This is a genomic window from Methylobacterium sp. J-026 (genome assembly GCF_022829585.1).
Lineage (GTDB): Bacteria > Pseudomonadota > Alphaproteobacteria > Rhizobiales > Beijerinckiaceae > Methylobacterium.
Genome location: NZ_JAKSYC010000230.1, coordinates 1 through 99,359, shown reverse-complemented (window position 1 = coordinate 99,359; position 99,359 = coordinate 1). Strand labels below are relative to the sequence as shown.

Genomic DNA, 99,359 nt, shown 5'->3' with positions numbered 1-99,359 from the left:
TTGGCGCCAAGCTTGCGGCCGGCGTTCCAGGCCGGTCGCCCTTTCGTGGCTGGATCGTGTGCAGAGTGTCCCATCGTCTGTCTCCTTGCCGGCCCACGCCGACAAGGCGAGGAGACACCCGAACCGAGGCTCTGGAGACGGCAGGCAGATGCGGACGTTCCGCTGGCGACCCAACCCAGCCGCTCGGGTCACCATGGTCGCGTCCCATAAGCGGCCATTCGCCGGCTATCCAGCAACTTCGGCTCGGGGTGGGAGGTCGTCGTTCGTAGCCTCGTCGCCCCGTGTCTGCTCGCGCATGTGGAGCGGACGCCATATCACTCCCTAGTGTGCAGCTTTGCTGGTAGAGCTTTTCCGTCCTTGGTGCCGCTAGTAGGCGCTCGGATCGAAGCTGTCGTTTGGATGAGCGTAGGCATTCTGGAGCACCTCGCTCATCGGCAGGTTTAGGTTGATGCCGCGCGGCGGGATCGGCTGCGTGAACCACCGATCGTACAAGGCCCGCCCGCCGGGACCAGCATAGAGCTTAGTCGTCGCGGCGTTCGCGACCGCCTTGAACGCAGGGTCGTCCTTGCGCAGCATGATCCCGTAGGGTTCAGGGTGCGACAGCGCCTCGGTCGAAATCTCGAAGCTCGACGGGTCGCGTGAACCGGCCACCAGCGCGGCCAGGAGCACGTCGTCCATCACGAACGCGGCGGCCCGGCCGGTCTGCACCATCAGGAAAGCCTCGGCGTGATCGACCGCCGGCAGGATGGTCAGCCCGAGCTTGCGCGCCGTGTTCGCCTCGTTGATCTGCTTCAAGTTGATCGTGCCAGAGGTCGAGACGACGGTCTTGCCCTTCAGGTCCTCGATCGTGCGTAGCCCGGCCGACCGTTTCGACACGTAGCGCGTCGCAGTTAGGAAGTCGGTGTTGGTGAAGGCGACCTGATTGTGACGCTCTGCGGTGTTAGTCGTCGAACCGCACTCCAGATCGATCGTTCCATTCGCGATCAGCGGGATGCGCGTGGCGGAAGTCACCCCGGTCAGCCGGACCTCCAGTCCCGGCATGCCGAGCTTCTCCTTCACCGCGTCGACGATGACGTGGCAGATGTCCATCGCGTACCCAATGGGCTTCTGGTCCGCGTCGAGGAACGAGAACGGCACCGAGGCGTCGCGGAAGCCGAGCGAGATGCGGCCGGTCTCCTTGACCTTCTTCAGCGTCCCGGTCAGCTCGTCCGCCGAGACCGGCATCGAGGTCGCGACCCCGACGAGCGTGATCGCGGCAACGAGGGCCGCGCGTCCACCCCTGAACATGTATGCCTTCTCCTTTGCTAAGCGGTTCGGTCCCACCGCACGTATGCGGCGGTCGGGCGAGCTTGGGTGCTTGCGTGGATCGCGAGGCCGGACGGATCAGCCCACTGTGAAGACGGCCTCGACTTCGACCGGCACGCCGCGCGGTAGCGCGTTCGTGCCGACTGCGGTCCGCGCGTGGCGACTGTTTTCGCCAAGGGCGAGCAGGATGAGGTCCGACGCGCCGTTCAGGACGAGCGGCTGCTGCGTGAAGTCTGCTCGGCAGCGGACGAAACCGCCAAGGCGCAGGCAGCGCGCGCGGTCGAGGTCGCCGTCGAGGGCCGCGTGGACCTGGGCTAGGACGTTGAGCGCGCACAGGCGGGCGGCGGCCTGCGCCTGCTCGATCGAGACGTCGTCGCCGACGACACCGAGATATTGCGGTTCGCCGCGCAGCACGGGGGTCTGGCCGGCGATGAAGAGAAGCGGGTCGGCGCGCGTGAACGGCACATAGTTGGCCGCGGGCCGGGACGGCTCGGGCAGCGTCAGGCCGGCTGCTCTTAGGCGAGCGAGCGCAGCGTCGCTCATCGGCGTCCGTCCTCCGTGATTGCCGGAACTGGGCTCGCAGCCGGTGCGACCGCCCCGCCCAGCAGGCAGCCGATCGCCCGGTCGCCCGCGAAGCCGAGGCGCACCGTGATCTCGGACAGACTGCCCATCGCTCGCCCCTGGTAGACGCGGATCGGGCGGTCGTCGGCAGCGACGGTGCGATCGTGCAGCAAACCAAAGGCGAGCGCGGCGGCGGCGATACCGGTGGCAGCATCCTCCGGGTAGCCCGACGAGCGCGGGAACTGCCGCGCCTCGAAAACGCGCGCCTCACCGTCCACGACGGCGTAGGGGTACAGACCGGTCGAGCCGATCTGGCGGCAGACGGCCTCGACGGCCGCTGGGTTGGCGACGAGCGCGTGCAGCCTCTGGGGGTCACGCATCGGCACGAGGGTCTTCACGCGCGAGGTGACGGCGTTGTGCAGGGGCAGGTCCGCGAGGTTCTCGCGGCCCACGCCGAGTGCCGCGAGCACGTCGCCGGCCTGTTCCGGAGACAGCGGCACCGCCCGACCCGCCGGCTGCGTGATCTCGACGGAGACCGTTCCGCTCTCCGCGGTGGACACGAAGCCGGCGACCGAGCCGCTGGCGGTGGCGATGCGGACGGGCGATCCCGGCAGCCGTCCGTGCTTGGCCAGCACCCAGAGCGCGCCGACCGTGGCGTGGGCGCACATCTCCATCTCGTGGTTGGGCACGAAGAAGCGGAAGCGGAAGTCGTGCGCATCGTCCTCGGCGGGGAGGACGAAGCCGCTCTCGTGCCCGTGCCGGCGGGTGACATCCTGCATCGCCGCGGGGTCGAGCCCGGCCGCGTCCACGACGACAGGGCATGGATTTCCGCCCACATCCCCGCAGGTGAAGACGTTGACGACTTCGACGCGTGCCATGATCGTGAACCCAGTGCCGAACTTCCCTGACCGGCCTCAGTGCCGGTTGGTGAAATTCGGTGGGTTATGGCGGAGTTGGCCTCCGTCCGCGCGACCGTCCGGGCCCTATCTCGCGACCGTCCGGGCCATCGCAGCGGATCGCGCGCGGACCTCACGCGGTGCCAGCCCGTCTCGGCGTCGGAGCGCCCGCGCCAGGGCCGATCCACTCTCGAACCCAACCCGGAACGCGACCTCATCGATCGGCAGATCGGTGGTCTTCAACAGCCGCCGCGCTTCCGCGAGGCGCACGCCCTGCTGGAACGCGCCGATCGACAGGCCGGTCCGCTCTCGGAACAGGCGCGTGATGTGCCGGCGGGAGACGTTGAAACGCTCCGACAGGAGGTCGATCGAGAGGGTCTGGTCCGCACGTTGCGCGACGAACGCCTTAACCTCGTCGATCAAGATCGTCGCATGACTGTCGCGTGAGCCGGTGCCCAGCGGTTGCCCCCTCTCGATCGCGGTCAGGCAGCGGATGAGCAGAGCGGCCGAGAGATGGGCGCGGACGGCCCCCTGACCGATCGCGTCGCCGGTCTCGTCGCGGCATAGCGCCTTGAGCGCACGGATGTCCGGGTTAACCGAAAACATCGCGCTGGTCCGGATCAGGGCTCGGACGCGGCTCAGCGAGCCGAGCTGCCTCTCGATGCGCTGGAACGCCTCGTCCCGAAGGTACACGGCGACGTGGGTCTGGTCGGATTGGAGCGCTGAGGTGTCATGCGGGTGCGAGGCGGGGACGACGGCGAAGCGATCCGGGGACACCCACACGCCGTCCCGCCGCGCCTCGTGCTTGAGGTTGAGCACGCCGAGACAGGGCAGCAGCAGCATGAGGCCGTCGTGCCAGTGCCAGGGCTTGGCGTAATCGACGCCCCCGCCGACGAGGGTGATGTGTTCGTCGCAGCCGGCAATGAGTGTCGAAGGAAGTGCCGTTCGCCGGAGAAAGTTGAGCGACCTAAGCATGCGAGGACGCTACCGCAATTGAAGCGATCCGGCCAGCAGCGGCAAAGCGTTGCCCCGGCTGCGAACGACGGTGCGACTGGATCGGGAGGCTACAGCTTCATCGCTGAGGAAGGGCCGTTTTTCTGCTTTCAGGCGATCACGGACGCGATCAATCGAGACGTTCGACGTCCTAGAAGGGTCTTGAGCGGTACCAGCGGCTATGTCCGCTTCGATGCATCCGCCGTCTGGAAGCGGACGAGCCGGAAACCACCCGTTGCGGCCCCTAGCGAATGGGTACCAACCGTGAGATTTTGACCACTAGGTCGCTAGTTAGGGCCGCGGCAAGACGCTGCACAGCGCTGGTTATAAATTGCCCACAAAACGGCCGCCAGCCGCAGCCACAGCCCATCCGCAGTCACGGGCCGGATTTCGAGCGACGCCGCTCCTGAGCCATCCTGCGCGATCCTAGAGGCTATCTACGCCTGCCTCATACGGATGGTATGCCGTCGCCATTCGGATATCTGAACCGGACCCCCGCGCCCTCGCGGTCGGCATCTATCAGGATCAGCCCAGCTTTCTCGAATGACAGCCGCAGCAGGTTGCGGTTGCTCTCCCGCATTTCGCCACCCTTCTCGAAGGCCCGGATCGTAACCGAGCTGAGGCCCGTCGCCTTGGACAGGTCGTCCTGCGTCCAGTTGAGAAGAGCGCGGGCCGCGCGGCATTGGGCTGACGAAATCATGCCCGAGGCATAGCGGCAGGTTACGAATTTCGCAAGTTACCCCTTGCAACCACATGCGAGCTAGGTTATGTTTTCCGAAGGTTAGAGACGGAAAGCAAAACCAATGGCCCACCGCACCGTATCTTGGACCGCACTCTCCCGTAGCCTCCACGACGCGCGCCCGGTCATCGCCGCCGGCGCGCTGTCCGCAAAGGCCCGTGTCGAGGGCTTCGCCCGCATCAACCGCCGCCGTCTCGTCACCTCCGCCGGCGCGTTCGACCGCTCGGCGATCATGGGGGCTGCTGCCTTCGCCGCGAAGGCTCATCAGGAGAGGTTCGGCGGCACCTGGGCCGAGGCGATGTCCGTCTGCCTCAAGGCCGCGTGGAACTCCGCGAAGGTAGCCCGCCACCTCGCCGCGCACTGAGGAGCCGCACTCATGCTCGCCGCGCTCCTCGCCTTCACCGTCGCCGGCCTCGCCACCGGCTCCGCGTTCCTCGCCTCCTACGTCGAGGAGAACGGGTTCCCAGAGCTGCCGACGCTGCGCCGCGCGGCTCTCGCCCCGGCCCCCAGCGCCACCGCCCTGATCCCCGCCGTTGCCGCCCCGATCTGGTGCGAGCGCACCCGCCGTTGGCGCCACCCCGTCACCCGGGCCTTCGTGAAAGCGCCGACCGCACGTTGAGGCCCATTAGGGAATCACCCTTTCGGCCAGCAACGTCAACGACTTAAGCCGGGATTCGATCGGCTAGCGACTCACCCCCTTCCCACTGCTGCCCTGCCGCCAGGAGCCCGAACGACCATGCTTGCCCGCTCGCCCCATGCCTTGCCGCTGATCCTGCGCACACCGACGCAGTGCCTCGTTCACGCCCGGGAGGATCACGCCAAATGCCTCACCCTCGCCGCGTCCTACCGGGTGCGGATGACTCGCGGCGAACGTGGCCTGCGTGAACAGCACGCTTGGGCGCTCAACCACTGCCGCGTGCTCCGTCACCGCTTCCCCGGCCTGCTCAGCACCGCCGCTGAGCACCGCCCGCCGCTGCCCTCCCCGCCTTCCCCATCGCCACCTAGGAGCCCGCACCATGGGAACGACGACGCACGCCCCAATGCCCTCCAATCCGGTCCATGCCGTCATCGCAGCTCACCGCGCGGCGTGGGATGCCTTCCAGATCGCTCCCGTAGGTGAGCACTCTAAGCGAGCCGAAGCCTTCATGGAGGCGGCGCTAGAGGCCATCCTATCCACCGGGTGCGAGACGCAGCACGGCGCCATCTGCCTGCTGACGCACCTGCGGTGGTGGCTGACGGAGGAGCGAGACTTCGCCGACAGCTACCAGCCGTCCTATGACATCGCCCTAGCGCGGGGCTCGGACTTGGCGATGCTTCTCGGCGGCAGCTTGTGGCCGACCGCCGTTGCCGCTGACAGTGAGCTCGAGACTACCCCGGCTCGCCTCGGCAGCATCGCCGCTGGCATCGTGCGCCGTCTCGGGTGCAGAATTCCGCTGAACGGCACGGTGATGGGCGAGCTGCTGGCCGCTACCGCCATCATCACCGGGGGCATGGCGGTCATCGGTCTCGTGACGCTGCTGTAGGAACGGCTAGGCCGATACGCCGGTGTGGCCCTCGCGGCCGCGCCCGTCGCCGGTCACCCCGCAAGTCTCGAAAGACACAGCGAGATGCCTAGCCAGTTCACGGGCGGCCGCCTCACCGAACGTGCGCCTTGCCTCGCTCACCAGCTCTTGCCGGCTCGGCTCACTCATGTCGACAGGGCAACAAGCGCTGAAGGCCAGGGACTGCGGAGGCATGGCGACACCGAGCGGTTGAGAATACTCGACAACGCTCATGCAGCACCATGGTTACCACCGTCTGAAGGTTGGGGCGACAGATACAGCGCGGCCAGCGCGACCGCATCGGCGATGTCCGGCCCGTCTGGCTTCAGGCTGACGACATCGCCCATGGCAGCCTCAATGATCGTCTATGCGGGCACCAGTGCCCTGCCCGAGGTCAGGAGCAAACCGAGCAAGAATGCCGACGTGCGGCTCCGTGAGCCCGTCCGCGTTGGTGAAAGCAGTCAGGACGCACATCGCCACCAGCTCGCCCGCCGCGCCGGGATCCTCGCTGTGATGCGCGGCCACGAGAGCGAGCGCCGCGCGGGCACCGTCCGCCGCCCGCTTGAACGCGGGATCGTCCAGGAAGTCGCTGTGACGTGACATACAGATTTCTCCGGTTGCGAGATCAGATGCGGCAGGCAAGCATGTTGCTCTGGCGCGTTTTTATCGAATACTTTGAAAAACAGCAAATAACCTTCTGATGACTGTTGACATGGCAAGTATATCGAAGTACAACTAAGTCATCAGCAAGCAAGGAGCGAGACAATGTTCAAGATCATCGACATCAAAACCGGCAACATCGTCCTGGGCCGGGTCAGCAAGATCGAGGCTCACAAGCGGGTCGATCTCTTGAATAGCTGCGGGATCGTCCGGTACCGGGCAGTAGCCCAGTAAAACGGGGCCCCTTCGGGGGCCCTTTTCTTTTGCTCACCGATTGGAACGTTCGCATTCTGCCGAAACGCATAGACGGTAGTCGGGACGAGCGATCAGAACGCTATCGTGTCGCGCTAGGCATCGAGACGGGCAAGAACCCGTTGCACCTGAACCGCCGACCACGTACCGCCGCGAGACGTAGGGATATGCCGGGCGTTCAGCGCCGTCGCGATCTCGCGCAGTGATACGGCACCACCGGCCTGGATCTCGGCGACGATTGGCAGGATGTCGCCAGCACGCCGTTCGGCAGCTTGCGCCCGAGACGCCACACTGCGGGCCCTGGCGTCGGCCGTGATGATCGCGCCTCGGTTGCCACCTAGCACAGTCCCGCGGGCCTTGGCGGCGGCCAGGGCGGATTTGGTTCGGTCACTGATGGCTTTAGCTTCGTGCTCGGCTACGGCGGCTAGGATGTGGACCGTCAGCCGGTTGGCCTGCGGGAAGTCTACCGCCACGAACTCAACGCCAGCTTCCATGAGGGTCGAGACGAACGCAACGTTACGGGCGAGCCGATCCAGCTTGGCGATGATGAGGGTTGCTTTGTGCAGGCGGCACAGGCGCAGCGCCTCAGCGAGCTTGGGCCGGTCATTGCGCTTACCGCTCTCAACCTCAATCACCTCGGCGACAAGCTCCCAGTTGCCGCCGTTCAGGTGAGTGCGGACCGCTTGCTGCTGTGCCTCAAGGCCGAGGCCGCTACGCCCCTGGCGAGGGGTGCTGACGCGGTAGTAGGCGACGAAGCTGCCCTGAGCCATGCTGTTACGCCAACGTCTGCCGTCGTTGACACTGTTGTAACACGTCTCAGTCTGAGGTCAAGCATGCCTCACGATGGCAATCAGCATTGGAATTAGCGCGGTGCTGTACCGCGCCAGAGGGTCGGCACAAAGTGCCTATTCTGCGCTCGCCTCGGCGGCCTCGCCGGCACAGGGGTATCTCTAGATTTGGGGGGCACCCGAGACCGGCTGAGATTTCAGCCCATCTCACCCGTTGAGCGGATCCCACTCGTCAGAGCATCGCACCATCGGCCCGCCGCCGGCAGCAGTGGCTTTCGAGGAAGTGAAGGGTACGCGCAGCGTGCCCCTCCTATCTCCGTGGAGCTCGCCTTAGCCGATCAAAGGTCCGTTTCGCCAGGCGGCGGCTCGAAGTGCACGCCTCGGTTCCACACGCAGAAGAAACCGGAGCGGCACACCTCAGCACAGATCTCAGCGCCGGTCCCCGCTCCTGCCACACCGTGCCATGCTGCCATGTCGGCCGGGCACAGCGTCCTCTCATGGATCCAAGCGCTCGGCCCACCAGGTAGGTTCGCGCCAATCCCGTCGATCGAAGCTCCGATCCCGCTACCGTCTCTGGCTCTGAAGGTGTAAACTTCAAACACGCCGGTTTCCTCCGAAGAAGCCTGACGGTCTGCTGCCGCCACTATCGCTCCGGCAGCTTGCCACCTTCCCGATGCGGTGTCGCGGTTAGCGCATCAGCCCCCGAGATGCAGACTCTCACGCCCGTGCCATTCTGTGCACGCCCTGGCATGACCTCCGCCGGGAAAGAGCGGAAATCGCCCGTCAGCGCCCCTGAAACCTCGGCAATTTGCACGGGTCCGCCGGGGCATCGCTTGAGAAGAAGCGGTTTGCGGTCTTTTTCGCCCCAATCGCAGCCTCTCGAGCCCTTAGCAGTCCACTCTGTTGGAAGCTGCGCACTCGCCGCGTCGGCTCGCATTAGGTTCCGTCTCTGGCCTCTGCCACCCAATCGCGGAACAGCTCTCCACCTCCACCTCGTAGCGCGCCACCTCCACCACCCCCACCCACCCTATAAGGGGTGGTGGTGGAGAAGGTTTTGCCTCCACTTTCTCCACCTGTCTCCACTCCACCCTGCAGGGTGGAGAATGGCTCATTCGCCCGCATCTGAGGCATGCGTGCCGACCTCTACGAAATCCCGCGGCTTGCCCTTGCCGTCCTTGCCCTCGACCACCGCGAACATGCCGGTCTCGATCCAGACCCGGAGCATGCGGCTGATCTTGCTGCGGTGCGCCTTGTCGTCGTGGTTGAGCCTCAGGGCCCGGGCGATCGGGATGCCAACCCAGTCCGGGGACTGGACGTTGAGTCGCCAGCGGGCGCCAGCCGCGATCGTGCCGGCCACCTCGGACTGAGCCGCGCGAAGGTCATCAGCGCCTACGCCCTCGAAGGGGTCTGGCCATTCCCAAGCATCAACGACCGCCACCTGATCTCCGTAGTCGAGGATGCCGGGCGGCCCATTGCCCAGCGAAACGGACACGAGCTGGAACCAGTCACTCTTATCCGGGGGCGGGGCGAGGTTGGCCTTGCCGTTGTCGACACGGAAGAAGCCCCGGTTGGTCGGGATCCCAGCCTTCTCGGCCTGGTCCTTCGTCATGAGGTTGAGCACCCGGGCCGAGCGTGCGGCAGCGAGCAACGCCCCGGCTCCACGGCCGTCCTCCACCGTGTACTCACCCTGCCCGACGTGGCCCTTCCGGACGTGGTGCACGAGTTCAATCGAGGCGTTGCCGATCTCCGCGACGCGGTTCCAGGCTTTGGCGACGATGTCGATCTCGTCGTTGGCGTTCTCGGTGACCCTGTGCGAGCTGACGAACGGATCCACGACCATGTGGTCGATCGCGTTCTCGACCATGCTGGCGATCAGATCCTCGACGACTGGCTCGGCGATCTTCACGCCATCACGCTGACGGGTGGCGATGATGATCTCGGCCGTGCGTCCGCTGTCGAGGAACAGTCGGCCCTCCAGCTCGTGCGCATCGATCCCGTAGTGAAGGCAGATCGCGGCGACCCGGCGCTCGGTCTCCTCCAATGGGTCTTCGAGGTTGACGTACCAGACCTTCATTGCCTGGGGCGGCTTTACCCCGAGCAGCGACCTGCCTGTTGCCATGGCTATGGCCTCCACCAGCACGAGGCTCGATTTGCCGGACGCGCCGGGCGCGACCGTGGTGCTCAGGAACCGACGGATCAGGTGTCGGCCGTAGATCCACTCTCGCGGCGGGATCAGGGACGGATCACGATAGACGAACGGTGTCGCCCGGATCCGCTTGCGCTCCGGCGGCGGCTCACCCTGGGCGGCAGCCCCATCACGCGGGGGCTCGCCGTCCTGACGCTGCCCGCCCTTCCAGCCGATATCCTCCGGCCGGACGCTAAGGCGTTCGCACAGCCACATGGCCGCCGCCGCGGGGTCGGTGGCCGGCAGATAGTCTCGCACGACGTCGAGGGGTGTTCGGGCCCCGTCGCGGGAATCGCCCATGTCGCCGGAGCCGAAATCCCGGATCCCATCCGGGTGGATCGACAGGTCCTCCTCATACCCCTCGCCCAGGTCGCGCTGGTCGACTCGGTAAGCTCCGGTCCCGGACTGGTAGCGGGCGCCGGGGAACACGCTCGTCACCCACGCTCCCAGGTTCGCCAGCGCGCGGTCATTCACGGTCCGCCAGAAGTCCGAGCCCTCGCGCGGGCCGCGCTCACGGGCGCTGGCCGAAGCCCGCTCGCTCGTGGTCTGCCTGCGCGGCTCCTGCGTCCCGGACTCGGCTCGCTTCTCGGCCTTCTTCCGCTCCTGTTCTCGAGCCAAGTCGGCAGCGATCTTCTGAGCGGCCCGGATCTGGTCGGCCCGCTCCTGAAGGTAGGCGACTAGACGGGGTGCCTCCCGGATCTCCGTCGGCGTACCGGGCACATGCCGACCCGTGACGGTCAGGTATCGACCGCCCGTGTAGATCTCGACCTGCGCGGCATCGACCTTTCGGCCATCGACCATGCCGCGCACGAAGAACCGCAGGCCGCAGCCGGACGGCGACACCTCGGCGTAGGTCTCACCGAAATCGACAGCAACCTGGGCCCAGGCCTGCAACTTGCCGGTTTCCGGGTCGCGACAATCATCGAGGTCGATGCCGCTCTCTTGATCGTCGGGCGACAGCACGTAGCCGACACCAGCCTGCACGCGTCGCGTCGCGAAGGCGGCCGCGGCGGCATAGGGGGCCCAGGTCGCGGCATTGGTGGTGCTGCCCGCACCACCGCTCTTGGCATTGAGCGGCGGCTTGTCCCAGACGCCGCGCACATCGTTCCAAGTATACTCCCAGGCCACCCACTTCGGGCGGCCCTGGAGTTCGCGCAGCGCCGGCAGGTCGGGCAGACCGGCGAAGGGTGGGAGTTGCGGCTTGGGCGGCCGCTCGGAAGTTGCGGTTCCAGCCGTCATACCGCAACGCCTCCCTCGTCCAGGAGATCGCTGAGCCGAGGATCAGGATCGTCATCCAGGCCGCCGTCGCTCAGAGAGCCGTAGGCGACATCCGTCCAGTCCGGCCGGGCGTCGGGCAGACGTCGCAAGCCGTTGGCCACCAGCCGCTCGACCTCGGCGCGGGCGTCGAGGAGCCTGTCGAAGTGGAACCGCCGGAGGAACCGCTCGCCCCGGTACTGCTCGGAGCACCACCGGTTAAAGTCGTAGCTGAGCCGGACACTGTCGGCCTCGACACGGCGCACGCGGTTGCGGGGGAAGGTGAGGAGGTCGGCGCTCATCGCGCACCCCCCACGCTGGCGAGCCGCGGCCCGGATTGCGATCGCGTTGAGCCTGGCTGAGGCGTAGCGATCGGTATCTTCCCAGTCGTCCGGGAAGAGTTCGCATTGCGCCTTCATCACTGCCGACTTCCGGCCGTCGAGCGGCACGACCGTGATAAAGTCGGGGTAGGTCTCCCCGAACCGGAAGGTCAGATCCCCGAGCCGGGTCGGGCGCACGCGGTAGTGGCGGCGGCTGTTGTCCAGCCACCAGAGGAAGTCGTCGCGCTGGAGGAGGGGACGCGCGATCATTGCGCCGCTTCCTGTGCTGCCGGACGCAGGGTCTCGGCCGCCTGTGTAGCGGCCAAGATCACCCGGGCGGCGCAAGCCAGGCTATGCGTCATGCCGGGTACATCACCGGCCGCCGCGAGCGCGGCAGCGGCTTCGGCATAGCGGGCGGCCAAACTAGCCCGCTCGGCCACTTCATCGAGGGCGAGAGTGAGAAATCCCGACATCACACGCCCTCCCGAACAAGGGCGCGAGCCTCGGCGCGGCCGGTCACGAAGCCGAGGAAGCAACCGCGGCTATCAAAAACGAAGGGCCGCACGTTGGCGGTGTGCCGGTGGGGTGCTATATCGGATGGGTCGGTCTGCCGAGCGACACTATCCGAGGGACGTGAGCGCCTGCACGCGCTCCGTCCCTCAACTGTTTTCAGGGCCATCGTGCTACGCGGCCTCCTTCGAAGCCTGCCTGGCCTCAAAGGCCTGCAGGTCGGCCAGCCGCCAGTAGCGGCGTCCGTTGATACGGATCGGCTGTGGAAAGCTCAGACGTTCATCCTTGAGCCAACGAAACAAGGTCATGTCGCTGACCTTGTAACGGGCCAACAGATGTGGTGCCGGCAGCAACTCGTCGCCGGATCTTGGAACAGCCAGGGGCATTGCGTAGCTCCTCTGTGGAACACGCTCGATAGTGGGCCCAATTGTTAAGTGACGTCCGCCGAAAACCTCCGCGACCGCCAACTATGAGGTTTTCGGCGGCCAGAGTGCGTCGTGAAATCGCGCAACTTGTTCGCGGATTTGGCTGTCGGCAGGTTCGCGGTCATAAGTCTTCGCGAACCACTCCGTCACAGCGCGGGTCAGCGCAGCCGGTGAGTGGTCCTGCCCAGAAATTGCGACGCGCGCCATCTCGATGAACGCGCCATCCCAGTCATGCTCCCGCGGTCGACCACCTTTAGACTTCCAGGTGTTGCCTGAAGAGATTTCGCGAGAAGCTGCGCCAAAATTTAACTGCATCCCGGCAGGGATTTTGATTACGAACGGAAGGCCGGTTTTTCCCTCAAGATCGTAACACTTGAGTCCTTCATGGAGCGCAGGCTTGCCGAACACAGTGCGCCAATACTTCCTGTCGATACCATGCATGTCTCCGGACGTTGGATCGACCGTGTATGCAACGAATTTTCCAGTCTCAAGATACTCAAGAACTCGAATAATCACGTGACTGTAACTCTTGGTGCGGATGGGCTTGTCCAACTCATCGCCCAGCACCTCTTTCTCAACGAAATCCAATAGCTCGCCGAGGGACGCATAGCCTGACGGGACGGCGATCACGAACCGCCTCCACAAATTGTCGTTACATACGTCGCCCACGTCTCCAGCGCGGCCCGCTTCTCGTCGAGGTACTGGTATCGGTTGTAGACCGCAGCCACGCCCTTGATGACGCCGGATCGATGGTTCAGCACTGCTTCGATGACGTGCGGGTCGGTTTTGAGCCGGGCCATGCCGGAGGATCCGGTTCGACGCAGATCGTGAAAAGTCCAGCCCTCCAGGCTCCTGCCACCGTTGGCAGCCCTGATCTCGGCATCCAAGCGCGTCTTGGCGCGCGAGAAGCCGCGAATAGGCCCCTCCCCGGTCGTGGTCAGGAGGAAGTCCCCCTGGATCTTCGGTAGCGCCTTCAGGATCGCCTTAGCCGGCTCACTGAGCGGAACGATGCTCGATGACCCGTTCTTGGATCGGGCGGCCGGCAGATGCCATTCAGTGCCCCGCTCGTGCAGCTCGCCCTTTGTGATGCCGGCCACCTCGTCGCGCCGCTGCGCCGTGAGAATCAGCAGCTTCACGAAGGGCCCGAACGGCCACCCTACCCTATCGGCACCCAGCCATACCGCGCGCAGCTCGGCGTCGGTCAGCACGCGGTCGCGCGTGGTCTCCTGAGATGGCGCCTTCACGCCCGTGCAGGGCGAGGCTGTGATAATCGCGCGCTCGACACACCAGTTGAAGAACTTCCGGACGGTCGCCAGCGCCCGGTTCGCCATTACAGGCGCCCCACGATTCACGATGCCGTCGAGCAGGTCCAGCACGTCCCGTCGGCTGATGCTCTCCACTTTTCGGCGACCCCAGACCGGCACGACATCTTTGTGTAAGATCTGTGCGGCCGTCTCCGCGGTGCTCGGCTTGTTGTGCTTGCGGACGTGCCGCTCGAGGAAATCCTCGACCACGCTGGAGACGAGGTCATGATCCACCGGCCGAGCCCGGTTGATCCTAGCCGTCTCGATCTTCTCGGCACCGGGGTCCCGTCCGAGGGACAGGGTGCGCACTGCCTCCCGGGCTCGGTCGCGTGCAGCCGGCAGGTCGAGGGCTGGGTACGGGCCAAGCATCATCTTCCGCGGACGGCCGCCGAAGCGGTAGCGCACGCACCAGCCCTTCCGGCCGGTCGGATGCACGATCAGGTAGAGCGAAGGCATTCCCGCATCGGGGATCTCGCGGCGGACAAGTGGGTCCGGTTTCAGGCGTTCAACGGCTTGCACGGTCAGCACCTTCGCGGTCATCTGTCGTGAGCCCTGGGTATCAATTGGGTAACGCGATCGGCCCGTTATGGCCTGTTACCCAATGATATTAACAAGGGCTCGCAATGTCGCCAAGTGCCAGTGCTAATTGCGGTTTTTCCCGGCTTCAATTACCTGATCTGTTAGGGGCTGTTTGGCCCCGGCAGATGTTTGGTAATGAAGAGGTCGACAGTTCAATCCTGTCTCGCAGCACCAGTAATCTTCCAACGATTTCCATAGGTTGGGTTTAAGCGACCTGCCGGCGATGACCGCGCTCTTACAGGGCGGTCTCACAGGTTGTCGCTTCGTATTGCCGTACCATCGGAGAACCCGAAGCCGGGGGTCTGGGACCGACGTCAATGCACCCCGATCGACCCTGTTGAATGGTCGAAGGGCGAACCGTCGCTCGTCCCATCGCCGAGGCCTCTTGAGGACTCAGGAGCCACGGGGAGCACGGGTCCGACATGCCGCGCGGATGGTGTCCTGAAACGGATCTGGAACGCCGAACGCAGGCGTGACCCATCCACCACACGGATGAGAGTGGGGGTGGCCGTCATCTCCCCCATTGAACCTGAACCCGCTCCCATCGACGGTCCCTCGCCGCCCACGATCACCGCCCCCGCCCCGACCGTGGGGGATCGGTTCGAACGTTGAGCCTCAAACTGGACGGACACGCGGGCACCGAACACGATCGGTGAAGCTGCTGCGAGTCAGATTCAGACGCCTGGGAGCACGGCAACAGCGACGACGGGCTGACTGGCCAGTTTCGCCCGTTGCAGACGAGCGCCGTGTCCCACCTGCGGTGTTCTACCTACCCGAACCACCTGTCGATCGTGCGCCGTTGCGCGACGTCCGTTCCCTGCCCGGTGCCGAGGATGGGCCACCGCCCCGAACTCGGCGGTTTATCTTCGGACGACCTGAGAGCAACGTGAATTGTCCCTGGACCTGTATCACGAACCGCGGAGCCAACTACAGTTATTTCCAATAAAAACCCCGATCAGGGCAGCTACAAAAATCTTTTCGTATCTTGACGAACTAATTTGTGATAAAAAAATGGACTTACGTGCCTTAACATTTTTTCGAACTAGGTCATGTTGATATTTATCCGCGTGATAGAGTCGAACGATGAGATCTAAGAATCGGATTCAACGTCGAGAATCTATGATGTGATTGAAAAAAGGTGCCTTCATCCAAAGACGGCGCCGGACTTCATAGCAACGTCGTTGAGAGGGCCGTGCCGATTCGAACGCCGTTGCGGTTAGACTATCGAACCACCGCTTTTCTAACGGTCGGCCACCGGGCCCACGAAGAATTTACGCAGGCACCCAGCTGATTCAAAAGGGTTCCCCCCTTCGACAATCGACCCGGAAACGGCCTTGACCTATACAGCGCCACGAATACGCTACGGTCACGCTTTGGCCTTTCAATTATTAGGAGCCGGTGATGAAAGCCCTGGCAAAAAATATTTTGAAGAAAACACCAGGGTTATTGCGATTATTGCATACGGTGCAAAACGACAAGCCCTTCATCACACGACGGATCGAGGGGATTTTCTCGAAGAAGGATAAGGTTTTCTTTGTTCAAGTTGGTTCAAACGATGGATTGCATGGGGATCCACTCAATAAATTGGCCAGATATAACTCGAAGTACACAGGTATATTAATAGAACCAGTCAAGTATGCGTTTGAGCAATTAAAATCGAATTACGGCAATGAGGACAGATTTATATTTTGCAATAGAGCGGTTTCGGACGGTCCGAGTAGAAAATTTTATTACGTTTCCAGCGATGCCAAAAAAGAGATACCCAATCTCCCTGAATGGTGGAACCAGCTGGGGTCCTTCGACAGGAATCATATCGTTAAGCATCTGGATGGGAAGCTTGAGCCGTATATCATCGAAGATCAGGTGAGATGCTCAACGCTGAGCGAAATCTTAGTCGAGCATAAGGTGGATAAAATCGACTTCCTTCATGTTGATACCGAAGGGGCCGATCTTGCTGTCTTAAAAACGATGGATTTTTCAACCTCCTTACCGACAGGTGTTTTGTACGAGAAAAAACATTTATCGACTGAAGATGCCGCAGAGGCAAAACATATGCTGATTGAGCAAGATTATAAAATCTTTGATTATAAAGACGACGTATTGGGTATACAAAGGTCTGCCATCTGAGCGGCCGGATTCGGGCCGGGCTGATTGCGAGATCGGCCCGGACGGGAAAAGCTGGGATACAGCGCTGACGGAGCCCGAGCGCGACGCGGGCTGTGCGGATGCCGCACCGGATCGAGATACAGACTGCGCATGGCAAGAGCATCGCCGTCGCCTGCACGGAGGCGGATGTCTTCGAGCACAGCTCCGACCGCTGGCGCCGAGGAATGCGGCGATCAGGCCGGGAGGATGACGGATCTGGCGCGCAGGAACACGCGGCTTCGTCGTCTGGTGGCCGATCGTCCCGGTAAGCAGGGGCTGGCGGCGGTCGCCTCGGGATCCGGAGGGCAGCGCCGGCAAAACCTGCGGCCCCCGAGCGACGCCGGCCGGTGGCGGAGGATGGGGTGGGATGGCCGGGATACGGACGCGTCCGCCCCCGCCATGAGCGCCTGTTTGCGCAGGCCCGCGCGTCTCACAACACCGGCGCATGCGATCCCCGGGCCGCGGGGCGGCGGTAGGTGCATCGTCCTCGCTCCCGGCAGGTGACGGGCCGCCATCCCGAACGCCACGCCCGCCCCGCACGCATCTCCCCCCTCCTCTGTCTGAGGGGCGGGCGGGTATCGCGGCCACGCTCCAGCCGCGATGAAGAGGGAGCGGGCGGGGCGCCGGCCGGACGCTTGAACTCTTCCGCGCGGCCTGTTCTTATTGCTAACGGAACAATATGCGGAGGGCTCGCCCCGTAATAACCAATCGGCGTGGCCACTTGCCAGGACGGATGGCCTTGGGACAGGCTCGGGTCCGATCGGCCGCCGGGCAGAGACGGCCGCCTCCGGCGCGCACCGGTCCGGGATGGCGCCGAGGCATCGGCGGCTCCGGAGCGGGGCTCGATCCGCACCGGGCACCCAAGGCGAAGGGCTGAGGCGCATGACAGAGTCCGGCGATAAGCCAGACAAGATGGCTGAAGTCGCCGGGCTGGCGGCCGCGATCGCCGATCGCATCCTCGACCAGCACGCGGCCGGGACGTCGATCCCGCCCGAGCAGTTCCGCATGCTCGTCCGCGCGGCCCGCATGCTTCTGGACAATGAGGTGCCGTGGCCACCATCCGTCGAGCACGTCGTGATGGAGGTCGCCCAGCGCTTGCAGGCTGCTGAGGCGCCGTCGGCCGAGGCGCTTCCGGGACCGAAGGGGGACGATGTCGTCGTGCATCTGACACGGTCTCTGAGCGCCTTGAAGCGGTCGTGACCATCCGTGGAGAGGGGGCGGCCCGCGATCACGCCCGGCCGCGGCGGGGCTCCCTTCGTGGCGGCCTCACCGTCACGGCCGACCCCTGCGACGTGGGAACGCCGTGCGCCGGCCGGGATGCCGCGCGGAACGGCCGTGCGGCGATGGAGCAAAGCCGGCCGGTTCTTCGTTGCGGTGGGCGAGGCAGGCGGCATCGTGGCCCGCGCCGGTGCCGGTCCGGGCCGGTGCATCGATGCCGTCCGCCATTCGCAGGCGGCATGTCGGCGGGCGCCTCCGGGTTGAGCGCGTCCGTCAGGAGGGAGGCCGGTTGGCTCATTTGATCTCGATCGCCGCCGCGGCAGGCACGGCGGCCCTGCTCAGCTGCGGAGCGGCGCGGGCGGCCTCCGACATCACGATCGCGGCGATCGCCACGGGCCGGCTCTACGTGGTCGGCACCACCGATCAGCCGCACATGCCCGTGGTTCTGGATGGCCAGTTCCGCACCGAGTCGGACGACGGCGGCAAGTTCCAGTACGAGCTGGTCTACCATCCGGCACGCTGCATCGTCTCCGCGACGATCGCCGGCAAGGCCTACCCGGCGGTGGTCAGCAATTGCGGCGAGCAATGCACGCTGCCCGCGCCCGGCGGCGCCGGAAGCCCGCAGCAGGTCTCCGGCAAGCCCCCGCCGCCGGGCCCGATGCTGTCCGCCGCCGCGAGGCCCGGATCCGAGGGGCCAGCCACGGGCGATCCCGGACCAGTCCCGCCTCGGTCCCCCATCGCGCGTCCCCCGCTCCCGCCGCAGAGGCCGAGCTTCGGCCCCGGCAACTGAACCGGCCCGGTCACCCGCTGCACGGGGGAACGCGTCCGGGCTCGGGCGTCGATGCGAAGCCGCTAGAGACGTCCGCCAAAACGGCTCAGGCTGGCGAGGCGAGGGGCTTGCCCTTCTCCACCGTGTAGGTCCCAGCCACCCGCGTGGCCCCCGACCCGTTGCGCAGGCTGTGCGGGGCGACGGCCGGGATCTGGAAGCTGTCCCCGGCCCGCAAGGTGCGGTTCGGCTGGCCGTCGACGAGCAGTTCCGCCTCCCCTTCCAGGATCACCGAGGATTCGATGCCCGGATGCGTGTGTCGGGCGACCGTCGCCCCCGGCGCGATCTCGGCGGCGACCTGGACGACGACGTAGCGTCCGTCCGGGAGCTCCTCGGTGCTGAGGATCTTGCGCGTGACGCCGGAGGTCTGTCCCGCCGGCTGTGCCTGCGACTCGACGGCGACGGCCGCGAAGCCGGTCGCCACGGCGCAGAGCGCACAATTCACGAAGCCTCGTCTCGACAGCATCGCCGCGTCCTCCCGATCGTGGTCTTGTTCTTTCGAAGCGAATAATTTTCATCCGCGATCGCAAGGATGCGCCAGTTCAGAGCACCTTGCAAAGACCCCGCTCCCCGCGGGGCCGCCGCATGGAAAAAAAGCCCGTTCCGGCGGACCGGACGGGCTTGAGTGCGCCATTGGGGTTTGGGAAGTGCCGAATTACCCCGCGGGGCGCTGGACCGCATCGCCTGTTTGACGGAGGCCGCGGACCGAAGGGTTCTCGGCGGCGGTCGACGGATCAGGGGTCGCGGGCCGTCACGCCGAAGGGTCCGTTCGAGGACCGTCCCCGAGCCGACAGACGCGAGACCGCGCGTGGCCGACGGATCACGGACCCGCCGACCGGAGGGCGTTATCGGCTGCGCGCGTTCGGATCGCGGACGGCGCCCGCTGCGGCTGCGCTCAGCGCGGCACTGATCACGACGAGGAGACTTGTTGAGATCACGGCACAGGCTCCATTCGATCGAGCCAAACAGCACCAACACTGGTTAACAAGCCATTAAATCGTCCCGAAAGAGGATCGAATGGTGTAACCACTGAAACGACTTGTAGAGCTAAACCAGAACCGTGGCGAGCCGCATGCGCGTGTCGTCAACAGCCAAGCCCCGTGGCGGCGCCCGGCCGGGGACGGGACCGGCTCCGCGGCCGGGGATGCGCCCGCCGCGATAGGACACGGCACCGGGCTCCGGTTTCGAGGCGTCTTCGCTCTCCGAGCCTGAAATCCGCTGCGCCGTGCAGCCCCTGCAGCGCGGTGCGAAGGGATGGCCCGGCCGGTCCCTGCGGGGACGATCCGAAGCGGGGGCTCAGCCCAGCGTCTCGGTTCCGGTCCCCGGGGCGGCACGTGCGAGCCAGCGCTCGTCGAGGTCAGTGGCGTTTCGCGCGGCGATGGGCTGCGTGTCGTCACCCTCGGCGAAGACCACGATATCGTCGGGGCCGACGTCACGGGTGGCGTAGAAATCCCACCGGCGATGGATGACCCGCGGTCCCCCGAAGATCCGGAAGGCGTTCCAATAGCGGTCGTCGCGGAAGCCGACATAATGGACGCAGCGCGCCACCCGCCGCCGCCCGTCAGGACCGCCGCGCGATCAGCCGCGCCAGGCGCGGTCGCAGGGGCAGGAAGAGGCGGTAGGCCACCTCGGCGATCATCAGCGCGGGTCGGCGGCCGAAGACGCGCCGGTCGAGCAGCCGGCCGAGCCAGCGCCAGCCCGGCAGGGTCGTCCAGAGGCGGGCGAACGCCTCCGCGCCGGAGACCAGCCCCCCATCCGCGGTGCGCACGTGGAAGCGCCGCAGGGCCGTGTCGCGATCGAGGTCCGGTCCGAGCGTCGGCGCGGCCACGGTCCGGCCGACATCGACGAAGGCCAGCCGATCCGCGCCCGCGCACCCGCGATAATGGTCGATCTCTGCGCGGCAGAGCGGGCAATCGCCGTCGTAGAAGACCTGGAGCGTCTGCCCCGATGCGCCGTCGCTCATGCCTGCACCGAAGCTCCCAGCTCGATCATCGGCCCCTGTCCGCCTGCGGGGCCCGTCCTCAATTGGCGGCCGGGATCAGGATCAGTTTGCCCTTGAACGGGGCGTCGGCATTCCGCGTGCTGGTGCAGGCATATTCTTCCTGGCCCGCCTTCATCGTGTGCAGACGCAGGGTGCCTTGGCCGTTCTGCTTGACGGTGTAGCCCTTCTCGCTCGCCACGTGGACCAGATCGCCGTCCGCGTGCAGGACCAGGCCGTTCTCGAACTGACCGGGCGCGGTGAGCGTCACCGGCGCGTCGGCGCTGCTCACCACGTGAAGCGCGACGTTCGTATCCGCCGGGAGCTGTAGTTCGGCCGGATCGCAGACCGGCTTCCCGTCCTTCATGCTGATGGTCAGCTCCACCGGCGGCATCGCGTCGTTTGCCGGAGGCGGGAGGGGCTTGCCCTGCGCGAAGGCCGGCCCCGCGACGAGCAGCGCGACGAGGGCCGCCGAGCCCCGCGAGAAATTCAGCATCCGAGGCATCTCCTGGACGGGGGTCCGGCCGCAGCCGACCGCAGGATCAGGAAAGGCGACGCGCCCCGCCGTGTTCCTGGGCGCAACGCCGCACCGAGGCCGCGCCAGGCCCGGATGCGGTCCCCGGATCTCAGTCGAGGGCGTAGCCGAGCAGGCCCTCGGTCGCCTGACCCTCGCACCGCGCGTCGGTCGATACGAAGTGATCCCGGCCGCCGGCCAGGCAGCGGAAGATCGGATGGCTGCCCGGCCGAGGCGCGTCGTAGAGGTAGCCGGTCTGTCCCAGCGGGGTCCGGCCCTCGCAGCGCGCATCGCGACTGAGGAAATGATCCGCGCCGGCCATGCAGCTCATCAGCATGGCGGTGCCCGGTCTCGGGAGGAGGAACAGCGCACCGAGCGCGTGCTCGATCCGGTAATCCGGAGCGATGTAGCCCGTCGTGACCCAGTGGCCGCCCGGTCCGAGCGCCCGCTTCAGGGGGGCACGGTCGGAGGCCCGGGTCTCGGTCGCCGCGGCGATTCGCCAGGTGCCCGGATAGGGGTCGCCCCCCGAGAAGTAGACGGTGATGTTCGGCAGGAACGGGCCGATGCTGCCGAAGGCGTCCCGCTGGAAGCCCGGGCTGTGATTGAGATAGAAGCCCGTCACATCCGCGTTCAGGTAGCCGACCGGGCTCCATTTCGCCGGGCTGCCGCCCATCAGGGCTGTCATCGGCATCCTGTAGAGACCCATCTGGAAGGTCTCGCGATCCGGGTTGCGCGCCGGATCCTTGCAGGCGACCCGCTGGCAGTCGCGCCCCGGCAGGCCCGTGATCACGTAGACGTCGCCCGAGGACGGGTCGTAGGCGAAATCCGAATTCGGGTTGATGGTCGCGCCGTCGGTCGTGCCGTTGGGCACCCGCACCGGCGGGTCGAAATGCACCCCGTCTGCCGTATGGCGCACGTAGAGATCGCCGAACCCCGGCACCCCCTGCGGGCCGGTCAGATCGGTGGTGAACACGTACAGGCTTGAGCGGCCGTCGATGTTGATCGTGGCCGGTTGCCCGGTGCCGTAATTCCCCTGCGCGACCGCCGGGTTTATCGGGGCGATGACCGGCGTGGGGTAATCGACCCAGGTCACCGTGTCGTTGGAGAAGGCCAGGCCCGTCTGGTTGTTGTGGCCCGGCAAATTGTCCGATCCCGAGTAGTACATGGCGTACGCGTAGGACCGCCCGTCGACGGGATTGCGGAACGTGCCCTTGATCACGCTCGGATCGCAGACATACTGGCGGTTCCAGGACCCGGGCGTGGGCTGGAAGACGACCTGCGCCGGGGAGAACCCGGCCTGCGCGCTGTAGGCGCGGTGGAAGATGACGTCGGTCTTGCCCTGTCCGCACCACCAGATGTCGGTCGTCCCGCCTTCGGTGATGACGCTCGGGGCGTAGTTGTACCCGCTCGGGTTGGCCTCGTTGACGAACAGGGCCTGCGCCTCCGGCCCCTGCCAGCCGGCCTGCCCCGCCGTCGACAGGACCAGCGCTGCAACTGCGGCTGCGACGAGCGATGCGTGCGGCGATCTCCGTGTCACGACCGTCCCTGTCCTGCGTTCCGATCGCCCGACGCCTGCGCCGCGGCGCTCGGAACGGCCTCGAAGACCCGGTTATATCGTGCCGCGACCGCGTGCCCAGCATGTCCGGGCCTCCCGGGATCGGCGGTCGCGATGAGGGCTGCGGCGATCCGCAACGGCGCCCGAATCGGCCGCCGCGCCGGGTTGACGCGCGTGCCGAACGCTCCCACACTAGCGCGTACCGTTGCATCCAAGTGCCTGTGCAACCACAGGAAATACGAGACCCGCGCGCCGGCCCGGCGCCGATTCCGTGTTCGGGCGGAGCGATGGACGGGGTCCGTGACTGCGCCCCAGCACCGCACCGCGATCATCCGCTGAAGGGACCGTGCGGACGTGAATTCGACAGCCCTGTTCACGATGGTGAGCCTCGTTCTCGGTTGGGCCCTCCTGGCCGGCGCCGCCCTCGTGAGCGGCCGGCTGCCGACCTTGGCATTCCTGATCCTGACGCTGATCGCGCTCTACCTCTACGTGCCCTGGGTGCGTCTGCGCGCCAGCGGGATCGACGGATCGAGCCGGCCGGTCCGGTTCTGGACGAACGTCGCCATGCTGATCGTCAGTGTGGCCGCCTGCCTCGCCCTCGGGGTGATGCTCGCCCGGAGGACCGGATTGCTGTGATCGCCCTCGGGCCGCAGAGCGCGCCGGCCGCCGGCCTCAGTGTTTCGTCAGCGTCTCGACCACCGCATCCGGCCCGATCGTCTCCGAGAACCGGGCCAGCCGGCTGCGGCTCGGCTCGCTCAGGCCGCCGGCATGGGCGAAGGTAGTCAGCGCGATGCCGACCAGGAAGCGCGCCTCGTCCGCCGTCACGGCCCGCCCGCTCAACGTGCTGGCTGCGCCGCGCACCGCGCGAACGGCTTCCTGGAATGCCGGGTCGTCTTCGAGGTCCGACAATCGTGACATGCGCGTGGTCCCGGGTTCAGCGTGCGATCAGGGCGGCACGGTCGCGCTTCTCGGCCCGCCGCCGCGATGATCTTCCGTCCTGTCCGGAAGATGCGCCGGGGTGGGGGACAGATCTTCGATCCGGACATGCGTATCGAAACCGTCCGACCGACGCGCAGATTTGTCGAGGCTATCAGCCAGGGTGTCATCGATCAATTCGAAGATCTCGGTCTTGGCTGATCTATGTTGCAGACATGGGTTCGGGGCCGCGCGCTGATGGCCGAACCGCCGGTCCTGTCCCCCACCGGTGATCGGCCGTCATGCGTCTGCACGCGTCCGATGGCGATAAGATCGCCGCACAGGTTCCCATCCTCCCGGACATCCTCCTCCGGCCATCGCCGACTTGCGGTGCCGGATCGGCACGTGGATGCCGCCGCCGCTAGGTCTCGCGGGCGGGATGCCCGCAATCCTGTCCTGAGCGCGATCATTCGGTGTCGCAGGGGCCGTCCCGGGCGCGTAGGATCCCTCGACCCTCACGCAGCCCCCGTTCCCGCATGCCGTTGCAAGTGCTCGTCCACCGGATCACGGTTCTCGGCCTGCTCCTGGGGCCCTGGGCCGCCCAGGCCCGGGAGATGCCGGGGCCGGCGGCGCGCAGTTGGCTCTCCGATCTGGTCACGCGGATCGACGCCGCGGACCGCGCCGAGCGGCGGACGGGTTCCGGCCGGAGGGCCGGCACTGTGGTGGTCCATATGGAGATCGCGGCCGATGGTGCGGTGCAGCAGGCCGAGATCGAGCGCAGCTCGGGCTCGCCGGCGCTCGATCGGCGGGCGCTTCGCGCCGTTCAGGCCGTCGGCCTGCTGACAGCGCCGCCCGCCGGGTTGCTAAGTGGCTCCGGAATGGCCGATCTCAGCATCCCGGTGGACCTCGGCCGCTGACCGATAGGCCGAGGGCGTGGCCGCCGCCAAAAGCGATGTCATCAATATCGGCTATCGATCCAATCTGTTTGGATCATGTTGCTCCGCAGCGTAGATATCCCCTCGAAGCCGGGCCCGAGCCCGGACATCGAGAGGATCGCGTATCATGACCGTTCGTACCTTCATTCTGGCCGCCCTCGTCGCCATCCCGATGACCGGTGCCGCGCTGGCGGACGATACCGTCACCCTGACGCCGCCGCTCTACCGCGAGCAGGCCCGGGCTATCGCCACCGTGCGTCCGGCATCCGAACTCGCCACGACGCCGCGCCTCGTCCCGGCCTCCCCGGCGGCTCCGCGGATCGTAGCCGCCGCCGCGCCGACGCGGTGATGCCGGCGGTGTCCCGACCGTGTCGCGGGCATCCTGTCCGCGACACGAATACGGTGCGATGGCCGGACACCCGGCGGCTGCCGGCGCGCACCCACAGGTGAGGAACGGCGCGGTGCCGTCGTCCGGCCCCCTCCCCGCTCGCCGCGCATCGTTGGCATGCCCCACGGGGACGGCTCCCTCCCGGCGGCGGGTGTATCATGGCCCGAAATGGAGGGAGTCATGGCCTACAAGATCACGTTTCGAAAAGGAAAGCGGATCAGCGCGACGAAGCTCTGGCCCTGCGATCTGGAGGCCGCCATCGCCCACGCCAGAGCACAGCTTCCGCACCAGCAGGCACTGAGCGGCGTAACCTCCGTGAGCGTAACCTGCGAGCGGACCGGTGAAGTCGTCTTCACCCTGACCGAGCGGCAGCCCGAGACCGTCGATCTGTAGCCGGGTCTCCCCGGGGCCCGGCACCCGCGTCCGGAGCCTACTCCTGGAGATGGACCGTCCAGGGGTCTGTGAACACGTATTCTTCCAGGTTTCCGCCCGGGCCGCCGCGGTCGATGACCACGAAATCCTGCGGCGCCCCGAACGGCGTCAGCACGCCGTGCCACGTGCCCCGCGCGTAGCAGATGCCCTGGTGCGGCCGGGTGGTGACGAAGGCCTGCGGCGGACCGGGTCTCCCGCCCTCGTCCGGGCAGACCACGACCAGGAACGGCGCGGTGCTCAGCGGGACAAAGGCCTGCGCGCCGAGCGGATGGCGCTCGACCAGGCTCAGGCGCAGGGGCAGCGCGTAGGGCTCCGCCTCCACCAGGCCGATCACCGTGCGCGCGCCCTCGCCCACCACCTCGACCTCCGCCAGATCGTGGAAGCGGCGGGCCAGCCCGGCGTTCATCGGGCGCGGTGCGGCACCCGCCCCGTCGATCACCGTGCCGAACGGCGCGAAGGCTTCCGCCGTGAGAGGCCGGGCGAGGACCGATCGGGCCGCGGGGGGCGTCGCCGGCGCGCTCATCGGGCGAGCCCGCGCGGCGCGAGGGCCGGATGCCGGTTGACGTCCTTGTACAGGAGGTAGCGGAACCGGCCCGGACCGCCCGCGTAGCAGGCCTGTGGGCAGAAGGCGCGCAACCACATGAAGTCGCCCGCCTCGACCTCGACCCAGTCGCGGTTGAGCCGGTAGGCGGCCTTCCCTTCCAGCACGAACAGGCCGTGCTCCATCACGTGCGTCTCCTCGAACGGGATCGTCCCGCCGGGCTGCAGGGTGACGATGGTGACGTGCATGTCGTGGCGCAGATCATCGGGGGCGACGAAGCGGGTCGTGGCCCAGGCGCCGTCGGTGCCGACCATGCCGACCGGCGCGACCTCGGCCTCGTGCGTGACGAAGGCCTCCGGCACGTCGAGGCCCGGCGCGGGCTCGTAACGCTTGCGGATCCAGTGGAACCGCGCCGGCTCGGTGTCGCCGTTGCGCAGGCGCCAGGGCGCGCCCGGCGGCAGGTAGGCGAAGCTTCCGGGGCGCAGGGCATGGGCATGGCCGTGGAGCTCCAGGCTCGGACGGCCCGCGACGACGAACACCACGCCCTCGGCCTGGCCGTCGGGCTCGGGCGCCGCGCTGCCGCCGCCGGGGGCGACCTCCATCAGGTACTGGGCGAAGGTCTCGGAGAATCCCGACAGGGGGCGTGCCAGGATCCAGGCACGGGTTCCCTCCCAGCCGGGCAGGAAGCTCGTGACGATGTCGCTCATCACGCCCCTGGGGATCACCGCGTAGGCCTCCGTGAACACCGCCCGCCCGGTCATCAGGCTCGTCTGCGCCGGAAGGCCTCCGCAGGCGGGATGGTACAGCGGTGGGGTCATGGAAGCTCTCCGATGCTCCGTCCGTGGATCGGGACGGTCCCGCGCCGGGCTTCGCCGGCGGCCGGGCGCTGTCAGGCCGATTGGCGCCGCACGCCCGGCGCGTCAAGGATCGCCCCGCGGATCGCTGTCCCCTCCTCGCGCTGCCGGCTCCCGTTCCGGAGCGGCCCGCCCGAGCCCCCGATCTCGACCGCGATCGCGTCGATCGCCGCCCAGTGCCCGGTTGGACACCCGGCATTCCATTTGGCGCAAGTCGATACGGACTGGACACCTACCGTCCGGCTAAGTATTTCCCCTGCAGGAATGGGAGGTCGATGATGCGCGTTGCGGTCTTCTTATGATCTTAGTGTGTCCTGTCATCGGGTCTTGCTTCGGACCAACTGAAGATAGACATCGGGCCGCGCTCTGGCCGAGAGCCCCGATGTCCGACAAGACCGATTTTACGAACCGCATGGGCAAGGCGATGATATCTTTGGCCGCTATCGGGAACACCCGGGAATTGACCTTGAGCGATAGGGTCCGCACCTGCGGCGTGCTGCAAGGCTCGGCGTCTTCGGACCAGGAGTAGCCACCGGCCGCGGCCGGTGAGGACGTCCGGGCGCGATCCGGCGTCCTTCGGCCCGGCGTGGTGCTCCCGCGGAAAACCAGTGCGATTGATGAGGGCGGGGTGTTTCGAATGGAGAAGAGCGTGATGCGGTCTCTCGGTCTCGTCGTCGTGACCATCGCCCTGTCCGTGACCGGATCGATCCTGCGGGCCGAGGAGCCGGCCGCGCTGCCGCCGCAGACGCTGAGCGCGGCCAAGCTGGCGGGTCTTGCCGGTTTCGTGAACGTCTCCTGCGACACGCTTCGCACGGACGGCGAGCGCTTCAAGGGGGCGATCCGGGCGATGGGTGTCGATCCGGCAGAGCTCGACCGCGGTGCCCTGATGCTCCAGGCGCGGAGCTATCTCGTCGCGTACCAGAAGGACTTGCCGGGCAGTTGCACCCGTGCGGAGGCGCTGTTCGGCCAGTCCGGGCGGATTATTCCGGGGATCTTCGTCCCGCGCTGACGCGTCGCCCCACGCGGGGGATGCCGGTTCGGCGTGAGACGTCACGAGCGAAGCACCGACACGGCGCGGCGCTCCGCCCGTTCGCGACGAATCACGGGGGCCGGGACCGATCAGTCTCCTCCACTCCTCGGAGCCGTTTCCGGTCGCGCTGCTACAGGGAACGGCTCTGGCTCCGTGTGCGAACCTACTGTCTTGCGCCGAACCGGCATCCATGTCGGCGGACAGCACTCGCGCCGCATGGTCTACGCTGAGCTGTGCCGGCGCTGCCTCGATGCCGCCTTCGCTGGCGATGATCCGATCGCGGGGCGTCTTGTGAATGTCCCGGTCGAGGGCCACCGCGTCGGTCCTTCAATCTGCCTGGTTGGGAGTGGGTGAAGCGCGACTGTCTCGGGCCCACCGCGGATGCGCAGATGAGATAGCGTGTCGAGCCTGCCGGAACCTCTCGGCGCGTGCGATACACCATCGAGACACCGCCCAAAGGTGTTCGGCTTCGTCAGCCCGAGGACATCGACGATCCCCTGACGGACGTGCTGCGTGCCGGCGGCCGCCGCCCGCTCGCTCGCTCAGGCTGTCGCAATGGAGGCGGACGTCTTCCCGAGGGCGAGAGGCAGGATCTGCGGCTGTCGGACGGCCGCGTCCGGCTCGTGCGGTACGGCCACGGGCCGGAGCGAGCGATCCAGACCGGCATAGGTCCTGTGCCGGTCGCGTGGGTCCGAGGATTGGGTCCGGTTCACCGCGACACTCCAGCCGAAATGGGCGCGGCGCCCCCACAGCCTGGAAGCCCCGCTGCCGCTTCGCCACCTCAATTCCCACCGTGCTCCGAAGCCTTCGTCCTCGCTTCATCCCCGAGGCCTCTGGTCCAAGCCGATCCCCTCAATCGGCCCGGTCCAAAGCCAGCCGGTCAGGTCACCGGGGTGCGGATCGCGCATCGATTCCACGTGGGAGGTCTGCGCTGCGAGGTTGAACAGGACCTCCTGTCCTTCGACGGCGGCGGTATCACGCACGACGCGCAGACGATCGAGGTAACCGTCGAGGTTGAACAGCTCCGCCCCGTCGTTGGGCACGAACGCGTCGAAACAGGTGACTTGCGCGCCCGCATCGACGAGCCGGCGGGCGAGGTTCGATCCGACGAACCCGACCCCGCCGGTGATCAGCACGCGCCGTCCGATCCAATCCAGGGGCTGCGGCGGAGGCAAACTCGTCATAGGGGAGGTTCCGAGGGCCATGCAGCCGGGACGGACGCAAGGGCACCTAATATTGGTTTCGCCCCGATTTCGAACGGATATCGAGATCTCGATGCGCCATCCGCGAGGGGCGCTCTTACCCTGCCGCGGACGGGCAGGATAAGCGCGGCCACCCCGAGATCCGGCCGGCTCTGCGCGCCGGAGGACGGGCAGGATCGGGCCCGTCCGCGCTGGATCGCGGGCACCGCGCCCTCTTGACACGCCGGGCCTCCCGCAGCCTAGAAGGGCCGCCTCGCAGGCGCCATCCCTGACCGGAACGGCACGACTTTACACATGGGTCACCCCATGCTCGCGGGGGCCGGGCGAGCCGCCCGCGCCGAAATCCAGGCCGCGCCGCGGTCGCACAGAAGCGGAGCACGGATTTTGGACCGCCGGATCCGAGACGCATTCCCCCTGCCCGCCGAGCGGCCGGACTTCGCCCCCTTCTCATGGAAGCTGGACGGCGGTGGCCGGGACCTGATCCTCGATCTGATCACGTCGCGCGACGTGCGGGTGATGATAGAGGTCGGCGTGCTCTACGGCGGCTCAGCGCTCCAATGGCTGCGCCACAAGACCGATCTAACCCTGATCGGCATCGACCCCTGGGCGTTCGACGCGGACCAAGTTCGATACTGGTGGGGCAACCGCCACGCCTACGGCATCGACAATCTGGACGCCGGTGGCCTGTCCGACGACGCGTTTCTGAATCAGCTGTTGCGGCCCGAAGCTGCTTATTTCGCGACGATCAGCAATCTCTGGGACTTTCGAGATCGGTTCGTGCCCATCCGCGGCCGCTCACCGGAGATGCTGCACACGGTCGCGGCGCTCGGCGTGGTCCCGGACCTCGTCTACTTCGACAGCGACAAGGAACTGGTCGATCTCGATGTCTGCCGCGCGTCGTGGCCCTCGGCTATCATCAGCGGCGACGACTGGTGGTGGTCGCCGGAGGGGCAGCCGGACGCCTACCCGGTGCAGAAGGCCGTGCAGGACTTCGCCGCCAAGCATGGTTTGACTGTGATGAACCACGCCGCGACGTGGTATCTGGCCCCAGGCGCAGCCGCCGAGGTTTGACCGCCTGGTCTGATCCGGTGCCGAGCGAGCGTGCCGTGTCCACTGAGACGCCCATGGGCCGGGCTTCACTCTGCATCCGAACAGAGACTGCGCAACCGGGACGACGTCCGACGACCCGCTGGCATCCTTCCGGGCCGTCATCGCCGCGGCGCCGAAGCCGGTCGAGCCGCCCACGGATGCCGAGATCCAGGACTGGGTTCAGATCGATTTCGCGGCGCTCTGGCGCACGGTTGACGCGATGAACGCGATCGTACGGGCCGACTATCAATCCGAGGCCGAGGTCTACATCTTCATCGCGTTCATCAACTGCATCAACGATAAGAGCATCGGCGCCTTCAGAGCGGAAAGACCGGGCAATCCCTGCAGGGCACCCGCACATGCGCCTGAAAGCCCGGCCCCTCCACCACCTGCGGCGCGATGGCCCCGCATCGGACGCATAAGTCGGTGACGGGCGACGACCCCCAGGTGCTGCTCGTGCGCCTCTTCGGCTGCCGGATCGCGGCGGGCTGCTACCGGTTGACCGCCGAGCCCGGGAACGGGCTGGAGACCAGCGCGAACGCCGAACTTTACCGAGCGGGCGGTAGCCGCAGCGTCCGCGCTCCCCGGCGCTTGCGCGCCAGCGACAGGGCCGGCAGCCCGGCACGGCCCCCCAATCGAGGATGTCGAGGGGGCCATCGGACGCGGCATCGCGAAAGACATGGTCGATGATCAACGCGCGCACAGCGTCGGGTTCGAGGAGTCGGCCGCTGGGATCGCCGCGCCCGCGTCGCGTTCGGCCTCGGCCCTGGCGTCGGCCCGGCATACCAGGCCGCGGTGTGCGTCGATTGCGGGCGGCCGGTTCCACGCCGACGTCTCGGAGACCTGATGCACCCAGGCGAAGCTATCGCGCCACGGGGGCACCTGAACCAAGGTTCCGACGTTCTCGGGCGCCTCGAGGCCGAAGGTCGCGACCTCCGCCTCCACTTCGACGAGTGCGAGGAGATACGGCAGGTAGATCGACTCGAAGATCAATGCCCGGTTGAGGCCGACCAGATCGGGCACATACTCGTCGATCCCGTGGCCGACAGACTGAGCTCGGTCGTGCTATTCAGTGTGTGGAAATGGTCGAAAATGAGCGGATCGTCGCCGACGAACACGTGGCCGTTCCGAAGCGGGAGTGGATACGTGTCGATTTTCCAAGGCGCGAGATTGCCGCCGCGATGACGGGCCTCGACGAGACCCCTGAAGTTCTCCGGCTACACATCGAGGTAGCGCTGATCGGCTAAGCGCTCGTCCTCCATGTAAGGAGTAACACCATTCGAGGCACCGCTCGCGATACGAGTTGAAGCAGGCGCGCCCCTGGCGGTCGTTTCGCCACGTCAGCCATCCGACGTTGAAGCGCTCGTACTGCGCGTGGTGGGCGTTGCGTTCGGAGAAACGGTGGCCGCTGATCAGGATTTACCGCTCGCCGAGTTCCGAATACAGGAGCTCTGAGCTGCTGAAAAACAGAAGATCCACATCGAAATAAGTAATCAGCTCGATCTCAAGCTCGCTCGCCAGGATGAACAGCGGCAGGGTCAGCGTGAGCGTGAAATACTACTCGCCGCGGCCGCGTCGCGCCCGGACCGCGGCGAGCGCCGGATCAATCCGTTCCAGATCCGGGAGCTGGATCGGGACGAGATGCGGCAGGGCCGCCCTGGCGAGAGCGTCGTAGCAGGTGTCGTTCAGGCAGAAGGCGTGGAGCCGGAAGGACGGGCAATGACGAGCGAGCGGTACAGCGCCAGCGCGCGCGAGAGGTAGCGCGCATCGAAGTAGGTGCGGGAATGGCGGATGGTCCGGCCGGCCGGGCGCGCGTCATAGTCGGTTGCGATTATCCTTCTCCCCAGAGAGCCTCGTCCCACTCCCAATGCCTGGGAGCCCTTCCGCTGGCCGCGCCGGCGTAGCGGGACTTGATAGTGAGAGGCTCATCGAGGAAGGCGTATGGGGTGTCGACCGCGGCCCTCAGGCCTCGGACAACGGCCCGTCACGATATGGCGGCAGATTCCTGACCCAGGGTATCATGGAGATCAATCAGGTTCTCGATCGCCCGCGACCTGAGCATCGTCTGGCTCTCGCCAAAACGGACGTCGAACTGACCGTTCCCAGCGTGCCGAACCCGCAGCGCGGCTTGATCCGCCGATCCGGTCTCGCCTTCGAGACGGTCCTCGATCACGAGGCTCGACGGGCTGGCATCCGCCCAGAATGCGAGGACGTGGATGAGGCGTCCGATCGCGCCGCGGGCGGCTGTCCGCTCGCGGTCCAGGAACGGGCGGCCCGCCATCCGCCGTCTCCGGCGCAGCCTTTGCGCCGATAGCGGCCGTCCCTTGATGATGGTGTCGACGATTTCTGGGGTGCTGGCCGGGGTTCGATAGTCCGGAAGGGTTGGATCGTCGAAGGCAGGAACGAGGTCGCCGACATCGACGGCCAAGCCGCACAGAAACATCTGCGTGTAGCGCATCGCCCACAGGAACTGCTGCGGGGAGACCTTCGGCGGAGCCGCCAGGCAGGCCATGTAGGTGGCACGGTCCCGGGTGTAGTTCAGCACGTCCTCCTTCGGGAAGATGTCGACGCCCCGGAAGGCCTGGAGGGACGGCAGGCCGAGACGGACGCACTCGACTCCCATCGACGTCCAACTCGTCAGCACGAGATCGGCGAGCTGCGCCAGCGCGTAGGAAGAGACGTCGCTCTCCGGCAGGACGACGTGAATGCGCGGGCAGCCCGTTTCCATCACGGCATCGACCTGCGCACCGTATTCCGAGCGCACGCTGGAGCGATGATTGGCGGCGAGCCGGGGATGGAACCGGACCACGAGTTGATGATCCTCGCGCTCGGCGACGTAACGCGCGATCGTCCGCAGCCAGTCGATCTGGTCCGCGAAGGCCTCGGGCCGCTCGTCGAAATCCGTGGTGAACAGGCGCCGCTGCTGCTTGGTGTTGTTGAGTTCGTCGTCGCTGCTCGTGAACGCCACGAGCGTCCGCCGCGCCGGATCGACCCGTTCGGTCAACGCACTGATCTCGCGGGCTCCGGGCGAGAACACGATCGACGAGCGCCCGAGGATGCGCGTGATCGAATCGTCGGTCACGTCGCTCACTTCGCGGGCATCGAGGGGCAGGTCACGCCATTGCGGCCAGGTTGGGAGCCGGCGCTGCATGTCCAGCACCTGAGGCATCGCGTCGATGATCTGGATCCGCCGGAAGTCGTTGCCGTTGAGGCCGCTGTGGACCACGGGCACGACCCGGGCACCGCGTCGGCCCAGGACCGAGCCGTAGATGATCTCGGTGTAGTACTCGGCGTAGTAGACGAAGATCTGCGGCCGGTAGAGTGTGGCCACCCGCTTGGCCGCCACGTAGGAGCGCAGCCCGTCCTTGACCATGACCCGCACGCGGTCGAGCACGTCCGGATCGGCGCTCGCGAAGATGTCGCGCTTCCAGATCGCCGAGAGGTTTCCGGCAGCCAGCAGGCCGATCTGGATGCCGTCGATCGCGAAGCGGCGCGGATCGTCGACGACGGTCTCCTGCAGGCGAGCGACCTCGGCCTCGTCGCCCGCCGTGAGGAGCGCGCCGTCGGTGGTCACCGGGATCCCGTAGCGGTTCGGGTATTCCTCGGCCCGCGCCCGGCAGTCGGGGCAGAACGCCCGGGTCGGCCGCGGCTCGGTCGGGGCGAGCCCGTCCATGATGGTGCAGCTCTGCCGTTCGGCCGAGCAGGTCACCAGGGTGACCGCGTGCCCGGCTTCGGCGAGCACCTTGCCGACGATGAGCGGCGCGGCGATCATCGACGGGAAGAAGGCGTTGGGCGCGAAGGCGACAATCCTGCGCGGGGCCGCATGGCCCTGCAGGAGATCCCGGAGCTTGAGATCCCGGAGCCACATGGGGAGCGAATTCCTCAAAACTGGCGGACGAGGACCGGATCCCTGACCGCGAACCGCCCGTCGAGGTAGGCGTCCACGATGCGGTCGCCGTGGGTCTCGTAGATCAGGTGCAGATGCGCCGGCTGCCAGTCGACGGAGCGCCAGATACGTCCGGTCGTACCTTGACGGCGCGCCGGGCTGTCGGCTCCGCGCCCGGCCAGGTCGAGAAGCTCGGGCAGGTCGTCGCACAGCGACTGGACGGCCCGGCAAGCGAGGTCGTGCAGCCCGTCTCCGCGGACCAGGGTCGCCTGGGTCTGATGGATCACGTCGCCGCCGTCGATGTCCTGCGTGAGCTGGTGGACGGTCATGCCGGTCATCTGCGGTTCGAGCATGTAGCTCGGCCAGAAATGGGTCGTAACGCCCCGATACCAGGGCGACAATCCGCCGTGGATGTTCCACTTCCGCGCGCAGGCGATCCGGCCGAGGGTCTCAGGCGTCAGCTTGTGCACGCCGTAGGACAGGATGAGGTCCGGGCGCAGGCTGTTGATGAAGTCCGCGGTCGCGGGCGCGTTCAGGGTGTCGATCGAGACGTCGAGCCGGGGGACGTCCGGGAGGGAGGCGCCAAAATGCCGGCTCTCGGACGCGTGCCTGCGGGCGAAATGCAGGTCGAAGAGCGCGCGGGTCTCCGGCGCGAGCCGCTCCGGGGCCGACGGGACGAAAGCTTCGCGGGTCTCGATCACAAGCCCTGCTAGATGGCCGCTCGCGGCGACCGACTGGGCGAGCTGGGCGTGGCGCGGGTGATCGCCGGTGAGGAAGACGACGTTCATGTCCGGGCATCCTTCAGCAGCCCGCCGGCCTTCAGCTTGTTCACGGCGGGCAGCAATTCGGTGACGCTGCACCTGCACTTTCCGGCGATGTCAATGAGATCGTACGTCCCGTCGCTGTAGTTCAGGATCGTAAGCACCCGCTCCAAGATGGTGCGGCCGTCGAAGATCGCGTCGCTCGAATGCTGCCAGGTCGCGGCCGAGTTCAAGGTCGGGTACAGGTCGCGCCGCCCGAGCTGGGGCTCGCCGAACGGGGCCTGATTGATGTAGGGGCCGGCGGCGTCCAGCTCCTTCAGGAAGCGCTCGATGAGGCCCGCGCTTTCCACCAGGGTCTCGATCCGCATGAACGCCTTGGTGTCGAGGGCGTTGTGGTATCCCGCATATTCCCCGTAGATCGTTCGGGCGAACTGGCCGACCGGAAGATTAAAGCCCGGCGAGCAGAATTGCCGCTCGTCCGAGCCGCTGGTCGGCGTGAACGGTCGTATTTCCAGGGTCTCGGGCTCCCGGTCCGCCCAGGAGCGGGCGAGCCGGTCGATGCGGGTGTCGCCCCGGCGGGTCGCCTTGAAGCTGAGCCGCCTCGACGGCCCTCCAAGGCAGGTGAGGACCAGACCGGCTTCGATTGTCGTGCGCAGCCGCTCCCCGTCAAGCCAGAGATAGCACAGGCTGCCGATGGTCTCGGGATTCAGGAGGAAGCGGTAGGTGAAGGTGCGGTGCTCCCACTTGGAAAGCGCCCGGTAGAGGGCCAGCAGGACGAGGGGGCCGCTCAGCTCGTTGTTGGCGAGCGAGGGATGGCACAGGTAGGAACTGATCAGCACCTCCCGGTCGGTGCTTCCCGTCAGCACGGCCTGGGCGAGGGGGATCTGCCCGTCCTTGAACTCCGCATCGATCGCGACGCGGTAATCGCCCTGCTTCAGGTTCTGCCGGACGTTGTGCGCGAGGCAGAAACCCCAGGTCCGGTTGTAGTAGCTGGTGACGTAGGGGACCGTGTCGGGCAGATGCGGCAGGCTGTGCAGATGGCTCTGCAGCCGGTCGAGCGGAACGGTGCCGTGGAAGCCTTCCGAATAGTTGAGGATGTGGAGGTTGCTGACGTCGGTATCGCAAACCACCATGCCGTCGGGGTCGGTCAGCGTCGCCCGCCGACAATGCCATTCGGGCGGCGTCGTCCAGTCGAAGACGGTTTGGCCGGTCGGCACCCCGAAGTAATCGAGCGGCATATGCTCGCCCAGCACACGGTAGCTCGCTTCGAGGCCGGGGCCGGAGATGCTGCGCAGGATGGGAAACAAGCGATCGAAGGTATCATCGAGCAGCGTGTGAAGGTCGTCCTGCGCCATCGTGAGTCCCATTGCGCCGATTGAGGAGCCAGTGCGGACATCGCGCGGCGGATGGCCGCTCTGAGGCTGCGGCGCGCCCGGCGGCAGGATCCGTCAGCCGGCGCCAGGCCGACGAGATCGCCCCGGTCGGGACTGATCGAACAGCGTCCCGTCACCCGGGGACCTGCTCCGAAGCGATCAGCCTCAGCCAACCGGCCTGTGCCCTGCATCGGGAAGCGCAGTAGCGCAAGCTGGACAGGTCGTCCAGCCGCATGGCCGTGGTCGATCCGCGACGTCATCCTTGACATCGGCGCGCCACCGACCGTAGCTCGCGGTTCCGGGACAGCCGCAGACCTCCAGCGGCGCAGCGCGGCTTCTGAGGTGCGCGACCTGGTTCCCGGTCGGATGCGGAACGCGTCCGCGGCATCTCGCTGAATCGGCCGACCCGCGGCGCGATCCCACGGTGTGATCCTTGGAGCTCGGTTGAGGCGAACGGCTGATCGATGACTGTGCTGAAGGACGCTAATATTCTCGTCACCGGGGGCACCGGCTCGTTCGGCAATGCCTTCGTCGCGCAGATGCTGCTCCAGCACGGACCGCGCCGGATCGTCATCTTCTCGCGCGACGAGATGAAGCAGTGGGAGATGGCCCGGCGCTTCGACGGCGAGGGCCGGGTGCGCTTCTTCGTGGGCGACGTGCGGGACCGCGCCCGCCTCGCCCGCGCGATGGACGGGATCCACTACGTCATCCACGCCGCTGCCCTGAAGATCGTCCCCACGGCCGAGTACAATCCGTTCGAGGCGGTCAAGACCAACATCGACGGGGCGATGAACGTCATCGACGCCGCCCTCGACAAGGGCGTGAAGCGCGTGGTGGCGCTCTCGACCGACAAGGCGAGCAGCCCGGTCAATCTCTACGGCGCGACGAAGCTCGTCTCCGACAAGCTGTTCATCGCCGGCAATTCCTACGCGGGCGGGCACGATACGCGCTTCGCGGTGGTGCGCTACGGCAACGTGATGGGCTCGCGCGGATCGGTGATCCCGCACTTCCTGTCGCTGGGCGCTGCCGGCCGGCTGCCGATCACCGATCCCGGGATGACGCGTTTCATGGTCACGCTGGAGCAGGGTGTGGCCCTGGCGTGCCACGCGCTCCTCGATACCGAGGGCGGCGAAATCTACGTGCGCAAGATCCCCTCGATGCGGCTCGCCGACATCGCCCGCGCGGTCTGCCCCGAGGCGGAGATCGACGTCGTCGGGATCCGCCCCGGGGAGAAGATGCACGAGCAGATGATCAGCGCCGAGGACGCGGCCCACACCTACGCGTACGACGGCTACTACAAGATCCTGCCGGCGATCGCCCCCTGGGGCCATGCGAGCCGTATCAAGAACGGCCTGAAGGTGCCCGATGGGTTCAGTTACGCCTCCGACACCAACGACGAATGGATGAGCGTCGAGGAGTTGCAGGCTTGGATCGAGGCCAATCGGGCCGCCCTGACCTCGGGACCGCGGATCGCGGCATGATCCCTTACGGACGCCAGCACGTCACCGACGACGACGTGGCGGCAGTGACCGCCGTGCTGCGTTCGGACTGGCTCACCCAGGGGCCGGCCATCGAGCGGTTCGAGGCCGATCTCTGCCGCCAGGCCGGGGCCGGCCACGCGGTAGCCGTGAACAGCGCGACCTCCGCGCTGCACGTCGCCTGCGCGGCCCTCGGCCTCGGACCGGGCGACCGGCTCTGGACCTCGCCCAACACCTTCCTGGCCTCGGCGTATGCCGGGCTGTATTGCGGCGCCGCGGTCGACTTCGTCGATATCGAGCCCGCGACCGGCAACATGAGCGCGACCGCCCTGGCCGATGCGCTGGCTGCCGCCGAGCTGGCGGGGCGCCTGCCGAAGGTGGTGGTGCCGGTGCACTTCGCCGGCCGCTCCTGCGACATGGAGCCTATCCACGCGCTGGCCCGGCGATACGGGTTCGCGGTGGTCGAGGACGCGGCCCACGCGATCGGCGGCCGCTACCGGGGCGATCCCGTGGGAAGCGGGCGCTACGCGGACGTGACCGTGTTCAGCTTCCATCCGGTCAAGGTCATCACCACCACCGAGGGCGGCGCCGCGCTGACCGGGGATGCCAAGCTGGCCGCCCGGATGCGCCGCCTGCGTTCGCACGGCACTACCCGCGACCCGGCTGAGATGGACGGCCCGCCGGACGGTCCCTGGACCTATCAGGCCCTGGAACTCGGCTGGAACTACCGGATGACCGATCTCCAGGCGGCTTTGGGTTCGAGCCAGCTCCAGCGCCTGGAGGGCTACGTCGCCCGCCGAGCGGCACTCGCGGCGCGCTACACCCGCCGGCTCGCCGGCACGGGTCTCACCCTTCCGCCTGTCGATCCCGAGATCGACTCCGCGTGGCATCTCTACGTGATCGGCTGGGACGCGGAGCGCGCCGGGATCGGCCGGCGCGCGGCGTTCGAGCACCTGCGCGCCGCGGGCATCGGCGTTCAGGTGCATTACGCGCCGGTTCACCTGCAGCCGCTGTTCCGGGCGCAGGGCTTCCGGCCGGGGCAGTTCCCCAACGCAGAGGCGTACTACGCCCGGGCCATCACTCTGCCGCTGCACGCGACGCTGACCGAGGAGGAGCAGGACCGGGTGATCGAGTCCCTGCCGCTCTCGCCGGAGCAGCGCCGGAGCGTGGCCGCGTGAGGGTCGCGGTGGTCCCGGCGCGCGGCGGCAGCAAGCGCATCCCGGGCAAGAACATCCGGTCCTTCGCCGGCCGGCCGATCATCGCCTACCCGATCGCTGCGGCCCGCGAGACCGGGCTGTTCGACCGTGTGATCGTCTCGACGGACAGCCCCGAAATCGCCGCGGTCGCCCGCGAATACGGCGCCGAGACGCCGTTCCTGCGTCCGGCCGCTCTGGCGGACGACCATTCGGGCACGAACGCGGTTGTCGCCCACGCGCTGGCGTGGCTCACCGAGGCGGGAGAGGCCGTCGAGCTCGCTTGCTGCCTCTACGCCACCGCGCCGCTGATCCGGCCCGACGATCTGCGGCGGGGTTTCGCGATGATGGCCGACCCGGCGGTCGCCTTTGCGTTCTCGGCGACCGACTACGCCTTCCCGATCCAGCGGGCGCTTCAAATCGACGCCGCGGGCGCGGTCGGGATGTTCCAGCCGGAGGCGCTGATGACGCGCTCGCAGGACCTTGAGCCCGCCTATCACGACGCGGGGCAGTTCTACTGGGGCCGGGCTTCGGCCTTCGCAGACGGGACGCCCCTGTTCGGCCCTCGCTCTCGCCTCGTGCTGCTGCCGCGCCACCGGGTCGTCGACATCGACACGCCGGAGGATTGGGCGGAGGCGGAGATCCGGCATGCTGTGCTGGCCGGCGGCCGCACCTCCGGCTGACGCGGCTGAAGAATGCGCATCGTCTTTCGGACAGATTCGTCATGGTCGATCGGCGCCGGCCACCTGATGCGGTGCTTGTGCCTAGCCGATCGCCTGGTCGCCAGGGGGCACGAGGCACTGTTCCTGACCCGGCCGGCGGAGGGCGACCTGATCGCCGAGATCGAGGCGCGCGGCTTCTCCGCGATCCGCCTGCCCGGCGCGGCGAGCGAGGTCGAAGACGCGGACCGGTGCCTGGCCCTGACGGCCGGCGGGCGCGTCGATTGGGTCGTAGTCGATCATTACGACCTGGGCGCCGCCTGGGAGGCGCGGATGCGCACCGGCGCGCGCGCGCTCCTGGCGATCGACGATCTCGGACGCGCGCACGCCACCGACCTGATCCTCGATCAGAACCTGGCGAATCCGCTCCACGAGGGCTATCGCGGTTTCGCGGGCCGCGCGCTCCTCGGGCCGGGCTACGCTCTGATCCGTCCCGGGTTCGGCACTCTGCGGGCCGCCTCCCTCGGGCGCCGGACGGGCCGCATCGGACGGATCCTCGTGTCGATGGGCGGCACCGACCCGGTTGACTACACGCCGACGGCGCTGCGCGGCCTGCAGGCTCTGGACCGGTCCGACCTCATGGTCGACGTGGTGATCGGCCGGAACACCAGGAACCGGGAGACGGTGGAGGCGCTCTGCCGGACCCTGCCCGGCGCCACGCTCCACGTCCAACGGGCCGATATGGAGACGCTGATTGCGGCGGCCGATCTCGCCATCGGCGCCGGAGGCACCAGCGTGTGGGAACGCTGCGTGCTGGGCTGTCCCGCCCTCATCGTCAGCCTCGCGCCGAACCAAGTCGCGCTCGCGCAGGGCGTTGCGGATGCGGGCGCCGCGCTCGACCTCGGCTGGCACGCGGAAGCTGGGGGCGATCGGATAGCTGAAACTCTCCGGCGCCTGTCGCCGGATACAGTGATGCGCATGAGTGACCGTGCCGCCGACATTTGCAACGGCAGCGGCGCCGACCATGTGACGGACGCGATGGGATGGTCTTGAGATCCTTGGGCGCCGGCGCAGTGTTCCACGCCATGACTGAAGGCAAAGCGATGCGGATCTCGGTCCTTTGCTCCGATCCTGCCCATCCGGTGTTCCCGCACGTTGCGGCCTGGGTGGAGCGAACGCGCGCGCGGCATGCGTGCGAGTTCGTGACCCGCGCGGCTGACCTAAGCGGCGGGACCCTGCTGTTCCTGGTTTCGACGCACGAGGTGGTGAAGGCCGATCGTCTGGCCGCCTACGAGCACGCCCTGGTCCTGCATGCCAGCGACCTGCCCGAAGGGCGCGGCTGGTCCCCGCATATCTGGAGCATCGTGGAAGGGCGCCGCACGATCGTCGTCTCGCTCCTCGAGGCCGTGGAGCCCGTCGATACCGGAGCGGTGTGGGCCAAGCGGAGCTTCACCCTGGGCGGCCACGAACTGCACGACGAGATCAACGCGGCGCTGTTCGCCGTGGAGCTGGAGCTGCTCGATTTCGCGGTCGCCCGGTGTGGCACCGTCGTTCCGGTGCCGCAACCGGAGACGGGGGCGAGCTACCGTCGCAGGCGCACCCCGGAGGACAGCCGGATCGACATCGACCAGCCCCTGCGGTCGCAGTTCCCGATCCTCCAGGTCGCCGATCCGGAGCGCTTCCCGGCCTTCTTCGAGAAGGACGGATTCGTCTACGAGATCATCCTGCGCAAGCGCCCGGCCGAGACGGAGACAGGACGATGACATCCCCCGCGATCACGATCGACGGCCGTCCAATCGGGCTCGACCATCCCCCTTACGTCATCTGCGAACTGTCGGCCAACCACAACGGCAGCCTGGAGCGTGCCCTCGCGCTGCTCGACGTTGCCGCCGCAACCGGCGCGGACGCGATCAAGATCCAGACCTATACGCCAGACACCCTGACCATCGACCACGACGGCCCCGATTTCCGCATCCGCGGTGGCCTGTGGGACGGACAGACGCTCTACGAACTCTACCAGACCGCGTTCACGCCCTACGAATGGCACGCCGCGCTGGTAGAGCGCGCCCGCCAGCGCGGCGTCACCCTGTTCTCGACCCCCTTTGACGAGACCGCCGTCGCCCTGCTGTCGGGGCTCGGCATGCCGGCCTACAAGATCGCCTCCTTCGAGGCGGTCGACCTGCCCCTGATCGCCCGCGTGGCCGCCGAGGGCAAGCCGATGATCATCTCCACCGGCATGGCCGACCGTGCTGAGATTGGCGAGGCGGTGGAGGCCGCCCGGGCGGGCGGCGCCGAGGATCTCGTGCTGCTCCACTGCGTGTCCTGCTATCCGGCCCGCTACGAGCAGGCTAACCTGCGCACGATCCCCGACCTCGCGGCGTCCTACGGGGTGATCGCGGGGCTCTCGGATCACACGCCGGGCACCGCTTGCGCGGTGGCCGCGGTGGCGCTCGGCGCCTGTGTAATCGAGAAGCACTTCACCCTCGACCGCAGCGCGGGCGGGCCGGATGCCACCTTCAGCCTCGAACCCGACGAGTTCACCCGCCTCGTCAGCGAGTGCCGCGACGCCTGGCTCTCGCTCGGCGGGCTCGGCTACGCTCGCTCGGAGGCCGAGCGGGCGAGCCAGGTCTTCCGGCGCTCGCTCTACGTGGTGCGCGACATGGCGCCGGGCGCGCCCTTCACGGCCGAGACGCTACGCTCGATCCGCCCGGGCTACGGCCTGTCGCCGAAATACCTGCTGGCCATTCTCGGCCGGCGCGCAACCCGCGCGCTCGCGCGCGGGCATGCCCTCTCCTGGGAGGACGTGTCGGGCGGCAGCCCGGACGCGTGAGGCCGCCTCAGCCCCTGAATAGCGCGTAGGTCTTCGGCCGGCGCTTCATGGCGGCAGCCAGCGTCGGCGTGACGGGGCTGGGCATCGGGACGGGTGTCGAGGCGCCGCCGAACAGGGTCGTCGCGTAGGACAGCTGCAGGACGAGCCGTTCCCGGCCCGTCGGTGGGAGACCCTTATGGAAGCCGATCGTGTCCGCGACGAAGATCGTTCCGGCCGGCCCGCCGATCGAGCGCAGCGAGTCCGCGCCGTAGGCATCGACGATATCGGCGTCCGGGATGCGGGTGTAGCCGCGACGGAGGAGGCTGCCGACCTTGTCGTTGCGCAAGCGGTGGCTGCGTTCGACATAGACATGCGGACCGGCGGATTCGTCAACGTCGGTGAGATAGATGAACAGTTTGAGCCAGCGCGGCTTATCCATGTCGAAGTGGAAGAGCTGCGCCGCCTCGGAGGCGTTCCCCTCCTCGAAGACGGCGCTCCACCACATCGTCAGCAGATCCACGATCGGCGTCACGCCCAGGTAGCGCCCGGCCAGCGAGAGAAGAAATTCGTCTCCGAGGACGTCCTGGATGTCGGGCGAGCGCAGGCAGTCGCGGGCGGGGAAGGAGTAGATCCGTGCCCGGGGGGTGGCGGCGTCGAACAGCCCGCGTCCCTCCACATCGCCGCCCTTAAAGTTCGCCTCGTTCGTCCGGGCGAAATCCGTGAGCCGGTCGATCATCGGTTGCGGAAGCTTCATCGGCAGCATGGCGAAGCCGGTCTCGCGAACCTCCTTGGCGATGGACGGGGCGAGATCGGACGGGACATCGCCGAAGATCCCGGACTTCATCGAGCCCTGCACGTAAGGGCGGTGCGCCGACAGAAGCGTCGAGATCAGACGCGTCGACCGTCCCTGCGTCTGGCCGTGCAGAATGATCATGGACTGGTAGGCTTCGGGCGGATTGGGTTCGCCGCGCATGTGAGCGAGCATGCCAGCAGCGACGGCACGGATGTGCGGATAGAGTTCGTTGGCGCTTTGGGACCAACTCGTACGTTCGCTCATGACGTGTCCTGACATGATTGCCCCGGCGGGCTTCGATAAAGGCGGCGTTATACAAAGCCGGACTTTGGGGCAAAACGGTGGGCCATCGCGACAGACCCGCTTCTGATCACCCGGTTCGGCGCGGCCTCGCCGTCCGTGGCACAGGCCCTCTGAACGGGGTAGATTCGCGGAACGACGGCGCTCGGACCGTCGCGAACGGACATATGTCCGGCCCCACCGCACGGCGCCGACCGGCGCGATCCGGCCGCGGTCATGTACCGAAAGCCGAAATTCGATTTCCAGGCCGATGCACGGGATCCAAAATCGTCCGGCGCTCTATATAAGGTTTGCAAGACTCCGCTCGGTCTCCGAGCTTCACGGATACCGGAAGCTGATATGCGTTTGATCGACCATCTAATCATGAGCATCTCGGCCAAGATGTGGGCCAAGATGGAGTGGACACGCTGGTATACTCTTCTGCGGGTTGACTATTTTCGCGAACTGGTCGTCGCCTGGAGAAAGCGGTACTTCATCGAGCGGCAAAACGCTTTGCGGGTCTGGGATGGCGACAATCGGCGGATGACCATCATGAAATCCGGGCTATCGACGATCGAACACAACCTCGAAGGTTTGCACGATATCAGAGGGATACGCGGGCTTCGCATCATCAGACCGCTGTCCGTTATCGAGACCTATCGGCCCTTATCCATCATGCCGGCTGCGAGCCGGGGATACGATCAGGATTACATCAGTACGGCCATGGTTCTGGACATTGGGCCACGCACGGAGGGCGAACTCTTCTCGTTGATGGCATACGGCTTCCGGATGCCGAATATTCGCGGTCTAGATCTTATCTCCTACAGCCCCATGATCGATCTCGGCGATATGCATGCGATGCCCTACCAAGACGATACATTCGATATCGTGATCGCGAGCTGTGTCTTGGTGTATTCCACGGATCCGAAGAAGGCGTGCGACGAAATGGTCCGCGTCACCAAGTCTGGCGGTTTGATCTGCATTTCTCAGGATACGATACCTGAGACGGGCATCGCGGCGGTCGGGGCGCTTGGAAAGCAGCTCAGTAAGATCGACGATTACTTAGAGCTCTTCACTCCGCATGTCGATCGGATATTTTTCAGCCATGAGCTCCCGGACAGGTTGAAGCCGATCAATCTGGACGCCGGCGAGGGATCAAATTATACGACGGGCTTGATTTTCAGTATCAAAAAAGCTGGTTGATACTGATGCCCTCGACGAGGCGGCGTCTGTGTCGGGTTCAGTGTTATGGCGAACTGTCGACGCGACGTAGTGGCCGTCTGCTTACCAGTGGACCATTAGGCCGCATGGCGGTGTTGCTCAGTCTGATCGGCGGCCAGCACCATTCAGGTCTGCTGAGCATGCCTCTGGCCGTTTGAGCGACTCGGCCCGCGCAGAGCCAGTCCGCGCGCGATGCCGGGCTTGAACGCGTGCATCTGTACCGACGTCCGAACCCTCTGCCGGCCTGTGGACTGGAGAGGCGCGGCGAAAATTCGGACGGTTGGTTGCCAGTTGCGATCAGTTAATTGAGGGCCGCGTGTGTGAATTTATCGTACATGTTCAAAACCGCCTCAGGCGTAGCGTCCCTCAACAGATTGTCCATCGTGGTCTGTAACATTAAATTTGTTTCAAAGTGTTTGTAGCACTAGCATGCATCATCCTATAGCGTATTCAGAATTTCAGTATATTCAGAAAAATATAAGTGGTAGATCGATATTTCGCCCTGAATTTATGAGGGTGTCCATCTGCCGTTTTCGACAAAACAATCAAAATATTCGACAAATGGCGCACCCTCCGTCTCCCAGGTCTTGATTTCCACGTAGGAGATTCCTGTTTTCTCGATTTCATTGCGGAGGCATAACAGGCTTGAATTTGCGCCCTAGGTCAAGAAACGGTCGTTACAATCGATCAAGGTATTATTTTTCGGTTGCTAATAAGATCGACACAAAACGAAATATTTTGATCGTGTAGCGTAAGTATTTGGCGTCGTTCGCGCGGGTCAGTGTCTTCACGTCCGCCCCTATGTATCCACCGAGCGAGCGCTAAACCCCGGCCTCATCGAAGCCGACCTCCTCGTCTACGTAGAGATCGCATCCCGGATCGTAGGCGCCGAAAACGTACTCTCATGCGGCGGATTTTCGTCCCTTCATGTTTTGGAACGCGACGCGGAAGGCCGGGGCGCCGAGATACGACGACAGCTGCTCCAAGGATCCCTCGATTTCGCGGCAGCTTCCTGAAGCGAAATGACGCGAATGGGATGAAGATGCTGATCCCAGGTGTAGCGTTGGAAACGGCAGGCGAGCAGTTCCGCGCTGGGATCACGCATGAATTTCGGATTGAGCCCAAAAAAACTGCTATCGGGCCCTGAAATAATTGACGTAATCATCGACGATGATCAGGAATGCCTTTTTGATGGCTTTCAGGACGTTGCTGAGGCGCTTGTAGGCGGCCATGCCGCGCGGATCACGGATCATGAAGTAGTCGTGGAAGATCAGGTCGTTGAGCAGCACCGCCGTAGGAGGCGCGCAGAACTGCTCGTACGTCACCTTGACGCCGATCTTTCGAGAAGGGCCCTCGAAATAATCGATCGTCAGTCCTTGGAAGACCGCCGGATCCTCCAGATTGAAGACGCGGATCTGGTGCTCGGTTTGCGGGTCGCCGGGGCGGCCGTCTTCGAGGCTGTCTGTGATAATGGCGCGCCGGTCGGCCCCGGCGGATTCAAGCTCGGTCGGCGCGGCGGTCGGGCTGCGAGACCTGTCCTCGCCTCACGCAGCCGAGGGCGGCGGGGACAGCGAAGCGCACCGTAGACGACAGTCCGGCCTGCTCGGGCGACGGCGACACCCGGGTCGCCATCCGAGCGTGCTGGAAATAATCGGCTTCGAAGGTCGGCCGGCCATGCGCGATCGGGCTGGGCCACGAGTCGCCGGTACAGATCGACAGACGGCATAACGACTTAGCCACCTGCTTACAGGCCGTTACGGCGCGATCGGAACGGAGGGGCCATGTTTGCCTGGCGCGCGATGCCCGAGCGGCGCGCGTTCGCCCCGCGGATCTCCGGGCTTGCCGCTCTTGGGGGCGGCCCTGGCCGAAGTTGCCGGCTTTGATCTGCTACCGATTATCTGCGATGTTTCGTAACTTGGCGGTTTTCTCGGTGCTATTTTTCGCATGCGAGTAGAGCTTGGCATGGATGAGGGACCGACAATCGGTCTTCTTCCAGATTATAAAGTGGCTCCGAAACTCGCTGCGACTGAGCTAATACTGGGAATACTGATCGCAAAGTTCGATAAATGCGATCGTAATCTGAAGTAAGAATTTTGGAATTATTTCGGGTAAATCGCCGCACGGATGCGCGTGGAAGCAGTCACTCTGATCCGCGACTGGGACGAAGTGCAGTCCGTGGCGGCCAAGGTACAACGTCCCTACAGTGGATGATCGCTGCCCTGCGATGAGGCTCGATCAGCGACATATGTCATCTGTATTGTTCCCCCAAGCAAGGGGCGAGGCTCGCGGCTGCCAAACGGCGGCCCACGCGATTACCGTCCAAGTGTGATTGTTTGCCGGGGATTTCGGTCCGTACGATCGTCAAATACCCGTGGCGTACCCTGTATGCGCATTCATGGGGGGGACTCGATCGGAGATTGCCAGGCGCGGTGCTGCTTGATCTTCAAGGGTCGTGTCCGAGGGCGGCTCGCCTCGGCCAAGCGTCGGAAGGCGCCATTCCGCCGTACGATCCGCCAAGCTCGCGCGCCGGTCTTGAGGAGACTGATCCGGCCCACAAAGGGCGGGAAGGCCCGCAGCAGCCGACTTTACCGTTCGGGAGAGGTCGTATTTTGGCCGAAGTTCGGCGCGATGGCCATTGTGTGGAAGGTGGGTCCTGATCGATGTCCAGCACCGAGCGCCTGCCGCGCAGCGCAGTAGAGTCGTATTTGCATGTGCTGTACGCGCTGATGCTGCGCGATATGCGGACGCGCTTCGGTGGATCACTGTGGGGATACGGCGTGGTCGTGCTGTGGCCATGCGTCCACGTGTTCATGCTGATTCTGATCTACAGCTTTCAGCATCTCCCCGTCCCGGTCGACGGCAGCTTCGCGGTGTTTTTCGCCAGCGGCGCCGTGCCGGTCTTGATATTCCAGTACATATCAAGAGAGGTCATGAAGGCGGTCATTATGAACAGGCCGCTGACCTACTATCCACAGGTCAAGTTGTTCGACATCGTCTTTGCCCGGGTGCTGGTGGAAATCGTGACCGGCTTCCTCGGGCTGGTCGTCGTATCCCTCATCCTGGTGGCGATCGGCGATAATCCGCTTCCCATCGATCCATTCACAGCCGTGGGCGGGTATAGCGCGGCCATCCTGCTCGGCATCGGCATCGGAACGATCAACGTCGCGATTGTCGGCTTCTTCCCCGGATGGATCATCGGCTACGCGTTGTTCAGCATCATCATGTACGTGTCCAGCGGCGTGATGTTCATGGCCTGTTTCATGCCGGATCGGGTCTACTATTGGATGAAATTCAATCCCGCCGTTCAGGTCGTGGAATGGGTCAGATCGGCTTACTATCCCGCGTTTAATCTGCAAGTCGATTATCTCTACGTGTATATGTTCTCCCTCACATGCATGACGGTGGGATTGCTGCTGCTCAAACACGTCGTGGCGAAGCAGAGCTGACGCGAAATCATTCTTTGCTATGCCGTGAGTCGCCCGTAGGGCCCGATGAGCCCGCGTTTGGTTGCGGCTCTCGCGCTGAAAGGACACCGCGAGCCAGGGCGCTGCCGGGATGGTGTGGCTGTCCGCATCCCGGAGGATCAACGCGGGGGATTGATCCGAGCCGGAATGGCCGACCGTGTCTCGACGGTGCGGCGGTGTCGATTTGCCGAAGAGCCCGGCGTAGGGTCATGGCTAAGGAACCGGTCTGCGGCCGAGCCCGCGCCGCGCCCCGTCTCCTCCGCCATACCGGCGCCGACCCATGCCGGCGCGGGGCTGGAGCGAGACGATCCGGCCCGGCCGGACACCGATCCGTAGTCAGGCACAGGAACCAGATCGTTGACCGAGGATGCCCGCGCCGCTGACTCACGCTCAGGTCCCGCCGCGGATCTGCACGGTGCGTTCGATCGGGACTGGTACACCCTGCGTTACCCGGACGTCGCGTCGGCGCAGGTCGATCCCGGCGCGCACTACGCCACCCACGGACAGGCGGAGGGGCGGTATCCCAATCCCGAGGCCGAGATGAGGGCTCTCGGAGAGAGCGTCGACCCCGCCTGGTACCGCGCGCGCTATCCGGACGTGGCCGCCACGGGCGCCGATCCGGTCCGGCACTACCTCCTCTACGGTCGGGCCGAGGGCCGCTTTCCCAACGCCGATCGCGAGCCGCGGGAGGTCTGGAACACCCGCTTCGATCCGACCTGGTACCGGGCGCGGAACGCGGATCTCGGTCCCTACCGGGACGACCCCCTGGAGCATTTCCGACGGATCGGCCTCCTGGAGGGCCGGGCGGCCAATGCGGCCGAAGAGGATCGGGCGGTATGGCACGGCATCTTCGATCCGGACTGGTACCGCGCCCGCAATCCCGATGTCGCCCGGCGCGGGCTCGACCCCCTGGAGCACTTCCTCACGGAAGGCCTCGTCGACCGCCGCCGCCCCAACCCGCACGCGGTCCTCGCGTCGGAGCCGGTCACGGCGGCGCGGCTCGATCGTCTGAGGGGCGGCGCATTCGCCGCCGAGGTCGCCCTGTTCGTGACGCACACGAGCGACGGCGCGATCAAGCCGCATGTCGTCCACCATGTCACGGGTCTGCAGCGATGCGGGATCGCCTGTGCCCTGATCGTGGTCTGCGATGACGGTGACGCGCCGGTCACGGGCCCGGCCCTCGACCGGGCCGACCACGTCTTCCGGCGGACGAATGCGGGTTTCGATTTCGCCGCCTGGGCCCACGTGCTGCGCCGGCATCCCGAACTCTTCGGCGCGGAGATCCTGTACCTCGTCAACGACAGCGTCTTCGGCCCCACGAGCCCGGAGGCGCTGGAGCGGGTGGTCGCCCGGATCCGGACGAGCGCGGCCGACCTCGTCGGCCTGACCGACAACGCCGACCGCGGCTGGCACGTCCAGAGCTACTTCCTCGCCCTGAAACAGCGCTTCCTCGGATCCGCGGCGGGGCGGGCGTTCTTCGCCGGCGTGGTGGCGTACACCCACAAGAACGACGTCGTGAACGAGTACGAAACGCAACTGGCACGCCATGCGACGGCGCGCGGGTTACGCGCGGAGGTCCTGTTCCCGACGCCCGACTGGCTCGATGCGACGCTGCACAACTGGCGCAGGCTCCTGCGGGCCGGCTTCCCCTATCTCAAGGTCGGGACGGCGCGGGCCCTCGTCCCGGACGTCGAGACCACGGATTGGCGCGCCGAGATGGCCATGCGCGGCTACGACACGGCCCCGGCGGACGCGACGCTGGCGCAACTCGCCCGGGCGGGGGCCGGGGACGACGCAGAGCGCCGCATCCGCGCCGAGATGCACGCGTTCCTGGCGGCTGGGGCGACGATCGACCTGACGCCGGGCGCGGCCCCGCTCGTCTCGGTCCTCGCCGTCCTCGACGGCCGCCCGGCGCGGTTCCTGCACCTGATCCGCGTCCTCGCGGAACGCCGCCGCGCGTCGGGCGAGGTCGTGATCGTCGACAATGCCGCGATCGACGACACGCATCACGTCCTCGGGCGGCTCGCGGGCGCGACCATCCTGACGCACGTGGCGCCCCTGCCGCCGCTGCGCGCGGCCCGCCGGGCCCTCGCCCAGGCCCGGGGGGGCATCGTGGTCCTCTGGCGCCCGGAGGCGGGGCGAGCCTGCGGGCCGGAGGCGCCGGCCGGCGCCGGGGCGGCGGACGGGCAGCCCCTGCGCGACCGTCTGGAACAGGTCTGGCCGGCCGGGGACGGGCTGCGCATCATGGAACTGCAGGTGGCCGCAGACGCGTCCTGGTGCGCACTCGGCCTCGAGCATCACGGCGACCACCTCGGGGTGGCCTACGCCATGTGGCGTCACGATGCATCGCGGGCCCTGGCGCAGCTCATCGACCTTCTGGAGCCGTCGCCGGAGGGGGACGTTTCGGATCCGAACGTGCTCTGACGGAAACGCCCTCCGGGCGATGCCGGGCCCTTGGGGGAGGAAGGACGCGCTGACGCCGGAGCCGTAGACCGCCAGCGCTTCAATCGACCGGGCTTCGCGGCAGGTCGCTCTGAGAACGAATACGATCGGAAGCACCGACACCGCTGCGAACAGGAGCCGCGGGGGACCGGGCGAGCGGTCCCCCGCGGCCACCATCGTGACCGCGGAGCGTGTCCCAAAGGACGACGGCGAGGCCCCCGGCGGCATAGGCGCGGAAACTTCCCCCGCGGCCGCCGGGATGGATGTAGCTTACGGAATCAGCCTGTCCGCCCGAAGCTGCCCGAACAGATCGTAGAACGCGTCGTCGGTCGGCTGATACGCCGTGAAGCCGAGGCGGCGGCTCTTGCTCATGTCGGTGACGACCTCGATCGGCCGGCCGAGATCGGCATCCGTGTGCCAGGGGGAGGCCAGTTTTTCGAGGTTCGGCTCGGCGAGGCCGTGGCGCTGGGCGATCTCGGCCCAGGCCGGCCCGTCCTGCGCCATCCGGGGTTCGAGGGGGCGGTGCGTGCCGTCGAACGGCACCGCCTCGATCCCGAACCACGCGGCGATCCGGCCCCACATCCAGCTCCACCGGAAGACATCGCCGTCGACCACGTTGAAGGCCTCGTTGGCGGCCCGCGGTTCGGTGGAGGCCCAGAGCAGGTGGCGGGCGAGCTGCCGCGCGTCGGTCATGTCGGTCAGCCCGTTCCACTGCGCGGCCGAGCCCGGGAAGACGAAGGGTCGCCCCAGCTCCCGGCACAGGGTGGCGTAGCAGGCGAGCGTCGTGCCCATGTTCATGGCGTTGCCCACCGCCTTGCCGATGATCGTGTGCGGGCGGTGCACGCTCCAGGTGAAGCCGTCGCGCGCGGCGGCGGCAAACACCGCATCTTCTTGCGCGTAATAGAAATTCTCGATGTCGAGCCGGCCCTGGTCCTCGCGGAACGGGGTCTGCGGCAGGCTGCCTTTGCCATAGGCCTCGAACGGCCCGAGATAGTGCTTGAGCCCAGTCACCAGGGTGACGTGGCGGACGCTCTTCTTCGGGCGGAGCGCGTCGAGCAGGTTCTTGACCATGGCGCGGTTGACGCGGATCATCTCCGCCTCGGTGGGACGCCGCTGCCAGGTGGCGAGGAACACGTGGGTCGGTGCGACCTCGGCGAGCGCCCGCTCCAGGGAGGCCGGATCCTGCAGATCGCCCGCCACCGGCTCGACGCCCGCCTGGTCCACCGGATGACGGGCAAGGCCGGCCACCCGCCAGCCCTCCTCAGTGAGCAGCGCTGCGGTGGCGCTGCCGACGATCCCGCTGGCGCCGACGATCAGGGCGGTGTTCGACATGCAAAGCCTCGTGCCCGGTCCAAATCCGGGTCCGGGGCAGATGGGCATGGGCGGTGTCGCGACAACCCCACCGTGCAGGGCGGACACCCATGCGGTGGGATCGCGTCCTGGTCTCGAAAAGGCGAGACCTTTCGCGGGTCCAGGGCGGAGCCCTGGTGTCGGGCTGCGCCCGAGACGGTCAGGGCTTTGCCCTGACAACCCACCAAAGGGCACGCCCTTTGGAAACCCGGACGGAGACCGCTCAGGCGGCCCGGTCGATCGCCGCGCCCAGCACGTCCACGATCTCGCCGATCTGCCCGCGCTCGATGATCAGCGGCGGCGACAGCGCAACGATGTCGCCGGTGACCCGGGTGAGCAGGCCGCGCTCGAAGCAGTCCACGAACACGTCGTAGGCGCGCTTGCCCGGTGCGTCGGGGCGCGGCGCCAACTCGATGCCGGCGATCAGCCCGATAGTGCGGATGTCGATCACCCCCTTGCGTCCGCGCAGGTCGTGCATCGCCGAGGCCCAGTCGTCGGCAATGTCGGCGACGCGGGTCAGCAGCCCCTCGTCCCGGTAGATGTCGAGGGTCGCGATGCCGGCCGCGCAGGCGATCGGGTGGCCGGAATAGGTGTAGCCGTGGAACAGCTCGATCCCGTCCGGGCCGTTCATCAGCCCGTCGTGCACCGCCCGGCTCGCGAAGACCGCGCCCATCGGCACCGTGCCGTTGGTCAGGCCCTTGGCGCTGGTCACGAGGTCCGGGACGACCCCGAAATAATCCGTGGCGAAGGGCGCGCCGAGGCGGCCGAAGCCGGAGATCACCTCGTCGAAGATCAGCAGGATGCCGTGCTGGGTGCAGAGCGCGCGCAGGCGCTCGAGGTAGCCCTTCGGCGGGACCAGCACGCCCGTGGAGCCGGCCACCGGCTCGACGATGCAGGCCGCGATGGTCTCCGCCCCGTGGAGCGCCACCAGCCGCTCCAGATCCTCGGCGAGTTCCGCCCCGTGCTCGGGCTGGCCCTTCACGAAGGCGTTGCGGGCCGGGTCGTGGGTGTGGCGCAGGTGGTCGGTGCCGTTGAGCTGCGGGAACACCCGCCGGTTCGACACGATGCCGCCGACCGACAGCCCGCCGAAGCCGACGCCGTGATAGCCGCGCTCGCGGCCGATCAGCCGGGTGCGGGTCCCCTGCCCGATCGCCCGCTGGTAGGCCAGCGCGATCTTGAGGGCCGTGTCGACCGATTCCGAGCCGGAATTGGTGAAGAACACCCGGTCGAGGCGCTTGGCGGGGCCGCCGGGGGCGATCTCGGCCAGGCGCTCGGCGAATTCGAAGGCGATGGGGTGGCCCATCTGGAAGGTCGGGGCGAAGTCGAGGGTGGAGAGCTGATGCTCCACGGCCGCCGCGATCCCCCGGCGCCCGTGGCCGGCATTCACGCACCAGAGGCCCGCGGTTCCGTCCAGGATCGTGCGGCCGTCGTCGGCGGTGTAGTGCATGCCTTCGGCGGAGACGAGCAGGCGCGGCGCCGCCTTGAACTGGCGGTTGGCGGTGAACGGCATCCAGAAGGCGTCCATCGCGGGCGTGTTGCGGAGCGGATGATCGGTCATGGGGCGGCTCTCCGGGGCGGACGGCGCGGATCGGGCGACCGGGCCAGGGGACACCTTCGCCGATCCGGCAACAAGTCCTTTTCTGGCCGCCGGCAACCCCTTGCAGGAACGGGGCCGACGGCGGCACTGTTGCGGGATCCGCAACACCTGAAACGGGGCCACGCCGGATGAGCATCGATGTCGGCGCCCGGCTGCGCTTCGTGCGTGCGCGCCACGGCCTGTCGCAGCGGACGCTCGCCAAGCGGGCCGGGGTGACGAATTCCGCCATCTCGCTGATCGAGGCCAACCGGGTGAACCCCTCGGTGGGCGCCCTCAAGCGGATCCTCGACGGGGTGCCGATCGGCATGGCCGCGTTCTTCGCCCTGGAGCCGGAGCCCGAGCGCAAGGTGTTCTTCGCGGCCGAGGAGCTCACCGAGATCGGCCGGCGCGCCGCCAAGGGGGCGATCTCCTACGCCCAGGTCGGCGACAGCCTGTTCGGGCGCAAGCTCCAGATCCTCAAGGAGCGCTACGAGCCCGGCGCCGATACCGGCCGGGTGCCCCTCTCCCACGAGGGCGAGGAGGGCGGCATCGTCCTCTCCGGCCGCCTGGAGGTGACGGTGGACGCGGAGCGCCGGATCCTCGGCCCCGGCGACGCCTACAGCTTCGACAGCCGCCGCCCGCACCGCTTCCGCTGCGTTGGGCCCAACCCCTGCGAGGTGGTGAGCGCCTGCACGCCGCCGAGTTTTTGAAAAATGGCAGGCGCCAGGACTCCCATCCAATCCCCTCATCCTGAGGTGCCGGCGCGCAGCGGAGGCCTCGAAGGAGCCCTCCAGCCAGCCGCGCGATCCCTGGAGCCCTCCTTCGAGGCCCGCTGACGCGGGCACCTCAGGATGAGGGGATTGGATGGAGGTGCCGGCTCGTCGTGGAGATGCAACCTTGGAAGACCGCGACAGGCGGCTCCACGTCCGGTTGAAACACCCGCCCTGTCGCGTGCAGGCGTTGCGGTGGGCTGCCCGGCTGGGCATGAGGACTTCCGCTTGAATTCATAATGCCACGCGAGGATCGATGGCCGTCACCACCGCAGCACCGGTCGCGGAGCCCGGAAAGAGTCAGTCCGCCCGGGCGGCGCTGGCGGCCTTCGTGGGCACCACGATCGAGTGGTACGACTTCTTCATCTACGGCACCGCCGCGGCCCTGGTGTTCGGGCCGCTCTTTTTCACGGCGGAATCGCCCTACATCGCCACGCTCTCGGCCTTCGGCACCTTCGCGGTGGGCTTCCTGGCCCGGCCGCTCGGCGGCCTGATCTTCGGCACGCTCGGCGACCGGTTCGGGCGCAAGCGCGCCCTCGTGGCGACCCTGGTGATGATGGGGATCGCCACCTCGGGGATCGGGCTGCTGCCGACCTACGCCGCCGTCGGCCTGTGGGCGCCGGTGCTGCTGGTCGTCCTGCGGCTGATCCAGGGGCTGGCGGTCGGCGGCGAGTGGGGCGGGGCGGTGCTGATGGCCGCCGAGCACGCGCCGGCCGGGCGCAACACCTTCTATGCCTCCTTCGCGCAGCTCGGCAGCCCCGCCGGGCAGATCCTGTCGCTCCTGGCCTTCCGCCTCGCCGGACTCCTCGACAAGGAGGGCTTTCTGGCGTGGGGCTGGCGGGTGCCGTTCCTCATCAGCATCCTCCTGCTCGCCGTGGGGCTCGCGATCCGCCTCGGCGTCGCGGAATCGCCGGCCTTCGAAAAGGCCCGGGCCGCGGGCGGTCCGCCGCCGGCCCCCGTGCGCGAGGTGCTGACCACCTGCCTTAAGCCGGTGCTGCTCGCGGCGGGCGCCAACACCTTCGCGATCGCCTCCGTCTACCTGTTCAACACCTTCATGATTGCCTTCACCACGCAGTATCTCGGCATCGCCCGGGGGACGATCCTCGACGCCCTGCTGATCGCCGCCGTCGTGCAACTGATCATGACCCCGGTCGGCGCCCGGATCGCGGAGGCGATCCGCAACGAGCGCCTGTTCCTGCAGGGGACACTGATCTGGGCGATGCTGGCGCCCTATCCCCTGTTCTGGCTGGTCGAGACCAAGTCGGTGCCGCTGATCGTCCTCGGCCTCGCCCTCAACGTGATCGGCAGCGCGACCTTCTACGCGGTGATCGCCGGCTACCTCGCGGGGGCCTTCCCGACCCGGATCCGCTACACGGCGATCTCGATCGCCTACCAGTTCTGCGGCGCGCTCGCCGGCGGTCTGACGCCGATCGTCGGCACGGTCCTGGCCGAGCGCTTCCAGGGCCATTGGTGGCCGATCGCGGCGTTCGGCACGGTGCTGGCTGGCGTGTCCTTCGTCTGCGTGACGCTGATCGGCGGCTACCGAGCTCGGCAGCGGGGCTTCCTCGACGGATGAGCGCCGATCGCTCAAAGGCCCCGGATCCGGCTAACGTCGGATTCAGGTCCGCGATGTAGGATCGGCGTCATGGATCCCGTTTCCGCCACCGCCGCCGTCCAGATGCTGGCGTCGTCCCAGAACCAGCAGATCGGCATCGCCGTCGCCCGGCAGCAGGTCGCATCGGACAAGGCGGTCGCGGGGCTCGTGGCGGACAGCGCCCAGAGCGCAGCCAGCGCCGGCCTGCCGGCGCCCGCCGGACAGGGCCAGAGCGTCGACCTGCGGGTCTGAGCGCGCCCTACCCGAAGCCGTAGAGCCGCCGCGGATTGTCGACGAAGACCATCCGGCGGCGCTCGTCGTCCGGCACCCAATCGGCCATCAGGTCGAGGAGCGCCGCGGTCCGGGGCGGCCCGTCCCAGGCGGCCACGTGCGGCCAATCCGAGCCCCAGAGGCAGCGCTCGGGGGCCGCTTCGTTGAGGGCGCGGGCGAAGGGGATCGTGTCGGCGTAGGGCGGCCCGGTCACGGAATCCCGGAAGGCGCCCGACAGCTTCACCCAATGGCCGTCGGCGACGAGACCGAGCAGCGCCTGGAAGCCCGGATGGTCCAATCCGGCCGAGGCCGGCATGTGGCCCATATGGTCGAAGACCAGCGGCACGGCCAAGCGTGACAGGCGGTCGGCGATCGGCGGCAGGTGCCGTGCGTCGAGCAGGAACTGGAGGTGCCAGCCCATCTCCCGGGCCAGCGCCCCGTAGGACTCCACCGCGTCGAGCCCGACCCCGCCGCCGAACAGCACGTTGAGGCGCAGGCCGACCACCCCGGCCTCCTTCAGGGCGGCGAGTTCCGTATCGGGCAGCCCGAGCGGGATCACCGCGATGCCGCGCAGGCGCGCCTGGTTGGCGCGCAGGGTCTCGACCATCAGCCGGTTGTCGGTGCCGTGGACGCTGACCTGGACCAGCACGCCGTTTTCCATGCTGGTCCCGTCGAGCATCGCGAGATACCGGTCCGCGGGGGCCGCCGGAGGCGTGTAGCTGCGGTCCGGCACCAGCGGGTAGGCCGGCGGCAGGCCGATCACGTGGGCGTGGGTGTCGACCGCACCGGGTGGCACGGCGTAGCGGGTCGGGCCGCGGGGATGCGGGTCCGGGGCGGGGCAGTCTCGGATCTCGGGCATGGTCAGGAATCCGCGTGCAGGACCTTGCCGCGGGTCTCGGGCAGGGCGAAGGCCGCCAGGAAGAACACCCCGTAGGCGATGGCCGCGAAGATCGCGATGGCCGAGGCGAGGCCGGCGCGCTCCGACAGGTAGCCGACCAGCGCCGGGAACAAGGCGCCGACGCCCCGGCCGAAATTGTAGCAGAACCCCTGCCCCGAGCCGCGCAGGCGGGTCGGGTAGAGTTCGGTCAGGAAAGCGCCCATCCCGGAGAAATAGCCCGAGGCGAAGAATCCCAGCGGGAAGCCCAGCACCCAGAGCATGCCGTTGGAGAGCGGGATCTGCGTATAGGCGACGACCACCGCGATGGCGCCGACGGAGAAGATCAGGAACAGCGGCCGTCGCCCGAGGCGGTCGGCGAGCCACGCGCCGACGAGGTAGCCGGTGAACGAGCCGACGATCAGCGCCGAGAGGTAGCCGGTGGAGGAGACGATCGAGAGGTGGCGCTCGGTGGTGAGGAAGCGCGGCACCCAGGTGGTGATCGCGTAGTAGCCGCCCTGGCAGCCCGCCGCCGCGAGCGAGGCGAGCAGGGTGGTCTTGAGGATCGGCCCCGAAAAAATCTCCCAGATCTGCGGCCGGTCGCCGGAGGCGGCCGCCCGGGCGCGAGTCTCGGCGGCGACCTGCGGCTCCTCGACGTAGCGGCGCAGGTAGAACACCAGCAGCGCCGGCAGTGCGCCGACCCCGAACATCCAGCGCCACGCGGTCTCGGGCGGCAGCAGCGAGAACAGCACAGCCTGCGACAGGACCGCGAGGCCCCAGCCGATCGCCCAGCCGGACTGGACGGAGCCGACGGCGCGGCCGCGATACTCGGCCCGGATCGTCTCACCGATCAGGACGGCCCCAGCTGCCCACTCGCCGCCGAAGCCCAGCCCCAGGATCGCCCGGGCGATGAGCAACTGGTCGAAATTCTGTACGAAGGCGCAGAGCAGGGAGAAGACCGAGAACCACAGGATCGTGATCTGCAGGGTCAGCACCCGGCCGATCCGGTCGGCCACGAAGCCCGCGAGCCAGCCCCCCAGCGCCGATGCCAGCAGCGTCACCGTGGCGGCGAGGCCGGCCGTGCCGGAATCGACGTGCCACAGGGCCATGATCGTCCCGATCACCAGCGGGTAGATCATGAAGTCCATGCCGTCGAGGCACCACCCGGCGGCGCACGCCCAGAAGGTGTGCCGCTCCGGCGGCGTCATGGAGCGGTAGAAGGCCATGAGGCTGGCGTCGCGGATCTCGACCGCGTCCACGCCCGAATGCCCCTGCCCGGTTGCCATGCTCATCCGCCCTCTCCCGCCGCCCGATACGTGTATCGGCGTCCGGGACGGAGCTGTCCAACGCCGCGGGGGGATCAAGCAAAGAAAAGGCCGCCCGAAGGCGGCCTTTCCAGTCTTTTCGCTGTCGAAACGCGGCTCAGTAGCAGCGCTCGACCAGGACCCGGCGGTAGCCGTAGGGGGTCCAGCGCACCCGCGGGACCGTGTAGCAGCCGCCGCCGCCGCCGTAGCCGTAATCGCCGCCGTAGCCGTAGCCCACCGGGGCGTAGCCGCCGCCGTAACCATAGCCGCCATAGCCACCGTAGCCGTAGCCCGGGTAGCCGTAGCCGCCGTAGAGGCCGCCGGCCGCTAGTCCGAGCCCGACGCCGAGACCCAGGCCGCCGAGGCCGTAGCCATAGCCGCCGCGATAGCCGTAGCCGCGGCCGTAGAAGCCGCGGCCGTATCCGCCGCGGAAGCCGGCGCCGCGGAAGCCGCCACCGAAGCCGCCGCCCCGGAAGCCGCCGAAGCCGCCGCCGTGGAACCCGCCGCCGAAACCGCCGCCATGGAAGCCGCCGCCGCCGAAGCCGCGGGCATCCGCGCTGGCCGGCGCGAGAGCCAAGGCACCCGCTGCCAGCAGGGCCGAGCCGAGCACTGCACCCTTCATCACGTCATCTCCGTCGAAAACCGCCCTCTGGGGCAAGAAACGTGGAAGGCGTGAAACAGTTCAGGCGGCGCCCGCGACCTGCCGACGCTGGCCGGCAAGCCCCGGCACGGCTCCGGACTCGAAAATCGCCGCTTTCCGGGGTGACAGGCGCCCCCAGCGCCCTCAAGCCCCTGAAAAGCCGGCACGGACCGAGTGATGACGATGCGCCCCGCTCACGCCCTGTTGATCATGCTCCTCGCCCTGGCCGTACCCGGCCGGGCCGTGGCGGCCCCGGAGCCCTGCCGGGCGATGGAGGCCCAGGGCGAGAGCTTCACGGTCTGCACGATCGATCTGCGGCGGCAGCGCCTGCAGCTGTTCTGGCTGCAGGCGGACGGGCGGCCCTACGGGGCCCTCGGGACGCTGGCCGCGGCGCAGGGCAAGCCCCTCAGCTTCGCGATGAATGCCGGCATGTACGACAAGGACCAGGCGCCGGTGGGCCTCTACGTCGAGGGCGGGCACGAGATGAAGCACGTCTCGACCGCCGACGGTCCGGGCAACTTCCACCTCAAGCCCAACGGCGTCTTCTGGGTGAAGGGCGAGCGGGCCGGGGTGCTCGACACCGCCCATTATCTCCGGGCGAAGATCCGGCCGGACTACGCCACGCAATCCGGCCCGATGCTGGTGATCGACGGCCAGATCCACCCGAAGATCTCCGTCGACGGGCCGAGCCAGAAGATCCGCAACGGCGTCGGCATGGCTGAGGACGGGCACGTGGCGATCTTCGCCATCTCCGAGCGGCCGGTGACCTTCGGGGCCTTCGCGCGGCTGTTCCGGGACGATCTCGGCTGCCGCAACGCCCTGTTCCTGGACGGCTCGGTGTCGAGCCTCTACGCGCCCAATCTCGGCCGCACCGACATCAGCCGGCCGCTGGGGCCGCTGGTGGGGGCGGTGGCCCGCTGAGACGAACGCTCAGCGTTGCCCGAAGGCCGTATCCGTGAACAGGTCCTTGTACTCCCGCGGCTGCGAGCGCCAGTACTGCTTCGGCGCCCGCACCCGGGCGCCGAGTTCGGCGGCGGCGTGCCAGGGCCAGCGCGGGTCGTAGAGCATGGCGCGGGCCAGCGAGATCGCGTCCGCCCGGCCCTCCTGCAAGATCGCCTCCGCCTGCTGAGCTTCGGTGATGAGCCCCACCGCGATGGTGATGAGACCGGTCTCGGCCTTGATCCGCTCGGCATAGGGCACCTGGTAGCCCGGCCCGAGGGTGATCGCCTGCTTGGGCGAGACGCCGCCGGTGGAGACGTGGATCGCGGGCGAGCCGGCCCGCTTCAGGGCCTGGGCCAGCGCCACGGTCTCGTCGAGGTTCCAGCCGTCCTCCACCCAGTCCGTGGCCGAGACGCGCAGCCACACGGGGCTGCCCGCCGGGACGACGTCGCGCACGGCGGCGTAGACCTCCAGGGGGAAACGCATGCGGTTCTCGAGGCTGCCGCCGTACTGGTCGGTGCGCTTGTTGGCGAGCGGCGACAGGAACTGGTGCAGCAGGTAGCCGTGGGCCCCGTGCAGCTCCACCGCTTCGATGCCGAGGCGCACGGCGCGCTTGGCCGTGGCCACGAACTGGTCGCGGATACGCTTGAGGTCGGCGCCGTCGAGGGCGTGGGGCGGGACCTCGCCCTCCCCGTGCGCCACCGGCGAGGGCGCCTCGGTGCGCCAGCCGTAGGGGTGCTCCGGCGGGATCTGCTGCCCGCCGGCCCAGGGGGCGTCGCTCGACGCCTTGCGGCCGGCATGGGCGATCTGGATGCAGATCGGGATCGGGGCGTATTCGCGCACAGCGTCGAGCACCCGGGCGAGCGCTCGCTCGCATCCGTCCGAGTACAGGCCGAGATCCCAGGCGGTGATCCGCGCCTCGGGGGAGATCGCGGTGGCCTCCAGCGTCAGCAGGCCCGCCCCCGAGGCGGCGAGATGGCCGAGATGCATCATGTGCCAGTCGGTGGCCTCACCGTCCCGGGCCGAATACTGGCACATCGGCGCGATCAGGATGCGGTTCTCGAGCGTGAGCGCATCCAGCGTCAGCGGCTCGAACAGGCGGGCGGTCGTCGCGGCGGTCATGGTCGGCTCCGGAAGCGTGGTGTCAATCTGGCGCAGGACGGACCCGCCGGCCAGTGCGCTCCGGCAGGGCAGCCATGACGGCGCCGTCGCGCAGCCGTGGGGCGTTCAAGAGCCTGTCATCGGGACGGCGTGCCGGGAACCTGCCGGCGCGGCCACCGGTTTTTAACGTTGTCACCACGACGCGAACCGCCTGAGGGGGTGAGATCGCCCGAGGTTCCGATGATGCTCACGAAACACGCCGCCCCGTTTTTCCTGGCCGCCGGCTGCGCCGTCCTGGCGGCGCCGTCCCAAGCCCAGCCGGCCGCCTTCGGCGGACCCAAGATCCTGATCCACGGCAATTACTGCGGTCCGGGCAACAACGCCCCGCTGCCGCCGATCGACGCCCTCGACGCCGCCTGCGCCCGCCACGACGCCTGCACGCCGGAGGGCGGGATGCCCTCGCTGGCCTGCAACCTCCGCCTCAAGCGCGAGGCCGCGCTGATCGCCCGCGATCCGCGCCAGACCGACGATCTGCGCGCGATGGCCGGCTTCGTCGCGGCCACCGCGACCCTGATCCCGTCCGAGCCCGGCCCGCAGCGCGCGCCGACCGCCCTCGCCGCCACGATGCGGCCCGGCGCCGACGCGCCGGTCCTGTCCCGGGGTATGCCGGAGGCCGAGCCCGGCCTCGCGCCGGACGACGATGCCGACGCCGATTGAGGGGCGTCGGCGTCCGGGCCGCGCCGCCCGGCCTCAGGTCCGGGGGCGCGGCTGGAGTGTGTGGGACAGGAAGAAGCGCACCATCGCGCCGCTCGCATCCGGGCCCCGCGGCTCCGTGTAGGAGCCGGCCGGGCTGCCCCCCGACCAGGCATGCCCGACCCCGTGCAGGACCCAGTATTCCTGGACCGGACGTCCATCCGCATCGCTGCGGGTCGTGCAGGTATAGGCGATGCCCCCCGGGCTCGTGCCCCGGCTGACCGTTTCGGCGAGGCCCGGGGCTGCGCCGGCCTGGGCGATCACCTGATCGCCGTTGGCCGGGTGCACCGTGCGGTCGCCGTCGCCGTGGAACACGATGGTCGGCACCGCCTGACTGTTGCGCCCGGTGACCCCCGCCTTGCCCTTCATCGCCGCGAAGGCCGTCGGCATGTCCCGGGCGGCGCCGCAGGCCAGCCCGGAATGGACGCCGACGGCGGCGAACAGGTCCGGGTAGGTCGCCGCCAGGATCGCCGCCGCGGCGCCGCCGGCCGAGAGTCCCGCCGCGTAGACCTTGGTGGGATCGCCCGAGAACTCCGCCAGCACCGCCCGGGCGATGCCGGCGATGAGTTCCGGCTCGCCGCCCGCGCGGGCCTGATCGCCGGCCGCGTACCAGTTCCAGCACCGCTGCATGTTGGCGGCCTGCGACTGCTCCGGATACGCCACCAGGAACCCCTGCGCCTCGGCCAGGGCGTTCATCTGCGTGCCCGCGGCGAAATCGTCCGGATTCTGGGTGCAGCCGTGCAGCATCACCACCAGGGGTAGCGCTTGCCCGGCATGGCCGCTCGGGACGTAGACCTTGTAACGCCGGCTGCCGGCGGCCCCCGTGAAGACCCGCTCCTCGAACCGGGCGCCGGGCGGGACCGGGGCCGGCGATCCCCCGCTTCCCGCCGGGTGGCCCTCGCGCAGGCCGCGCATCATCGCCGACAGGTCGAGCCCCGCCTTGGGGCGCGCTTTAGAACCGGCTTCGGGCTCCGCCGTGCCGGTCCGGTCCGGCCGGGGCGCCGTCCAGGCGCCGCCGGGGGCGGCGGGCGCCTCCATGTCGATGATCGCGCTGTCGCCGCCCGCCGGAGCGGGGGGATCGCCCGGTTGCCCGTAGCTCTGTTTCCACCGGGCGAAGGCCGCGGCCTGCTCGCGCCGGAGCTTGGCCATCGCGTCGGTGAACCGGCCGGTCGGGTCGGCACCGGAGCCGAAGCGGCCGGGATCCAGCCCTTCGAGCTTCGACGGATCGAGTTTGGAGAAGTCGAGTTTGGGAAAACGGAACATGGGGCCGATCCTTCGGGAAGCGGTTCGGACGCGGCCGGACGGTTCATCCGTCTCTGGGACCGGTGCATCGGGGGGCGTCAGGTGATCCGGTCGGCCAGGGCGGCCTTCACGGCGGGGCTGGCCTGGAAGGCGCCGAGCACCTCCACGGCGGCGATGGCGGCGCGGGCCAGTTCGGGGGTGACGTCGCCCGCGACGGTGGCGAGGCCCAGGACCTGGATGTGCAGCGGCGTCCCGGCATCCCGGGCCGCCTCCAGATCGGCCCGGGTGTAGTGCGCCACCCCCAGGCGGAGCTGGCGACGGGCCACGGATTGGCGGACCGCCTCGTTCTGGCGGTCGAGCTGGTTGCGCACCGCGGTGCGGATGAAGTCGGCGCGGTTGGCGTAGAACCCGTCGCGGACCATCAGGTCGACGCGCCCGAGATCGACGAAGCCGAGATTGACGGTGATCTTCTCGCTGTCCGGGACCTTCGGGCGCGGCGCGTTTACCGGCTCGCTCATCGGGTTGGATTCTCCAGGCCATCCGATTGGATGGTCTAGAGATGGCTATGGGCGCGGCCCTTACAAGGGCCGGCGGGGCGATGGCGTCCGTCGGCGGTCAGTCGGCGCCGATCCCGCGCGCCTTCAGGCTCTCGCCGATCTCGTCGAGGGCCGCGGAATCGTCGATCGTCGCCGGCATGGTCCAGGGCTCGTGATCGGCGATGCGTTTCATGGTGGCGCGCAGGATCTTGCCCGAGCGGGTTTTGGGCAGCCGCGGCACGGTCAGCGCCAGCTTGAACGCCGCCACCGGGCCGATCTCGTCGCGCACCTTGGCGACGAGTTCCCGCTCGATCGCCTCGGTCGGCCGGTCGACGCCGGCCTTGAGCACCACGAAGCCGCAGGGCACCTCGCCCTTCAGGGCGTCGCGGACGCCGATGACCGCGCATTCCGCCACGTCCGGATGGCCGGCCAGCACCGCCTCCATGCCGCCGGTGGACAGGCGGTGGCCCGCGACGTTGATGATGTCGTCGGTCCGTCCCAGCACCGTGATGTAGCCGTCCGCGTCGATCACCCCGGCATCCGAGGTGTCGTAGTAGCCCGGGAAGGTGGCGAGGTAGCTCGACCGCATCCGCGCATCCGAACCCCAGAGGGTCGGTAGGCAGCCGGGGGGCAGGGGCAGGCGGATCGCGATCGTGCCCATCGTGCCGGCCGGGACCGGCTTGGCGCCCTCGTCGAGCACCGCGACCGTGTAGCCGGGCATCGGCACGCAGGTGCTGCCGTGCTTCACCGGCAGCAGGCCGAGCCCCAGCGGGTTGCCGGCGATGGGCCAGCCGGTCTCGGTCTGCCACCAATGGTCGATGACGGGCCGGTTCAGCACCCGCTCGGCCCAGGCAACCGAATCCGGATCGGCCCGCTCGCCGGCCAGGAACAAGCTGCGGAAGGCCGAGAGGTCGTAGTCGGCGATCCGGGCGCCCGAAGAGTCCTCCTTCTTGATCGCCCGCAGCGCCGTCGGCGCGGTGAACAGGCAGACGACCCCGTACTCGGCGACGACCCGCCAGAACGCCCCGGCATCGGGGGTGCCCACCGGCTTGCCCTCGTAGAGCACCGTCGTGCAGCCGTGGAGCAGCGGCGCGTAGACGATGTAGGAATGGCCGACGACCCAGCCGATGTCGGAGGCGCAGAAATAGGTCTCGCCGGGGGCGACGCCGTAGAGATTCGGCATCGACCATGCGAGCGCCACGAGATAGCCGCCGGTGTCGCGAACCACGCCCTTGGGCTTTCCCGTCGTGCCCGAGGTGTAGAGGATGTAGAGCGGGTCGGTGGCGGCGACCGGCACGCAATCCGCCCGCTCCCCCGCCGCCTGGGCGGCCGCCACCGCCTCGGCCCAGTCGCGGTCCCGCCCCGGCACCAGCGTCGCGGGGCTCTGCGGGCGCTGCAGGATCAGGCAGGCATCCGGCTTGTGGCTGGAGGCGGCGATGGCCGCGTCGAGGAGCGGCTTGTAGGCGACCACCCGGTTCGGCTCGATCCCGCAGGAGGCGGCCAGCACCACCTTGGGCGCCGCGTCCTCGATCCGCACCGCCAGTTCGTTCGCCGCGAAGCCGCCGAACACCACCGAGTGGACCGCACCGAGCCGGGCGCAGGCCAGCATGCCGAACAGCGCCTCGGGCACCATCGGCATGTAGAGGATGACCCGGTCGCCCTTGCCGATGCCGAGCCCGGCCAGCACGGCGGCCAGCGCCGCCACGGCGTCGCGCAACGCCCGGTAGGTGATGCTGCGCTTGGTGCCGGTGACGGGGGAATCGTAGCGGATCGCCACCTGGTCCGCCCGGCCGCCCTCGACGTGGCGGTCCACCGCGTTGTGGCAGGCGTTGAGCATCCCGTCCGGGAACCAGCGGCCGTAGGGGCCGGACTCCGCCGCGAAGGCTCGGCTCGGCGCCCGCGACCAGGCGAGCGCCCGGGCCGCGTCGAGCCAGAACGTCTCCGGATCGCGGCTGGCCGATTCGTAGATCCCGGGATAGCGGCCCGGCAGGCTGGCGGTCGTCATCGTCTCGGCGTTCCCCCACCGCCGCTCTCCGGCGGTCGGCGCAGAGTAGATCATTCCTGCGCGGGCGCGAGGCCGGTTCGGTCCCAACCCTGACGATCGCGCGGTGGGCCCCGGCTCTCCGTCGAGACGGGCTGCAGCGGCTCAGCGCGCATCACAGGAAAACCGCCGCACCGGGGCTCTCGATGCGGCGGCGTCCGTGGTGTTTGAGTTTACAGTCCGGGTGGACGGATCAGCGCCTCAGTGCAGCGTGCCGCTGCCCGATTGCAGCCTGTTGATCTCGTCCTTGAGGAGGAGTTTCCGTCGCTTGAGCTCGGCAATGCGGAGGTCGTTTGCCGAAGGCCTGTGGATCGCTTCCTGAATCTCGCGCTCGAGGGCTTCGTGCTTCCGGGCGAGTTGGCTCAGATGCGTCTGCAGCGACATGAGTCGAATCTCCTGTCATCGTTTCGACATGCCGAGACTGACACAGGATGCCGCACCTGTTGAAGCGTTTTCTCTGGTCAAGCTTGGTGAATGCTTGCCGGTCCGGCTTGTCCCGCGGAAGGGCGTGACGCATGCTCTGGGGCGATGAACGGTTTACGGGTCCGCGGGTGACGATGGCGGCAGAGTCGGGTGAGAGCGCGCAGCCGGACCTCGAGGTCGAGCTGGCCCGGTTGCGCGAGGAGCACCGGGACCTCGACAGCGCCATCGAGGCGCTGGAGCACAGCGTCGCCGGGGACCAGCTCCAGATCCAGCGCCTGAAGAAGCGCAAGCTCACCCTGCGCGATCGGATCTTCCACATCGAGGACATGATCACCCCGGACATCATCGCCTGATGCCGGTGGACGCCGCCGGGCCGCGCCTTGCCGCGGGCCCGCGCCGCCTGTAAGCGCCCTCTTTTGCCGGGATCAACGATGGCGTCGCCTCCGGTCGCGATCATCATGGGCAGCCAGTCCGACTGGGCGACCATGCGGCACGCCGCCGAGACGCTCGACGCGCTGGGCGTTCCTTACGACGCGCGGATCGTGTCGGCCCACCGCACCCCCGACCGCCTCGTAGCCTTCGCCAAGGGCGCCGTGGCAGAGGGGTTCAAGGTCGTGATCGCGGGCGCGGGCGGCGCCGCGCACCTGCCCGGCATGGCGGCTTCCATGACCCGCCTGCCGGTCTTCGGCGTGCCGGTGGAGTCGAAGGCGCTGTCCGGGCAGGACAGCCTGCTCTCCATCGTCCAGATGCCGGCCGGCATCCCGGTGGGGACCCTGGCGATCGGCCGGGCCGGGTCGGTCAACGCGGCCCTGCTGGCCGTATCGGTTCTGGCGCTCGCCGACCCCGATCTGGCGGAGCGCCTCGAGGCATGGCGTGCGGCCCAGACCGCATCGGTGGCCGAGCGGCCGGAGACGGAAGCGCAATCGTGACGGACAAGACCCTTGGCCCCGGCTCCACCCTCGGCATCGTCGGCGGCGGGCAGCTCGGGCGCATGATCGCGCTCGCGGCGGCCAATTACGGGCTCAAGGTGCACGTCTACGCCCCCGACCAGGACAGCCCCGCCTTCGACGTCGCCGCCTTCACCACCTGTGCGGCCTACGACGATCCGCAGGCGCTGGCGGCCTTCGCGGCGAGCGTCGACGTCGTCACCTACGAGTTCGAGAACATCCCCCACGCCACCGCCGACATCCTGAGCCGGCACGCTGCCCTGCACCCGAACGCAAGGGCGCTCGCCACCACGCAGGACCGCCTCTCCGAGAAGGACTTCATCAACGGCCTCGGCATCCCGACGGCCCCGTTCCGGGCGGTGGACACGCCCGACGACCTCGACCGGGCGATCGAGGCCATCGGCCTGCCGGCGGTGCTCAAGACCCGCCGCTTCGGCTACGACGGCAAGGGCCAGCGCATCCTGCGCGCGCGCTCCGAGGGCGACCGCAACGCGCTGTTCGCCGAGTTCGGCGGCGCGCCGCTGATCCTGGAGGGCTTCGTCGCGTTCGAGCGCGAGGTCTCGGTGGTCGGTGCCCGCGCGCGCGACGGCAGCTTCGCGGCCTTCGACCTGTGCGAGAACGAGCACCGCGACCACATCCTGGCGCTGACCCGGGTGCCCGCCCCCGGCCTGACGGCCGAGACCGGCCGCGCCGCCCTCGACATCGCGAAGCGCATCGCCGACGCGCTCGATTATGTCGGCGTGCTCGCCGTCGAGATGTTCCTCGTCCGGGAGGACGGGGCGGAGCGCCTCGTGGTCAACGAGATCGCCCCCCGGGTCCACAATTCCGGGCACTGGACCATCGAGGGGGCGCGGACCTCGCAATTCGCCCAGCATGTCCGGGCCGTCTGCGGCTGGCCGCTCGGCGACCCGGCCCGGGTCGGCGGGCTGCCGGTGGAGATGCGCAACCTGATCGGCGACCAGGCCGACGACTGGGCCGCGCTGCTCGCCGAGCCCGGCGCCCACCTGCACCTCTACGGCAAGGGCGAGGCCCGGCCCGGCCGCAAGATGGGGCACGTCACCCGGCTGGGGTCCGATCCGGCCGGTTCCTGAGGCTTCGAGGGCACACCCGCGCCGCCGCGTGACGGACAACGACCCCGAGGCCCCGCCGGGACACCTCCGGGTCATACCTTCGCCACATCCCGCCGCTTCCACGATGCCGTGGCCGGTGCCCGATGCCGTCGCGCGCTTCACCTGCGCCGCCCGTGTCCTCCCGGGACGGGCGACGGGTCGTGTCAGCCCGCGGCGCTTCTTAAGCTGGCCTTCACCGTGATGCGCGAGGGTGCCCCGGATGGGGTGGGCCCGGCGCGCGGCGCGGGCACTTGGACGGCGAGGGGCGGGGCGGGCGCGCGGGATGCGCGCCGCGCCTCGGGGAGAGTGGGGCGATGATCGTACGCAACGGGCGGGCACGGAAGACGGTACTGATCGGTGCGGTCCTGGTTTCGGCCGCGGCTCTGGCCGGCTGCGAGACCGTCGGCAGCGCCGCCGGCCCGCGCCAATACGCGGTGCTGGAGACGGACACCACGGGCGCCACCACCGTGAACATCGCGTCGCTGACCGAGGTCGTGCAGCGCAACCCGAACGACGCCGCCGCCTACAACACCCGCGGCGCCGCCTATGCCCGGGCCGGCCAGTTCAACGACGCCATCGCCGACTTCACCAAGGCGATCCAGATCGACCCGAACTCGGCCTCCGCCTACAACAACCGGGCGCTCGCCAGCCGCCAGATCGGCCGCGACGGACCCGCGCTGCAGGATTTCAGCAAGGCGATCGGCATCGATCCGAATTACGGCCCGGCCTATATCGGCCGCGCCAATGTCGAGCGCGCCCAGGGCAATCTCGACGCCGCGCTGTCCGACCTCAACGTCGCGATCCGGCTGATGCCCGAATCGGCCGAGGCCTACCATGCCCGCGGCCTCGTGCGGCAGAAGCAGGGTCAGGAGACCCAGGCGATCGCCGATTTCGATGCCGCCATCGACCGCGACCCGTTCAAGTCCGCCCCCTACGCGGCCCGCGGCCAGAGCCTGATCGCCACCAACCAGTATCCGAAGGCGATCGAGGACTACAACGCGGCGCTCAACGTCAACAACAAGGACGCCACGTCCTGGGCCTATCGGGGCCTGGCCTACGAGAAGTCGGGCCAGCGCAAGGAGGCGATGGAGAACTACCAGCGCGCTTCGGCGATCGACCCGAACAACGCCGTGGCGCGCGCCGGCCTCGGCCGGGTGCAGGGCGGGGTCGGCTCGCTGTTCAACTGATCGCGCGACGATCCGAAAACGGAATCCCAAAGGACGAGTCCTTTGGCGGGTGCAGGGCAGAGCCTTGCAAAACAGGTCTCCGGCCCCCTTCCGGGGGTCGGAGACCTGTTCATCGGGGTTTCACCCCGACGCCCCACCAAAGGGCTCGCCCTTTGGAAACCCTTATTCGCTTGGATCACGCCGCCAGCAGTCCGTTCTCACCCTGCGTGATCTGCCGAAGGTGGTGGGCGGTGTCGCCGAGCTGGTACTCGATCATGGCGAGCCGCTTGAAGTGGTGGGCGCCGATATATTCCAGGGTCATGCCGATGCCGCCGTGGAGCTGCACCGCCTCCTGGCCGACATAGCGGCAGGCCTTGTTGATCTGGACCTTCACGGCGGAGAGGGCCGCGGCCCGCGGCGCGGCGTCAGGCGTGTCGACCATCATGGCGGCGTAGAGCGCCATCGAGCGGGCCTGTTCCAGCTGGATCAGCATGTCCACGGCCCGGTGCTGCAGGGCCTGGAACGAGCCGACGCTGACGCCGAACTGCTTGCGGGTCTTGAGGTAGTCCACGGTCAGCCTGTGGAGCGCGTCCATGGAGCCGACCGCCTCGGCGGCCAGCGCCGCGATGCCGTGCTCCACCACCCGCTCCAGGAGCGGCAGGCCGCCCTCGGGGTCGCCGAGCGCCGCGTCGCCTGGGAGCGCCACGTCCGAGAAGGACACCTCGGCGGCTCGGCCGCCGTCCTGGGTCGGATAGGCTTCGATCGCCACCCCCGCTGCATCGGCCGGCACGAGGAACAGGCCGATCCCGTGCGGGTCGCGCCGCTCCCCGGAGACCCGTGCCGACACGACCATCAGGCCCGCCGCGTCGGCATTGGGCACGACGCTCTTGGCGCCGCTCAGGACGAAACCGTCCCCGGAGCGCCGGGCCGTCGTCGCCACGTCGGAGAGGTCGTAGCGGGACTGGCGCTCGGTATGGGCCAGGGTGAGGCGCAGGTCGCCGGCGACGAGGCCCGGGACGAGGCGCTCTTTCTGCGCCGGGCTGCCGCCGAGCCGCAGGGCCGTCGAGCCAAGGACGAGGCTCGCCAGCAGCGGCTCGACCACCAGGTTTCGACCCACCGCCTCCATCACCAGCATGGTCTCCACCGGCCCACCGCCGAGCCCGCCCTCCTCCTCGGCGAAGGGCAGGCCGGCGACGCCGAGCTCGGCGAAGGCCGCCCAGCCCTCCGCGGGGAATCCCAGCGCCGCCTTCAGCCGCGCCTGCCGGCTCTCCAGCGACGGGTAGAGGTCGGCACAGAGCCGCTCGACGCTGTCGCGCAGGAGCGACTGGTCCTCGTTCAGGTCGAAATCCATGGTGTTCCCTCGCGGATGGTCGCGGCGGCGGCGCTCATCCCACTCACACCCTCATCCTGAGGTGCGGCGCAGCCGCCTCGAAGGAGCCCTCCAGGGATCGCACGGCTGGCTGGAGCCCTCCTTCGAGGCCCGCTGATGCGGGCACCTCAGGATGAGGGTGTGGATGGGATGGGCCCGCCGCTCACAACCCCAGAATGCCCTTGGCGATGACGTTGTGCTGGATCTCGTTCGAGCCGCCGTAGATCGAGACCTTGCGGTTGTTGAAGTAGCTCGGCGCCGCGGCATCGACCCAGTCGAAGCCGCCGGGCAGGTTGTTGGCCCCCGCCCCCCGCGCCGGGGCTGCGAGCGCGAACGGCCCGGCGAGTTCGACCAGCAATTCGGTCGCCGCCTGCTGGAGCTGCGAGCCGCGGATCTTGAGGAGCGAGGAGGCCGGATCGGGCTCCACCGAATCCGCCCGGCCCTGCTTGGCCGCCACCCGCATCTGGGTGATCTCGAGCGCCTTCAGCTCGACCTCGACCTCGGCGACGCGGGCGCGGAAGGCGGGATCGTCCCACATCGTGCCGGGCCCGGCCGGCATCTCCCGGGCGAGCCGCTTGATCCGGGCGATCCGCTCCTTGGTGAGCCCGATCCGGGCGATGCCGGTGCGCTCGTTGGCGAGCAGGAATTTCGCGTAATCCCAGCCCCGGTTCTCCTCGCCCACGAGGTTCTCCACGGGCACCCGGACGGCGTCGAAGAAAACCTCGTTGACCTCGTGCCGGCCCTCCAGGGTCAGGATCGGGCGCACGGTGATGCCGGGGGTCGTCATGTCGATCAGAAGAAAAGAGATGCCGCGCTGCTTCTTGGCCTCGAAATCGGTGCGGACCAGACAGAAAATCCAGTCGGCGTGCTGGCCCAGCGTGGTCCAGGTCTTCTGGCCGTCGACGACGTAGTGGTCGCCGTCGCGCACGGCCTTGGTCTTCAGCGAGGCCAGATCCGAGCCGGCGCCGGGCTCGGAGAAACCCTGGCACCACCAATCGTCGAGGTTGGCCGCCCGGGGGAGGAAGCGCGCCTTCTGGTCGTCCTGACCGAAGGTCGCCAGCACGGGCCCGAACATGTAGCAGTTGAACTGCTGCGGCAGCGGCACCGCCGCCTGGAACAGTTCTTCCGTATAAATGTAGCGCTGGATCGAGGTCCAATCCCGGCCGCCCCATTCCTGCGGCCAATGCGGCACCGCCCAGCCCTTGGCGTTGAGGATCCGCTGGCTCGTGACGTAATCGTCCTTGGTGAGGCTGCGGCCCTCCGAGACCTTTTTTCGAATGTCCGCCGGGATTTCTTCGCGGCAGAAGGTCCGGACCTCGTCGCGGAACGCGAGTTCGTCCGGCGTGAAGCGGAGATCCATGGTCAGCCTCCGATCTCGAACAGGCCGGCGCAGCCCTGGCCGCCGGCGACGCACATGGTGACCACGGCGTAGCGCGCCCCGCGGCGGCGACCCTCCAGCAGGGCGTGGCCCACGAGCCGCGCCCCCGACATGCCGAACGGGTGGCCGACCGCGATGGCCCCGCCGTTGACGTTGACCTTGTCCGGGTCGATCCCGAGCCGGTCGCGGCAATAGACCGATTGCGACGCGAAGGCCTCGTTCAGCTCCCACAGGTCGATGTCATCGACGCTGAGGCCCTGCCGCTCCAGGAGCCGCGGCACCGCGAAGACCGGGCCGATACCCATCTCGTCCGGCCCGCAGCCCGCCGAGGCGAAGCCCCGGAAGGTGCCGAGCGGGGTCAGTCCCCGCCGTGCGGCCTCCGCGGCCGACATCAGCACGCTGGCCGAGGCGCCGTCCGAGAGCTGGCTGGCATTGCCCGCCGTGACGAAGGCGCCCTCCCCGCGCACGGGCTTGAGCTTGGCCAAGCCCTCGAGCGTCGTATCGGGCCGGTTGCCCTCGTCCTTGGCGAGCCGGGTCTCGACCTCCCGAGTCTCGCCGGTGGCCTTGTCGGTCACCGCCATCACGGCGGACATCGGCACGATCTCGTCGTCGAACAGTCCGCGGTCCTGCGCGGCGGCGGTGCGGCGCTGGCTCTCAAGCGCGAAGGCATCCTGCGCCTCCCGGGAGATCCCATAGCGCTCCGCCACGATGTCGGCGGTCTCGATCATCGGCATGTAGATCGCCGGCAGGTGCGCCTCCAACCAGGCGTTGCGGGTCAGCTCCCGCTGGACCTTCGGCTGGACGAGGCTGATCGACTCGACACCGCCCGCCACCGCCACCGGCACGCCGTCGAGGATGATCCGGCGGGCGGCGCTGGCGATCGCCTCCAGCCCGGAGGCGCAGAAGCGCGAGACCGTGACACCGGCCGACGCGACCGGGATCCCCGCCACCAGGGCGGCGTGCCGGGCGACGTTGCCACCGGTGGCGTTCTCCGGATAGCCGCAGCCCAGCACCACCTCCTCGACCGCCTCCGGCTCCAGCCGGGCCCGGTCCAGGGCGCCGCGGATGGCGTGGGCGGCGAGGTCGGCGCCGCGGGTGAGGTTCAGCGCGCCGCGATGCGCCTTGCCGATCGGCGTGCGGGCGGTCGCGACGATCACCGCGTCGGTCATGCCGAAATCCTCCGGGGTTTCCAAAGGGCGTCACGCCCTTTGGTAGGGTGTCGGGGCGATGCCCCGACGGATGTCGCCTCGGCCGCCAGCAGGGCGCTGCCCTGCACCCGCGAAAGGTCCCGGACCTTTCGAAACCGGGACACGGCCCGACAGGCCATCAGGCCGTCGCCTTCCAGTCGGCGAAGCGGCTGCCTGCGTCCGCCAGCCTCCGCAGCAGCGGCGCCGGCTCCTGGCTGTCGTCGCCGGTCTCGGCCGCGAACCGGGACAGCGCCCCGGCGACGGTCTTGAGCCCGACCGTGTCGGCCCAGTGCATCGGGCCGCCGCGCCAGGCCGGCCAGTTGTAGCCGTTGATCCAGATCGTATCGATGTCGCCGGGCCGGGCCGCGATGCCCTCCTCCAGGATCCGGGCGCCCTCGTTGACCATCGGGTACATGAGCCGCTCCACGATTTCTTCCGAATCAAAGCTGCGGCGCGCGATGCCGTGCTCGGCGGCGGTCTTCTCGATGAGCGCGTCCACCTCGGGATCGCGGGTGCCGGTGCGGGCGCCGTCCGGGTAGAGGTAGAAGCCGCGGCCGGTCTTCTGGCCGTAGCGCCCCTGCCCGGCCAGCGAATCGGCGATCGGCGCACGGCCGCCGAAATCCTTGCGCGAGCGCCAGCCGATATCGAGGCCGGCGAGGTCGCCCATGGCGAAGGGGCCCATCCGGAAGCCGAAGGCGGTCACCGCCGCGTCGACTTCGTGGGGCAGCGCGCCCTCCAGCAGCAGGCGTTCGCCCGCGCGGCTGCGGCGCTCCAGCATGCGGTTGCCAACGAAGCCGAAGCAGACGCCCACCGTCACCGGCAGCTTGTTGAGGCGCTTGCCCAGGTCGAGGGCGGTGGCGAGCACCTCCGGGGCGGTCCTCTCGGCGCGGACCACCTCCACGAGGCGCATCACGTTGGCCGGGCTGAAGAAGTGCAGGCCGAGCACGTCCTGCGGCCGGCCGGTCATCGCCGCGATGGCGTTCACGTCGAGGTAGGAGGTGTTGGTCGCCAGGATCGCCCCAGGCTTGGCGATGCCGTCGAGCTTCGAAAAGATCGCGCGCTTGACGCCCATGTCCTCGAAGGCCGCCTCGATGACGATGTCGGCCTCGCCCGCGTGCTCCAGGCCGACCGCGCCGGTGATCCGGCCGACCCGCTCCTCCCGCTGGGCCTCGGTGATCGAGCCGCGCTTGGCCGAGCCGGCATAGAGGCCCTTCACCCGGTCGAGGCCGCGCTCCAGGGCGCCGGCCTCGGTCTCGATCACGGTGACGGGGATGCCGGCATTGGCGCAGCACATGGCGATGCCGCCGCCCATCGTGCCCGCGCCGATCACAGCAGCCGTGTGGATCGGACGGCGGGGCGTGTCCTTCGCCAGTCCCGGAACCCGGGCCGCCTCGCGCTCGGCGAAGAAGGCGTAGCGCAGGGCCTTGGAGCGCGGATCCTCCACCAGGGCCCGGAACTCGGCCCGCTCGGCCGCCACGGCGGCGTCGAAACCCTGCTCCAGGCCGGCGCGCACGGCCCGGGCCAGGGCGTGGACGTTGGTGGCGTCGGGGTCACGCTTGACCGCCTCGGCGGCCTGGGCGTCGAATTTTTCGCGCGCCTCCGGCGTGAGCTTGTCCGACCGGTCGCGCACCCGCGGAAGCCGGCCCGAATCCGCGATCTCCAGGGCACGGGTCCGGGCCGCCGCCACGAGGTCGCCGAGCACCACGGCATCGACGATGCCGAGCGCGGCTGCTTTCTCGGCCGAGACCGGCGCGCCGGTGAGCATCATCGGGAAGGCGGCGTCGGGCCCGATCAGGCGGGGCAGGCGCTGCGTGCCCCCGGCCCCCGGGATGATCCCGAGCTTGATCTCCGGCAGGCCGAGCGTGGCGGTGGGCGCCGCGAGGCGGCCGTGGCAGGCCATCGCCAGCTCCAGGCCGCCGCCCAGCGCCGCGCCGCCGATCGCCGCCACCACGGGCTTCGGGCTGGCATCGAGCCGGTCCAGGATGTCGGGCAGGCTCGGCGCCTGCGGCGGCTTGCCGAACTCGGTGATGTCGGCGCCGCCCACGAAGACCTTGCCCGCGGCCGCCAGCACGATCGCCCGGACCGAATCGTCCGCGATGGCCTGGCCCAAGGCCGCGTCCAGAGCCGCCCGCAACGCGGCGCCGAGCGCGTTGACCGGTGGATTGGCAAGCGTGAGCACGGCCACGCCGCCGTCGACCTCCTGACGAACCAAGCCGAGCCTCCCTGTCGTTCTGCGATGCAGAATGATCGTCTGCAATTTGGCGGAATGTTGGTCCGAGCGAGGGTCTGCGTCAAGGATGGATCCCGGCTGCCGACACTGCGACCGCCCCTGTTCCGCATTGCAGAAGCGCGCTCGGGCTGCCGTTTGACCGCCGCCGGGGGACCATGCCATCAAAACGGCTCTGGGCGGGCTGGGACTCGGCCACGACCGCTGCTGGGGTCGCGGGCGGAGCGCGGGAATCACGGGGAGGATCGCGGTGCGCGGCATCGAGCGGGGCGAGCGACCCGGAAGCGCCCGTGGGGCGGCGGAGTGCGGGCGGTGAGCGACGGTCCCGAACGGGTCTCCGGGGCCCGCCTGCCGGAGGTGCTGCGCGGCCGGCTCGCCCTGCCGGTGATCTGCGCGCCGATGTTCATCGTCTCCGGGCCGGATCTGGTCATCGCCCAGTGCCTGTCCGGCGTGGTCGGGTCGTTTCCGGCTCTGAACGCCCGGCCCGCCGACCTGCTGGACGAATGGCTGACGCGGATCACCCGCACCCTCGCCGAAGCCCGGGCGGCGGACCCCGCGAAAAGGATCGCGCCCTTCGCGGTGAACCAGATCGTCCACGCCTCGAACGACCGCCTCGCGCAGGACGTCGAGGCCTGCGTCCGGCACCGGGTGCCGATCATCATCACCTCCCTGCGGGCGCCGGACGCGGTGATCCGCCCGGTCCATGCCTATGGCGGCGTCGTGTTCCACGACGTCACCACCGTCCGACACGCGGAGAAGGCCCTGGAGGCCGGAGTCGACGGGCTGATCCTGGTCTGCGCCGGCGCCGGGGGACACGCCGGCACGCTCAGCCCCTTCGCCCTCGTGGGCGAGATCCGGCGCTTCTACGACGGGCCGCTGATCCTGTCGGGGGCGATCACCTCGGGCGCGGCGATCCTGGCCGCCCAGGCCATGGGCGCCGACCTCGCCTATATGGGCACCCGCTTCATCGCCACCCGGGAGGCGAACGCGGTTCCGGCCTACAAGGACATGATCGCCGGCAGCGCGGCCGCCGACATCGTCTACACTCCGTACTTCACCGGCGTGCCGGGCAACTACCTGACGCCGAGCATCCGCGCCGCCGGGCTCGATCCCGAGGCGCTGCCGGTGCGCGACAAGACCGCGATGGATTTCGGCAGCGCCAGCGTGAAGGCGTGGCGGGACGTCTGGGGCGCCGGCCAGGGGGTCGGCACCATCGCGGATGCGCCGGCCACCGCCGACCTCGTGGCCCGGCTCGCCCGGGACTACGCGGCGGCCCGGGCCGGCCTCGCGGGCCTCTCCGGGGACTATGCCGGCGCGGCCGTCCCGTGAGCGTCCGCGTCGCCGATCCGGAGCCCGGGATCCGGCTGGTCACCCTCGACCGCCCGGAACGGCGCAACGCCCTCGACCGGGCGGCCTATGCCGGCCTGACCGCCGCCCTCGACGCGGCGGGACGCGACGAGGCCGTGCGCGCCGTGGTGCTCACCGGCGCGGGCGGCTGCTTCACCGCCGGCAACGACCTGAGGGATTTCCAGGACGTCGAGACCGCCGGCGACAGCCCCGGCCTGACCTTCCTCAAGGCCCTGCGCGCCTGCCCGAAGCCGGTGCTCGCGGCCGTCGAGGGGCACGCGGTCGGCATCGGCACGACCCTGCTGCTGCATTGCGACCTCGCCTATGCCGGGGCCGGCGCCCGGTTCCGCCTGCCGTTCACGGCTCTGGGCCTCAGCCCGGAGGGCGGGTCGAGCTACCTGCTTCCCCTCGCGGCGGGCACGAAGCGCGCGGCCGAACTGCTCCTGCTCGGCGAGCCCTTCACGGCGCAGGACGCGGTGTCGGCCGGTCTCATCAACGCCGCGGTGCCCGAGGGGGCGGCGCTCGACACCGCGATGGCGAGAGCCCGGTCGCTCGCCGCCCTGCCCCCGGCCTCGATCACCGCGACCAAGCGGGCCCTGCGCCGGGGCCACGACGACAGCGTCGCCCGCGCGCTGGCCGAGGAGGCGCAGGTGTTCCACGCGCTCCGCCGGAGCCCGGAGGCGCAGGCGGCCTTCGCGGCGTTCCTGCGCCGATGAGTGCGGAGGGGGCGGTGCTGCCCGATCCGGCCGGGCCGGGTGCCGAGGGGGCGAAGGAGGACCGCCACTTCGTCACGGCGCTGGCCCGGGGGCTGGCGGTGCTGGCCTGCTTCGGCCCGGGGCGGACGAGCCTCGCCAACCACGACATCGCCGAGGCCTGCGGGCTGCCCCGCTCCACCGTGTCGCGGCTCACCTACACCCTGACCAGACTCGGCTATCTCCAGCACATGCCCGAACTCGGCCGCTACCGGCTCGGCACCGCGACCATCGCCCTCAGTTCGGCGGCGCTGGGTGGGCTCGACGTGCGCGGCATCGCCCGGCCGGTCCTGCGCGCGGTGGCGGAGGCGGCCAACGCCTCGGTGGGGCTCGGGGTCCGCGACCGGCTGAGCATGCGCTACGTCGACTGCCAGCGCGGCCCGGCGGCGATCTCCCTCAACCTCGATACCGGCTCGCGCATCTCGCTCGCCCGCAGCGCCATGGGCCGGGCCTACGTGGCGATCTGCCCGGACCGCGAGCGCGTGGGCATCTACGAGGACTTGAAGGCCCTCGACCCGGTGGCGTGGCCCGCCCTCCGCGCCGGCCTCGACCGGGCGGTGGCCGAGCACCGGGAGATCGGCTGCTGCACCTCGTTCGGCGAATGGCAGGAGACGGTCTGCGCCATCGCGGTGGGGTTCCATCCCGGCGGCGGCCTGCCGCCGATGTCGGTCAATTGCGGCGCCCCGACGGTCATCACCGACCCGCGCTTCCTCATGGAGGTGGCGCGTCCGAAACTTATCGCCGCCGTGCGCAGCCTCGACGGCGTGATGGGCGCTTAGCCCATGACGAGCGGGTTCCCAAAGGGTCGAAAACCTTTTGACTTCGGGACATTCATGATGCGCGACCCCCCACCGAGGAGCCCTCCGATGGATGCTGATCCGGCTCACGACCTCCCGCTCGCCGGGATCCGGGTCCTCGACCTGTCCCGGGTCCTGGCGGGGCCGTGGTGCGCGCAGGTGCTCGGCGATCTCGGCGCCGACGTGATCAAGGTCGAGCATCCGGAGCGCGGCGACGACACCCGCGACTGGGGGGTGACCACGACCCCCGGCAACACCTCGTATTTCGACAGCGTGAACCGCAACAAGCGCTCGATCGGGGTCGACCTCGCCACGCCGGAGGGGCTGGCGATCGTCAGGGTGCTGGCCCGCGACAGCGACGTGCTGGTCCAGAACTTCAAGACCGGCGGGGCCGAGAAGCTCGGCCTCGGCTACGCGGCGCTCGCGTCCGAGAATCCCGGCCTGATCTACTGCTCGATCGCAGGCTACAGCCCGGCCGGCTCCGAGGCGGGCCGGCCGGGCTACGACCTCGTGGTGCAGGGCGAATCGGGGGTGATGGCACTCAACGGCGAGGCCGGGGGGGCGCCCCTGAAGTTCGGGGTCGCGGCGGTCGACCTGTTCACCGGGCAATACGCCGCCCAGGCCGTGCTCGCGGCCCTGTTCCAGCGGGAGCGGACCGGGCGCGGCCGGACCATCGACCTCGCTCTGTTCGATTGCGGCGTGGCCCTGACCTCCTATTACGGCCTGGAGGCGCTCGCCCGGGGCATTGACCCGCCCCGCTACGGCAACGCCCATCCGTCGATCGTGCCCTACGGGGTGTTCGAGGCCGGGGACGGGCCGGTGGTGATCACGGTGGGCAACAACGCCCAGTACCGCCGCTTCTGCGAGCAGGTCCTGGCGCGGCCGGACCTCGTCGCCGATCCGCGCTTCGCCACCAATCTCGACCGCTCGAAGAACCGCGCCGCCTTCATCCCGATCCTGGAGGCCGAACTCGCCACGTGGGAACGCGCGCCGCTGATCGCCCGGCTGCGGGCGGCGGGCATCCCCTGCGGCGAGGTGATGGGCCTGCGCGAGGCGCTGACCTGCGACCGGGCCCGGGAGGCCGGGCTCGTGGTCGAGGGCTCCGGGAACGCGCACGTGATCGCCCCGCCCTACCGCCTCGATGGGCGGCGGCTGCCGGTCCGCCGGATGCCGCCGAGCCTGGGGGATTCGAGTGCGGAGATCCTGGCGGAGTGCCTGGACGACCCGGCGGGGGCGTGGGCGGCGCTCACCGCGAAGGGCGTGGTGCGGTAGCGGCGACGCGCGCCCTCACCCGGCGCCGTGCGCGGCCGCCAGCCGGGCCCGGGCATCGTCCAGCACCCGGTTCAGGGCGGCGTCCCACGCGACCCGCGGCTGCCAGCCGGTGGTGGCGCGCAACCGGCCGGCATCGCCCGCCGCCATCGGGATCTCGGCCGGGCGCACCCGCTCGGGGGCGATCCGGATCTCGAAGGGCACGCGGGCCCGGGTGCGCAAGTCCTCGAGCACGCTCGCGATCGTCCGCGGTGCGCCGGAACTGATGTTGAACACGCTGCCATCCGCCAGGGATTCCGCCCGGCCGATGAGGTCGGCATAGGCCTGCGCTACGTCGGCCACGTCCAGGAAGTCGCGGTGCGAGGAGAGGTTGCCGACTTCGAGGCGGGGCGGTACCAGCCCGGCCTCGATCCGGGCGATCTGGCCCGCGAAGGAGGCCACCACGAAGCGCTCGTCCTGGCCGGGTCCGATATGGTTGAACGGCCGCAGCACCACGAGCTTCACGCCGATCCGGGGCAGCAGGTCGTGCAGGAGCTGCTCGCCGACCCATTTTGACCGGGCATAGGTGTTGCGCGGCAGCGGCTCGGCCGCCTCGGTGAGGGCGTGGCCGGCCAGGAAGGCGCTGCCGTAGACTTCGCCGGAGCTGACGAAGAAGAACGTGCAGTCCGGCACGGCTTCCACGGCGGCGACGAGGTTCATCAGGCCGTTGACGTTCACCCGCCAGGTCTGCCCGGGCCCGCTGGCGGAATCCGCCACCGAGGCGAGGCCGGCCAGGTGGAGGATCGCGGTCGGCCGGAACCGGTCCACGAAGCCGCCGAGGGCGGCGTCGTCGAGGAGGTCGACGGTCTCGTAGGTCACGCCCTCCGGCAGGCGGGGGGACGGCCCCCGGCCGATCCCCGCGACGCGATCCCCCGCCGCCGCCAGGAGCGGCAGGACGTGGCCGCCGACGAAGCCGGCGGCGCCGGTGACGAGGATGCGCCTCACGCCCGGACCGCCGGTTCGCGGTGCGCGGGCGCCGCTTGCGCGCGGCTCGGGATGGGATGCGCCATCTAGCCCGGCTTCCGGGTGCCCCAGCGCACGCTTCCGCCGCCCCGCCCCGGCGAGCTGCCGGCATCGGCGCCGATCGCCGGGCCGGAGGCGGTCTGGGGCCTGTGCTGCGAGCCGGCCGCCATGGGCTTCGATGCCAGCGTGTCGGGCACTTCGGACAGCAGCTCCTCGTCCCGATCGGTGGCGAACTGACCCGCCTTGCGGTAGGTCCAGAGGTAGCCCGGCACCACCGCCTCGGCGGCGGTCGGGAGGATGCCGAGGCCCTCGAAGGTCCGGCCCTCGGCCTTCGCCGCTTCGGAGACGACGTTGTCGTTCTGGAGCAGGATCACCTGATCGCGGGTGAGCTTGAGCGAGTCCGGCAGCAGGCCGAAGGTCAGGGTGTCGGCGATCTCCAGCATGCGGGCCTGAAGCTTGGCGACCGGCAGGGGCAGATCGACCACGACGCGCTTGCGCTGGATCGTCTTGAGCATGTAGCGCACGAAGTGCTCCAGCGTGCCCACCTCCGGGCCGCCGAGTTCGTAGACCCGGCCCCCCGCGACCGTGCCGTCGACCGCCCGGGCGATCGCCTCGGCGACATCGCCCACGAAGGCCGGCTGGAAGCGCGACTGCCCGCCGGCCAGCGGCAGGACCGGGAGGGCCCGGGCGAGACCGGCGAACCGGTTGAAGAAGCCGTCGCCGGGGCCGAAGATCAGCGACGGCCGGAACACCACCGCGTCCGGGCAGGCGGCGAAGACCTTGGCCTCGCCCTCGGCCTTGGTGCGGGCGTAGAGCGACGGCGAGGCCGGGTCCGCCCCGATCGCCGAGACCTGGATCATCCGGGCCCCCTGCCGGGCTGCCGCCCGGGCGATCGTCTCGGCGCCCTCGACCTGCAGCCGCGCGAAGCTCTGGGACCCGGTTTCCTGCAGAATGCCGACGAGGTTGATCAGCACGTCCGCGCGCTCGGCGGCGCGGGCCACGGACTCGGGGTAGCGCAGGTTGGCCTGGACGGCCACGATCTGGTTGACCTGTCCCAGGGGCTGCAGGAACAGCGCGAGGTCCGGCCGCCGCGCCGCCACGCGGATCCGGTAGCCGCGCTTGGCCAGCGCCCGCACCACGTGCCGACCGAGGAAGCCGGAGCCGCCGTAGATCGTCACGAGCTGGGATTGCGGGCGCAGCAGATTGGGGCCGGCCATGGTGGCGGGGCCGCTGTCCTGGGGCGTGTTCGCCGCCGTATCCGCGGTCGGGCCCGCGGTCGTGTTCTGGTGGCCGGTCATCGCCGTGGTCTCGGGTTCCGCGCGCGCCCCGGGGCGCCGTCAGGGCGCCTACTTAGAGCGGGGCCCGAGGGCGTTGCAATCAGGTGCGGTGCGAAGATCGCGGTTTGCGCCGCTTCCTGACGCCTTAGGGCTCCCGCTTCGGGGTCCCGGTGTGCCGGGGACATGCCCGGCGGAGGCACGGAACGGCTGCCGGTCCCGCGCATTCTTCCGGTCTCGCGCGCCGCGTCGGACGGTGCGGGCGCGGTTCGCCGGAGAATTCGATGATTGTCGGGATGCTCGTTTCAGCGGCGATCGCCGCCTTCGGGCTGCTTGTCGCCCTCGGCTGGATCGGCCATCCGATCGACGCCCAGCTCGTCAGCAATTACGGCTGGAGCATCCTGACGATCGGCGTCGCCCTGTTCGTGCTGTTCGGATTCCGGCGGTTCGACCGGGCGCGCAGGGCCCGCGCGGCGGGTCGCTCCGTCTGAGGCGGTTCAGGCGACCTTGATCCGGCGGCGCACCTCGCGCGCCACGGCGGGGCGGCGGGTCACGGTCCGGGGTGTGCCCACGGTGATGCTCTGCGATTCGCGGGCGATGAAGGCGGTGGGCATCTCGGCCTGGAGATCGGCCTCCATGTCGCGGAGCGCCGTGTCGGAATGGGCCGGATGCAGGTGGATGATGGCCAGCGCCTTCACGCCCGCGACCCGCGCCAGCTCGACGCCCTTCTGCCACGTGGAATGGCCCCAGCCCCGGCAGGTCGGGTACTCGCCGTCGGTGAACATGCCGTCATAGACCATCAGGTCGGCGCCGGCGACGAACCGGGCGAGCTCCGGGTCCGGCCAGGGATCGCTGTGCTCGATGTCGCTGATCAGGCACAGGCGCCGGCCGCCATGCTCGAACCGGTAGCCCACCGAGCCCTGCGGATGGTTCAGCGGGATCGTGTCGACCCGCACCCCGTCCGGGAAGGTCAGGGTCTGCCCCGCCTCGAACCCATGGTGGTGGAAGGTGCAGCACAGCTTGTCGAGGGTAACCGGGAAGAGCGGCGGCGCGAACAGACGGTCGAGGGTCGGCCCGGCCGATTCGCCGCCGAGATTGCCGCAATAGGTGTTGATCACGCGGTCGCAGTCGAGGACCGCGGGCTTGAAGAACGGCAGACCCGCCGTGTGGTCGAGATGCAGGTGGCTGAACAGCAGGTCGACTTCCCGGGGCAGGTCGGTGCGGTGGCCCTGCCCGAGATTGTAGAGGCCCGAGCCCGCGTCCACGATGAAGAGGCGCTGCCCGCAGCGCACCTCCAGGCACGGCGTGTTGCCGCCGAACTCGGCGTATTGCGGGCCGCTGACCGGGGTCGAGCCGCGCACGCCCCAGAACCGGAGGACGAGGTCTTGGTCGGCCGCCGGGAGGGCCGGCTCAAAACGATTGGACATGGCGATCACGAATCTGCGGACGTCAATCCCGATCCGTTACGATCGAAACCCCGTCGCCGTTCCGGGAAGAGTGCTCTGATTACGGCAGGCCGACGGAACGAGAGTACCGTTCGTCCCCTGCCGTACCATGAATTGGTGTGCCGAGAGCCCCCGTGATGTGCGTCTTCGCACACGGACGGGTCGCCGGGCCGGGCGCTTGCATGCCTCAAGGGCCTTCGGCCGAGGCCAGGAGACCGGGCGTCGCGCCGGGCAGATTCGGGGAGCCGGGAACCCGGCCGCCGAGGCCGGCGGCGAGCCAGGAGGGCAGACCGTCGCCGTAGCGGGTCGGCAGGGGGGCGGCCAGCGCCCCGAACGGGTCGGCGGCGCGCTCGTAGACCGGGACGAAGCCGGCCATCCGCCGGGGGGACAGCACGGAATCCGCCGCGGCCCAGGCGGCCCAGACGGATTGAGGCACCGGGCGCGGGGCGCGGTGCGCCGGCACGACCACCACCTCCTGTCCGGCGAAGGCCAGGGCCTCCGGGCGGCTGATGTCGCCGACCGTGCCGCCCCGGGCCGTGTAGGCCGCCCAGAAGGCGTTCTGCCCCCCGTCGGAATAGGTGATGCGCACGGCGGGCTCCCCGGTCTCGGCCAGGGCGGCGATCCGCGCGTCCTCCACGGCCCGCCGGGTCGCCACCGCCGCCTCCACGGCGGGATTCCGGGACGGGGCGAAGGCGTAGCGGCCGGCGGCCACCGAGACCTGGAGCTCCTCGCGGCTCGCCTCGAACCGGTCGGACCCGGCCTTGAGCTCGCGCCAGAACGCGATGTTCGGGTCCAGCCGGTGCCGGGCCATGGCCTCGGCGGTCATCCGGAACGGGTAGGACTGGAACTGGAACGCCGCCTGCCCGCCCTTCAGGGCGTCGCGGGCGATGGCGTAGATCTCGCCGACCGTGCCGTCGGTCATGGCGAAGCAGCCCATCGACGAGCAGATGCCGTGGACCATCACGGCCGAGCCGGTGGACCCGTGGGCCCGGTCGTAGGCGTTGGGATAGCCGACGTCGAAGGACAGGTAGTAGTGCGAGTTCGGGTTCATCTGGCCCCGGGGCACCGTGTAGAACCCCTCCGGGGTCTGCCGGTCGCCGCTCCGGCGCTTGGGCCCGAGCTGCCCGGACCAGCGGCAGATCGGGAAGGTCTTGATGAAGACGTAGCCCGACGGGCCCTTCTTCCAGACCTCGATCTCGGATTCCTTCTTGTAGGCCCGGAACAGGACCGGGGACGCGGCCGTGACACCCTTGTGGGCCATCAGCGCCAGGGTGGCGGCCGGGATCGGCGCCTCGGCCTTCCCGGCCTGCGCGGCGGCCGGGCCGCCATGGGCCACCAGGAGCGCCAGACCGGCGGCGAGCGTTATCGGGAGCGTTCGAGGCATGAACCGTCCGCACTGGATCGGCCGGAATGGCGCCGGACGGACGCGGGCCATCGGCTTGCCGGGCCATTGCGGCGGCGGTGAGGCTGTGGCTCGGACCGCACCGACGGACGGGCGCGGCTGATCCGATTCGGGCCGTCGTCTGGGGCTTGGCGACATGCGCTGCGCGGTCGAAGCCGACGGCGGCCGGCACGGCTCCAGAAACGGGCCATCGCCCGATGTATGACGCGCGGCCCTCATCGTCAGAACGCCACGCGTACGCCGCCGACGATGTTGCGCGGTGCACCCGCGAATACGGAGCCGGTCGCCTGGGCCAGGACGCGCGCTCCGTTCGGCTGTCCGTTCACCGCGCTGATCGTGTCGGCGACGTTCTGGGCGGCGTTCGTATAGACCTGACCCAGCACGTTGCGCGCCTCGACATAGACGCTCACGCGTTTGGCGAAGCCGGCATCCGCCCGACCCGAGAGCGCTCGGTCGTAGTGGACGTTGAGGTTGACGATCCCGAAACCCGGGGCTTTCAGCACGTTGGCGTTGTCGAGCGGGAAACCGCTCTGGGAGACCGCCTCGACGAACGCCCCGAAGCCGTGCAGCAGGCCGGTCGTCCATTCGTGGCCGAGCCGTACCAGCCCCGCATCGACGGGCACGCCCGGGATGTGCCGGCCCACCCGATCGAACGTGGCGGTCCTCGCCCCCGCGCTGAGTTGCTCGGTGTACCGCGTGTAGACTTGGTCGTCGTGGGTATAGGCCAGCGTCGCCCGCCACCCGTCCGGAGACGCCCAGGTCGCGCGGACCTCGACGCCGCGGTGCTCCGAGGCCGGCGCGTTGACGATGAACGGCAGGAGGCCGCCGCCGGGCGATTGCGAGACGAGTTCGTCGCGCAGGAACTCGTAGAAGCCGGTGATCGACAGTTGCAGTCCTGGCAGCGGCATCCAGGTCGCGCCGAGGTCGAGTCCGAGGTTGCGCTGCGGCCTCAGCAGCGTGTTGTTGCCCGGTATTCCGGCGGGCGTGATGAACAGGCTGGTGGCCGCCGGGGTCGCGTAGGCGGTCGCCGCGCGGGCGAGGAACCGCCAGTCCGCGCTGGGCCGGTAGGTCAGCGACAGGTCCTGCGCGGCGTTGAGGAAGGTGCGGTCCACGCCGGCCCCAGCTCCAGCCGTGCCGCCCGGGGTCGTCGTGTAGAAGATGTTGCGCCCCGCGACGCCGGTCGCCTGCGCGCCGAGCCCGGCCGCCACCGACCACCGTTCGGACAGCTGTAGCTCCACCCGAGCCCGTGCGCCGAGGTTGTCCTGGACCGCCCGCTGGTCGCTGGTCAGCGCGCCCAGGCGCGGCCCGCTGTAAGGGGCGCGGGTGTAGATCGCGGCGTGGGACTCGATCCGGTCGTAGGACAGCGCCGCGTAGCCGGTCGCCGGCAGACCGAACAGGTCGGCGCGCCGGGTCACGTCGGTGAGGAGGTTCTGGGACGGGTACGAACCCTGGGGTGAGGCGGTGTAGAACGGCTGGAAGAAGTTGCGCTCATCGAGCACCGCCTGCGCGCTCCAGGTGGTGAATGCATCGAGGTCGTGCTCGTAGCGCAGGCCGAGGACGGTGCGCCTGTCGTCGCGCAGCAGCGCCGCCTCGCTCGCCGTCACGGCCACCGTCGCGCCGTAGGCGCCGTTGGCGAAGTAGGCGTAGGTCGTGCAGCCCGGCGCTGCCGTGGCCGCCGCCGCGCAGCCGCGCTGGTAGGGGTTGATCCTGTACTGCGCCAGCGACGCGCGCGCCGGGACATCGGCGTGCAGCTGGTTGTCGATGGCCTTGATGGTGAATCGGTCGTCCGGGGTCGGCGCGTAGCGCGCGATCAGGTTGACCGTCTGCGTGTCGTAGCTCGCATGATCCTGGTAGCCGTTCGCCCGTGCGTCGCTGAGGAACAGGGCGAGATCGAACGGGCCGCTCGCCCGCCCCGCGGCGGCGTAGGTGTTGAGATACCCGAACGAACCGGCGTCGGCACCGATCTCGTAGCCGTCGATCTCGGCGCCGGTGCGGGTCCGGAACGCGATGGCGCCGCCGGTGGCGTAGTTGCCAAACAGCGCCGATTGCGGCCCGCGCAGGACGGTGACGTCGGCGTAGGCGTGCGGGTCGGTGAGGTCGAAGCGCGAGCCACCGTCGGGCTGAGTCAGCGGGAAGCCGTCCTCGACCACGGCGATGGAGCGGTTCACGCCGGTGGAACGGGCGTTGGCGCCGCGGATCGAGACGATGACGTCGCGGCCGCCCGTCCCCTGGCGCACGGTGACACCGGGGCTGTCGAGCAGGATCGAGCCTATGTCGGCGGCTGGCCGATCGGCGATCGCGTCCCGCCGGGTGATCGTCGTCGCGGCCCCCCCGAACGTGATCCCGACGCCGGGCGCTGTGCCGCCCGGCGGGGTTGGCCCCGCATCGCCGCGCGCGGCCCACGGTTCGGCGTCGGCAGGCGTGGGGGCGCGGTCGAGGACGACGGACAACTCCTCAAGGTCGCGGGGTCGGCCGGTCTGCGCGGCGGCGTGATCGGTGCCGAGGTAGGCGCATGCGCAGAGGGCTAGGAAGGCTGGGCTACGCAAGAGCCGTCATCTTCTTCGGAGCGATAGTCTTGCGGCGATACCCGCCTTGATCTTGTTATCTCGGGGCATGACGCTCGCTCAAGGCGCCGTATCAATGAACTGCCGAGCTTGTCTCTGCAAGGGGACGGCTATTCAAGTCCAGGACAAAGTATCATCGGCACCTCGCTCGATCCGGACGCGGGCGACCGTGTCTCGCCTCCGAAAGCGCGAGGTCCTGATCGCGGCGCGACCGCGTTAGCGCGCCCCCGTCGAAGGACGGCTGCGCCCCGAAATCTCCCGACCGGGGCCGCCTCAACCCGCCGGGGCGAGTTCGGCCTCCGCGGGCACCGTCACCGGTCCCACCACCGCGCTGTTCTCCACCGCGATCACCGCGTCGAACGGCGCGAAACCCTCCGACACGGCGGTCCCGGGCAGGCAGACGATCAGGCCGCGCCCGGCCCGCGCCCGGCGCAGCCCGAGGAGGCGGTCGTGCAGGTCCTCCCTCCGCTCGTCGGGAGCGAGGGCGACGACCAGGATGTCGGGCTCGCGGGCGAGGCAGCGGACCAGCTCGATCGCCATCCGCTCGCGGGCGTTGATCGCCCCGTCCGCCAGCGCGCCGGTGCTCGGCTGGATCTCGACCTTGCTGTCCAGCCCGAGCCCGTAGACGGCGGCTTCGAGCCCCTCCTCGGCGAGCACGCGCCGGACCAGCGCCCGCACCCGCGGCTCGGCATTGGCCTCGCCGAGGCTGATCCGGCCGAACAGCAGGTTCTCCTCCAGGCTGGCGGCCGGGTTGACCCGGCCGGGATCGTGGAACTCCACCGCGCCGGCGAGATGGGCCGGCAGCATCCGCGCGAAGGAGCGCCGCGCCTGGACCAGCCGCGCCTCGAACGCGGCGTCGATCAGGCCGAAGCGGTGGCGGGACTCGCTGTAGCGCAGGGCCAGTCCGATCAGGCGCGTGCGGTCGCGCTGGCCCGCCGGCCCCCGGCGCAGGCTGGCGGCGTCGGCCAGGCGCACGACGAGATCCTCGAAATAGCCCCGCTCCGAGGCCTGGAACAGCGAGTAGGCGTCGAACAGGGGATGGTCGTTGGGCAGGTCGGCGAAGATCTCCACGGTGCTGCTGGCCACCGACAGGCCGATCTCCGTCAGCGGCCGGACCAGCCCCTCGGCCTCCAGCACCGCCCGCAGGTAGGGATGGCGGGCGAAGCGCAGGGGCGAGAAGGCGCCGCCCACCGGCTCGCCGAAGAGGATGTTCTCGCCGATATTCGCCTGATGGTTGTAGCGGTCGGGGTCGAACGGCTCGACCAGGCGCTCGGCCCCCTTGGCGGCCAGGGCCACCCGCATGGTCCGGCGGGCGGCGACGACCGCGGCCGCGAGCCGCGGCTGGGCCGCGGGGTCGAGCCGCCCGGTCAGGCCGCGGGCGTAGACGAAGCCGTCGAGCCCGGTCAGCCGGCTGAGCCCGATGAGCGCGATGTCGTCGGGGGCGCGGGCCGGGTCGGTGCCGTAGAGCAGGTTCTGCCGGAGCGAGCCCGCCATGAGGATCGCCTCGCCGGCCGCGAAGGCGATGCGCCGGGCGCGCTCGGCGGCGTCGAAGCCGCGCAGGTCCGTGCCCGCATAGGTGACGGCGCCGGCCGTCGGCTCGACCTGCCCCGCCAGCACCGCCGCCAGCGCCCGGGCGCCGCTGCCGCGGCTGCCGGTGATCGCCACATGGCCCGGCATGGTGACGGCGACGTCGACGCCGGTCAGCCGCTCGCCCGTGACCGGATCGAAGGCGCCGACGCCCTGGGTCGCCAGGAGCCCCGACCGGGGCAGCGGCACGGGGGCGCCGGTCCGTGCCCGCCGGCCTTCGAGGGCCGCGATGATGCGGGCGAGGTCGCGGAAGCGCGGGCGCACGGCCCGGCGCACCGTCCAGAGGCGCGCGCAGATCGCCGCGAGCCAGCCCGCGAGGCCGAAGGCGCCCGCCGCCGCCAGGAGTGCGGCCGGATCCACCGGCGGCGCCGGCGGCACCCCCGGCGCCGTGCTGCGCCACAGGGCGGTGCCGACCGCGATCGCCGGCAGGATCACCGCCAGGGCGAGGGCCGGCGCCCGGGCATAGGCCAGCCGCGCCTCGGCGCGGGCCACGGTGCCGCGCATCGCGCTCACGCGGGCCGCGATGCGCGTCCGTTCCAGGGCGGCGGCTCCGTGGTTGCGCACGGCCGGCAGGCGCCGGACGAGGTCGTTCAGGTTCTCCTCCGCCCGCGCGCCGGTGCGCAGGCGTAACTCCTGCCGATCCCGCGCCCGTTCCAGCACCAGCCCGTAGGCGAGGCCGACCGCCGCGAGGCCGGCCATTGCCGCCGGGACCAGCCGGGGCGCCGCCAGCGCGGCGAAGCCGAGGGCGAGGATCAGGGCGGCGAGCGTCATCGCCGGCAGGACGATCCCGGCGGCGAGCAGTCGGTCGGCCCGCGCCAGCATGTCGCCGACGAGGCGGGCGAGGCTGCGCGCCTCGTCCCGCGCCCCGGCCGGGGCGTCGAGGATCGCCCGCAGGACGCTGTCCCGGACCGCGTCGGCGGCCCGGTTCTGGGCCTTGAAGCACAGGCGCGCCACCCACCAGCCGAGGGCCGCCAGGATCAGCGCGCAGGCGGCGATGCACAGGAACGCCGCGAATTCGAGCCCGGCGGGACGCAGCGGCAGGCCGGGTGCCAGGACGAGCTCGCCGCCCTGAAGCGGCACGGCGAGGCGCAGGAAGAGCAGCGCCGCCGCCCCGTCGCGGGGCAGCAGTGCCACGAGGTCGCGCAGGCAGAGGAGGGCCAGCGCGCAGAGCGGCACGCCGATCCCGACCGCGAGGGCCGCCGCCGCGGCATGCAGACGCCGCGCGGCACGCCAGGTCAGGACGAGGGGATCGGATTCCATGCGTCTCCGGGCGGGATCGGGGGGCCTTCCGCGGCCAGGGGCATAACGCATCGCGCCGGAGACCGGAACCGGTGCGATCCGCTAGCTTTTTGATCGGCATCGCCTTTTTCCGAAAGCCGGCGGGCCCCTCTCGCGACGATGCCCCAGGGCCCGGCGCAGGGCGCGGGACCTGTCGCTGCCGCACTGCGACATGTCCGCCAGCCTGATCCAAGTTCTGGTTCCGGTCTGGAAGCGCTCTAGGTTATGGACCGCAGCGCACGGCTCCCGATAGGGGCGCCGCCACGGCGCAACGCGGCCGCTTCGGTCGCCCGGTCCGCGCGCGGACCGGACTGCGGCATGGGTCTGGCTGGGATCGGAACGTGGGGCGACGCGTGTGGCCAGGAGCTGAGCCGATCGAACGCGATCGCCCGATCATTCCGTCGTCCCGCGGGCGCGGCTGATGGCGCAGCTGTTCACGCCCGGCGCGGACGCGCTCTACCGCCTCGCCCTGATGACCGGCGTCGCCTGCCTGGTCGGGCTGCCCGTGCTGGCGGCCGGAATCGTGCGCTCGAACTACGTCACCGGCGTCGGCGTGGCGCCGGCCCAGCCGCTGCCCTTCAGCCACAAGCACCATTCGGGCGAGCTCGGCATCGATTGCCGCTACTGCCACACCACCGTCGACAAGGAGGCCACAGCGGGCATCCCGCCGACCCAGACCTGCATGACCTGCCACTCGCAGATCTGGACCGGCTCCGACATGCTCAAGCCCGTGCGCGACAGCTACGCGCAGGACATCCCGCTGGAATGGAAGCGGCTGAACAAGCTGCCGCAATATGTCTACTACAACCACTCCGTCCACGTGACGAAGGGGATCGGCTGCTCCACCTGCCACGGCGACGTGACGGCGATGCAGATGACCTACCGGGCCAACGCCTTCGAGATGCGCTTCTGCCTCGACTGCCACCGGGCGCCGGAGAAGTATGTCCGCCCGCCCGATCAGGTCTGGAACATGACCTGGACGCCGCCGGCCGACCAGGCGACCCTCGGGCCGAAGCTCGCGGCCGAGTACCACATCCGCGGCGGCGCGCGGCTCACCGAATGCGGGATCTGCCACCGATGACCGGCCCTCCCGATTTCCCGGCCCTGCGTGCGAAACTCGCGAGCGGCGACGGCCCGCGCTTCTGGCGCAGCCTCGACGCCGTGGCCGACAGCCCGGAATTCCGAGATTACCTCGCCGCCGAGTTCCCCTCGGCCTCCCAGCTCGCCGCCGCTCCGGAGCGGCGCGGCTTCCTGAAGCTGATGGCGGCCTCCTTCGCGCTCGGCGGGCTCACCGCCTGCGGCGGGGCCGGCGGCCGCGACCACGAGGTGCCCTACGTCAACCAGCCCGAGCGGATCGTGCCGGGCACCGACCTCGCTTACGCCTCCTCGGCGTTGTTCGACGGGTTCGGCAACGGCATCCTGGTCACCACCCGCAACGGCCGGCCCCTGAAGATCGAGGGCAATCCCGACCATCCCTGGAGCCGCGGCGGCACCGACGTCCTGGCCCAGGCCTCCGTGCTCGGCCTCTACGACCCGTTCCGCTCCCAGGCGGTTCAGCATCTCGGCCGGCCGAGTTCCTGGGCGGCGTTCCGTACGGCCCTGCAGGCGCAGATGCCGGCCTGGCGCGGGACCGGCGGCGCGGGCCTCGCCCTGCTCACCGGCCCGGTGACCTCGCCCACGGTGGCGGCGCAGATCGCCCGGCTGCGGGCCGCTTATCCGGCCCTGCGCTGGCATGTCGGCGCGGGTGCCGGGCGCGCGGGGCTCTACGAGGGTGCCCGCCTTGCCTATGGCCGGCCGCTGGAGACGATCCCCGATTTCGACCGGGCGCGCACGATCGTGGCGCTCGACGGCGACTTCCTCGACCTCGGCCCGGGCCAGGTCGGGCTGTCCCGGCGCTGGAGCGCGGCCCGGCGCGCGGCCTACGCGGAGGGCCGGCTGCTGACCCTGCACGCGGCGGCGCCGACGCCGACGCTGACCAGCGCCAAGGCGGATGTCTCCGTTCCCGTCCAGGCTGCCCGGCTCGAAGCCCTCGCCCGGGCGCTGCTGGGGCTTGCCGAGGGCGGCGCGGCACCGTCCGGCGACGATCCGGTGGCCCGCTGGACGCGGGGCGCCGGCAAGGCCCTGACCGAGGCCCGGGGCGCCGGCCTGGTCACGGCCGGGCTCACGGCGAGTCCGGCGCTGCACGATCTGGTCCACCGCCTCAACGGCGCGCTCGGCAACACCGGCACGACCCTGCGGCTCACCGAGCCCGCCGAGGCGCAGGGGGCCGGCACGCTGGCGGACCTCGCCGACGCGATGGCGCGCGGTACCGTCACGGCGCTGATCGTGCTCGGCGCCAACCCGGTCTACGAGGCGCCCGGAGCCCTCGATTTAGCCGCCGGGATGGGGCGCGTGCCGCTCAAGATCCATGCCGGGCTCTACGCCGACGAGACCGCCGCCCATGCCGACTGGCACCTGCCCGTGGCCCATCCCCTCGAATCCTGGGGCGACGTCCGGTCCCTCGACGGGACCGTGGGGCTGATCCAGCCGACCATCGCCCCGTTCTACAACGGCCGCACCCTGCCGCAGATGCTGGCCTTCCTGGCGGACGGCACGGGCGGGGACGGCGCCGAGGACGCCCTCGGCCTGCTCAAGGCGCGCTGGCGGGAGCAGGGCACGGACGAGGCGGCGTTCGAGGCCGGCTTCTCGGAGGCCCTGCGCCAAGGTTTCTGGGCCGACAGCGCGCGGCCGGCCGAGACCGTGGCGCTGACGCAGGTGGCTGCGATTTCCCCCTACGATGTTCACACCCCCCCGGCCGAGGCGACCTCTCCGCCTGAACCCTTTGACGGAACGGATACGCCAGATCTGGCACGCGCCCTCCCTCCCCCGCAGAGGGGGGAGGGAGACACGTGAATCCGGTAGCGCCATCGACCGGCGCCCTGGAGGTCCTGTTCCGCCCCGACCCCACCGTCTGGGACGGTACCCCGGCCGACCTCGCCTGGCTTCAGGAACTGCCGAAGCCGCTTACCAAGGTGGTCTGGGAGAACGTGATCGCCCTCGGGCCGCGGCTGGCCGAGCGTGAGGGGATCGCCACCGGCGACATCGTGCGGCTGGAGGCGGACGGCCGCGCCGTCGAGGGGCCGGCCTGGATCCTGCCGGGACAGGCCGACGACACGCTGACCCTGACCCTCGGCTACGGCCGGGACGTGCCGGATCACCTGTCCCGCGGTCTCGGCTACGACGCGTCACCCCTGCGACCGGCCGATTCGGGCTGGCGGCTCTCCGGCGCGCGGCTGACGAAGACCGGCCGGCGCAGCATGCCGGCGACCACCCAGCACCTCGGCACGATGGAGGGGGAGGACATCGTCCGGGTGCAGGCGCTCGGCGCCCCGCCGGTGGGCGACCCGAGGGGCGCGCCGAGCCCCGCCTCGTTCTACCCACCCCCGGAGAGCCAGGACCGCTGGGTCGCCGCGCAATGGGGCATGGCCATCGACCTCGACGCCTGCACCGGCTGCAACGCCTGCGTCACCGCCTGCCAGGCGGAGAACAACATCCCGGTGGTCGGCCGCGCGGAGGTCGAGAAGGGGCGCTGGATGGGCTGGCTGCGGGTCGACCGCTACTACGCGGGCGATCTCGACGCGCCGACCACGCATTTCCAGCCGGTGCCGTGCATGCATTGCGAGCAGGCGCCCTGCGAACTCGGCTGCCCCGTGGAGGCGACCCTGCACGACAGCGAGGGCCTGAACCTGCAGGTCTACAACCGCTGCGTCGGCACCCGGACCTGCCAGAGCTACTGCCCCTACAAGGTCCGCCGGTTCAACTACCTCGACTATACCGGCGGCATGACCCCGGTGGAGCAGCAGCAGCGCAACCCCGAGGTCACGGTCCGCGCCCGTGGCGTGATGGAGAAGTGCACCTACTGCATCCAGCGGATCACCGCGGCGCGGATCACCTCCGCCAAGGACGCCCACGCCCCGATCCCCGACGGCGCCGTCGAGACCGCCTGCCAGGGCGCCTGCCCGACCCGGGCCATCACCTTCGGCAACGTCGCCGATCCGGGGAGCCAGGTCTCGGCCGCCCGCAGGGATCCCCGGGAATACGCGCTGCTCGGCCACCTGAACACGCGGCCGCGCACCACCTACCTCGCCGGGCTCGCGCCCGCCGCGGATCGCAGCGGTCGGGAGGGCTGAGCATGGCCGGCGCCCTCGTGGACGGTTCCCTGATCCCGCCGGAGGAAACCCTCCAGGGCATCGGCGGCGCCGTGACGGCGATCCCGCTGACGCATCCGGGCAACCGGCGCTGGTGGATCGCCTTCGCGGGGGCGGGGGCGCTGCTGGGCATCTTCGCCGTCACCCTCGCCTACCTGCTCTATGCCGGCCCGGGGATCTGGGGGAACAACAACGCCGTCGTCTGGGCGCTGGACATCGCCAGCTACGATTGGTGGATCGGCGTGGCCTCGGGCAGCCTCCTGGTCTCGGCGATCCTGCTCCTGCTCGGGGCGGAATGGCGCGGGGCGGTGAACCGGGTCGCCGAAACCCTGGCGCTGCTCGCCACTGCGGCTGCCGGGCTCTACCCGATCATCCATCTGGGCCGCCCGTGGTTCTTCTTCTGGAACCTGCCCTACCCCAACACCTACGATCTCTGGCCGCAGTTCCGCTCGCCGCTGCTCTGGGACGCGATCGACATCGTGTCCTTCCTGGTGATCTGCGTGAGCCTGTGGTTCATCGGGCTGCTGCCGGACCTCGCGACCCTGCGCGACCGCGCCTTCGCCGAGGCGATGCGCCAGGCCGACGCCAAGGCGCCGACCCGCGGGCTCGCGCTGCTGCGCGCGCAGGTCTACGGCATCGTCGCCTCCGGCTGGCGCGGCTCGGCGGCCCATTGGCAGATCTGGGTCCAGGCCTACCGGACGGTGGCGCTGCTCGGCGTGCTGCTGGTGGTCTCGGTCCAGACCGGCGCCTCGGTGATGCTGGCGGGCTCGCTGATGCCGGGCTGGCACAGCACGCTGCTGCCGGTGAGCTTCCTGATCAACGCCGTCTATTCCGGCGTCGGCGTCACGGCGATGATCGTGATGCTGATCCGCCTGGTCTACGGCCTCGATACCCTGGTGACCCCGCGCCACCTCGACGTGCTCGGGCGCCTGCTGCTCTGCCTCGGCTGCGCCAGCGCCTATTGCTATGCCGCCGAAGCGTTCGACACGTTTCTCAACGGCGACGCGCAGGGCCGCGCCGTGCTGGTGCGGCGCCTGACCGGCGACCACGCCCTGGTCTCCTGGACGGCGATCCTCAGCCTCGTCCTGCCGGCGCAGGTCCTGTGGTCGGCCCGGGCCCGGACGGCGCCCCTCGTCCTCGCGGCGGTCGGCCTGCTGGTGGCGATCGGCGCCTATGCCGACCACGTCATGGTCCTGGTCGTGACCCTGACGCAGGATTTCCTGCCCTCCTCGCGGCTTCCCTACGGGGTCGATCCCTGGGGCATCGCCACCTTCGCGGGCTCGATCGGCCTGTTCCTGACCCTGCTGCTCCTGTTCCTGCGCTACCTGCCGGCGGTCTCGATCGTCGAGAGCCGGCGCCTCGCCCTGGCGGAGGTCCCGGCCGCGCAGGAGGCCGCGCGCGCGGCCACGTCCCGGACCGCCGCCCGGCCGGAGGAGGATCCGGTGGCGGCCCCCCTGTGGGGCGTGTCGGCCACCTTCGCGAGCCAGGGAGACCTCGCCGCCGCCCTGCAGGCGGTCTCCGGCCTCGGCCCCGACCACGTCCGCCTCGACGGGCACGGCCCGGTGCCGATGCCCCGGACCCTCCGGCCGCTCGGCCTGGAGGGCCGCTCGATCCTGCCCTACGCCCTGGCCGGGGCCCTGCTCGGCGGCGCGGGCTTCTTCGCGATGTGCGTCTACGCCACGGCCTACGATTACGTGTTCCTGATCGGCGGGCGGCCGCGCCTGTCCTGGCCGTCCTTCGTGGTGCCGAGCCTGTCCTTCGCCACGATGGCGGGCTGCGTGGCGATCCACGGCGCGCTCCTGGTGCTCAACCGCCTGCCGCGGCTGAACCACCCGGCCTTCAACATCCCGGGCTTCCTGCGCGCCTCGGACGACCGCTTCTTCCTCACCGCGGAGGCCCGGAGCGACCGGTTCGACGCGGGCAAGATCGAGCGGCGGCTCACCGGCCTTCCGGCCGAGGCCGGGCGCCCCCTCGAGATCCGGCGGATCCCGCGATGAGGCGCGCCCTCCCCCTCGCCTTCCTCGCCCTGGCGCCGCTCTCGGCCTGCGGCGATGCCGACATGGCCGATCAGGCCCGGGCCAAGACCTGGGACCGGAACCCGTTCTTCCCCCGCGCGATCACCATGCGCCAGCCGGTGGCCGGCACCGTGCCGCGGAACGATCCCGCCCGGCCGGCGCCGCAGCCGGAGACCGTCAGCCGCGACCTGCTCGACCGGGGGCGGCAGCGCTACGCGGTGTTCTGCACCCCCTGTCACGGCCAGGACGGGCGCGGCCAGGGCATGATCGTGGCGCGCGGCTTCCCGCAGGCCGGCAATCTCGCCGCCGAGCCGGTCACCCGGGCCTCCGCGGCCGAGCTCTACGACGCGATCTCCAACGGCCGGAGGGCCATGTTCGGCATGGCGCAGATGATCCCCTCCGCCGACCGCTGGGCGATCGTCGCCTATGTCCGCGCGCTCCAGCTCAGCCAGGACGCCCCGGTCACGAGCCTGCCGGAGCCGGATCGGGCCCGGCTGGAGGCGACCCGGTGAGGCGCCCCGCCCTCCTCGGCCTGGCCGGCCTCGCGCTCCTGGCCTGCTGCGGGCTCGCGGGCGGCTGGCGCGGGGCGGCGGCCTCGTACCTCGCCGCCTGGCTGGTGCTCCTCGCCCTGCCGGTCGGCGCCCTGCCGGTGGTCATCGTGGCCGAGCGCTTCGGCCAGCGCGTGCGTGCGCGCGGCGGCGTCGAGATGCTGGCCGGCCTGCGCCGCCTGACGACTTTGATGCCGGTGGCGGCCGTGCTGGCGCTGCCGCTGCTCGCGGCCGCGCCCCTGCTCTATCCGTGGGCCGGCGCCCAGGCGCGCACACCGCTCGCCGCCCTCTGGTTCACGGTGCCGTTCTTCGCCGCGCGGGTGATCGCCTATCTCGCCGCCTGGACCTGGCTGGCGCTGCGCTTCGCCCGGCCCTTCGACGCCCCCGGCGAGGGCCGGACCGTCCCGGCGGTGGGCCTCCATGCGGTGATCGGCACGCTCTTCGTCACCGACGTGATCGCCTCCCTGGACCCGCGGCTCGATTCGACCCTGCTCGGCCTCCTGGTCATGACAGCCTGGAGCGGCCTCGCCTTCGCGGCGGCGATCCTGCTGGCCTGGGAGGAGCCGGAACCGGTGGGCCGCGGTCGGACGGCCCCGGGGCGCGGCCGGCTGGTGCCCCTCGTCGTCCTGCTCGGGCTCTGGGCCTACCTGCACTTCGTGCAGTTCCTGATCGTCTGGTCGGCAAACCTGCCCCCCGAGGTGGCGTGGTACTTCGCCCGCGGCGGTTGGCTCGGGCGGGCCCTGTCGATCGCGGCCGGCGCCGTGGCGGTGCTTGCCGGGCTCGCGACCCTCCGGCCCGGTCGGCCGACCACGCGGATCCTGGCCGGGGCGGCGCTGGCGGTGCACGCCCTCGAGATGTTCTGGCTCGTCACTCCCGCGATCCGCGACCGGTTCGTGCTGCGCCCGAGCGACGGGCTGGCGGCCGGTGCCGTGGCCTGCCTCGCCGCCGCGCTCCGCCCCGCGCTGCGCCTCGGCGCGGCCGCGTCCCCCCGCCGCGCCGGGAGGCCGGCATGAGCGCGGGCGGCCCCTCCGGCCTGATCCCCGCCATCCTGGCGGGTCTGACCCTGCGGGGCAGCTCTGTCCTGAACGGGCGCCCGTCGCGCCCGCCCGCCAACAGCCAGCGGGACCCCGACGACCCGGGGCACGAGGTCCGCGACGTCAATGTCCGCAACACCGCCCTGGTCATGGCCGGCCTCGCGCTCGCGGCCCTGACGGTCATCGGCACGATGATCTGGCTGATGAGCACCTTCGCGGCGGGCCAGCGCCGGGCGCTGCCGACGCTGACGCCCCAGCAGACCGCCCGCCTCGCGCCGCCGCCCCCGAACCTCCAGGCGAACCCCTATGCCGATATCGATCGCCAGCGGGCGGCGACCGAGGCACATCTGGCGGGCTACGGCTACCGCGACGCGGCCCGCACCCGGGCCCGGATCCCGATCGGGCGCGCCATGGATCTGATCGTCGGCCGCCCCCTCGACCCGGCGGAGCCCGTCGCGCGATGACGCCGAGCCACGATTCCCTCCAGCTCTGGCCCGCCGCGGTCTCGGCCGTCGCGAGCGAGACCGACCTGCTCATCCTGGCCTTCACGGTGCTGACGCTGCTGCTGACCGTGCCGGTCTTCGTGGCGATCACCTATTTCGCCGTGCGCTACCGGGAGGGCTCCGCGGCGGACCGGAGCCCCTCGGGCATCCGCTCCAACCTCATCGAGATTAGCTGGATGCTGATCCCGTTCCTGCTGACGCTGATCTTCTTCGTCTGGGGTGCGAAGCTGTTCGTCCAGTCGCGCAACCCACCCCCCGACGCCCTGGTGGTCGAGGCGGTCGGCCGGCAATGGATGTGGAAGTTCCAGCACCCCACCGGCCAGTCCGAGATCAACGACCTGCACCTGCCGATCGGCCAGCCGATCCGCCTGCACATCATCAGCCAGGACGTGATCCACGCCCTCTACCTGCCGGCCGTGCGGCTGCAGGTCGCCGCTCTGCCCGACCGCTACACCGACCTGTGGTTCAAGGCCGACAAGACCGGCACGTTCCACCTCTACTGCTCGGAATATTGCGGCACCGACCATTCCGTGATGGGCGGCGAGGTCACCTTCATGAACCCCGGCGACTACCAGGACTGGCTGACCCATGCCGGCGCCCAGCAGGGCAAGGTCGCGGCGGGGCGCGCCCTCTACGAGGCCTATGGCTGCGCCGGCTGCCACGAGCCCGGCTCCCCCGTGAAGGCCCCGAGCCTCGCCGGTCTCTACGGATCCGAGGTCAAGCTCGCGGACGGCCGCACCGTCACGGCCGACGCGACGTGGTTGCGCGAAAAAATCCTGAACCCGAACGGCGACCGTCTCGCCGGGGGCGGCAAGCAGGTCATGCCGAGCTTCGCCGGCCGGATCCCGGCGGACGAACTCGGGACGCTGATCGATTTTTTGAAAGCGTATCCGACTTCAAAGGCAGCGGACGCGACACGATGATGAACGGCGTCACCCTGGACATCCTGCCGTCCGATCACCGGGCGGGCCGCTCCCCCTCCCCCCTCTGCGGGGGAGGGCAACCCGCGCGAGCGTCCCAACGCTTGGCCTTCCTCCCCTTCTATTGCGGGCGACACGATGAGGGCATCGGGCAGCATCGGCGGCACCGCCCGCCGCGAACCCCCCCCCGCGGACGCGACGATCGGGCGCAAGGCCGACTACCTGCACGCGGAATCGACACTGCGCTCGCGGTTCCTCCCCCCCGACCCCAAGCGAGGTCGCGACGGCGTCGTGCAGGGAAAGAGTGTAGGCTACAGGGTAGATCTGGCAGAGCGCGGAGTCACATA

The 99,359-nt window shown here is 69.3% G+C and carries 94 protein-coding genes and 1 pseudogene; 47 read left to right on the top strand and 48 right to left on the bottom strand.

Features of this window, described 5'->3' with window-relative positions; translation table 11 throughout:
* Positions 1 to 366 precede the first annotated feature (366 nt).
* The 5 genes from MKK69_RS20425 to MKK69_RS20405 all read right to left on the bottom strand — a co-directional run bounded on the left by MKK69_RS20425 (position 367) and on the right by MKK69_RS20405 (position 4,455).
* On the bottom strand, positions 367 to 1,287 hold the full coding sequence (locus MKK69_RS20425; protein WP_409564849.1) for an amino acid ABC transporter substrate-binding protein: 921 nt from the start codon (positions 1,285 to 1,287) through the stop codon (positions 367 to 369).
* Positions 1,288 to 1,383: 96 nt separating this feature from the next.
* Complete coding sequence (locus MKK69_RS20420; protein ID WP_243970867.1) at positions 1,384 to 1,848, bottom strand: RidA family protein; 465 nt, start codon at positions 1,846 to 1,848, stop codon at positions 1,384 to 1,386.
* Positions 1,845 to 2,744 carry a PhzF family phenazine biosynthesis protein gene (locus tag MKK69_RS20415; RefSeq protein ID WP_243970865.1) on the bottom strand — a complete coding sequence of 300 codons (900 nt, stop codon included), beginning with the start codon at positions 2,742 to 2,744 and terminating at the stop codon, positions 1,845 to 1,847. The genes MKK69_RS20420 and MKK69_RS20415 overlap by 4 nt, the downstream gene beginning before the upstream one ends.
* Before the next feature lie 105 nt (positions 2,745 to 2,849).
* Complete coding sequence (locus MKK69_RS20410) at positions 2,850 to 3,737, bottom strand: helix-turn-helix domain-containing protein (protein WP_243970863.1); 888 nt, start codon at positions 3,735 to 3,737, stop codon at positions 2,850 to 2,852.
* A gap of 466 nt (positions 3,738 to 4,203) precedes the next feature.
* Positions 4,204 to 4,455: a helix-turn-helix domain-containing protein gene (locus tag MKK69_RS20405; protein ID WP_243970861.1), complete on the bottom strand. Its 252-nt coding sequence runs from the start codon at positions 4,453 to 4,455 to the stop codon at positions 4,204 to 4,206.
* Positions 4,456 to 4,558: 103 nt separating this feature from the next.
* On the opposite strand from MKK69_RS20405, the gene MKK69_RS20400 reads away from it, so the two are divergent.
* The 3 genes from MKK69_RS20400 (at position 4,559) to MKK69_RS20390 (ending at position 6,017) form a co-directional block, all read left to right on the top strand.
* Complete coding sequence (locus MKK69_RS20400) at positions 4,559 to 4,858, top strand: hypothetical protein (RefSeq protein ID WP_243970859.1); 300 nt, start codon at positions 4,559 to 4,561, stop codon at positions 4,856 to 4,858.
* A gap of 12 nt (positions 4,859 to 4,870) precedes the next feature.
* Positions 4,871 to 5,113, top strand: a complete 243-nt coding sequence (locus tag MKK69_RS20395; RefSeq protein ID WP_243970857.1) for a hypothetical protein — start codon at positions 4,871 to 4,873, stop codon at positions 5,111 to 5,113.
* 397 nt (positions 5,114 to 5,510) lie between these two features.
* Positions 5,511 to 6,017 (top strand): hypothetical protein, encoded by a 507-nt coding sequence (locus MKK69_RS20390; protein WP_243970855.1) that lies wholly within the window; start codon positions 5,511 to 5,513, stop codon positions 6,015 to 6,017.
* Between the two features lie 372 nt (positions 6,018 to 6,389).
* Here MKK69_RS20390 and MKK69_RS20385 read toward each other — a convergent pair whose 3' ends face one another.
* Positions 6,390 to 6,638 carry a hypothetical protein gene (locus MKK69_RS20385; protein ID WP_243970853.1) on the bottom strand — a complete coding sequence of 83 codons (249 nt, stop codon included), beginning with the start codon at positions 6,636 to 6,638 and terminating at the stop codon, positions 6,390 to 6,392.
* A 162-nt stretch (positions 6,639 to 6,800) separates the two neighbouring features.
* Here MKK69_RS20385 and MKK69_RS31055 point away from each other — a divergent pair, with 162 nt between their 5' ends.
* Complete coding sequence (locus tag MKK69_RS31055; protein ID WP_279598518.1) at positions 6,801 to 6,929, top strand: hypothetical protein; 129 nt, start codon at positions 6,801 to 6,803, stop codon at positions 6,927 to 6,929.
* Between the two features lie 113 nt (positions 6,930 to 7,042).
* Here the strand turns inward: MKK69_RS31055 and MKK69_RS20380 are convergent, their stop codons facing one another.
* The 7 genes from MKK69_RS20380 to MKK69_RS20350 all read right to left on the bottom strand — a co-directional run bounded on the left by MKK69_RS20380 (position 7,043) and on the right by MKK69_RS20350 (position 14,273).
* Positions 7,043 to 7,717, bottom strand: coding sequence for a recombinase family protein (locus tag MKK69_RS20380; RefSeq protein WP_243970851.1), 675 nt, complete (start codon positions 7,715 to 7,717; stop codon positions 7,043 to 7,045).
* A gap of 1,126 nt (positions 7,718 to 8,843) precedes the next feature.
* A complete protein-coding gene (locus MKK69_RS20375) occupies positions 8,844 to 11,159 on the bottom strand; it encodes an AAA family ATPase (protein WP_243970849.1) in 2,316 nt (771 codons plus the stop codon).
* Entirely contained in the window at positions 11,156 to 11,764 is a 609-nt protein-coding gene (locus MKK69_RS20370) for a hypothetical protein (RefSeq protein ID WP_243970847.1), read from the bottom strand. The genes MKK69_RS20375 and MKK69_RS20370 overlap by 4 nt, the downstream gene beginning before the upstream one ends.
* Positions 11,761 to 11,967, bottom strand: a complete 207-nt coding sequence (locus MKK69_RS20365; protein WP_243970845.1) for a hypothetical protein — start codon at positions 11,965 to 11,967, stop codon at positions 11,761 to 11,763. The genes MKK69_RS20370 and MKK69_RS20365 overlap by 4 nt, the downstream gene beginning before the upstream one ends.
* A gap of 210 nt (positions 11,968 to 12,177) precedes the next feature.
* Positions 12,178 to 12,390: a helix-turn-helix transcriptional regulator gene (locus MKK69_RS20360; protein WP_243970843.1), complete on the bottom strand. Its 213-nt coding sequence runs from the start codon at positions 12,388 to 12,390 to the stop codon at positions 12,178 to 12,180.
* An 81-nt stretch (positions 12,391 to 12,471) separates the two neighbouring features.
* Positions 12,472 to 13,059 (bottom strand): hypothetical protein, encoded by a 588-nt coding sequence (locus MKK69_RS20355; RefSeq protein ID WP_243970841.1) that lies wholly within the window; start codon positions 13,057 to 13,059, stop codon positions 12,472 to 12,474.
* Positions 13,056 to 14,273 (bottom strand): tyrosine-type recombinase/integrase, encoded by a 1,218-nt coding sequence (locus tag MKK69_RS20350; protein WP_243970839.1) that lies wholly within the window; start codon positions 14,271 to 14,273, stop codon positions 13,056 to 13,058. Before MKK69_RS20350 ends, MKK69_RS20355 begins: the two co-directional genes overlap by 4 nt.
* Before the next feature lie 1,440 nt (positions 14,274 to 15,713).
* On the opposite strand from MKK69_RS20350, the gene MKK69_RS20345 reads away from it, so the two are divergent.
* From MKK69_RS20345 to MKK69_RS20330, 3 genes are all read left to right on the top strand, one after another.
* Positions 15,714 to 16,439, top strand: coding sequence for an FkbM family methyltransferase (locus MKK69_RS20345; protein WP_243970837.1), 726 nt, complete (start codon positions 15,714 to 15,716; stop codon positions 16,437 to 16,439).
* Positions 16,440 to 17,369: 930 nt separating this feature from the next.
* Positions 17,370 to 17,657, top strand: a complete 288-nt coding sequence (locus MKK69_RS20335) for a hypothetical protein (protein WP_243970835.1) — start codon at positions 17,370 to 17,372, stop codon at positions 17,655 to 17,657.
* Positions 17,658 to 17,964: 307 nt separating this feature from the next.
* Positions 17,965 to 18,465 (top strand): hypothetical protein, encoded by a 501-nt coding sequence (locus MKK69_RS20330; protein WP_243970834.1) that lies wholly within the window; start codon positions 17,965 to 17,967, stop codon positions 18,463 to 18,465.
* An 85-nt stretch (positions 18,466 to 18,550) separates the two neighbouring features.
* Here the strand turns inward: MKK69_RS20330 and MKK69_RS20325 are convergent, their stop codons facing one another.
* From MKK69_RS20325 to MKK69_RS20305, 5 genes are all read right to left on the bottom strand, one after another.
* Positions 18,551 to 18,967 (bottom strand): cupin domain-containing protein, encoded by a 417-nt coding sequence (locus MKK69_RS20325; protein ID WP_243970831.1) that lies wholly within the window; start codon positions 18,965 to 18,967, stop codon positions 18,551 to 18,553.
* Positions 18,968 to 19,797: 830 nt separating this feature from the next.
* Positions 19,798 to 20,049 carry a hypothetical protein gene (locus tag MKK69_RS20320; protein WP_243970829.1) on the bottom strand — a complete coding sequence of 84 codons (252 nt, stop codon included), beginning with the start codon at positions 20,047 to 20,049 and terminating at the stop codon, positions 19,798 to 19,800.
* 13 nt (positions 20,050 to 20,062) lie between these two features.
* Positions 20,063 to 20,464 carry a thiol-disulfide oxidoreductase DCC family protein gene (locus MKK69_RS20315; RefSeq protein ID WP_243970827.1) on the bottom strand — a complete coding sequence of 134 codons (402 nt, stop codon included), beginning with the start codon at positions 20,462 to 20,464 and terminating at the stop codon, positions 20,063 to 20,065.
* A gap of 58 nt (positions 20,465 to 20,522) precedes the next feature.
* The gene (locus tag MKK69_RS20310) at positions 20,523 to 20,975 is read right to left on the bottom strand and encodes a cupredoxin domain-containing protein (RefSeq protein WP_243970825.1); all 453 of its coding nucleotides are present in this window, start codon (positions 20,973 to 20,975) and stop codon (positions 20,523 to 20,525) included.
* Positions 20,976 to 21,105: 130 nt separating this feature from the next.
* Entirely contained in the window at positions 21,106 to 22,530 is a 1,425-nt protein-coding gene (locus MKK69_RS20305; protein WP_243970823.1) for a hypothetical protein, read from the bottom strand.
* A 372-nt stretch (positions 22,531 to 22,902) separates the two neighbouring features.
* On the opposite strand from MKK69_RS20305, the gene MKK69_RS20300 reads away from it, so the two are divergent.
* A complete protein-coding gene (locus MKK69_RS20300) occupies positions 22,903 to 23,184 on the top strand; it encodes a hypothetical protein (protein WP_243970821.1) in 282 nt (93 codons plus the stop codon).
* Positions 23,185 to 23,220: 36 nt separating this feature from the next.
* Here the strand turns inward: MKK69_RS20300 and MKK69_RS20295 are convergent, their stop codons facing one another.
* A complete protein-coding gene (locus tag MKK69_RS20295) occupies positions 23,221 to 23,466 on the bottom strand; it encodes a hypothetical protein (RefSeq protein WP_243970820.1) in 246 nt (81 codons plus the stop codon).
* A 533-nt stretch (positions 23,467 to 23,999) separates the two neighbouring features.
* On the opposite strand from MKK69_RS20295, the gene MKK69_RS20290 reads away from it, so the two are divergent.
* From MKK69_RS20290 to MKK69_RS20280, 3 genes are all read left to right on the top strand, one after another.
* Complete coding sequence (locus MKK69_RS20290) at positions 24,000 to 24,380, top strand: TonB family protein (protein WP_243970818.1); 381 nt, start codon at positions 24,000 to 24,002, stop codon at positions 24,378 to 24,380.
* 145 nt (positions 24,381 to 24,525) lie between these two features.
* Positions 24,526 to 24,747 (top strand): hypothetical protein, encoded by a 222-nt coding sequence (locus MKK69_RS20285; protein ID WP_243970816.1) that lies wholly within the window; start codon positions 24,526 to 24,528, stop codon positions 24,745 to 24,747.
* A gap of 219 nt (positions 24,748 to 24,966) precedes the next feature.
* A complete protein-coding gene (locus tag MKK69_RS20280) occupies positions 24,967 to 25,179 on the top strand; it encodes a hypothetical protein (RefSeq protein ID WP_243970814.1) in 213 nt (70 codons plus the stop codon).
* A 37-nt stretch (positions 25,180 to 25,216) separates the two neighbouring features.
* Here MKK69_RS20280 and MKK69_RS20275 read toward each other — a convergent pair whose 3' ends face one another.
* Both MKK69_RS20275 and MKK69_RS20270 read right to left on the bottom strand, forming a co-directional pair.
* Complete coding sequence (locus MKK69_RS20275) at positions 25,217 to 25,741, bottom strand: ureidoglycolate lyase (RefSeq protein ID WP_243970812.1); 525 nt, start codon at positions 25,739 to 25,741, stop codon at positions 25,217 to 25,219.
* On the bottom strand, positions 25,738 to 26,577 hold the full coding sequence (locus tag MKK69_RS20270) for a bifunctional allantoicase/(S)-ureidoglycine aminohydrolase (RefSeq protein ID WP_243970810.1): 840 nt from the start codon (positions 26,575 to 26,577) through the stop codon (positions 25,738 to 25,740). The genes MKK69_RS20275 and MKK69_RS20270 overlap by 4 nt, the downstream gene beginning before the upstream one ends.
* 418 nt (positions 26,578 to 26,995) lie before the next feature.
* On the opposite strand from MKK69_RS20270, the gene MKK69_RS20265 reads away from it, so the two are divergent.
* The 3 genes and pseudogenes from MKK69_RS20265 to MKK69_RS20255 all read left to right on the top strand — a co-directional run.
* Positions 26,996 to 27,142, top strand: a complete 147-nt coding sequence (locus tag MKK69_RS20265) for a hypothetical protein (RefSeq protein ID WP_243970809.1) — start codon at positions 26,996 to 26,998, stop codon at positions 27,140 to 27,142.
* A 123-nt stretch (positions 27,143 to 27,265) separates the two neighbouring features.
* Complete coding sequence (locus MKK69_RS20260) at positions 27,266 to 27,622, top strand: hypothetical protein (protein WP_243970876.1); 357 nt, start codon at positions 27,266 to 27,268, stop codon at positions 27,620 to 27,622.
* Positions 27,623 to 28,083: 461 nt separating this feature from the next.
* Positions 28,084 to 28,421 (top strand): annotated as a pseudogene (locus tag MKK69_RS20255) (IS256 family transposase); the annotation flags it as partial.
* A gap of 40 nt (positions 28,422 to 28,461) precedes the next feature.
* Here MKK69_RS20255 and MKK69_RS20250 read toward each other — a convergent pair.
* Positions 28,462 to 28,779, bottom strand: coding sequence for an NAD-dependent epimerase/dehydratase family protein (locus tag MKK69_RS20250; protein WP_243970807.1), 318 nt, complete (start codon positions 28,777 to 28,779; stop codon positions 28,462 to 28,464).
* Positions 28,780 to 29,229: 450 nt separating this feature from the next.
* Here MKK69_RS20250 and MKK69_RS20245 point away from each other — a divergent pair, with 450 nt between their 5' ends.
* Entirely contained in the window at positions 29,230 to 29,916 is a 687-nt protein-coding gene (locus MKK69_RS20245; RefSeq protein WP_243970805.1) for a hypothetical protein, read from the top strand.
* 708 nt (positions 29,917 to 30,624) lie between these two features.
* On the opposite strand, the gene MKK69_RS20240 is transcribed toward MKK69_RS20245, so the two are convergent.
* On the bottom strand, positions 30,625 to 30,957 hold the full coding sequence (locus tag MKK69_RS20240) for a hypothetical protein (RefSeq protein WP_243970803.1): 333 nt from the start codon (positions 30,955 to 30,957) through the stop codon (positions 30,625 to 30,627).
* A 53-nt stretch (positions 30,958 to 31,010) separates the two neighbouring features.
* Between MKK69_RS20240 and MKK69_RS20235 the strand changes: the two genes are divergently transcribed.
* The gene (locus MKK69_RS20235; protein ID WP_243970802.1) at positions 31,011 to 31,181 is read left to right on the top strand and encodes a hypothetical protein; all 171 of its coding nucleotides are present in this window, start codon (positions 31,011 to 31,013) and stop codon (positions 31,179 to 31,181) included.
* Positions 31,182 to 31,918: 737 nt separating this feature from the next.
* Here the strand turns inward: MKK69_RS20235 and MKK69_RS20230 are convergent.
* From MKK69_RS20230 to MKK69_RS20220, 3 genes are read right to left on the bottom strand one after another with little or no spacing between them, the layout of a single operon-like run.
* Positions 31,919 to 33,802, bottom strand: a complete 1,884-nt coding sequence (locus MKK69_RS20230) for a hypothetical protein (protein ID WP_243970800.1) — start codon at positions 33,800 to 33,802, stop codon at positions 31,919 to 31,921.
* Between the two features lie 14 nt (positions 33,803 to 33,816).
* Positions 33,817 to 34,608: a formyl transferase gene (locus tag MKK69_RS20225; RefSeq protein ID WP_243970799.1), complete on the bottom strand. Its 792-nt coding sequence runs from the start codon at positions 34,606 to 34,608 to the stop codon at positions 33,817 to 33,819.
* Positions 34,605 to 35,936: a DUF4910 domain-containing protein gene (locus tag MKK69_RS20220; protein WP_243970796.1), complete on the bottom strand. Its 1,332-nt coding sequence runs from the start codon at positions 35,934 to 35,936 to the stop codon at positions 34,605 to 34,607. Before MKK69_RS20220 ends, MKK69_RS20225 begins: the two co-directional genes overlap by 4 nt.
* 482 nt (positions 35,937 to 36,418) lie before the next feature.
* Between MKK69_RS20220 and pseB the strand changes: the two genes are divergently transcribed.
* The 6 genes from pseB to pseI all read left to right on the top strand — a co-directional run bounded on the left by pseB (position 36,419) and on the right by pseI (position 42,114).
* On the top strand, positions 36,419 to 37,435 hold the full coding sequence (pseB, locus tag MKK69_RS20215; protein ID WP_279598517.1) for a UDP-N-acetylglucosamine 4,6-dehydratase (inverting): 1,017 nt from the start codon (positions 36,419 to 36,421) through the stop codon (positions 37,433 to 37,435).
* Positions 37,432 to 38,610, top strand: a complete 1,179-nt coding sequence (gene pseC, locus MKK69_RS20210; RefSeq protein WP_243970793.1) for a UDP-4-amino-4,6-dideoxy-N-acetyl-beta-L-altrosamine transaminase — start codon at positions 37,432 to 37,434, stop codon at positions 38,608 to 38,610. Before pseB ends, pseC begins: the two co-directional genes overlap by 4 nt.
* Positions 38,607 to 39,308 carry a pseudaminic acid cytidylyltransferase gene (gene pseF, locus MKK69_RS20205; RefSeq protein WP_243970792.1) on the top strand — a complete coding sequence of 234 codons (702 nt, stop codon included), beginning with the start codon at positions 38,607 to 38,609 and terminating at the stop codon, positions 39,306 to 39,308. The genes pseC and pseF overlap by 4 nt, the downstream gene beginning before the upstream one ends.
* Before the next feature lie 12 nt (positions 39,309 to 39,320).
* A complete protein-coding gene (pseG, locus tag MKK69_RS20200; protein ID WP_279598516.1) occupies positions 39,321 to 40,337 on the top strand; it encodes a UDP-2,4-diacetamido-2,4,6-trideoxy-beta-L-altropyranose hydrolase in 1,017 nt (338 codons plus the stop codon).
* 149 nt (positions 40,338 to 40,486) lie between these two features.
* A complete protein-coding gene (locus tag MKK69_RS20195; RefSeq protein ID WP_243970788.1) occupies positions 40,487 to 41,047 on the top strand; it encodes a UDP-glucuronic acid dehydrogenase in 561 nt (186 codons plus the stop codon).
* Positions 41,044 to 42,114, top strand: coding sequence for a pseudaminic acid synthase (gene pseI / locus MKK69_RS20190; protein ID WP_243970787.1), 1,071 nt, complete (start codon positions 41,044 to 41,046; stop codon positions 42,112 to 42,114). The genes MKK69_RS20195 and pseI overlap by 4 nt, the downstream gene beginning before the upstream one ends.
* A gap of 7 nt (positions 42,115 to 42,121) precedes the next feature.
* On the opposite strand, the gene MKK69_RS20185 is transcribed toward pseI, so the two are convergent.
* Complete coding sequence (locus MKK69_RS20185) at positions 42,122 to 43,150, bottom strand: hypothetical protein (protein WP_243970785.1); 1,029 nt, start codon at positions 43,148 to 43,150, stop codon at positions 42,122 to 42,124.
* 375 nt (positions 43,151 to 43,525) lie between these two features.
* Here MKK69_RS20185 and MKK69_RS20180 point away from each other — a divergent pair, with 375 nt between their 5' ends.
* Entirely contained in the window at positions 43,526 to 44,368 is an 843-nt protein-coding gene (locus MKK69_RS20180; RefSeq protein ID WP_243970783.1) for a class I SAM-dependent methyltransferase, read from the top strand.
* A gap of 1,151 nt (positions 44,369 to 45,519) precedes the next feature.
* Here the strand turns inward: MKK69_RS20180 and MKK69_RS20175 are convergent.
* Positions 45,520 to 45,711, bottom strand: coding sequence for a hypothetical protein (locus MKK69_RS20175; RefSeq protein WP_243970781.1), 192 nt, complete (start codon positions 45,709 to 45,711; stop codon positions 45,520 to 45,522).
* Positions 45,712 to 47,046: 1,335 nt separating this feature from the next.
* Between MKK69_RS20175 and MKK69_RS20170 the strand changes: the two genes are divergently transcribed.
* Both MKK69_RS20170 and MKK69_RS20165 read left to right on the top strand, forming a co-directional pair.
* Positions 47,047 to 47,832 (top strand): ABC transporter permease, encoded by a 786-nt coding sequence (locus tag MKK69_RS20170; protein ID WP_243970779.1) that lies wholly within the window; start codon positions 47,047 to 47,049, stop codon positions 47,830 to 47,832.
* A gap of 375 nt (positions 47,833 to 48,207) precedes the next feature.
* Positions 48,208 to 50,274, top strand: a complete 2,067-nt coding sequence (locus MKK69_RS20165; RefSeq protein ID WP_243970777.1) for a rhamnan synthesis F family protein — start codon at positions 48,208 to 48,210, stop codon at positions 50,272 to 50,274.
* Positions 50,275 to 50,562: 288 nt separating this feature from the next.
* Here MKK69_RS20165 and MKK69_RS20160 read toward each other — a convergent pair whose 3' ends face one another.
* Entirely contained in the window at positions 50,563 to 51,624 is a 1,062-nt protein-coding gene (locus tag MKK69_RS20160) for an SDR family oxidoreductase (RefSeq protein ID WP_243970775.1), read from the bottom strand.
* Between the two features lie 241 nt (positions 51,625 to 51,865).
* On the bottom strand, positions 51,866 to 53,200 hold the full coding sequence (locus MKK69_RS20155; RefSeq protein ID WP_243970773.1) for an aspartate aminotransferase family protein: 1,335 nt from the start codon (positions 53,198 to 53,200) through the stop codon (positions 51,866 to 51,868).
* 167 nt (positions 53,201 to 53,367) lie between these two features.
* On the opposite strand from MKK69_RS20155, the gene MKK69_RS20150 reads away from it, so the two are divergent.
* The 3 genes from MKK69_RS20150 to MKK69_RS20140 all read left to right on the top strand — a co-directional run bounded on the left by MKK69_RS20150 (position 53,368) and on the right by MKK69_RS20140 (position 55,834).
* Positions 53,368 to 53,928 (top strand): cupin domain-containing protein, encoded by a 561-nt coding sequence (locus MKK69_RS20150; protein WP_243970771.1) that lies wholly within the window; start codon positions 53,368 to 53,370, stop codon positions 53,926 to 53,928.
* A 316-nt stretch (positions 53,929 to 54,244) separates the two neighbouring features.
* The gene (locus MKK69_RS20145; RefSeq protein ID WP_243970769.1) at positions 54,245 to 55,564 is read left to right on the top strand and encodes an MFS transporter; all 1,320 of its coding nucleotides are present in this window, start codon (positions 54,245 to 54,247) and stop codon (positions 55,562 to 55,564) included.
* A gap of 69 nt (positions 55,565 to 55,633) precedes the next feature.
* On the top strand, positions 55,634 to 55,834 hold the full coding sequence (locus tag MKK69_RS20140) for a hypothetical protein (protein WP_243970768.1): 201 nt from the start codon (positions 55,634 to 55,636) through the stop codon (positions 55,832 to 55,834).
* 7 nt (positions 55,835 to 55,841) lie between these two features.
* Here MKK69_RS20140 and MKK69_RS20135 read toward each other — a convergent pair whose 3' ends face one another.
* The 3 genes from MKK69_RS20135 to MKK69_RS20125 form a co-directional block, all read right to left on the bottom strand.
* Positions 55,842 to 56,711 (bottom strand): amidohydrolase family protein, encoded by an 870-nt coding sequence (locus MKK69_RS20135; RefSeq protein WP_243970766.1) that lies wholly within the window; start codon positions 56,709 to 56,711, stop codon positions 55,842 to 55,844.
* Between the two features lie 2 nt (positions 56,712 to 56,713).
* On the bottom strand, positions 56,714 to 58,018 hold the full coding sequence (locus MKK69_RS20130) for an MFS transporter (protein ID WP_409564848.1): 1,305 nt from the start codon (positions 58,016 to 58,018) through the stop codon (positions 56,714 to 56,716).
* Between the two features lie 130 nt (positions 58,019 to 58,148).
* A complete protein-coding gene (locus tag MKK69_RS20125; RefSeq protein ID WP_243970871.1) occupies positions 58,149 to 58,652 on the bottom strand; it encodes a hypothetical protein in 504 nt (167 codons plus the stop codon).
* Positions 58,653 to 58,853: 201 nt separating this feature from the next.
* Here MKK69_RS20125 and MKK69_RS20120 point away from each other — a divergent pair, with 201 nt between their 5' ends.
* Entirely contained in the window at positions 58,854 to 59,591 is a 738-nt protein-coding gene (locus MKK69_RS20120) for a phosphodiester glycosidase family protein (protein ID WP_409564851.1), read from the top strand.
* A gap of 9 nt (positions 59,592 to 59,600) precedes the next feature.
* Here the strand turns inward: MKK69_RS20120 and MKK69_RS20115 are convergent, their stop codons facing one another.
* The gene (locus MKK69_RS20115; protein ID WP_243970762.1) at positions 59,601 to 60,731 is read right to left on the bottom strand and encodes an NADH:flavin oxidoreductase/NADH oxidase; all 1,131 of its coding nucleotides are present in this window, start codon (positions 60,729 to 60,731) and stop codon (positions 59,601 to 59,603) included.
* Between the two features lie 219 nt (positions 60,732 to 60,950).
* Here MKK69_RS20115 and MKK69_RS20110 point away from each other — a divergent pair, with 219 nt between their 5' ends.
* Positions 60,951 to 61,427 carry a hypothetical protein gene (locus tag MKK69_RS20110; protein ID WP_243970760.1) on the top strand — a complete coding sequence of 159 codons (477 nt, stop codon included), beginning with the start codon at positions 60,951 to 60,953 and terminating at the stop codon, positions 61,425 to 61,427.
* A gap of 33 nt (positions 61,428 to 61,460) precedes the next feature.
* Here the strand turns inward: MKK69_RS20110 and MKK69_RS20105 are convergent, their stop codons facing one another.
* From MKK69_RS20105 to MKK69_RS20090, 4 genes are all read right to left on the bottom strand, one after another.
* Positions 61,461 to 62,726, bottom strand: coding sequence for an alpha/beta hydrolase family esterase (locus MKK69_RS20105; protein ID WP_243970758.1), 1,266 nt, complete (start codon positions 62,724 to 62,726; stop codon positions 61,461 to 61,463).
* Positions 62,727 to 62,803: 77 nt separating this feature from the next.
* Positions 62,804 to 63,223 carry a CopG family transcriptional regulator gene (locus MKK69_RS20100; RefSeq protein ID WP_243970757.1) on the bottom strand — a complete coding sequence of 140 codons (420 nt, stop codon included), beginning with the start codon at positions 63,221 to 63,223 and terminating at the stop codon, positions 62,804 to 62,806.
* A gap of 97 nt (positions 63,224 to 63,320) precedes the next feature.
* The gene (locus MKK69_RS20095) at positions 63,321 to 65,246 is read right to left on the bottom strand and encodes an AMP-binding protein (RefSeq protein WP_243970755.1); all 1,926 of its coding nucleotides are present in this window, start codon (positions 65,244 to 65,246) and stop codon (positions 63,321 to 63,323) included.
* A 237-nt stretch (positions 65,247 to 65,483) separates the two neighbouring features.
* The gene (locus MKK69_RS20090) at positions 65,484 to 65,666 is read right to left on the bottom strand and encodes a YdcH family protein (RefSeq protein WP_243970753.1); all 183 of its coding nucleotides are present in this window, start codon (positions 65,664 to 65,666) and stop codon (positions 65,484 to 65,486) included.
* A 173-nt stretch (positions 65,667 to 65,839) separates the two neighbouring features.
* Here MKK69_RS20090 and MKK69_RS20085 point away from each other — a divergent pair, with 173 nt between their 5' ends.
* The 4 genes from MKK69_RS20085 (at position 65,840) to MKK69_RS20070 (ending at position 68,948) form a co-directional block, all read left to right on the top strand.
* Positions 65,840 to 66,058 carry a YdcH family protein gene (locus MKK69_RS20085; protein ID WP_243970751.1) on the top strand — a complete coding sequence of 73 codons (219 nt, stop codon included), beginning with the start codon at positions 65,840 to 65,842 and terminating at the stop codon, positions 66,056 to 66,058.
* Between the two features lie 78 nt (positions 66,059 to 66,136).
* Positions 66,137 to 66,634, top strand: a complete 498-nt coding sequence (purE, locus tag MKK69_RS20080) for a 5-(carboxyamino)imidazole ribonucleotide mutase (RefSeq protein ID WP_243970749.1) — start codon at positions 66,137 to 66,139, stop codon at positions 66,632 to 66,634.
* A complete protein-coding gene (locus MKK69_RS20075; protein WP_243970747.1) occupies positions 66,631 to 67,743 on the top strand; it encodes a 5-(carboxyamino)imidazole ribonucleotide synthase in 1,113 nt (370 codons plus the stop codon). The genes purE and MKK69_RS20075 overlap by 4 nt, the downstream gene beginning before the upstream one ends.
* Before the next feature lie 332 nt (positions 67,744 to 68,075).
* The gene (locus tag MKK69_RS20070) at positions 68,076 to 68,948 is read left to right on the top strand and encodes a tetratricopeptide repeat protein (protein WP_243970745.1); all 873 of its coding nucleotides are present in this window, start codon (positions 68,076 to 68,078) and stop codon (positions 68,946 to 68,948) included.
* 175 nt (positions 68,949 to 69,123) lie between these two features.
* On the opposite strand, the gene MKK69_RS20065 is transcribed toward MKK69_RS20070, so the two are convergent.
* The 4 genes from MKK69_RS20065 to MKK69_RS20050 form a co-directional block, all read right to left on the bottom strand.
* Positions 69,124 to 70,278 (bottom strand): acyl-CoA dehydrogenase family protein, encoded by a 1,155-nt coding sequence (locus MKK69_RS20065; RefSeq protein ID WP_243970742.1) that lies wholly within the window; start codon positions 70,276 to 70,278, stop codon positions 69,124 to 69,126.
* Between the two features lie 181 nt (positions 70,279 to 70,459).
* On the bottom strand, positions 70,460 to 71,656 hold the full coding sequence (locus tag MKK69_RS20060; protein ID WP_243970740.1) for an acyl-CoA dehydrogenase family protein: 1,197 nt from the start codon (positions 71,654 to 71,656) through the stop codon (positions 70,460 to 70,462).
* Positions 71,657 to 71,658: 2 nt separating this feature from the next.
* Positions 71,659 to 72,843 carry an acetyl-CoA C-acyltransferase gene (locus MKK69_RS20055; RefSeq protein ID WP_243970738.1) on the bottom strand — a complete coding sequence of 395 codons (1,185 nt, stop codon included), beginning with the start codon at positions 72,841 to 72,843 and terminating at the stop codon, positions 71,659 to 71,661.
* A 157-nt stretch (positions 72,844 to 73,000) separates the two neighbouring features.
* Positions 73,001 to 75,073, bottom strand: a complete 2,073-nt coding sequence (locus tag MKK69_RS20050) for a 3-hydroxyacyl-CoA dehydrogenase NAD-binding domain-containing protein (protein WP_243970736.1) — start codon at positions 75,071 to 75,073, stop codon at positions 73,001 to 73,003.
* A gap of 327 nt (positions 75,074 to 75,400) precedes the next feature.
* On the opposite strand from MKK69_RS20050, the gene MKK69_RS20045 reads away from it, so the two are divergent.
* From MKK69_RS20045 to MKK69_RS20030, 4 genes are all read left to right on the top strand, one after another.
* Complete coding sequence (locus MKK69_RS20045) at positions 75,401 to 76,417, top strand: NAD(P)H-dependent flavin oxidoreductase (RefSeq protein ID WP_243970734.1); 1,017 nt, start codon at positions 75,401 to 75,403, stop codon at positions 76,415 to 76,417.
* Positions 76,414 to 77,151 carry an enoyl-CoA hydratase/isomerase family protein gene (locus tag MKK69_RS20040; RefSeq protein WP_243970732.1) on the top strand — a complete coding sequence of 246 codons (738 nt, stop codon included), beginning with the start codon at positions 76,414 to 76,416 and terminating at the stop codon, positions 77,149 to 77,151. The genes MKK69_RS20045 and MKK69_RS20040 overlap by 4 nt, the downstream gene beginning before the upstream one ends.
* A 14-nt stretch (positions 77,152 to 77,165) precedes the next feature.
* The gene (locus MKK69_RS20035) at positions 77,166 to 77,966 is read left to right on the top strand and encodes an IclR family transcriptional regulator (RefSeq protein ID WP_243970730.1); all 801 of its coding nucleotides are present in this window, start codon (positions 77,166 to 77,168) and stop codon (positions 77,964 to 77,966) included.
* A gap of 87 nt (positions 77,967 to 78,053) precedes the next feature.
* Positions 78,054 to 79,256 carry a CaiB/BaiF CoA transferase family protein gene (locus tag MKK69_RS20030; protein ID WP_243970728.1) on the top strand — a complete coding sequence of 401 codons (1,203 nt, stop codon included), beginning with the start codon at positions 78,054 to 78,056 and terminating at the stop codon, positions 79,254 to 79,256.
* 15 nt (positions 79,257 to 79,271) lie between these two features.
* Here the strand turns inward: MKK69_RS20030 and MKK69_RS20025 are convergent, their stop codons facing one another.
* Positions 79,272 to 80,237: an NAD-dependent epimerase/dehydratase family protein gene (locus MKK69_RS20025; RefSeq protein WP_243970726.1), complete on the bottom strand. Its 966-nt coding sequence runs from the start codon at positions 80,235 to 80,237 to the stop codon at positions 79,272 to 79,274.
* Positions 80,238 to 80,302: 65 nt separating this feature from the next.
* Complete coding sequence (locus tag MKK69_RS20020) at positions 80,303 to 81,472, bottom strand: complex I NDUFA9 subunit family protein (protein WP_243970869.1); 1,170 nt, start codon at positions 81,470 to 81,472, stop codon at positions 80,303 to 80,305.
* A gap of 341 nt (positions 81,473 to 81,813) precedes the next feature.
* Here MKK69_RS20020 and MKK69_RS20015 point away from each other — a divergent pair, with 341 nt between their 5' ends.
* Positions 81,814 to 82,020, top strand: coding sequence for a hypothetical protein (locus MKK69_RS20015; RefSeq protein ID WP_243970724.1), 207 nt, complete (start codon positions 81,814 to 81,816; stop codon positions 82,018 to 82,020).
* Between the two features lie 6 nt (positions 82,021 to 82,026).
* Here the strand turns inward: MKK69_RS20015 and MKK69_RS20010 are convergent, their stop codons facing one another.
* The 4 genes from MKK69_RS20010 to MKK69_RS19995 all read right to left on the bottom strand — a co-directional run bounded on the left by MKK69_RS20010 (position 82,027) and on the right by MKK69_RS19995 (position 89,787).
* Positions 82,027 to 82,956 (bottom strand): MBL fold metallo-hydrolase, encoded by a 930-nt coding sequence (locus tag MKK69_RS20010; RefSeq protein ID WP_243970722.1) that lies wholly within the window; start codon positions 82,954 to 82,956, stop codon positions 82,027 to 82,029.
* 205 nt (positions 82,957 to 83,161) lie between these two features.
* Complete coding sequence (locus MKK69_RS20005) at positions 83,162 to 84,358, bottom strand: murein L,D-transpeptidase family protein (RefSeq protein ID WP_243970720.1); 1,197 nt, start codon at positions 84,356 to 84,358, stop codon at positions 83,162 to 83,164.
* A 239-nt stretch (positions 84,359 to 84,597) separates the two neighbouring features.
* On the bottom strand, positions 84,598 to 86,922 hold the full coding sequence (locus MKK69_RS20000) for a TonB-dependent receptor family protein (protein ID WP_243970718.1): 2,325 nt from the start codon (positions 86,920 to 86,922) through the stop codon (positions 84,598 to 84,600).
* A gap of 291 nt (positions 86,923 to 87,213) precedes the next feature.
* Positions 87,214 to 89,787 carry an ABC transporter ATP-binding protein gene (locus MKK69_RS19995; RefSeq protein ID WP_243970716.1) on the bottom strand — a complete coding sequence of 858 codons (2,574 nt, stop codon included), beginning with the start codon at positions 89,785 to 89,787 and terminating at the stop codon, positions 87,214 to 87,216.
* A 439-nt stretch (positions 89,788 to 90,226) separates the two neighbouring features.
* On the opposite strand from MKK69_RS19995, the gene MKK69_RS19990 reads away from it, so the two are divergent.
* From MKK69_RS19990 to coxB, 8 genes are read left to right on the top strand one after another with little or no spacing between them, the layout of a single operon-like run.
* A complete protein-coding gene (locus MKK69_RS19990; protein ID WP_243970715.1) occupies positions 90,227 to 90,886 on the top strand; it encodes a cytochrome c3 family protein in 660 nt (219 codons plus the stop codon).
* Complete coding sequence (locus tag MKK69_RS19985; protein WP_243970713.1) at positions 90,883 to 92,697, top strand: TAT-variant-translocated molybdopterin oxidoreductase; 1,815 nt, start codon at positions 90,883 to 90,885, stop codon at positions 92,695 to 92,697. The genes MKK69_RS19990 and MKK69_RS19985 overlap by 4 nt, the downstream gene beginning before the upstream one ends.
* Entirely contained in the window at positions 92,694 to 93,974 is a 1,281-nt protein-coding gene (locus MKK69_RS31230) for a 4Fe-4S dicluster domain-containing protein (RefSeq protein WP_243970711.1), read from the top strand. Before MKK69_RS19985 ends, MKK69_RS31230 begins: the two co-directional genes overlap by 4 nt.
* A gap of 2 nt (positions 93,975 to 93,976) precedes the next feature.
* On the top strand, positions 93,977 to 95,989 hold the full coding sequence (locus MKK69_RS19975; RefSeq protein WP_243970709.1) for a quinol:electron acceptor oxidoreductase subunit ActD: 2,013 nt from the start codon (positions 93,977 to 93,979) through the stop codon (positions 95,987 to 95,989).
* The gene (locus MKK69_RS19970) at positions 95,986 to 96,519 is read left to right on the top strand and encodes a c-type cytochrome (protein ID WP_243970707.1); all 534 of its coding nucleotides are present in this window, start codon (positions 95,986 to 95,988) and stop codon (positions 96,517 to 96,519) included. Before MKK69_RS19975 ends, MKK69_RS19970 begins: the two co-directional genes overlap by 4 nt.
* Positions 96,516 to 97,568, top strand: a complete 1,053-nt coding sequence (locus MKK69_RS19965) for a hypothetical protein (protein ID WP_243970706.1) — start codon at positions 96,516 to 96,518, stop codon at positions 97,566 to 97,568. The genes MKK69_RS19970 and MKK69_RS19965 overlap by 4 nt, the downstream gene beginning before the upstream one ends.
* Entirely contained in the window at positions 97,565 to 98,053 is a 489-nt protein-coding gene (locus MKK69_RS19960) for a hypothetical protein (protein ID WP_243970704.1), read from the top strand. Before MKK69_RS19965 ends, MKK69_RS19960 begins: the two co-directional genes overlap by 4 nt.
* Positions 98,050 to 99,015, top strand: a complete 966-nt coding sequence (gene coxB, locus MKK69_RS19955; protein WP_243970702.1) for a cytochrome c oxidase subunit II — start codon at positions 98,050 to 98,052, stop codon at positions 99,013 to 99,015. The genes MKK69_RS19960 and coxB overlap by 4 nt, the downstream gene beginning before the upstream one ends.
* The last annotated feature ends 344 nt before the right edge of the window (positions 99,016 to 99,359 follow it).

What these genes read in the sequence shown, in the direction of transcription:
- MKK69_RS19970 (WP_243970707.1), top strand. Translation starts at nt 95,986, where the DNA reads ATGAGGCGCGCCCTCCCCCTCGCCTTCCTCGCCCTGGCGCCGCTCTCG.
- MKK69_RS20270 (WP_243970810.1), bottom strand. Translation starts at nt 26,577, where the DNA reads ATGACCCCACCGCTGTACCATCCCGCCTGCGGAGGCCTTCCGGCGCAG.
- MKK69_RS20020 (WP_243970869.1), bottom strand. Translation starts at nt 81,472, where the DNA reads ATGGCCGGCCCCAATCTGCTGCGCCCGCAATCCCAGCTCGTGACGATC.
- MKK69_RS20145 (WP_243970769.1), top strand. Translation starts at nt 54,245, where the DNA reads ATGGCCGTCACCACCGCAGCACCGGTCGCGGAGCCCGGAAAGAGTCAG.
- MKK69_RS20400 (WP_243970859.1), top strand. Translation starts at nt 4,559, where the DNA reads ATGGCCCACCGCACCGTATCTTGGACCGCACTCTCCCGTAGCCTCCAC.
- MKK69_RS20405 (WP_243970861.1), bottom strand. Translation starts at nt 4,455, where the DNA reads ATGATTTCGTCAGCCCAATGCCGCGCGGCCCGCGCTCTTCTCAACTGG.
- MKK69_RS19990 (WP_243970715.1), top strand. Translation starts at nt 90,227, where the DNA reads ATGGCGCAGCTGTTCACGCCCGGCGCGGACGCGCTCTACCGCCTCGCC.
- MKK69_RS20055 (WP_243970738.1), bottom strand. Translation starts at nt 72,843, where the DNA reads ATGACCGACGCGGTGATCGTCGCGACCGCCCGCACGCCGATCGGCAAG.
- MKK69_RS20265 (WP_243970809.1), top strand. Translation starts at nt 26,996, where the DNA reads ATGTCCGACAAGACCGATTTTACGAACCGCATGGGCAAGGCGATGATA.
- MKK69_RS20315 (WP_243970827.1), bottom strand. Translation starts at nt 20,464, where the DNA reads ATGAGCGACGGCGCATCGGGGCAGACGCTCCAGGTCTTCTACGACGGC.
- MKK69_RS20275 (WP_243970812.1), bottom strand. Translation starts at nt 25,741, where the DNA reads ATGAGCGCGCCGGCGACGCCCCCCGCGGCCCGATCGGTCCTCGCCCGG.
- MKK69_RS20065 (WP_243970742.1), bottom strand. Translation starts at nt 70,278, where the DNA reads ATGGATTTCGACCTGAACGAGGACCAGTCGCTCCTGCGCGACAGCGTC.
- MKK69_RS20090 (WP_243970753.1), bottom strand. Translation starts at nt 65,666, where the DNA reads ATGTCGCTGCAGACGCATCTGAGCCAACTCGCCCGGAAGCACGAAGCC.
- MKK69_RS20160 (WP_243970775.1), bottom strand. Translation starts at nt 51,624, where the DNA reads ATGTCGAACACCGCCCTGATCGTCGGCGCCAGCGGGATCGTCGGCAGC.
- MKK69_RS20260 (WP_243970876.1), top strand. Translation starts at nt 27,266, where the DNA reads ATGCGGTCTCTCGGTCTCGTCGTCGTGACCATCGCCCTGTCCGTGACC.
- MKK69_RS20225 (WP_243970799.1), bottom strand. Translation starts at nt 34,608, where the DNA reads ATGAACGTCGTCTTCCTCACCGGCGATCACCCGCGCCACGCCCAGCTC.
- MKK69_RS20110 (WP_243970760.1), top strand. Translation starts at nt 60,951, where the DNA reads ATGATGCTCACGAAACACGCCGCCCCGTTTTTCCTGGCCGCCGGCTGC.
- pseB (WP_279598517.1), top strand. Translation starts at nt 36,419, where the DNA reads ATGACTGTGCTGAAGGACGCTAATATTCTCGTCACCGGGGGCACCGGC.
- MKK69_RS31055 (WP_279598518.1), top strand. Translation starts at nt 6,801, where the DNA reads ATGTTCAAGATCATCGACATCAAAACCGGCAACATCGTCCTGGGCCGG.
- MKK69_RS20170 (WP_243970779.1), top strand. Translation starts at nt 47,047, where the DNA reads ATGTCCAGCACCGAGCGCCTGCCGCGCAGCGCAGTAGAGTCGTATTTG.
- MKK69_RS20425 (WP_409564849.1), bottom strand. Translation starts at nt 1,287, where the DNA reads ATGTTCAGGGGTGGACGCGCGGCCCTCGTTGCCGCGATCACGCTCGTC.
- pseG (WP_279598516.1), top strand. Translation starts at nt 39,321, where the DNA reads ATGCGCATCGTCTTTCGGACAGATTCGTCATGGTCGATCGGCGCCGGC.
- MKK69_RS20350 (WP_243970839.1), bottom strand. Translation starts at nt 14,273, where the DNA reads ATGACCGCGAAGGTGCTGACCGTGCAAGCCGTTGAACGCCTGAAACCG.
- MKK69_RS20280 (WP_243970814.1), top strand. Translation starts at nt 24,967, where the DNA reads ATGGCCTACAAGATCACGTTTCGAAAAGGAAAGCGGATCAGCGCGACG.
- MKK69_RS20130 (WP_409564848.1), bottom strand. Translation starts at nt 58,018, where the DNA reads ATGAGCATGGCAACCGGGCAGGGGCATTCGGGCGTGGACGCGGTCGAG.
- MKK69_RS20290 (WP_243970818.1), top strand. Translation starts at nt 24,000, where the DNA reads ATGCCGTTGCAAGTGCTCGTCCACCGGATCACGGTTCTCGGCCTGCTC.
- MKK69_RS20375 (WP_243970849.1), bottom strand. Translation starts at nt 11,159, where the DNA reads ATGACGGCTGGAACCGCAACTTCCGAGCGGCCGCCCAAGCCGCAACTC.
- MKK69_RS20015 (WP_243970724.1), top strand. Translation starts at nt 81,814, where the DNA reads ATGATTGTCGGGATGCTCGTTTCAGCGGCGATCGCCGCCTTCGGGCTG.
- MKK69_RS19975 (WP_243970709.1), top strand. Translation starts at nt 93,977, where the DNA reads ATGGCCGGCGCCCTCGTGGACGGTTCCCTGATCCCGCCGGAGGAAACC.
- MKK69_RS20120 (WP_409564851.1), top strand. Translation starts at nt 58,854, where the DNA reads ATGCGCCCCGCTCACGCCCTGTTGATCATGCTCCTCGCCCTGGCCGTA.
- MKK69_RS20380 (WP_243970851.1), bottom strand. Translation starts at nt 7,717, where the DNA reads ATGGCTCAGGGCAGCTTCGTCGCCTACTACCGCGTCAGCACCCCTCGC.
- MKK69_RS20155 (WP_243970773.1), bottom strand. Translation starts at nt 53,200, where the DNA reads ATGACCGATCATCCGCTCCGCAACACGCCCGCGATGGACGCCTTCTGG.
- MKK69_RS20395 (WP_243970857.1), top strand. Translation starts at nt 4,871, where the DNA reads ATGCTCGCCGCGCTCCTCGCCTTCACCGTCGCCGGCCTCGCCACCGGC.
- MKK69_RS20410 (WP_243970863.1), bottom strand. Translation starts at nt 3,737, where the DNA reads ATGCTTAGGTCGCTCAACTTTCTCCGGCGAACGGCACTTCCTTCGACA.
- MKK69_RS20140 (WP_243970768.1), top strand. Translation starts at nt 55,634, where the DNA reads ATGGATCCCGTTTCCGCCACCGCCGCCGTCCAGATGCTGGCGTCGTCC.
- MKK69_RS20385 (WP_243970853.1), bottom strand. Translation starts at nt 6,638, where the DNA reads ATGTCACGTCACAGCGACTTCCTGGACGATCCCGCGTTCAAGCGGGCG.
- MKK69_RS19960 (WP_243970704.1), top strand. Translation starts at nt 97,565, where the DNA reads ATGAGCGCGGGCGGCCCCTCCGGCCTGATCCCCGCCATCCTGGCGGGT.
- pseI (WP_243970787.1), top strand. Translation starts at nt 41,044, where the DNA reads ATGACATCCCCCGCGATCACGATCGACGGCCGTCCAATCGGGCTCGAC.
- MKK69_RS20135 (WP_243970766.1), bottom strand. Translation starts at nt 56,711, where the DNA reads ATGCCCGAGATCCGAGACTGCCCCGCCCCGGACCCGCATCCCCGCGGC.
- MKK69_RS20095 (WP_243970755.1), bottom strand. Translation starts at nt 65,246, where the DNA reads ATGACGACCGCCAGCCTGCCGGGCCGCTATCCCGGGATCTACGAATCG.
- MKK69_RS20285 (WP_243970816.1), top strand. Translation starts at nt 24,526, where the DNA reads ATGACCGTTCGTACCTTCATTCTGGCCGCCCTCGTCGCCATCCCGATG.
- MKK69_RS20345 (WP_243970837.1), top strand. Translation starts at nt 15,714, where the DNA reads ATGAAAGCCCTGGCAAAAAATATTTTGAAGAAAACACCAGGGTTATTG.
- MKK69_RS20030 (WP_243970728.1), top strand. Translation starts at nt 78,054, where the DNA reads ATGGATGCTGATCCGGCTCACGACCTCCCGCTCGCCGGGATCCGGGTC.
- MKK69_RS20220 (WP_243970796.1), bottom strand. Translation starts at nt 35,936, where the DNA reads ATGGCGCAGGACGACCTTCACACGCTGCTCGATGATACCTTCGATCGC.
- MKK69_RS20185 (WP_243970785.1), bottom strand. Translation starts at nt 43,150, where the DNA reads ATGAGCGAACGTACGAGTTGGTCCCAAAGCGCCAACGAACTCTATCCG.
- MKK69_RS20085 (WP_243970751.1), top strand. Translation starts at nt 65,840, where the DNA reads ATGGCGGCAGAGTCGGGTGAGAGCGCGCAGCCGGACCTCGAGGTCGAG.
- MKK69_RS20125 (WP_243970871.1), bottom strand. Translation starts at nt 58,652, where the DNA reads ATGAAGGGTGCAGTGCTCGGCTCGGCCCTGCTGGCAGCGGGTGCCTTG.
- MKK69_RS19985 (WP_243970713.1), top strand. Translation starts at nt 90,883, where the DNA reads ATGACCGGCCCTCCCGATTTCCCGGCCCTGCGTGCGAAACTCGCGAGC.
- MKK69_RS19995 (WP_243970716.1), bottom strand. Translation starts at nt 89,787, where the DNA reads ATGGAATCCGATCCCCTCGTCCTGACCTGGCGTGCCGCGCGGCGTCTG.
- MKK69_RS20310 (WP_243970825.1), bottom strand. Translation starts at nt 20,975, where the DNA reads ATGCTGAATTTCTCGCGGGGCTCGGCGGCCCTCGTCGCGCTGCTCGTC.
- MKK69_RS20180 (WP_243970783.1), top strand. Translation starts at nt 43,526, where the DNA reads ATGCGTTTGATCGACCATCTAATCATGAGCATCTCGGCCAAGATGTGG.
- MKK69_RS20335 (WP_243970835.1), top strand. Translation starts at nt 17,370, where the DNA reads ATGGCTGAAGTCGCCGGGCTGGCGGCCGCGATCGCCGATCGCATCCTC.
- MKK69_RS20010 (WP_243970722.1), bottom strand. Translation starts at nt 82,956, where the DNA reads ATGTCCAATCGTTTTGAGCCGGCCCTCCCGGCGGCCGACCAAGACCTC.
- MKK69_RS20150 (WP_243970771.1), top strand. Translation starts at nt 53,368, where the DNA reads ATGAGCATCGATGTCGGCGCCCGGCTGCGCTTCGTGCGTGCGCGCCAC.
- MKK69_RS20415 (WP_243970865.1), bottom strand. Translation starts at nt 2,744, where the DNA reads ATGGCACGCGTCGAAGTCGTCAACGTCTTCACCTGCGGGGATGTGGGC.
- MKK69_RS20420 (WP_243970867.1), bottom strand. Translation starts at nt 1,848, where the DNA reads ATGAGCGACGCTGCGCTCGCTCGCCTAAGAGCAGCCGGCCTGACGCTG.
- MKK69_RS20360 (WP_243970843.1), bottom strand. Translation starts at nt 12,390, where the DNA reads ATGCCCCTGGCTGTTCCAAGATCCGGCGACGAGTTGCTGCCGGCACCA.
- MKK69_RS20370 (WP_243970847.1), bottom strand. Translation starts at nt 11,764, where the DNA reads ATGATCGCGCGTCCCCTCCTCCAGCGCGACGACTTCCTCTGGTGGCTG.
- MKK69_RS20295 (WP_243970820.1), bottom strand. Translation starts at nt 23,466, where the DNA reads ATGTCACGATTGTCGGACCTCGAAGACGACCCGGCATTCCAGGAAGCC.
- MKK69_RS20070 (WP_243970745.1), top strand. Translation starts at nt 68,076, where the DNA reads ATGATCGTACGCAACGGGCGGGCACGGAAGACGGTACTGATCGGTGCG.
- MKK69_RS20115 (WP_243970762.1), bottom strand. Translation starts at nt 60,731, where the DNA reads ATGACCGCCGCGACGACCGCCCGCCTGTTCGAGCCGCTGACGCTGGAT.
- MKK69_RS20105 (WP_243970758.1), bottom strand. Translation starts at nt 62,726, where the DNA reads ATGTTCCGTTTTCCCAAACTCGACTTCTCCAAACTCGATCCGTCGAAG.
- MKK69_RS20365 (WP_243970845.1), bottom strand. Translation starts at nt 11,967, where the DNA reads ATGTCGGGATTTCTCACTCTCGCCCTCGATGAAGTGGCCGAGCGGGCT.
- MKK69_RS20390 (WP_243970855.1), top strand. Translation starts at nt 5,511, where the DNA reads ATGGGAACGACGACGCACGCCCCAATGCCCTCCAATCCGGTCCATGCC.
- coxB (WP_243970702.1), top strand. Translation starts at nt 98,050, where the DNA reads ATGACGCCGAGCCACGATTCCCTCCAGCTCTGGCCCGCCGCGGTCTCG.
- MKK69_RS20060 (WP_243970740.1), bottom strand. Translation starts at nt 71,656, where the DNA reads ATGGATCTCCGCTTCACGCCGGACGAACTCGCGTTCCGCGACGAGGTC.
- purE (WP_243970749.1), top strand. Translation starts at nt 66,137, where the DNA reads ATGGCGTCGCCTCCGGTCGCGATCATCATGGGCAGCCAGTCCGACTGG.
- pseC (WP_243970793.1), top strand. Translation starts at nt 37,432, where the DNA reads ATGATCCCTTACGGACGCCAGCACGTCACCGACGACGACGTGGCGGCA.
- MKK69_RS20230 (WP_243970800.1), bottom strand. Translation starts at nt 33,802, where the DNA reads ATGTGGCTCCGGGATCTCAAGCTCCGGGATCTCCTGCAGGGCCATGCG.
- MKK69_RS20325 (WP_243970831.1), bottom strand. Translation starts at nt 18,967, where the DNA reads ATGCTGTCGAGACGAGGCTTCGTGAATTGTGCGCTCTGCGCCGTGGCG.
- MKK69_RS20005 (WP_243970720.1), bottom strand. Translation starts at nt 84,358, where the DNA reads ATGCCTCGAACGCTCCCGATAACGCTCGCCGCCGGTCTGGCGCTCCTG.
- MKK69_RS20100 (WP_243970757.1), bottom strand. Translation starts at nt 63,223, where the DNA reads ATGAGCGAGCCGGTAAACGCGCCGCGCCCGAAGGTCCCGGACAGCGAG.